General features: G+C 35.0%; 107 protein-coding genes, 2 tRNA genes and 4 pseudogenes (2 of these 113 only partly in view). 27 read left to right on the plus strand and 86 right to left on the minus strand.

Annotated features, from left to right (window positions below; genetic code table 11):
- Positions 1 to 10, plus strand: partial view of a hypothetical protein gene (locus VZL98_10910; protein ID WVH63189.1) — the end only. 299 nt of this gene lie to the left of the window's left edge; only the last 10 of its 309 coding nucleotides appear in the window; its start codon lies off the left edge, out of view; the stop codon is at positions 8 to 10.
- A gap of 18 nt (positions 11 to 28) precedes the next feature.
- On the opposite strand, the gene VZL98_10915 is transcribed toward VZL98_10910, so the two are convergent.
- The 4 genes from VZL98_10915 to VZL98_10930 form a co-directional block, all read right to left on the minus strand.
- Positions 29 to 349 carry a YbjQ family protein gene (locus VZL98_10915; GenBank protein ID WVH63190.1) on the minus strand — a complete coding sequence of 107 codons (321 nt, stop codon included), beginning with the start codon at positions 347 to 349 and terminating at the stop codon, positions 29 to 31.
- Between the two features lie 19 nt (positions 350 to 368).
- The gene (gene thpR, locus VZL98_10920) at positions 369 to 908 is read right to left on the minus strand and encodes an RNA 2',3'-cyclic phosphodiesterase (GenBank protein ID WVH63191.1); all 540 of its coding nucleotides are present in this window, start codon (positions 906 to 908) and stop codon (positions 369 to 371) included.
- Between the two features lie 78 nt (positions 909 to 986).
- Positions 987 to 1,442, minus strand: a complete 456-nt coding sequence (locus tag VZL98_10925; GenBank protein WVH63192.1) for a hypothetical protein — start codon at positions 1,440 to 1,442, stop codon at positions 987 to 989.
- Positions 1,443 to 2,081, minus strand: a complete 639-nt coding sequence (locus VZL98_10930) for an epoxyqueuosine reductase QueH (GenBank protein ID WVH63193.1) — start codon at positions 2,079 to 2,081, stop codon at positions 1,443 to 1,445. It lies immediately after the preceding gene.
- Positions 2,082 to 2,284: 203 nt separating this feature from the next.
- Here VZL98_10930 and VZL98_10935 point away from each other — a divergent pair.
- Positions 2,285 to 3,536 (plus strand): annotated as a pseudogene (locus tag VZL98_10935) (IS1182 family transposase).
- 106 nt (positions 3,537 to 3,642) lie between these two features.
- Here the strand turns inward: VZL98_10935 and VZL98_10940 are convergent.
- From VZL98_10940 to VZL98_10990, 11 genes are all read right to left on the minus strand, one after another.
- Entirely contained in the window at positions 3,643 to 4,359 is a 717-nt protein-coding gene (locus tag VZL98_10940) for a hypothetical protein (GenBank protein ID WVH63194.1), read from the minus strand.
- Positions 4,359 to 5,093 carry a DUF5058 family protein gene (locus VZL98_10945; protein ID WVH63195.1) on the minus strand — a complete coding sequence of 245 codons (735 nt, stop codon included), beginning with the start codon at positions 5,091 to 5,093 and terminating at the stop codon, positions 4,359 to 4,361. Before VZL98_10945 ends, VZL98_10940 begins: the two co-directional genes overlap by 1 nt.
- Positions 5,094 to 5,359: 266 nt before the next feature.
- On the minus strand, positions 5,360 to 6,136 hold the full coding sequence (locus VZL98_10950; protein WVH63196.1) for an isochorismatase family protein: 777 nt from the start codon (positions 6,134 to 6,136) through the stop codon (positions 5,360 to 5,362).
- Between the two features lie 581 nt (positions 6,137 to 6,717).
- A complete protein-coding gene (locus VZL98_10955) occupies positions 6,718 to 7,974 on the minus strand; it encodes an amidohydrolase family protein (protein ID WVH63197.1) in 1,257 nt (418 codons plus the stop codon).
- 42 nt (positions 7,975 to 8,016) lie between these two features.
- Complete coding sequence (locus VZL98_10960) at positions 8,017 to 9,192, minus strand: MFS transporter (protein WVH63198.1); 1,176 nt, start codon at positions 9,190 to 9,192, stop codon at positions 8,017 to 8,019.
- 187 nt (positions 9,193 to 9,379) lie between these two features.
- Entirely contained in the window at positions 9,380 to 10,843 is a 1,464-nt protein-coding gene (locus tag VZL98_10965) for an IS1182 family transposase (GenBank protein WVH63199.1), read from the minus strand.
- A gap of 364 nt (positions 10,844 to 11,207) precedes the next feature.
- The gene (locus VZL98_10970; protein WVH63200.1) at positions 11,208 to 11,948 is read right to left on the minus strand and encodes an isochorismatase family protein; all 741 of its coding nucleotides are present in this window, start codon (positions 11,946 to 11,948) and stop codon (positions 11,208 to 11,210) included.
- A gap of 263 nt (positions 11,949 to 12,211) precedes the next feature.
- Complete coding sequence (locus tag VZL98_10975; GenBank protein ID WVH63201.1) at positions 12,212 to 13,603, minus strand: sigma 54-interacting transcriptional regulator; 1,392 nt, start codon at positions 13,601 to 13,603, stop codon at positions 12,212 to 12,214.
- Positions 13,604 to 13,641: 38 nt separating this feature from the next.
- Positions 13,642 to 14,283 carry an HAD family hydrolase gene (locus VZL98_10980; GenBank protein ID WVH63202.1) on the minus strand — a complete coding sequence of 214 codons (642 nt, stop codon included), beginning with the start codon at positions 14,281 to 14,283 and terminating at the stop codon, positions 13,642 to 13,644.
- 21 nt (positions 14,284 to 14,304) lie between these two features.
- A complete protein-coding gene (locus VZL98_10985; GenBank protein ID WVH63203.1) occupies positions 14,305 to 14,574 on the minus strand; it encodes a DUF2007 domain-containing protein in 270 nt (89 codons plus the stop codon).
- 53 nt (positions 14,575 to 14,627) lie between these two features.
- On the minus strand, positions 14,628 to 14,903 hold the full coding sequence (locus VZL98_10990) for a hypothetical protein (GenBank protein ID WVH63204.1): 276 nt from the start codon (positions 14,901 to 14,903) through the stop codon (positions 14,628 to 14,630).
- A 290-nt stretch (positions 14,904 to 15,193) separates the two neighbouring features.
- Between VZL98_10990 and VZL98_10995 the strand changes: the two genes are divergently transcribed.
- Positions 15,194 to 15,769: a hypothetical protein gene (locus VZL98_10995; protein WVH63205.1), complete on the plus strand. Its 576-nt coding sequence runs from the start codon at positions 15,194 to 15,196 to the stop codon at positions 15,767 to 15,769.
- Positions 15,770 to 15,809: 40 nt separating this feature from the next.
- On the opposite strand, the gene ligD is transcribed toward VZL98_10995, so the two are convergent.
- Positions 15,810 to 16,559 carry a non-homologous end-joining DNA ligase gene (gene ligD, locus VZL98_11000; GenBank protein ID WVH64567.1) on the minus strand — a complete coding sequence of 250 codons (750 nt, stop codon included), beginning with the start codon at positions 16,557 to 16,559 and terminating at the stop codon, positions 15,810 to 15,812.
- A 149-nt stretch (positions 16,560 to 16,708) separates the two neighbouring features.
- Here ligD and VZL98_11005 point away from each other — a divergent pair, with 149 nt between their 5' ends.
- Positions 16,709 to 18,124, plus strand: a complete 1,416-nt coding sequence (locus VZL98_11005) for a DDE-type integrase/transposase/recombinase (GenBank protein WVH63206.1) — start codon at positions 16,709 to 16,711, stop codon at positions 18,122 to 18,124.
- A gap of 265 nt (positions 18,125 to 18,389) precedes the next feature.
- On the opposite strand, the gene VZL98_11010 is transcribed toward VZL98_11005, so the two are convergent.
- Positions 18,390 to 19,295: a DMT family transporter gene (locus tag VZL98_11010; GenBank protein WVH63207.1), complete on the minus strand. Its 906-nt coding sequence runs from the start codon at positions 19,293 to 19,295 to the stop codon at positions 18,390 to 18,392.
- 185 nt (positions 19,296 to 19,480) lie between these two features.
- Between VZL98_11010 and prxU the strand changes: the two are divergent.
- Positions 19,481 to 20,083, plus strand: a pseudogene (gene prxU / locus VZL98_11015) (thioredoxin-dependent peroxiredoxin).
- A gap of 383 nt (positions 20,084 to 20,466) precedes the next feature.
- Here prxU and VZL98_11020 read toward each other — a convergent pair.
- The 9 genes from VZL98_11020 to VZL98_11060 all read right to left on the minus strand — a co-directional run bounded on the left by VZL98_11020 (position 20,467) and on the right by VZL98_11060 (position 29,957).
- Entirely contained in the window at positions 20,467 to 21,684 is a 1,218-nt protein-coding gene (locus tag VZL98_11020) for an IS256 family transposase (GenBank protein WVH63208.1), read from the minus strand.
- A 372-nt stretch (positions 21,685 to 22,056) separates the two neighbouring features.
- Positions 22,057 to 22,971: a virulence RhuM family protein gene (locus tag VZL98_11025; protein WVH63209.1), complete on the minus strand. Its 915-nt coding sequence runs from the start codon at positions 22,969 to 22,971 to the stop codon at positions 22,057 to 22,059.
- A gap of 147 nt (positions 22,972 to 23,118) precedes the next feature.
- On the minus strand, positions 23,119 to 23,655 hold the full coding sequence (locus VZL98_11030) for a ClbS/DfsB family four-helix bundle protein (GenBank protein ID WVH63210.1): 537 nt from the start codon (positions 23,653 to 23,655) through the stop codon (positions 23,119 to 23,121).
- Between the two features lie 181 nt (positions 23,656 to 23,836).
- Complete coding sequence (locus VZL98_11035) at positions 23,837 to 24,733, minus strand: YafY family protein (GenBank protein ID WVH63211.1); 897 nt, start codon at positions 24,731 to 24,733, stop codon at positions 23,837 to 23,839.
- A gap of 161 nt (positions 24,734 to 24,894) precedes the next feature.
- Positions 24,895 to 26,031: a DUF362 domain-containing protein gene (locus VZL98_11040; GenBank protein WVH63212.1), complete on the minus strand. Its 1,137-nt coding sequence runs from the start codon at positions 26,029 to 26,031 to the stop codon at positions 24,895 to 24,897.
- Between the two features lie 169 nt (positions 26,032 to 26,200).
- Positions 26,201 to 27,229 carry a biotin-dependent carboxyltransferase family protein gene (locus tag VZL98_11045; GenBank protein WVH63213.1) on the minus strand — a complete coding sequence of 343 codons (1,029 nt, stop codon included), beginning with the start codon at positions 27,227 to 27,229 and terminating at the stop codon, positions 26,201 to 26,203.
- Entirely contained in the window at positions 27,216 to 27,962 is a 747-nt protein-coding gene (pxpB, locus tag VZL98_11050) for a 5-oxoprolinase subunit PxpB (protein ID WVH63214.1), read from the minus strand. The genes VZL98_11045 and pxpB overlap by 14 nt, the downstream gene beginning before the upstream one ends.
- A 15-nt stretch (positions 27,963 to 27,977) precedes the next feature.
- Complete coding sequence (locus tag VZL98_11055; GenBank protein ID WVH63215.1) at positions 27,978 to 29,174, minus strand: NRAMP family divalent metal transporter; 1,197 nt, start codon at positions 29,172 to 29,174, stop codon at positions 27,978 to 27,980.
- A 12-nt stretch (positions 29,175 to 29,186) separates the two neighbouring features.
- Complete coding sequence (locus tag VZL98_11060) at positions 29,187 to 29,957, minus strand: 5-oxoprolinase subunit PxpA (GenBank protein ID WVH63216.1); 771 nt, start codon at positions 29,955 to 29,957, stop codon at positions 29,187 to 29,189.
- 239 nt (positions 29,958 to 30,196) lie between these two features.
- Between VZL98_11060 and VZL98_11065 the strand changes: the two genes are divergently transcribed.
- Genes VZL98_11065 through VZL98_11080 form a run of 4 tightly spaced genes read left to right on the plus strand, consistent with a single transcriptional unit; the run spans position 30,197 to position 32,079 of the window.
- On the plus strand, positions 30,197 to 30,469 hold the full coding sequence (locus VZL98_11065; protein ID WVH63217.1) for an OadG family protein: 273 nt from the start codon (positions 30,197 to 30,199) through the stop codon (positions 30,467 to 30,469).
- 30 nt (positions 30,470 to 30,499) lie between these two features.
- Positions 30,500 to 30,772, plus strand: a complete 273-nt coding sequence (locus VZL98_11070; GenBank protein WVH63218.1) for a biotin/lipoyl-binding protein — start codon at positions 30,500 to 30,502, stop codon at positions 30,770 to 30,772.
- The gene (locus tag VZL98_11075) at positions 30,762 to 30,866 is read left to right on the plus strand and encodes a biotin/lipoyl-containing protein (protein ID WVH63219.1); all 105 of its coding nucleotides are present in this window, start codon (positions 30,762 to 30,764) and stop codon (positions 30,864 to 30,866) included. Before VZL98_11070 ends, VZL98_11075 begins: the two co-directional genes overlap by 11 nt.
- 16 nt (positions 30,867 to 30,882) lie before the next feature.
- Positions 30,883 to 32,079 carry a sodium ion-translocating decarboxylase subunit beta gene (locus tag VZL98_11080; protein ID WVH63220.1) on the plus strand — a complete coding sequence of 399 codons (1,197 nt, stop codon included), beginning with the start codon at positions 30,883 to 30,885 and terminating at the stop codon, positions 32,077 to 32,079.
- A 498-nt stretch (positions 32,080 to 32,577) separates the two neighbouring features.
- On the opposite strand, the gene VZL98_11085 is transcribed toward VZL98_11080, so the two are convergent.
- The 5 genes from VZL98_11085 to VZL98_11105 are packed head-to-tail and all read right to left on the minus strand — an operon-like array spanning position 32,578 to position 34,580.
- The gene (locus tag VZL98_11085; GenBank protein ID WVH63221.1) at positions 32,578 to 33,030 is read right to left on the minus strand and encodes a hypothetical protein; all 453 of its coding nucleotides are present in this window, start codon (positions 33,028 to 33,030) and stop codon (positions 32,578 to 32,580) included.
- Between the two features lie 8 nt (positions 33,031 to 33,038).
- Entirely contained in the window at positions 33,039 to 33,596 is a 558-nt protein-coding gene (locus VZL98_11090) for a GNAT family N-acetyltransferase (GenBank protein ID WVH63222.1), read from the minus strand.
- 12 nt (positions 33,597 to 33,608) lie between these two features.
- Positions 33,609 to 33,893, minus strand: a complete 285-nt coding sequence (locus tag VZL98_11095; GenBank protein ID WVH63223.1) for a hypothetical protein — start codon at positions 33,891 to 33,893, stop codon at positions 33,609 to 33,611.
- A gap of 1 nt (position 33,894) precedes the next feature.
- Positions 33,895 to 34,101, minus strand: a complete 207-nt coding sequence (locus VZL98_11100) for a helix-turn-helix transcriptional regulator (protein WVH63224.1) — start codon at positions 34,099 to 34,101, stop codon at positions 33,895 to 33,897.
- An 8-nt stretch (positions 34,102 to 34,109) separates the two neighbouring features.
- Complete coding sequence (locus tag VZL98_11105) at positions 34,110 to 34,580, minus strand: DUF2975 domain-containing protein (protein WVH63225.1); 471 nt, start codon at positions 34,578 to 34,580, stop codon at positions 34,110 to 34,112.
- A 148-nt stretch (positions 34,581 to 34,728) separates the two neighbouring features.
- Between VZL98_11105 and VZL98_11110 the strand changes: the two genes are divergently transcribed.
- Both VZL98_11110 and VZL98_11115 read left to right on the plus strand, forming a co-directional pair.
- A complete protein-coding gene (locus tag VZL98_11110) occupies positions 34,729 to 35,400 on the plus strand; it encodes a PAS domain-containing protein (protein ID WVH63226.1) in 672 nt (223 codons plus the stop codon).
- 59 nt (positions 35,401 to 35,459) lie between these two features.
- On the plus strand, positions 35,460 to 35,819 hold the full coding sequence (locus tag VZL98_11115; GenBank protein WVH63227.1) for a protease complex subunit PrcB family protein: 360 nt from the start codon (positions 35,460 to 35,462) through the stop codon (positions 35,817 to 35,819).
- A 119-nt stretch (positions 35,820 to 35,938) separates the two neighbouring features.
- Here the strand turns inward: VZL98_11115 and VZL98_11120 are convergent, their stop codons facing one another.
- The 17 genes from VZL98_11120 to VZL98_11200 all read right to left on the minus strand — a co-directional run bounded on the left by VZL98_11120 (position 35,939) and on the right by VZL98_11200 (position 54,440).
- On the minus strand, positions 35,939 to 36,436 hold the full coding sequence (locus VZL98_11120) for a dihydrofolate reductase (protein ID WVH63228.1): 498 nt from the start codon (positions 36,434 to 36,436) through the stop codon (positions 35,939 to 35,941).
- Positions 36,433 to 37,005 carry a hypothetical protein gene (locus tag VZL98_11125; GenBank protein ID WVH63229.1) on the minus strand — a complete coding sequence of 191 codons (573 nt, stop codon included), beginning with the start codon at positions 37,003 to 37,005 and terminating at the stop codon, positions 36,433 to 36,435. The genes VZL98_11120 and VZL98_11125 overlap by 4 nt, the downstream gene beginning before the upstream one ends.
- Before the next feature lie 98 nt (positions 37,006 to 37,103).
- Entirely contained in the window at positions 37,104 to 37,946 is an 843-nt protein-coding gene (gene lipA, locus VZL98_11130) for a lipoyl synthase (protein WVH63230.1), read from the minus strand.
- Positions 37,947 to 38,942, minus strand: a complete 996-nt coding sequence (locus VZL98_11135) for a lipoate--protein ligase (protein WVH63231.1) — start codon at positions 38,940 to 38,942, stop codon at positions 37,947 to 37,949.
- Complete coding sequence (locus VZL98_11140) at positions 38,923 to 39,645, minus strand: gamma-glutamyl-gamma-aminobutyrate hydrolase family protein (GenBank protein ID WVH63232.1); 723 nt, start codon at positions 39,643 to 39,645, stop codon at positions 38,923 to 38,925. The genes VZL98_11135 and VZL98_11140 overlap by 20 nt, the downstream gene beginning before the upstream one ends.
- Positions 39,646 to 40,374 carry a gamma-glutamyl-gamma-aminobutyrate hydrolase family protein gene (locus VZL98_11145; protein ID WVH63233.1) on the minus strand — a complete coding sequence of 243 codons (729 nt, stop codon included), beginning with the start codon at positions 40,372 to 40,374 and terminating at the stop codon, positions 39,646 to 39,648. It abuts the gene before it with no gap.
- Positions 40,375 to 40,510: 136 nt separating this feature from the next.
- The gene (locus VZL98_11150; protein WVH63234.1) at positions 40,511 to 41,164 is read right to left on the minus strand and encodes a hypothetical protein; all 654 of its coding nucleotides are present in this window, start codon (positions 41,162 to 41,164) and stop codon (positions 40,511 to 40,513) included.
- The gene (gene yfcE, locus VZL98_11155) at positions 41,157 to 41,723 is read right to left on the minus strand and encodes a phosphodiesterase (GenBank protein WVH63235.1); all 567 of its coding nucleotides are present in this window, start codon (positions 41,721 to 41,723) and stop codon (positions 41,157 to 41,159) included. The genes VZL98_11150 and yfcE overlap by 8 nt, the downstream gene beginning before the upstream one ends.
- A 126-nt stretch (positions 41,724 to 41,849) precedes the next feature.
- Positions 41,850 to 43,313, minus strand: coding sequence for an IS1182 family transposase (locus VZL98_11160; protein WVH63236.1), 1,464 nt, complete (start codon positions 43,311 to 43,313; stop codon positions 41,850 to 41,852).
- A 147-nt stretch (positions 43,314 to 43,460) separates the two neighbouring features.
- Positions 43,461 to 43,970: a ferritin family protein gene (locus VZL98_11165; protein ID WVH63237.1), complete on the minus strand. Its 510-nt coding sequence runs from the start codon at positions 43,968 to 43,970 to the stop codon at positions 43,461 to 43,463.
- Position 43,971: 1 nt separating this feature from the next.
- Complete coding sequence (gene fdhF, locus VZL98_11170; protein ID WVH63238.1) at positions 43,972 to 46,653, minus strand: formate dehydrogenase subunit alpha; 2,682 nt, start codon at positions 46,651 to 46,653, stop codon at positions 43,972 to 43,974.
- Entirely contained in the window at positions 46,646 to 47,614 is a 969-nt protein-coding gene (locus tag VZL98_11175) for a 2Fe-2S iron-sulfur cluster-binding protein (protein ID WVH63239.1), read from the minus strand. The genes fdhF and VZL98_11175 overlap by 8 nt, the downstream gene beginning before the upstream one ends.
- A complete protein-coding gene (gene nuoF / locus VZL98_11180) occupies positions 47,611 to 49,491 on the minus strand; it encodes an NADH-quinone oxidoreductase subunit NuoF (GenBank protein WVH63240.1) in 1,881 nt (626 codons plus the stop codon). Before nuoF ends, VZL98_11175 begins: the two co-directional genes overlap by 4 nt.
- A gap of 11 nt (positions 49,492 to 49,502) precedes the next feature.
- Positions 49,503 to 49,991, minus strand: coding sequence for an NAD(P)H-dependent oxidoreductase subunit E (locus tag VZL98_11185; GenBank protein ID WVH63241.1), 489 nt, complete (start codon positions 49,989 to 49,991; stop codon positions 49,503 to 49,505).
- A 567-nt stretch (positions 49,992 to 50,558) separates the two neighbouring features.
- Positions 50,559 to 51,479, minus strand: a complete 921-nt coding sequence (locus VZL98_11190) for an ABC transporter ATP-binding protein (protein ID WVH63242.1) — start codon at positions 51,477 to 51,479, stop codon at positions 50,559 to 50,561.
- Between the two features lie 14 nt (positions 51,480 to 51,493).
- Positions 51,494 to 53,155 carry an iron ABC transporter permease gene (locus VZL98_11195; GenBank protein ID WVH63243.1) on the minus strand — a complete coding sequence of 554 codons (1,662 nt, stop codon included), beginning with the start codon at positions 53,153 to 53,155 and terminating at the stop codon, positions 51,494 to 51,496.
- 145 nt (positions 53,156 to 53,300) lie between these two features.
- On the minus strand, positions 53,301 to 54,440 hold the full coding sequence (locus VZL98_11200) for an ABC transporter substrate-binding protein (protein WVH63244.1): 1,140 nt from the start codon (positions 54,438 to 54,440) through the stop codon (positions 53,301 to 53,303).
- Positions 54,441 to 54,740: 300 nt separating this feature from the next.
- On the opposite strand from VZL98_11200, the gene thyA reads away from it, so the two are divergent.
- Positions 54,741 to 55,610 (plus strand): thymidylate synthase, encoded by an 870-nt coding sequence (thyA, locus tag VZL98_11205; protein WVH63245.1) that lies wholly within the window; start codon positions 54,741 to 54,743, stop codon positions 55,608 to 55,610.
- A gap of 368 nt (positions 55,611 to 55,978) precedes the next feature.
- On the plus strand, positions 55,979 to 56,896 hold the full coding sequence (locus VZL98_11210; GenBank protein ID WVH63246.1) for a transposase: 918 nt from the start codon (positions 55,979 to 55,981) through the stop codon (positions 56,894 to 56,896).
- Positions 56,897 to 57,272: 376 nt separating this feature from the next.
- On the opposite strand, the gene VZL98_11215 is transcribed toward VZL98_11210, so the two are convergent.
- From VZL98_11215 to VZL98_11230, 4 genes are read right to left on the minus strand one after another with little or no spacing between them, the layout of a single operon-like run.
- Positions 57,273 to 58,379, minus strand: coding sequence for a metal ABC transporter permease (locus tag VZL98_11215; GenBank protein ID WVH63247.1), 1,107 nt, complete (start codon positions 58,377 to 58,379; stop codon positions 57,273 to 57,275).
- Positions 58,372 to 59,235, minus strand: coding sequence for a metal ABC transporter permease (locus tag VZL98_11220; protein WVH63248.1), 864 nt, complete (start codon positions 59,233 to 59,235; stop codon positions 58,372 to 58,374). The genes VZL98_11215 and VZL98_11220 overlap by 8 nt, the downstream gene beginning before the upstream one ends.
- Entirely contained in the window at positions 59,236 to 59,952 is a 717-nt protein-coding gene (locus tag VZL98_11225) for a metal ABC transporter ATP-binding protein (GenBank protein ID WVH63249.1), read from the minus strand. It abuts the gene before it with no gap.
- Between the two features lie 14 nt (positions 59,953 to 59,966).
- Positions 59,967 to 60,920: a zinc ABC transporter substrate-binding protein gene (locus tag VZL98_11230; GenBank protein WVH63250.1), complete on the minus strand. Its 954-nt coding sequence runs from the start codon at positions 60,918 to 60,920 to the stop codon at positions 59,967 to 59,969.
- 311 nt (positions 60,921 to 61,231) lie between these two features.
- On the opposite strand from VZL98_11230, the gene VZL98_11235 reads away from it, so the two are divergent.
- Positions 61,232 to 62,293, plus strand: a complete 1,062-nt coding sequence (locus VZL98_11235; GenBank protein WVH63251.1) for a Glu/Leu/Phe/Val dehydrogenase — start codon at positions 61,232 to 61,234, stop codon at positions 62,291 to 62,293.
- Between the two features lie 1,119 nt (positions 62,294 to 63,412).
- On the opposite strand, the gene VZL98_11240 is transcribed toward VZL98_11235, so the two are convergent.
- Both VZL98_11240 and VZL98_11245 read right to left on the minus strand, forming a co-directional pair.
- Positions 63,413 to 64,276, minus strand: a complete 864-nt coding sequence (locus VZL98_11240) for a serine hydrolase (protein WVH63252.1) — start codon at positions 64,274 to 64,276, stop codon at positions 63,413 to 63,415.
- A gap of 705 nt (positions 64,277 to 64,981) precedes the next feature.
- The gene (locus VZL98_11245; protein ID WVH63253.1) at positions 64,982 to 65,878 is read right to left on the minus strand and encodes a hypothetical protein; all 897 of its coding nucleotides are present in this window, start codon (positions 65,876 to 65,878) and stop codon (positions 64,982 to 64,984) included.
- A gap of 748 nt (positions 65,879 to 66,626) precedes the next feature.
- Between VZL98_11245 and VZL98_11250 the strand changes: the two are divergent.
- From VZL98_11250 to VZL98_11270, 5 genes and pseudogenes are all read left to right on the plus strand, one after another.
- Positions 66,627 to 66,830, plus strand: a pseudogene (locus VZL98_11250) (conjugal transfer protein).
- A gap of 278 nt (positions 66,831 to 67,108) precedes the next feature.
- Positions 67,109 to 68,215, plus strand: a complete 1,107-nt coding sequence (locus VZL98_11255; protein WVH63254.1) for a helix-turn-helix domain-containing protein — start codon at positions 67,109 to 67,111, stop codon at positions 68,213 to 68,215.
- 13 nt (positions 68,216 to 68,228) lie between these two features.
- Positions 68,229 to 68,438, plus strand: a complete 210-nt coding sequence (locus tag VZL98_11260; protein WVH63255.1) for a PLD nuclease N-terminal domain-containing protein — start codon at positions 68,229 to 68,231, stop codon at positions 68,436 to 68,438.
- Positions 68,438 to 69,355: an ABC transporter ATP-binding protein gene (locus VZL98_11265; GenBank protein ID WVH63256.1), complete on the plus strand. Its 918-nt coding sequence runs from the start codon at positions 68,438 to 68,440 to the stop codon at positions 69,353 to 69,355. Before VZL98_11260 ends, VZL98_11265 begins: the two co-directional genes overlap by 1 nt.
- Positions 69,352 to 70,119 (plus strand): ABC transporter permease subunit, encoded by a 768-nt coding sequence (locus VZL98_11270; protein ID WVH63257.1) that lies wholly within the window; start codon positions 69,352 to 69,354, stop codon positions 70,117 to 70,119. The genes VZL98_11265 and VZL98_11270 overlap by 4 nt, the downstream gene beginning before the upstream one ends.
- Before the next feature lie 70 nt (positions 70,120 to 70,189).
- Here VZL98_11270 and VZL98_11275 read toward each other — a convergent pair.
- The 5 genes from VZL98_11275 to VZL98_11295 all read right to left on the minus strand — a co-directional run bounded on the left by VZL98_11275 (position 70,190) and on the right by VZL98_11295 (position 73,213).
- A tRNA-Val gene (locus VZL98_11275) sits at positions 70,190 to 70,266 on the minus strand.
- A gap of 332 nt (positions 70,267 to 70,598) precedes the next feature.
- Positions 70,599 to 71,153, minus strand: a complete 555-nt coding sequence (locus VZL98_11280) for an MATE family efflux transporter (protein WVH63258.1) — start codon at positions 71,151 to 71,153, stop codon at positions 70,599 to 70,601.
- Positions 71,141 to 72,010, minus strand: a complete 870-nt coding sequence (locus VZL98_11285; protein WVH63259.1) for an MATE family efflux transporter — start codon at positions 72,008 to 72,010, stop codon at positions 71,141 to 71,143. The genes VZL98_11280 and VZL98_11285 overlap by 13 nt, the downstream gene beginning before the upstream one ends.
- Before the next feature lie 22 nt (positions 72,011 to 72,032).
- The gene (locus VZL98_11290) at positions 72,033 to 72,356 is read right to left on the minus strand and encodes a hypothetical protein (GenBank protein WVH63260.1); all 324 of its coding nucleotides are present in this window, start codon (positions 72,354 to 72,356) and stop codon (positions 72,033 to 72,035) included.
- Positions 72,347 to 73,213 (minus strand): patatin-like phospholipase family protein, encoded by an 867-nt coding sequence (locus VZL98_11295; protein WVH63261.1) that lies wholly within the window; start codon positions 73,211 to 73,213, stop codon positions 72,347 to 72,349. The genes VZL98_11290 and VZL98_11295 overlap by 10 nt, the downstream gene beginning before the upstream one ends.
- 133 nt (positions 73,214 to 73,346) lie before the next feature.
- On the opposite strand from VZL98_11295, the gene VZL98_11300 reads away from it, so the two are divergent.
- Positions 73,347 to 73,766, plus strand: coding sequence for a deaminase (locus VZL98_11300; protein ID WVH63262.1), 420 nt, complete (start codon positions 73,347 to 73,349; stop codon positions 73,764 to 73,766).
- A 32-nt stretch (positions 73,767 to 73,798) separates the two neighbouring features.
- On the opposite strand, the gene VZL98_11305 is transcribed toward VZL98_11300, so the two are convergent.
- The 9 genes and pseudogenes from VZL98_11305 to argF all read right to left on the minus strand — a co-directional run bounded on the left by VZL98_11305 (position 73,799) and on the right by argF (position 83,885).
- On the minus strand, positions 73,799 to 74,365 hold the full coding sequence (locus VZL98_11305) for a chromate transporter (GenBank protein ID WVH63263.1): 567 nt from the start codon (positions 74,363 to 74,365) through the stop codon (positions 73,799 to 73,801).
- Positions 74,362 to 74,922 carry a chromate transporter gene (locus VZL98_11310; GenBank protein ID WVH63264.1) on the minus strand — a complete coding sequence of 187 codons (561 nt, stop codon included), beginning with the start codon at positions 74,920 to 74,922 and terminating at the stop codon, positions 74,362 to 74,364. Before VZL98_11310 ends, VZL98_11305 begins: the two co-directional genes overlap by 4 nt.
- Positions 74,923 to 74,925: 3 nt before the next feature.
- On the minus strand, positions 74,926 to 75,570 hold the full coding sequence (locus VZL98_11315; GenBank protein ID WVH63265.1) for an HAD family phosphatase: 645 nt from the start codon (positions 75,568 to 75,570) through the stop codon (positions 74,926 to 74,928).
- A gap of 191 nt (positions 75,571 to 75,761) precedes the next feature.
- Positions 75,762 to 76,693 (minus strand): annotated as a pseudogene (arcC, locus tag VZL98_11320) (carbamate kinase).
- 18 nt (positions 76,694 to 76,711) lie between these two features.
- Positions 76,712 to 77,806: a hypothetical protein gene (locus tag VZL98_11325; GenBank protein ID WVH63266.1), complete on the minus strand. Its 1,095-nt coding sequence runs from the start codon at positions 77,804 to 77,806 to the stop codon at positions 76,712 to 76,714.
- A 2-nt stretch (positions 77,807 to 77,808) separates the two neighbouring features.
- A complete protein-coding gene (locus VZL98_11330) occupies positions 77,809 to 78,981 on the minus strand; it encodes a hypothetical protein (GenBank protein WVH63267.1) in 1,173 nt (390 codons plus the stop codon).
- A gap of 10 nt (positions 78,982 to 78,991) precedes the next feature.
- Complete coding sequence (locus tag VZL98_11335; protein WVH63268.1) at positions 78,992 to 81,523, minus strand: AAA family ATPase; 2,532 nt, start codon at positions 81,521 to 81,523, stop codon at positions 78,992 to 78,994.
- Positions 81,524 to 82,678 (minus strand): hypothetical protein, encoded by a 1,155-nt coding sequence (locus VZL98_11340; GenBank protein ID WVH63269.1) that lies wholly within the window; start codon positions 82,676 to 82,678, stop codon positions 81,524 to 81,526.
- Between the two features lie 214 nt (positions 82,679 to 82,892).
- Positions 82,893 to 83,885, minus strand: a complete 993-nt coding sequence (gene argF, locus VZL98_11345) for an ornithine carbamoyltransferase (GenBank protein WVH63270.1) — start codon at positions 83,883 to 83,885, stop codon at positions 82,893 to 82,895.
- Between the two features lie 206 nt (positions 83,886 to 84,091).
- Here argF and VZL98_11350 point away from each other — a divergent pair, with 206 nt between their 5' ends.
- Positions 84,092 to 85,339 (plus strand): AraC family transcriptional regulator, encoded by a 1,248-nt coding sequence (locus VZL98_11350; GenBank protein ID WVH63271.1) that lies wholly within the window; start codon positions 84,092 to 84,094, stop codon positions 85,337 to 85,339.
- A gap of 44 nt (positions 85,340 to 85,383) precedes the next feature.
- On the opposite strand, the gene VZL98_11355 is transcribed toward VZL98_11350, so the two are convergent.
- Both VZL98_11355 and VZL98_11360 read right to left on the minus strand, forming a co-directional pair.
- Positions 85,384 to 85,911, minus strand: coding sequence for an FmdE family protein (locus tag VZL98_11355; protein ID WVH63272.1), 528 nt, complete (start codon positions 85,909 to 85,911; stop codon positions 85,384 to 85,386).
- 57 nt (positions 85,912 to 85,968) lie between these two features.
- Positions 85,969 to 86,742 carry a hydroxyethylthiazole kinase gene (locus tag VZL98_11360; GenBank protein ID WVH63273.1) on the minus strand — a complete coding sequence of 258 codons (774 nt, stop codon included), beginning with the start codon at positions 86,740 to 86,742 and terminating at the stop codon, positions 85,969 to 85,971.
- Between the two features lie 148 nt (positions 86,743 to 86,890).
- Between VZL98_11360 and VZL98_11365 the strand changes: the two genes are divergently transcribed.
- Positions 86,891 to 86,979 (plus strand) — tRNA-Ser (locus VZL98_11365).
- A gap of 140 nt (positions 86,980 to 87,119) precedes the next feature.
- Here VZL98_11365 and VZL98_11370 read toward each other — a convergent pair.
- The 7 genes from VZL98_11370 to VZL98_11400 form a co-directional block, all read right to left on the minus strand.
- On the minus strand, positions 87,120 to 88,106 hold the full coding sequence (locus VZL98_11370; protein ID WVH63274.1) for a helix-turn-helix transcriptional regulator: 987 nt from the start codon (positions 88,104 to 88,106) through the stop codon (positions 87,120 to 87,122).
- Between the two features lie 717 nt (positions 88,107 to 88,823).
- Positions 88,824 to 89,459: a Vat family streptogramin A O-acetyltransferase gene (locus VZL98_11375; GenBank protein ID WVH63275.1), complete on the minus strand. Its 636-nt coding sequence runs from the start codon at positions 89,457 to 89,459 to the stop codon at positions 88,824 to 88,826.
- 90 nt (positions 89,460 to 89,549) lie between these two features.
- On the minus strand, positions 89,550 to 90,431 hold the full coding sequence (locus tag VZL98_11380; GenBank protein WVH63276.1) for a hypothetical protein: 882 nt from the start codon (positions 90,429 to 90,431) through the stop codon (positions 89,550 to 89,552).
- Positions 90,432 to 90,653: 222 nt separating this feature from the next.
- Complete coding sequence (locus VZL98_11385) at positions 90,654 to 93,731, minus strand: toll/interleukin-1 receptor domain-containing protein (protein WVH63277.1); 3,078 nt, start codon at positions 93,729 to 93,731, stop codon at positions 90,654 to 90,656.
- 3 nt (positions 93,732 to 93,734) lie between these two features.
- Complete coding sequence (locus tag VZL98_11390; GenBank protein ID WVH63278.1) at positions 93,735 to 95,303, minus strand: hypothetical protein; 1,569 nt, start codon at positions 95,301 to 95,303, stop codon at positions 93,735 to 93,737.
- Complete coding sequence (locus tag VZL98_11395; protein WVH63279.1) at positions 95,293 to 95,601, minus strand: hypothetical protein; 309 nt, start codon at positions 95,599 to 95,601, stop codon at positions 95,293 to 95,295. Before VZL98_11395 ends, VZL98_11390 begins: the two co-directional genes overlap by 11 nt.
- Before the next feature lie 159 nt (positions 95,602 to 95,760).
- Positions 95,761 to 96,111: a DUF2200 domain-containing protein gene (locus tag VZL98_11400; protein WVH63280.1), complete on the minus strand. Its 351-nt coding sequence runs from the start codon at positions 96,109 to 96,111 to the stop codon at positions 95,761 to 95,763.
- Positions 96,112 to 96,339: 228 nt separating this feature from the next.
- On the opposite strand from VZL98_11400, the gene VZL98_11405 reads away from it, so the two are divergent.
- Positions 96,340 to 96,855, plus strand: coding sequence for a YdeI/OmpD-associated family protein (locus VZL98_11405; protein ID WVH63281.1), 516 nt, complete (start codon positions 96,340 to 96,342; stop codon positions 96,853 to 96,855).
- A gap of 1,041 nt (positions 96,856 to 97,896) precedes the next feature.
- On the opposite strand, the gene VZL98_11410 is transcribed toward VZL98_11405, so the two are convergent.
- Positions 97,897 to 100,299, minus strand: a complete 2,403-nt coding sequence (locus VZL98_11410; protein ID WVH63282.1) for an HAD-IC family P-type ATPase — start codon at positions 100,297 to 100,299, stop codon at positions 97,897 to 97,899.
- Between the two features lie 354 nt (positions 100,300 to 100,653).
- Here VZL98_11410 and VZL98_11415 point away from each other — a divergent pair, with 354 nt between their 5' ends.
- The gene (locus tag VZL98_11415; GenBank protein WVH63283.1) at positions 100,654 to 102,210 is read left to right on the plus strand and encodes an AbgT family transporter; all 1,557 of its coding nucleotides are present in this window, start codon (positions 100,654 to 100,656) and stop codon (positions 102,208 to 102,210) included.
- The gene (locus VZL98_11420) at positions 102,200 to 103,402 is read left to right on the plus strand and encodes a Xaa-Pro peptidase family protein (GenBank protein ID WVH63284.1); all 1,203 of its coding nucleotides are present in this window, start codon (positions 102,200 to 102,202) and stop codon (positions 103,400 to 103,402) included. The genes VZL98_11415 and VZL98_11420 overlap by 11 nt, the downstream gene beginning before the upstream one ends.
- Positions 103,403 to 103,625: 223 nt before the next feature.
- On the opposite strand, the gene VZL98_11425 is transcribed toward VZL98_11420, so the two are convergent.
- From VZL98_11425 to VZL98_11445, 5 genes are all read right to left on the minus strand, one after another.
- On the minus strand, positions 103,626 to 103,955 hold the full coding sequence (locus tag VZL98_11425) for a cupin domain-containing protein (GenBank protein WVH63285.1): 330 nt from the start codon (positions 103,953 to 103,955) through the stop codon (positions 103,626 to 103,628).
- 13 nt (positions 103,956 to 103,968) lie between these two features.
- Positions 103,969 to 105,060, minus strand: coding sequence for a type II CAAX endopeptidase family protein (locus VZL98_11430; protein WVH63286.1), 1,092 nt, complete (start codon positions 105,058 to 105,060; stop codon positions 103,969 to 103,971).
- 3 nt (positions 105,061 to 105,063) lie between these two features.
- Positions 105,064 to 105,438: a YccF domain-containing protein gene (locus tag VZL98_11435; GenBank protein WVH63287.1), complete on the minus strand. Its 375-nt coding sequence runs from the start codon at positions 105,436 to 105,438 to the stop codon at positions 105,064 to 105,066.
- Between the two features lie 301 nt (positions 105,439 to 105,739).
- Entirely contained in the window at positions 105,740 to 106,078 is a 339-nt protein-coding gene (locus VZL98_11440) for a hypothetical protein (protein ID WVH63288.1), read from the minus strand.
- Between the two features lie 385 nt (positions 106,079 to 106,463).
- Positions 106,464 to 110,168 (minus strand): phosphoribosylformylglycinamidine synthase, encoded by a 3,705-nt coding sequence (locus VZL98_11445; GenBank protein ID WVH63289.1) that lies wholly within the window; start codon positions 110,166 to 110,168, stop codon positions 106,464 to 106,466.
- 322 nt (positions 110,169 to 110,490) lie between these two features.
- Here VZL98_11445 and VZL98_11450 point away from each other — a divergent pair, with 322 nt between their 5' ends.
- Entirely contained in the window at positions 110,491 to 111,735 is a 1,245-nt protein-coding gene (locus tag VZL98_11450) for an ArgE/DapE family deacylase (protein ID WVH63290.1), read from the plus strand.
- 136 nt (positions 111,736 to 111,871) lie between these two features.
- On the opposite strand, the gene VZL98_11455 is transcribed toward VZL98_11450, so the two are convergent.
- A complete protein-coding gene (locus tag VZL98_11455) occupies positions 111,872 to 113,365 on the minus strand; it encodes a carboxylesterase family protein (protein ID WVH63291.1) in 1,494 nt (497 codons plus the stop codon).
- Positions 113,366 to 113,645: 280 nt separating this feature from the next.
- Here VZL98_11455 and VZL98_11460 point away from each other — a divergent pair, with 280 nt between their 5' ends.
- Positions 113,646 to 114,152 (plus strand): hypothetical protein, encoded by a 507-nt coding sequence (locus tag VZL98_11460; GenBank protein ID WVH63292.1) that lies wholly within the window; start codon positions 113,646 to 113,648, stop codon positions 114,150 to 114,152.
- A gap of 149 nt (positions 114,153 to 114,301) precedes the next feature.
- On the opposite strand, the gene VZL98_11465 is transcribed toward VZL98_11460, so the two are convergent.
- Together VZL98_11465 and VZL98_11470 are read right to left on the minus strand one after the other, a co-directional pair.
- Positions 114,302 to 114,982: a PHP domain-containing protein gene (locus VZL98_11465; protein ID WVH63293.1), complete on the minus strand. Its 681-nt coding sequence runs from the start codon at positions 114,980 to 114,982 to the stop codon at positions 114,302 to 114,304.
- A gap of 237 nt (positions 114,983 to 115,219) precedes the next feature.
- Positions 115,220 to 115,343 carry the end of a glutathionylspermidine synthase family protein gene (locus VZL98_11470; GenBank protein WVH63294.1) on the minus strand. Its footprint extends 1,199 nt past the window's final position, so only the last 124 of its 1,323 coding nucleotides appear in the window; its start codon lies off the right edge, out of view — the gene reads right to left on this strand; its stop codon occupies positions 115,220 to 115,222.

Genomic DNA, 115,343 nt, shown 5'->3' on the forward strand with positions numbered 1-115,343 from the left:
CCGGAGATAAGACCCAGGCGACTTATTTTTATCTCAATCTTACTGCTGTTCCGGATATTGTAACCATTAACATGGATCCGGCTTGCCCCAATACTTCGTAGTCCATCTTACATCCTATAACTGCATCTGCATTTAATGCCGCAGCTCTTTGCATCATTTCTTGGATAGCTTCATTTCTGGCATTTATAAGCTCTTCTTCATAGCCTTGAGCTCTACCGCCAAAAATATCTCTTAGACCCGCTCCAAAATCCTTAATAAAATTTACCCCGGTGATTACTTCACCGAAAACAATTCCTAAATAGGAATCAACTTCTCTGTTTCCAACTTGATTTGTAGTTGTTACTATCATTTTTGTCACTCCTTCATAATTATAATTTAATTATTTCCTCAGCTTTGTACTGAACCCCACTATGCGTAAAATGAGAAGAGTAGAGTATCAAACTCTCAACGCTTTGAATCCTCTTAATAACCTTAATCTCATCGATTTCTCTAGCACTCTGTTTGAAACTTGTCCTCCTCGCTATAGTTACATGTGGTTTAAATTCCCGAGATTCAATCTTAAAACCTTCAAAGCTTAGAGTTTGATCAATCGTCTTTTTTAAATTCGATAAACCGTCATCTGCTTTAAATCCGAGCCAAACAAGATATTCTCGAGCTCTTTTAAATACGCCCAATCTCGTTGTTTCAAGTATAATACCGGAATTATACTTTGAGATATTTTTTAATAATTTCTTTATTTTTTCTAAATCCTCATCAGCTGTGTCTCCAAAAAAATGCAAAGTAAGATGAATATTGTCTAAAACTGTAATAGAAGACTTTTTCGTAATCTCAGACAGTGCATTTTGGTAATTTTTTATATCTTTTTTAATTTCGTCGGATATATCGATCGCAAGAAATAATCTTTTCATATCATACCTCTACTGAGCCGCATAATTAAAAATATTCGGTATTGAGTTACAAACTTAGACTAAAAAATCCATAACTTTCTAATTTTTATACCCGAAAATATAAAATAAAATCAATAAGAGTACAATTACAAAAGCTTTTAAATATATCCCTAAAAAAAGCAGCACTAATGACGATAGGATTGAAAACAAATAAAGTCTAGGCATATTGAAAAAATATGCCAGATTCATAAATTGAATACATTCGGTAATTGCAAACACAGGTATTAAAATTGAGGGATTTTCCATTATTAGAAAGGCCCCAACTAAAATAAATGCATTTCTCATAACTGATATATGGTTTATCTTAGAGTTCAAATCGTGGTCATCAGTCAGCTCACTACCCAAACTCCATCTCCAAACGGGAAAATGAATTGAGTACAATAGTACAGTCAAGATAGAACTAAAAAGTATGGGCATCTTGACTAGGCTTATAATAAAAATCAATCCCCAAATTGTAACAGTAGCTCTTGCATAAGATTTAATTACACCGGACATTTAAGCTCTACTTCCTTTCCTATTTTCAGACTTTGCTAAAGAGTACTTACAGCCGCAGTAGTCCTGTCTATACAATTCGTGTTCCTTAGCTATTTCTATGGATTTTAAAAAACCACCCTTCTTTTTAAAATCAGCAGGTAGGTATGAAACTCCATATTTTTCTTCCAATTCAAATCCCAAAACATTTATTAACTGGGCATTTTTATGTGGACTTACCGATAGGGTAGTAGTAAAGTAATCATATCCGTGATTTGATGCATAAAAGGCCGTCTTTTCAAGCCTTTGTTTAATGCATTCACCACATCTGAGTCCACCTTCTCTTTCATCTTCAAAGCCCATGGCAATAGAATTAAAAACATCAGGCTCGTATTCACTGTCTAAGAAACCGAGTTTGTTTTTAGTTTCAAGCTCCTCTATAAGCCTTATTTGCTCATTTTTCCTGTGTACATACTCGTCTTCCGGGTAGATATTGGGATTATAGTAAATTACATCCAGGTGGAAATAATCAGCAAGATAGCTTATTACATATGAACTACAAGGCCCACAACATGAGTGTAGGAGTAGTCTGGGTGTATCACCACTTTTTTCAATCCTATCCAAATGCTCTTCCATTTTTATCTGATAATTTATCTTCATCATATCAACTCACTATTATAATTTTCTTAAACTAATTATAACATAAAGAAAGGACGTTAAAAAAACTCCTTTCCAGGAGTTTCAGACTGTTGACAAAGCATAGCTAAAAAAAATTTCTAGCTGTGCTTTTTTTGTTCTAAAAATGCCATATTATGTGTAATTTAAGCCGTTTTGGGTATATATAACACTAAGAGAGAAGTGTTAATATGCTATTTAAAAATTCTAAAAACAAAGTTGATCAAGTTCAAATGATTTCAATAGATCAAATGGTTCCCGAAGATCATATACTTAGAAAAATAGATAAATACATTAAATTTGATTTCATATATGAATTAGTTGAAGATTTGTACTGTCTTGATAACGGACGACCTAGTATAGATCCCGTTGTTTTGCTTAAGATTACCTTAATCCAATACCTTTTCAACATAAAAAGCATGAGACAAACAATTAAAGATATTGAAGTAAATCTTGCTTACAGATGGTTTTTAGGTTTTGATTTTTACGATAAAATACCTCATTTCACAACTTTTAGTCAAAACTACAGAAGAAGATTTAAAGAGACAAACATATTTGAAGATATTTTTCAAAACATACTACTACAAGCCATTGAAGAAGGCTTAGTTGATATAAATATCCAATTTGTTGACTCAACACATGTTAAAGCACATGCCAATAGGTATAAGGTTGTTAAAGTAAAAGTGAAAAAAGAGGTAAAATACTATCAAAAAAAGTTAGAAAAAGAAATAAACGAAGATAGAAAAAAACATGATAAAAAGCCATTTGATCCTAAAGATAAAGATGAAGAACTAAAAGAAGTAACAAAAAGCACAACAGATCCTGAAGCAGGACTATTCCATAAAGGTGAACATAAAGAAGTATTTGCATACAGCGTACAGACATCATGTGATAAAAATGGATGGATATTAGGTTTTAAATCATATCCTGGAAACTTACACGATGGAACAACATTTAAAGATTTCTTTGATGAAAAGTTAAAACGATTGAACCCTAAAAAACTAGTTATGGATGCAGGCTACAAATTCCCGGCAATAGCGAAAGAACTGTTTGATGATGGAGTATTTCCAGTATTTCCATACACAAGGCAAAAAACAAAACCAAAACTAGAAAACCCATTCTACAAAAGAGATTTTGTGTATGACGAATACTACAACTGTTACCTTTGTCCAGCAAATGAAGTATTAGGATACTCAACCACAAATAGAGAAGGATATAGGCAGTACAAGAGCAACCCAAAGATCTGTGTAAACTGTGGGTACCTAGGAAGGTGTACAAGTAGTAAAAACACCAAAAGATAATAACTAGACATATCTGGCAAGATTATCTTGATATCTCAGAAGAATACCGGTATACATATAAAGGGAAAGCAGAGTATAAAAAAAGAAAATGGATATGAAAGCAGCACTTACTTTTGCGACCCTAAATATGAAAAAGTTAGCAATAATCTTAAGTAAAAGAGATAAAAAGCCACCCCAAAATAATGGTGTTTTAAGAAAAATATTGAACTTTGCTAATAGATTTGTCAAAATAGAGCAAACCCTGATTTTTAATCAGGGTTTGTCTTCAGTCTGAAACTCCTTTCCAGGAGTTTTAATAAGCCTTTTTTTTCTCTTCTCGTCATCCAAATTGCAAAAGCAATAGTTCCAAATGAGCAAAGCGGTACAACTACAACTGTTGGCAATGTTCCTATGATAAATACTAAAAACACTGCCAAGGCCATACCAAACGCTGCGAATTTAGGGTATTTAATTGCAAAGAGCGCAAATAGTGCCCCGAATATTGCTGGTAATACATAATTAAATGCTTCTTTTACACCTTGTGGTAATGCAGCAAGTATTATATTACCCGCCAAAGCTGCGATTGTTACAACTATAAGATTTGTAATTATCGATCCTCCCATACCTATTGTAGCTACCAGCTCCCCTTCTTCAGTTCCGGGATTAACTCCAACGGCTTCCTGAGCAACAATAGCACATGGAACACGAACATTAGCTATGTTTCCTGATAAAAACGCCATATAAGTACCTGCATTTCCAAGTATAGGATAGTATGAAATAGGTGTCATAAAATATTCAACGCCGTAAATAGATGCAACTAAAAACCAAGCAGTCAATATGTTTTGAATAGGTGGAAATGCATTATGCTTTATACCTATATAGATTGCGGGGAATAAAGACATAGGCACCGCAACTAAAAGGGTTATTTTCCCGAGCCTAATTATTGGATCGGTGAATAGTTCTTTGTAAGTACTTCCTGTTTTCATTATGCACCCCCTAATTGTCTTATTACTATAACACCGACTATCATTCCTAGAATCATTGATAATCCTAAAGCATACTCCCTTAATCTTGGTGCTTTTTTAGCAATATTTGAAAAAATTACCATCGCTACTGCAGCTACTATGCTTGCTGCTAATTTATCAGCCGCTATACCTCCGGTAATCGATTTTGAATTTAGCGCAACCAAGAATGATGCAGTTCCAAGAACCGCAGCTCCACAGATTTTTTGCATCAATTCAGTATCTCCACCTGCAACTTTATCTTGGAGTATTTCTAATTTATCTGTAAAAAGGCCACAAAATATCAACCAACCACATCCATTAAGTGCCATGGTCCAAACTGAATTCGCAAACTCTGTAATTCCGTACTCAGCAGATCCAAATTCAACTCCCATTGCCCTGGCACCTAATTGAGAAGCTGTTAATTCAGTATTTGCAGCACCAATCATTGAAAGTCTTAACCAAGTTACAGGACCACCTATAACTCCTATCATTGCAACCATAACGACAAAAACCGATAGCGAAGGTCCAATAGCAGATGTTGCACCGACTCTAAAAGCTTGGTAACATTGTTTCTTTTCAAGTGCCGTTACAGATGCTGCATTCATAGCTTTTCTTGTAAATAAAAACGCTTGCACAGCTACTAATAATACCAATGGTATACAAATTATCCATAGTATTGGATCATTAGCTGCTTGAAGATAACTTTTATCTTGCATAAAAAATCACCACCTTTTTTAATTAATAAACCCATATACATCCCCCTTAATTGAATTACAAGTTACAACATACTAAAGTCATTCTTGGATGTCAGAAACAGAATTGGAGACAAAACGGACAATAGTGCACTCTCGCTTTACTCAGAATGACAAAATAACACTTAGTACAGCTGAGTATTGATTTTAGCTAGTATATAATTTGCAAAAAGGGAATACGACTTATCATAGTGGTATTCCCTTTTTTATTGTACTTTCTAGCTTGCTAATTATTTGTTGTAAACGCTTGGATCAATACCTTCTAAGTATTTAACTACGTTTTCTAGTGGCTCAACATCGCCGAATTTTGCATCTATGTCGAATAAGTTCCACTCAATAACTCCTGGTACTCTATCGCCTATTGTTCCTATTGGAACGATTGTCTTAAATCCGTGTCCTGTTGAATCCATACAAGTATGTCTTACACATGCACATGCTGTAGCACCCATTACTATTACAGTGTCTACGCCTAATTTATATAATGTGGAAGCTAAGTGAGTTCCGAAGAAGTTACTTGCGTATTTTTTGTGGATTACTGGCTCCTCTGGTCTTGGCTCAAGCTTTGGATCTATCTCCATCCACTCAGAGTTAATATCTAGTGAGTGCATTGGAATTTTTTCATCCCATCTTGGTAAGTCCCATTGCTCTTTTCCTACATATCCTGTAGTTGTATGGAATATTGGAACACCTGATTTTCTAGCTGCATTTAATACTTTAAGTGCATTTGCACAGATTTCATTATTGTTTTCACAAGTGAATGGGTGACCATCTGACATCCAAGCCTTAGCCATGTCTACTGTAGTTACTGCAGGAGCCTTACCGTATCCCATTCTTCTTTGGAATCCTCTCTCCTTGTAGATTCTACTAGCTTCTTCAAATGCCTTTTGCAATAAATCTAGGTCAATTCCATATTGACCACCCTTATCTTTGTACTTCTCATCTGGTGAATATAATACATCTCTTTGACTCATTATTAATACGCCCTTTCTTTCTAAGTTTTTTCTCACTACAATAGTAGTTTCATTTTCCCCTCAACCACTTTGTAGTTTCATGCCATTATATATTGCAAGACCCGTGCCAACTTTTGAAAGGGCTATTTTTAGCGATTCTAGATTTTATCCCCATATAAGACGTTGCATTATCGCAACACTTTCATGCTTAAGAAAAGGTTTTCTTGAAAATAGTAACGTTTGCAGATTCGCAACACTTTAATAATCATTGCAAACTTGCAACACTAAATCCCTTTAGTTGATATAACCTGGAACAAATAATTAAATACTTAGCCACATTTTGTCTCCCTTTAAAAATTAGATTTGAACTGGTTATTGTGCAAATACTTAGCTTGGATATTTAGCTTGGATATATTATAACATAATTATCTCTTCATAACATATAATTAATACTCACTTAAATCTATATCTCTTTAAACATACAGAAATTACCTCTTGTACTTATAAGACCTAATGAACTATATGATGAAATTTAATTTTAGCATTGATGAAACTGATCGCAGTTTCTACACATCCCCTCCCTCAACAAAAAACTAATAAAAGCCCCCTTAAAATCAAGAGGGCTTTTATTAGGTGAATTAATAGGTTACACCTAAATCAAGTTTAACATCATATTCTACTGGCTTTTGCTTAAATAGGAATTCTCCCTTTCTAACAGAAGCAAGAACATTAGCACGGTTTCTTATTACATCGAATGGGCTATCACCGTTAAGAACGATAAAGTTTGCATCTTTACCTACTTCTAATCCATATGTGTCTTGGATATTTAGACAACGAGCACCATTGTAAGTAATTAAATCTAAATCTTTTTCTATTTCTTGTGGTGACATGATTTGAGCTAAGTGAATTCCATTGTCAAGTATATTCATCATATTTCCGTTACCCATTGGATACCATGGATCGTTTATTGAATCTTGTGCAAATGCAACATTAATACCGTGTTCCATGAATTCTTTAACTCTAGTAAGTCCACGACGTTTAGGATAAGTATCATGACGACCTTGTAGATACGCATTTTCAGTTGGATTAGAGATGAAGTTTATCTTACTCTTTTTGAATAAGTCTATCATTCTATATGCATATGAATCATCTGCTGAACCAAATGAACAAGTATGGCTAGCTGAGGTTCTTGCACCATAACCTTCCAAATAAACAAGTGCATTTAATAACTCAATAAAGCGCGCCTGAGGATCATCTGTCTCATCACAGTGAACATCTATTAGCTTATCATATTTCATAGCAAGTTCAACTGTGTCACGAACAGATCTTTCGCCAAATTCTCTAGCTGGTTCATAATGTGGAATTCCTCCAACAACATCTGCACCCATCTTAAGTGCTTCTTCTACTAATTCACGTCCTCCCTTATATGTGTACATTCCTTGTTGTGGGAATGATACTATTTGGATATCAACTATATCCTTTAATTCTTCTTTCATTTCCAACATAGCTTTTAAACCTGTGAATTTTGGGTCTGTTACATCTATATGGGTACGAATATGTTGTACCCCTTGGGAAACCTCATCCATAATTCCTTTAAGAGCAAGTTTCTTAACACTTTCTACAGTCAAAGTCTTTTTAAATACTGGCCACATTTCAATTGCTTCAAAAAGCGTTCCTGAGCCGGCACCAGTTTTTCCAAGTTCAGCTAATGTATATACATAATCTAAATGTAGGTGAGGGTCTACATAAGGTGGAGTAACTAGCTTGCCACCTAAATCGATTACCTCATCACAATCTGCAAGGTTATTACCGATTTCTTTGATTTTTCCATCTTCTACTAAGATTTCAGTCGCTTCATTGTTCTTATAAATTTTTGCATTGATAAACTTTTTCACCTAAAATCACTCCTTAAAAATTTAGTATTTTGTACTTACAATTTACAGTTTTCCTTTTGTTAATGTATGTTTATCAGTTATTGACAAGAATGTTGCTAGAGCCAATAACACTAATGCCAGGATAATAACACTTCTTAGGGATCCACTTGTTAGTATTATCCCAGAAATTGAGCTACCAGCCATAATAGCAAAGTTAAATGATGCAGATTGAAGAGACACTGCAACACTTTGTCCTTCTACGACTTGTCTTGTTATAGCATTTTGGAATATTGTAACTAAGGCTCCAAAACCAATTCCCCATAAGATGAAGTTGATATGACTAATTCCAGTTGTACCCCCAAAGACTAAGAATAATACTGCAGAAACTGCTCCTATTCCCATCATGAAAGTGACTGTACCCTTTAAATAATTATCCAAGTATTTTCCGGCTATTATTACCGCAATGAATGAGCCTATACCAAATAATAAGGAAGCTAACTCAATGCCTCCAGAAAAGCCGATATCTTGCACTAAAAGTGCCATGTAGGTAAATAGACCATAATTCGCCATAACTGACAGCACAGTTAGGAGGATAACCTTCTGAATACCCCTATTCTTTATTAACTCTAGTGGTGAGTTAGATTTTGAACGCTGTTCTCCTGGTACAGATGGTAAGAAAAATATAACTAGGAGCATAGTAATAAAAGTGAGTATACCCAGTGCAATAAATTCAACTCTCCAACTTATCTGATTTCCGATAACATTAAATATCGGACTTCCAAAACTAACTCCAATAGTAGACCCACCAATGATAACAGTGATGGCTAGGCCTTGTTGATTATTTGGTGCTAATTTTAAACCATATGGACAGATCATTGACCATATTAAACCAGCGGACACTCCACCTATTAGTCTAAAGATAAATGCAATAGTATAGGTGCTAGCGAAAGCGATTCCTAAATTGGATATAAGAAAACCACTAAGAATCATCATTAGAACACGTTTTTTATTCATTGTAACAGTTAGTGTTGTTAATGGTATAGCTGATATTGCTGAAACTAAGGCATACATCCCTACAAAATTCCCTAATTTTGTAGCATCAACATTTAAACCTTGACTCATCAGTGGTAATACACCTGAAGGAGCATTTTGCACGACCATGGCTATAAATGTAGTTAATCCCATCAATAAAAATATGGGCCAAGAAAACTTTTCATTAACTTTTGCTTCGTTTATCAATATAATCCACCTCTTTAAACATTATTTCATTGAATAGTTAATCTTATTATTTACTAGACCTTAGAGATGGCTTAAAACCATAATAAAACAACCTCATTTTTTTAACTATATGTGGAGTTTTATTCAACTACCTGAAGGAGTATTTGGTAAATATATTACATTTCATATAACCTTAAAAAAGGTTATATCAGACTGAAGACAAACCCTGATTAAAAATCAGGGTTTGCTCTATTTTGACAAATCTATTAGCAAAGTTCAATATTTTTCTTAAAACACCATTATTTTTGGGTGGCTTTTTATCTCTTTTACTTAAGATTATTGCTAACTTTTTCATATTTAGGGTCGCAAAAGTAAGTGCTGCTTTCATATCCATTTTCTTTATACCTACCATATTGGTATATCTAAATCCATGATATTCCTTTGCACTCCCAAATTGCCTTTCTATTGTTTCTTTTCTCTTTTTATATTCTGCTTTCCCTTTATATGTATACCGGTATTCTTCTGAGATATCAAGATAATCTTGCCAGATATGTCTAGTTATTATCTTTTGGTGTTTTTTACTACTTGTACACCTTCCTAGGTACCCACAGTTTACACAGATCTTTGGGTTGCTCTTGTACTGCCTATATCCTTCTTTATTTGTGGTTGAGTATCCTAATACTTCATTTGCTGGACAAAGGTAACAGTTGTAGTATTCGTCATACACAAAATCTCTTTTGTAGAATGGGTTTTCTAGTTTTGGTTTTGTTTTTTGCCTTGTGTATGGAAATACTGGAAATACTCCATCATCAAACAGTTCTTTCGCTATTGCCGGGAATTTGTAGCCTGCATCCATAACTAGTTTTTTAGGGTTCAATCGTTTTAACTTTTCATCAAAGAAATCTTTAAATGTTGTTCCATCGTGTAAGTTTCCAGGATATGATTTAAAACCTAATATCCATCCATTTTTATCACATGATGTCTGTACGCTGTATGCAAATACTTCTTTATGTTCACCTTTATGGAATAGTCCTGCTTCAGGATCTGTTGTGCTTTTTGTTACTTCTTTTAGTTCTTCATCTTTATCTTTAGGATCAAATGGCTTTTTATCATGTTTTTTTCTATCTTCGTTTATTTCTTTTTCTAACTTTTTTTGATAGTATCTTATCTCTTTTTTCACTTTTACTTTAACAACCTTATACCTATTGGCATGTGCTTTAACATGTGTTGAGTCAACAAATTGGATATTTGTATCAACTAAGCCTTCTTCAATGGCTTGTAGTAGTATGTTTTGAAAAATATCTTCAAATATGTTTGTATCTTTAAATCTTCTTCTGTAGTTTTGACTAAAAGTTGTGAAATGAGGTATTTTATCGTAAAAATCAAAACCTAAAAACCATCTGTAAGCAAGATTTACTTCAATATCTTTAATTGTTTGTCTCATGCTTTTTATGTTGAAAAGGTATTGGATTAAGGTAATCTTAAGCAAAACAACGGGATCTATACTAGGTCGTCCGTTATCAAGACAGTACAAATCTTCAACTAATTCATATATGAAATCAAATTTAATGTATTTATCTATTTTTCTAAGTATATGATCTTCGGGAACCATTTGATCTATTGAAATCATTTGAACTTGATCAACTTTGTTTTTAGAATTTTTAAATAGCATATTAACACCTCTCTCTTAGTGTTATATATACCCAAAACGGCTTAAATTACACATAATATGGCATTTTTAGAACAAAAAAAGCACAGCTAGAAATTTTTTCTAGCTATGCTTTGTCAACAGTCTGATATAACCTTAAAAAAGGTTATATGACAGGATTGATTTATCTACAACATATATTATTGCAGCTAATGAGGCTGATTAGGATAATAACCTTCCTTTATGAATGCGTTTGCCCACCCCTGATATTTTAGCAAATTGTTGCCTAAGTTCGTAGCTTCTATTCTACTGCTTTTAACCAAAATAAATGGGAATACGACTTATCATAGTGGTATTCCCTTTTTTATTGTACTTTCTAGCTTGCTAATTATTTGTTGTAAACGCTTGGATCAATACCTTCTAAGTATTTAACTACGTTTTCTAGTGGCTCAACATCGCCGAATTTTGCATCTATGTCGAATAGGTTCCACTCAATAACTCCTGGTACTCTATCGCCTATTGTTCCTATTGGAACGATTGTCTTAAATCCGTGTCCTGTTGAATCCATACAAGTATGTCTTACACATGCACATGCTGTAGCACCCATTACTATTACAGTGTCTACGCCTAATTTATATAATGTGGAAGCTAAGTGAGTTCCGAAGAAGTTACTTGCGTATTTTTTGTGGATTACTGGCTCCTCTGGTCTTGGCTCAAGCTTTGGATCTATCTCCATCCACTCAGAGTTAATATCTAGTGAGTGCATTGGAATTTTTTCATCCCATCTTGGTAAGTCCCATTGCTCTTTTCCTACATATCCTGTAGTTGTATGGAATATTGGAACACCTGATTTTCTAGCTGCATTTAATACTTTAAGTGCATTTGCACAGATTTCATTATTGTTTTCACAAGTGAATGGGTGACCATCTGACATCCAAGCCTTAGCCATGTCTACTGTAGTTACTGCAGGAGCCTTACCGTATCCCATTCTTCTTTGGAATCCTCTCTCCTTGTAGATTCTACTAGCTTCTTCAAATGCCTTTTGCAATAAATCTAGGTCAATTCCATATTGACCACCCTTATCTTTGTACTTCTCATCTGGTGAATATAATACATCTCTTTGACTCATTATTAATACGCCCCTTCTTTCTAAGTTTTTTCTCACTACAATAGTAGTTTCATTTTCCCCTCAACCACTTTGTAGTTTCATGCCATTATATATTGCAAGACCCGTGCCAACTTTTGAAAGGGCTATTTTTAGCGATTCTAGATTTTATCCCCATATAAGACGTTGCATTATCGCAACACTTCTATACCAAAGAAAAGGTTTTCTTGAAAATAGTAACGTTTGCAGATTCGCAACACTTTAATAATCATTGCAAACTTGCAACACTACTCTTCCTCCAATTTAACTTCTATATTATATTTTTTTAACTTTCTAGACAGGGTTGAAGGATGTACACCCAAGGCCTTAGCAGCCTTACGGAGGGATGGAAAGTTCTCCATGGTATCCTTTATAATATATTTTTCATACAATTCTAGAAGGTAGGTTAGTTTAGCTTCTTCTGAATTTTCTAGTATTTCTGTAGAATTCATCATCTGTCTAGAGATTATTTTTGTTGGTAGGTCTTCAATATTAACTTCTTCCTTATTACTCATAATAAATAAATATTCTATCAGATTTTCCAGTTCCCTAACATTACCTGGCCAAGTATGGGATGTTAACGCCTCGGTTGCCTTAGGAGATATGGTTACCGTCCGCTTATATTTTCTATTTAATTTTTCTAGGAAATAGACTATAAGCTCAGGTATATCTTCTCTTCTATCCCTAAGAGGAGGAATGGTAATTGGTATAACATTTAACCTAAAGAATAAATCTTCTCTAAAGTTGCCATCCAGAACTTCCTGTTTTAAATCCCTATTGGTAGCAGCAAGTATTCTTACATCTAGATTTATAGGTTCCTTGCCCCCTACTCTAAATAATTCTCTTTCTTGAATAACTCTTAATAATTTTGATTGAACAGGTAGGGGTAGCTCTCCTATTTCATCTAAAAGTATAGTGCCACCATTTGCTAATTCAAACATTCCTGGCTTACCTTCTTTACCTGCACCAGTAAATGCCCCTCCCTCATATCCAAATAGTTCACTTTCAAATAAATCCTTAGGAATTGCGGCACAGTTCACCTTTATAAAGGGCTCTTCATTTCTAGGGCTGCCTGTGTGAATAAATTTAGCTAATACTTCTTTACCTGTACCTGACTCACCATGGATCAAAACAGTGGTGTCATATCTTGCTACTCTTGATGCTAGCCTCACTGTTTTATCCATTTCCTTAGAAGAGTAAATAAAATCCTTATCCTCAATAACCTGTTCCCTAAGACGTCTTATTTCTTCAGAATATTTAATAGTTAATTTCCTTGTATCTGATAGCTCATTTCTTAGATTGATCAAATCAGTAATATTTCTAGTATTGGAAACTACACCAATTAATTCATTTTTTGAATCCATAATTGGACTTGCAGTCGTTAAAGCTGACTTGCCTGATACATATTTATGAATTGTTGAGACTCTTTTCTTATCCTTTATCACTGTAAGAGATAGTGCCTTGTTTATTATTCCTGCTTCTAATAAATCGTTTAAACTATTACCAACCAGTTCCTTTCTTGTAAGCCCAGTAGTCTCTTCATAAGCATCATTTAAGTAGACTACATATCCCTGGTTATCTGAAATTAATATCCCATCAGATGATGAATCTATAGCTCCTATAATCAATTCTTTATCCATATTGCCCCCCTAATCTTGACTGGTGTCAGACTGACCCCTTAAATCAATTCCTTTATACCATCAATAGCATAATCATAGTCTTCGACTTCACCAAATCCATATCTAGCATATACAAAAGGGATATTGGCAAATTTTGCTGCCCATTGATCACCCTCTGTATCCCCTACATATATAGAAGACTTTAGCTTGTTCCTCTCCATTACTAGCTTAATATTTTCCCCCTTTGAAAGGCCTGTCCTTCCTATATGCTCGAAATCAGTGAAATATATCTCGAATCTGTAATATTTTAAGAAGCTTTCGATATATCCGTGTTGACAGTTGCTTACAATAAATAATTTATACTTTTTTGAAAGCTCTATTAGCACATCTTCAAGGCCAGGATATAGTCTTCCTCCATGGGCCTCAATATACTTCATTTCATTATTGCTGCATTTCTCTTCAATCTCCTTTATTTTATCATCATTTAGATAAAAAAGGAAAGTCTTAAAAATCTTATCAATAGGTGTTCCCATAAAGCCTTCTATATCTTCTTTAGTAAACTTATTTATAACATCATCGTATTTTTCTACCACTTGATTCCATGCTATTAAAATTTCATTGGTGGAATCCCAAAGAGTTCCATCTAGATCAAATATTACACTGTCTAGGTTTTTAATCTTATCTAATATAATAGTAGTCATTTATTTTCTCCTTCTGCTACTTTATTGACCTTCTTTATCCTCAGGAAAAATATCTTCCAATATTCTTGATACCTCTTCCAGCTGGGATTTTTCTATGAATATATCAGACCCAAATACGGATCCACCAGCAAATAATCTCATATAGCCACCAGCTCCACGATCCTTGATAATATATGGGATATTATTTTCTTCTAGCAAGCTCTTAATCGTCAGGAGCTCAAAATCATCATTTGTTGAGCGGAGTAATACCAATTCTATTTCTGAATTATTATCTTTCTTTTTCTTAAACATTAGTCCAAACCACCTTTCATGTTGATATTGCTTAAATAGCAGAACTCTACCAATTAATCATTTAATATTAGGTAGTAAAACTTTACTAGCAAAAAGGACAAGAAGCCTATTAATATAGCAGCAAAAACTCTGTTTAATTTATCCTGAATTATGACAAAAGTAAGAAGGGTAATAGCTAATGCAAGTGAATATATTAATGTATATATGACTATTAAAAATCTTTTTCTATTTCCACTTATATCCTTATCTTTAACTTTCTTAGCCATCCTATCTGGTGTTACAGAAGTAAAGACAATCTCTAGTATAATCTCTAAGAATTCTGTAATCATTAAATCACCTCGTTACATTTAAAAGAACACTTAAACAATAATCCCTTATCTCTATATATTATTCAAAACATCTAATAATCCTTCTTTTTTAATTAAATAATTAATATAGGAAAAGCTTCCAACTATATTTATGAAAGCAGGAATACCTTCATTAGTGTAATGTCATATAGTTCATATAATGATGTAAGGATTAGAAAGTCCATGTGTTTTATTTATTTATTGATAACGAACACTCGTTCTGTTATAGTAGAACATAAGAAATAGAATTTGATTGAAGTAGGGGTGAAAAAATGGAGAGAGCACTAAAGAAGAGATTGATTGCAGTAATTCCCAAATATATAGCTAACCAAGGTAATTGTACACTGATTTATACCGAGGAAGAAAATCCTCTTATTTTAGAAAATACAATTACTACAGTAATGAAGAGAATTGGAAGGCATCATATGGTTGATTTAGATGCAATGAAGGAAAGAAACGGAAAGCTGATAAATGCCTCATACCCTGTCCCCATTTATTTAAATGATCAGGTCCTAATTCCAATTAAGGTGAGGAAGCCCTTTGGGAAAAATGATAAATCCTTTGGTTATGTTAATTTGGAGTATATAGAGAATACCAGACCGGAAAATAACTATACCCTAATACTACTTAAGAATCAAATAGAGATAAAATGCTTATTTAGAAAGGAGACCCTTAATAAGCACATTTCTAATGGTAATATTATAAAGAGCTACTATGAAAAAAGGAGTATAGGCCATTATATAAGTGGAGAAATAAAAATAGCTGAAGAAAACACTTCAATCTACCAGAGTGACAGGACTATTATTAATTTGTATTTGAATACCGAACTCCTTAAAAAGAAAGGTTAAGCCAAGTAAATAACCAAAGGGGACGGTTCCCATTGGTTATTTACTTTAGCCTTTGGTTATTTTGGAAAAAGTCCTTCCATGGATCTTCCTTGTCAATCCTTTGGAGTGCATCCCACATATTGATACCGTCAGGTGCAACGGTGTCTAGCTCATCCCAGGAAATAGGCATTGATACTTTAGCTCCTTTTCTTGCCCTTAGGGAATATGGTGCTATAGAGGTGGCTCCCCTACCGTTACGAATCCAGTCGATAAAGATTCTTCCCTTACGGCTAGCCTTTCTTACATTACTTGTATACCGGTCTGGCCACTTCTTTTCCATAACCACAGCCACAAGCCTTGAAAACTCATAGAAGGCATCCCAGCTAGCAGATGGTTGTAGGGGAACAAGTATATGGTAACCCTTACCTCCACTGGTTTTTAGGTATGACTTCAGGGAAAGTTCAGAGAGAATTTCCTTAACATCCATAACCCCTTGCCTTACTGTAGAAAGATCCATTCCCTCATCAGGATCTAAATCGAATACCATTATGTCCGGTTTATCTAAGTGGTCTACATTACTTCCCCAAGTATGAAACTCCAAGCTCCCCATCTGCGCCTCTGATATTAGGCCCTGTTTACTTTCAATATAAAAGTAATCTTCCGATTTACCCTTTCTATTTATAATAGGTGTAGCTACAGTGCCTTTACCAGCTGAAGCGGGATGTTTCTTATAGAAGCAGGTACCTGATACCCCCTTTGGACAACGGGTATTGTCAAAGATTTTAATGTAAAATCTCTGGCAACCCTTGATTTTTAATCATTTATCTTAATAAAAATATCCACCCCCTAAATAAGGGATAAATAATTTATATTTCTATACAAAAATGGATGACAAATATCCATTTCTTAGTTATAATATCGTCGTCCAAAACAATCTAAACCAGAAAGGAATTGTCATCCATGTACGATATTATAGCTTATTTACTACAATGTATTCAAGTTCAAAACAATATTATTTTATATCTTTTATTTTGTTTAGGTGCCATCAAGGCTTCTAAGCAGCTTGATGAGCCAGTTGATAAGCCATACCGTAAACTTAAAGTTGATGATATGCCTATCTTTGATAAGGTCAAAAAGCACGATTACAAGGACCTTCTTAGAAAACATATACTGGATAAGGGTAAGGAGCTTAAACCTGTAAATTCTAAAGTTCCTGTTCCTGAATCTATTACATGCCCTTGTTGTGGTGCACCCCACATTTATATTTATGATAACAATGGTGGTAAAGGCCAATTTAAGTGTAAAGTCTGTAAGTCTGTTTTTAACCGTAAAAACTTTTTCTCTAAATCTGTAATTTTAAGGTGTCCTCATTGCAATAAGACTCTTGATCCTATTAAAGACCGCAAATTCTTTGTTATCTACAAATGTAAGAATAATGATTGTTCTTTTTATGTTAAAAACCTTAATTCTTTATCTAAAGATCAAAAGGAACTATTCGAAGAAAAACCTCATACCTTTAAAATGCGATATATTTACAGAGCATTTAATATTGACTTTAAGCCTTTATCCAGGATTTCTCCCGTTAAAGGTTCTGTTGCTTTACCTAAAATTTATGCTTCTAATCATGTTCTTGGTCTTGTCTTGACCTATTATGTTAATTATGGTCTCAGTGCTAGAAAGACTGCATCTATTATGAAGGATATACACCAGGTAAATATCTCTCATCAGACTGTTCTTAATTACGCTAATACCGTAAGTGTCATTACCAAGCCATTTGTTGACCATTATCCATATGAGTTGTCAGATTCTATTTGCGGTGATGAAACATACATTAGGGTTAATGGTAAATGGCACTATATCTTCTTTTTCTTTGATGCTGTTAAGAAGATAATTCTTTCTTACCATGTATCTCCTAATCGTGATACTCCATCAGCCATTATAGCTTTAGATGATGTTTTATCTAAATTTAAATATATTCCTAAGCATCTTAATATCATTGTTGATGGTAATCCTATTTACCTTCTAGCCCAACATTTCTTTGCACAGAATGACATTTTCTTTGATGTTTCTCAGGTTATTGGCCTTACTAATGAGGATCCTGTTTCCAAGGAACTTAGACCTCTTAAGCAGATTATTGAACGTCTTAACCGTACCTTTAAAGGAAATTACAGGTCATCTCATGGATTTGGTGCTGAACATGGCTCAGTTACCTTTGTTACATTATTTGCTGTCTATTTTAACTTTCTTAGACCTCATGCATCATTGGAAGCTAGTGTGCCAGTTGTTGTTCCTGAACTGGAGGTACTCCCAAATATGCCTGCAAGATGGATCAAATTAATACAGCTTTCCGAAGAATACATATCTTCCTGTGCTTAAAAGTCTTGTTTTTAGATTCTTGAGCCCGAAACAGCAGCCACCGAAGGCTTGCCCTTGACAAAAATGTTTAAGAAAATGCTACAATGAACATTTCAAGGGCTATTTGTGTTGTCTTGTTTTTGAGTTCCCTTCGCCCTTGTTAGTTTTCCATCAGCATTTTCTTATTTTTGTCAAGGGTGGCGGTAGAACCAAGACACATTTTGATTATTCCAGTTAGTTTTTTGCCTTTTATTTTTTCATAGAACTTTTTACATTACCATCTAAATTAAGCTCTTTTCGTTTTAGAAAGCGCTACAATTACAACAGAAGTCATTATCAGCGAAAATCCTAGTATATCTATAGGCAAAAACTTCGTCCCCAGGAATACTGAGGAACAGACCGTCGCAGATAGAGGTTCCATAAAAGCAATTGTACTCGCTGCAATTGGTCCTATTTCAGATACTCCTTGTAGATAGAGCGAAAAACCAACTGCTGTGCCCAGGACAACTATAACGATAATTGAGATAATGGTTTTTAAATTAAATACTATGTCATAATTCCAGGGTCTTATAAAGAATAATAAAATTATACCGGCAAATAACATAGCATAGGCATTTACGATTGCACTTCCCCATTTATCTATCAATCTACCGGGCATAACAGTATAGGTCATCATTGCCAGTGCTGACAATAATCCCCAAGTCAGTGCTTCCTTGGATATACTCAGGGTGTTTATGTTTCCTCTAGTAGATACTATAAATGCCCCTGTAACAGCTAATAGGACCCCCAATACTTCCGTCTTGTAAGGAAGTCTCCTTTTGGTTATGCAAACATAAAAAACGATTAGTGTTGGTCCTAGATATTGAAGTACAGTTGCAGTACCTGCATTGGAATAATTTATCGCCATATAATATGTAAGCTGAGATGTAGTAAGCCCAAATAATCCAAAGGCTAATAACATAAAGACGCTATTTCCGTCATTTAGAATATGGGTAATCTTATTCCCGTATTTAAAGAAACTGTAAGATATAAGTATGATTCCGGAAAATAGTAATCTGATATTGGTAATCCATATTGGGGATGCATATCCACCAGAGAATAAATATTGTGCAAAGGTACCAGCTATACCCCAAATTATGGCAGCAGTACCGGTTAGCAAAAGTCCTTTCCAAGCTTTACTTTTCTTTTTCATTCACGCCTCCATAGCTTGATTAAAGCAATTAAGATAATTATAATTTTATCATATTTATAATTTAAAGCAATGAATTCAATTATAATTATAAGGCTTTCTTATGTTATGATTAAGTTTGCTTATACGGGGTATATATTTACAGATTAGTGATAATCATTTTCAAAATAAAATACTGGAGGTATATTATGGTTAAAATTGGAAAAAAGGCACCTGATTTTGAAATAGCTGCATTTTACAAGGGTCAAATTACTCAAGTTAAATTGTCAGATTATCTTGGCAAATGGACGATTTTATTCTTCTATCCCGGAGATTTCACCTTTGTCTGAGTTACTGAATTAGCTGCAGTTGCAGCCAGATATAGTGAATTTGAAGCACTTGGAGCTGAAGTAATAGCTATCTCTTTAGACAGTCCTTTTGTTCATAAGGTTTGGAACGAGCAAGAACTGGCAGAAATGGTAGAAGGCGGAGCACCATTTGTTATGGCAACAGACCCTGCAGGTTCTATAGGACAAATCTATCATGTGTTTGACGAGTATTCATGCATGGATGTTCGTGGTACATTTATTTTAGATCCGGAAGGAGTAGTTGTAGGATACGAAGTATTAACTCCTCCGGTAGGAAGAAATATAGATGAAATACTAAGACAAATTGAGGCTTTCCAACATGTTCATAATGTAAAGAACGAAGTAATGCCATCAGGTTGGAGACCAGGCAAGAAGACATTAAAACCTGGTGAAGATTTAGTAGGAAATGTATGGAAAGAATGGGATGTTAAAGACGCAGAATAGAATTTATTCACTCATCTTTCTAAATAGCAAAAGCAGTAGTTTAAAAACTACTGCCAGACTGAAGACAAACCCTGATTAAAAAGGCAGTGCGAAATAATCTCTGTAAATTATTTATTTCCTATAATTAGTTAATGTTTATGAGGGTGGATTTTACTGCCCTCATTATTTATTTATATATCAAGCTTGATATATTGTCAATTTTTTCTTTGCAGAGCCTGAGGTAAATAATAAGAGGAGCCACCGAAGGGGACCATTGATAAGGGTTCTAAAAAATGGTACACTAAGCCGACGAAGGCAAAATACATACTTATCAGTCTTTGCTTCGCCTTCGGTATTTACCTTGCACCATTTTTTAGGTTCTTTGTCAATGGTGGCGGAGTGTGTTAGTTCTCTAAATCATGCATTATTCTCAATTCTCCTACTATTGATCCCCAACTTCTTAATGGAATATTCCATTTCTTTGCAATTATATTTGTAGCTAAGTATAGTGCTTTCATCAGTGACGTAGCACTTGGGAATACTGATCTATTACGGTTTAACCGTCTGTATGAGCTATTTAAACTCTCTATAGCATTCGTAGTATATATTATTTTTCTAACTTCCTTAGAATACTTAAAGATTGGCGTTATTGAATTCCACTCCCTTTCCCATCTATCCATTGATCCTGGATATTTTTTATCCCATGCTTCAGCTACTTTCAAACGATTCTTATTTGCTACTTCTTCGTCAGGTGCGTGATATATTGTTTTTAAATCATTTGCAAATTGTTTTCTATCTTTGTACGATACGTATTTTAATGTGTTTCTTACCATGTGAACTATACAGGTTTGCCACTCAGCTTTTGGATATGCCGCTGATATGGACTCTTCTATACCTATTAGTCCATCTGAACAGATAATGTAGATATCTTTTACTCCTCTGTTTTTTAGGCTATTTAGGACTCCTAACCAGTATTTACTACTTTCGTTTTGTCCTACATATATTCCTAATACTTCTTTAAGCCCATCTTCGTTTATTCCGAGTATTATATATGCTGCTTTCTTTGATATTAAACCCTCTTCTTTAACAGAAAAGTGAATAGCATCAATGAACACTACAGGATAAGTCTCTGACAGTGGTCTTTTTTGCCAGTCTTCTATTTCCGGCAGAATTTTGTCGGTTATGTCTGAAACCAGTCCATCACTAACTTCAAATCCATAGATATCATAGATTTGTTCAGATATTTGTCTAGTACTCAAACCTCTTGCATACATTCCTATTACCTTATTTTCTATCTCAGATATGTCTTTTTGTCTCTTTTTTACAATTTGAGGTTCAAAGCTTGAGTCTCTATCTTGAGGTACTGATATTTCAGATTCACCCATACTTGATCGTATTCTTTTAGTTTTGTATCCATTTCTAGAGTTTTCATTGTCACTTCTTTGGTTTGTTTCATATCCTAAATGGTGCTCCATTTCGGCTTCTAACATGCTTTCTATAGTATCTCCTAGTAAATCCTTAATAGCATCATGTATGTCCTTTGCCGACTCAATTTCATACTCATTGATTAGATAAGATATGATTTCTTTTTTTCCTTCACTTAATTTTTTTCTTCTTGCCATTTTAAAAAGCCTCCTATGTTATTTTTATTTTAACTAATCATAGGAAGCTATTCAATATTTACAGACTTTTTTTCGCAGTCTCACTTGATACCGCTGATTAGAGCTTTTCTCAAGATTTTTTATTCGTTTACATCGATATTCATCACATTTTTAAAAAAGGATATAGATTTCTTTTTAATGCATTCCCTTATTTTGCATTTACCGCAATGCTCTGGTTTCCCATTATTACTATTCAAACACCACGCGCAAGTTTTTTATGGTAACAGTGTTTATAACAAACCATGGAGTTCATTCCGCATGGAGCAAAGAAAATTATATCAATATTTTCTTTTAGTTTTTTCATAGATGCTCGCTCCATCTGCAATTTCTAATTTAACTTTTATTATCATCACCTTTAGTTTTCTTCGACTTCTTCTCAATCATTTTAATTGTATCCAAATAATGTTTTTCTACTTCCGTCAAAGTTTTTGCTTGGTACTTTCTATATTCAGCTTGAGCTTTATCTATTGCCTGCTGATGACTTACTTTTCCCGGACCATCAAGAAGCTGCTCTCCTGTTGAGGAAAGGATGGCATCGAGATGTGAGATATAGTCTTTCATATACATGGGATTTTTCCTCATCGCTTGAATTTCAGCGAAATCAAAATAACCCGATACCAAGTTATTCAAAACTTTTAGTTCTTTTTCATCCAAGTAATTTTTAGCGATTCTGATATCTTTCAATCTTGGCAACTCGCCTGAAAAAGTAGTTAAGCCCATAAAAGGTTTATCTGCATCCACTCTGTCATAGATAAGCTCAGCTGCAGTATGACCATGAGCAGCAAAGTGTAATTTATTTTGCACAATCTTAAAGAATTGTATAGACTCATCACTTTTAGGGTCATAGTCCACACTGGTAGCATATAAATCTAATACTTGACGATACATAACCTTTTCAGAAGATCGAATATCACGTATACGATCTATTAGCTCTTTCCAGTAATTTCCGCCACTGAGCTCCTTGAGCCTTTCATCATCCATGGTGAATCCTTTGAGCATATATTCTTTTAATCGCTCAGTTGCCCATATTCTAAAGCGCGTAGCAACGGAAGATTTGATTCGATATCCTAAGGAAATAATCATATCCAGATTGTAATAGAGAATCTGTCTCGTCACTTCCCTATTGCCCTCTTTTCGAACCTGTCGGAATTCCCGACAGGTTGAATTTCGATCTAATTCCCCTTCAGAATATATGTTACCTATATGTTCAACAACATTGGTTCTTGAAGTCTGAAATAGCTCAGCCATCTGTTGTTGAGTCAGCCAAATTGTTTCGTCCTCAAGCTTCCACATCTATATGTGTTAATCCATCTTCTGATTGATAGATTATAATTTCTCCGTTATTTTTATCTTCCATTGGTCAGCTCCTTTTTTGTTTGACATCAGGGTCTATTCTTATTTACAATTCTTTTTATGAGCCTTTAACTTCTTCATAGCCCAATCATAATGGCTAGCTGTAGCACTTACAAAATAGGAACCAAGGGTACTGCCGCCTACCCAAGGAAATACATCCTTGGTAAATAGCTCTTTGTCTGAAAAAGTCTCTGCAAGTTTCATTACGTCATTGTGTGATTTCTTATACATTTTTTCTGCGTCTTCTAAGGACGTATCTTGATGTTTCTTCCAAAACTCCACATTCATGTCACCATAGGTTTTCCAGTTATAGGGTGGAATAAGAAAAGGTCTGTCTTCACCTTTCATATTTGAAGATACCCAATTAAGTAATAGTTGATGCCATTCATAAAGGTGAATGAGAATGTCCCTGAGATTCTTATCTCTTTTCCAATGGGCTTCTTTTTTCTTTACATCGGACGAAAAATCAAAAGGTGTATTAAATTCCTTTTCTGTCATAGTGGCAATGAGGTCATTTAGCTTCTCAAAATTAATTTGAGATGCACTAGTTAAATCGGTTTTTGATGTTGGTCTAGCCATGATAATCCTCCTTTTCCTCTCATAGCAATATAATTCATTTTCGGAATATTCACTATCCAGGGTACTTTTTTTGCTCGATAGATGTCTTTGTACTCTTTTAAAAATCAAATATCATTTCATTTCCTATATTCATTTTTCTAATTTCATTATACAGAAATATATATGACAACTGACTGTCATATTATAAATAGTTTTTTATACTATCTTCTAATCTCTGTCTAATGATATTTTTGATTGAAAGAGGTTCTATTACAGTAGCAAAAGACCCAAAAGATAGAATATAGCTATAAACCCATTCATCCTCAAGAAAATTCATTGTAACGATAAAACTTCCATCCTGATTTTCTACAATATCACGTTCGGAAAACTCATCAAGAACTCGATATGCCGCTTCTTTTTCAACCCTCATTAGAATTTTGATTGCTCGACTAATACATTTATTATCAGGGTAAATACTTAAATCTATGTTTCTATTAGTGAACTTAACATCTTCGATTGACACATTTCTCATTCTGCTAAACCTAAAAATTCTTAATTCCTTTTTCTTAAGACAATATGCTTTTAGATACCAATTCTTTTCTTTAAACCAAAGTTTATAGGGTTCAACGGTTCTTTTACTTCGTTTATTTAGAGATGATAAATAATCAAACGAAAGTAGCCTCTTCGAGATAATTGCTTGTTTCGATTTCTCAAACTGATCTTTAATTAAACTTCCCCAATTATCAAAATCAATTTCATAAAATCCTTGATTCTTATCCCCCAAAAATACGGATAGTTTAGAGAGCGTATCATCTACAGACGATTCATCAATAGCGTTTAAACTCTGTAGAGCGGACAGTATATTAATTTTTTCTTCTTCCGTCAGTAGTGTTTTATTGAGAACATAGTCAGGTAACAGTGATATTCCACCATTTTTACCTTTGCTCATATAGATCGGTATGCCAGCAGCTGAAAGATCTTCTACATCTCGATAGATAGTTCTAGTAGATACTTCAAATCGATCAGCCAATTCTCTAGCTGTGATTCTATCCTTATCAAGAAGCAAATATACTATTTCAAAAAGTCTGTTTATCTTCATCGACCCACCCCCAATAATAGTATATCACTTAATAGGACAAATGGATGTCATATTAAATCAAGGGATAACTGATGTACTCATTAGAATCCTCTTAGAACTTCCAAAAAACTCAAACTGCCACACCAGTTTTCTATAATTTCAAGCTGTCTCTTATTTGTTTTTTATCTTCCACTGAACATTTTTGCTAGAAGAGGTTTTTTTATGGCTATTGCGCGGTAAGGGCAAACTTCGTGACAGCAAAAACAGCTGATACATTTTTCCGTTTCATAGATAGGATATCCCGATGTATTCATAGTTATTATTTTAGCCGGACAAATGTCTTCGCATTTCTTGCATTTTACACATTTATTGTGTATGAAAACCGGTCTATATTTCATGTTTTTAATTATTAACTTTTTGATGAGTCCAGGGACCCAATTTGGCATAAAGCTAATGTCTATGGAATCAGGAAGTTTATAGGCTTTTACTTCATCCTTATCTACATCTGTTATTACCTCATAGTCTCCTATTAATCCTCTAAGTCTTGAATTAATCAGAGTCGGTATTAGTTTTTCTTCTATTCCCACCAAGTTTGATGCATATGCATCAAGGGCAAAAGGAGATTTAGATCCGAAGATTATCCCTGTTTTGACTACATCTCCTCCCGACGGTCCATTGCCTTCCATGCCTTCTATTCCATCTATAATGGAGAATACAGGATTTATATATTCACAAATATCTACAATATGACTTCCGAATAGTGATTTTTCGCTGAGTTTAAAATGATGGTTTGCCTTTATAAGTCCGGGAATCGCTCCATATAGATTTTTTACTGCACCTGTATATGTCATCATTCCATGTGTTTTGAGTTTTGCAACATTTATTACATAGTCAGCATCGAGTACTGCGTTTAATAGTTCAAATTTTTTTAATGTACTGGATCTTTCTAAGTTAACTTCTCTTGAACTGAAGTCATAGTTTAATTCTGCTCCAGTTCCTTCGACTGCCTCATTCATTTTACAGGCATTATAAACAGACCGCATATATGCTTCATTTAGCGGTCCTCCAGGCGAGTCTGCCACTATTACTTTCATCCCAAGTTCTTCCAGTAGTAATATAAGTTCATGTACTATTACCGGATTGGTGGTAACGGCATATTTAGGATCCTTGCCCATAAGTAGGTTTACCTTTAAAAGTACGGTTTTACCCGGTATCAGTTCTCTTTTCAATCCTGATTCATCTAGTATACGCTCCAGTACAATTCTAACGGAATCATCGTATTCCTGACACTTGAATGCAAAAACGCTATTTAAACTCATTTATAACTCCCATTTTTTAGATTTACCAACATTATCCTAATATTTGATTAGATTGTATCCTTAATTTACAATATTATCAAGCATACAATTATTACAACCAATACTATATTATAAGTTCTTTATTGATAAAAAAAGATCACGGAGTCCGTGACCTTTTCTTACGCGTATTTTAAATTATTTCTCTGACATTTACGGTAAACTCATTTTCTCCCATTCTAAATTTCATATCTTGGACTGCTCTAAACTCATAACGGTTATCTTTAATGAATTCAGCTATTTCTTTCAGTTTATTTTCACTGTCAATATAGATTTTTTGAGCTTCGTCAATGTCAATTATTTCAAATTTAAGTTTATTTCCGGGAACCATCTGTCCCAAAACGCTCAAATCCGGTGTAATTACTGTTGCAATTTTAGTATATCCACCTGTTGTCTGTCTATCTGCCATCATCAATATGGGTGAGCCGTGTCCAGGTACTTGTACCGATCCAAATACTATCCCGTCTGAGATAATATCAGCAGATTCATTGTGTTCTATCTTGGGTCCTTCCAATCTGTATCCCATTCTATCCGCTTCAGATGTGATTGTGTATTCTGATGTGGAAAATACTTTGATGGCTTCATCGGTAAAATAATCGTCCTGTGGTCCCAAGACCACCCTTATTGTATTTTCAGTTTTATATTCCATGGAGTATTTCTGAGGAAGGTATGATCCTGAATCAGGTAGCACTCTATTACCCAGTTCTATGGTGTCGCCTGCTTCGAGTTTTCTTCCTTCGAAGCCTCCGATTTTACCTCTAGTAAAAGTGGATTTACTATTCATTATAATCGGAACATCTATTCCTCTGCTAAATCCAATATAAGATCTTAATCCGGCTTTTAGTCCTTTAAAGCTCAGTATATCATCCATCTTCACATGAACTGAAGTCCACATAGTCACAGGTTTTCCATTTAATAATGGCTGCATATCTGCACCTGTTACCGCAATTACTTCATCACAGTTGAATTTAATTTCGGGTCCCATCATGGTTATCTCAAGAACTGCCTCATCTTCATTTGCATCTACCAAAAGATTGGCAACCCTAAGTGCAAAATGATCCATGGCTCCGGCTACAGACATTCCGAATCTTTGAAAACCCCATCTTCCCAGGTCTTGAACAGTAGTAAATAATCCCGGTTTAATAATTTCAATTGTTCTCACGAACTTCACCTCCATGGATTATGTTTACCACATATTCTCCTTTGTCCACCTGTTCTTTTATTCTCAAGTATTCCTCTTCATCAACCGGAACAAATCTTACATAGTCTCCGGCATTGAGCAAGATTGGCGGTTCAGCCATTGGATCATATAGTTTTACTGGAGTTCTACCTATTAACTGCCATCCACCGGGGCTATCGATTGGATATATGCCGGTTTGTTTTCCTGCAATGCCTGTTGATCCTGCAGGTATGACGGTCCTTGGCACTTCAAGTCTAGGTGTTTCTATTCGGTCATCCATTCCACCCAAGTATCCAAATCCCGGTGTAAATCCAAGCATATACAATAGATAATCTGTACCTGTATGAATTTCTATAACTTCACTTTCACTGAGATTATTATGTTCGGCTACATGTGCGATATCAGGTCCATATTCACCACCATATACAGTTGGCAGCTCAACTATTCTCACATCACTTGAACCCGATTCTCCAATGTTTAAAGCGATTTCTTTTAAAAGTTCTACCATGTCATGATATTTAATAATAGACGGATTGTAACTGATGAGTATTGATCTATAAGTTGGCAGAATTTCCTCGACTCCCTCAGGCGTATTATTGTCTAATAGTGCTACCATCCCCCTGATTTTAGCATTTATCTCGGGACTAATCGAGTTTCCAAATTCCATGAGTACCGACTTATCACCTGCAGGTATATATTTAATTTCACTATACATATTTCACCATCTCTTTTATGCAAACAGATTCTTAAGTCCTGACAATGATCTGACTCCTAAGAATAATGAAGCAGCTACTACTATTATTCCAAGAATTAAAAGCCACTTAGGATGTTTATATTCACCCACAACCTTTTTATTGCCGGAAGCAAGGAGAACTGTACCTAATGTCAATGGCAATATCAGTCCATTCAAAGATCCCGCTAATATAAGTAATTTAACCGGTCTTCCTATAGTTATAAAGATTATTGTAGATATTGCAATAAAACCGATTATCCATTTATTCTGATTATCCTTAACAATTGGTGAGAAACTAGTTAAGAATGATACTGAAGTATAGGCAGCTCCTATTATGGAAGATATTCCCGCAGCCCATAGTACTATACCGAAGAATTTATATCCTATGTTTCCGGCAGCCAGTTGAAATGCTGAAGCTGGTGGATTTGCCGGGTCTAGTTGTAGTCCTTTAGATACTACTCCAAGAACAGCTATAAAAAGTAATACTCTCATCAAGGTTGCTATTCCCATACCGGTTAAAGCCGATCTATCAATCTCTTTAAGTCTATCTTCTCCAGAAATTCCTGCATCCAGTAGTCTATGTCCACCTGAAAACGTAATATATCCTCCAACAGTTCCTCCAAGTAGAGTTACTATTGCGAAGATAGGTATTTGATCAGGTACAAAAGTTTTTGATATTGCCTCCCCAACAGGTGGTGAAGTTGAGAATGCAACATATCCAACTAGTATTATCATTGCTCCACCTAGTACTTTGGTTAAGGTATCCATTGCTTTTCCGGCTTCTTTAGATAAGAATATTCCAATAGCTATGATACCGCATATACCAGCCGCAATCTTTGTATCAAGCCCGAAGATTACATTTATTCCGAGTGCTGCTCCTCCTATATTTCCTATATTAAATGCCAATCCACCCAGGGCGACCAGAAATGCTACAAAATGTCCGAGTCCGGGTAGTACATTATTTGCTATATCCTGGCCTCTCATGCCGGATACTCCAATTATTCTCCATACGTTTAACTGCGCAATAAGCGACATAATTACCGAAACCAGAATTACAAAACCAAAAGTAGCTCCAAGATCGGAAGTAAATGTTGCAGTTTGTGTTAGGAATCCAGGTCCAATAGCGGAAGTTGCCATTAGGAACGCTGCTCCTAAAAGTATAGATAAACTCTTATCCTTTTTATTATCAACCAATTAAATGTCCTCCTATAAAAATTCTCTTAAGCTTTTTACTTCTATCCCCTCTGAGATTAGGTTCTCTCTAATGACACGTACGAATTCAACCGCCTCAGGGTTGTCTCCATGTACACAGATTGAGTCCGCTACGATTTCAATCTCACTTCCATCAGCTGCGACTACTTTTCCTTCGAGTACCATTCTTTTAATTCTTTCTATGGCAACATTTTTATCGTGGATTACTGCTCCGGGCAGTTTCCTGCTTACTAAAGTACCATCAGAGTTATACGCTCTATCGGCAAATACCTCTTGTGCTACTCTTAAGCCTCTTTCTTTTGCTCTTTTGGCAATATAGCTTCCAGAAAGTGCAAGTAGGATGATATTCTTATCTACATCTAAAATACCGCTAATTACTTCCTCCGCCAATTCCGGTTTGACACAGGCAGTATTGTAGAATGCACCGTGTAACTTAACATGTTGTATCTTCTCGCCATGAGCAGCTGCAAAAGCACTTAATGCACCTAATTGATAGATCATGTAAGCCCTTGCTTCGCTAGGAGTTACATCTAAATTTCGTCTACCAAATCCCATTAAGTCAGGATATCCGGGATGAGCTCCTACTGCAACATTGTTTGCAACAGCCTCTTTCACGGTTTTCTCCATAATCAACGGATCGCCTGCATGCCATCCACATGCTAGATTTACACTAGTGACATGCTTAATTACCTCTTCGTCAAGACCCATTACATATGCTCCAAAACCTTCTCCGATATCAGAGTTTAAATCAACTACGCCTTTCAATAATCTCCCTCCATTCTTACTTCAGCTCAATAGTTTTATTCTTCTAATATTTTTAGATTAGAATATAAATCATTTATCTATTAACTGAAGATAAACTTGATATTTTAATTATATCAGTAATCTATCTTTTTTGCTATACTTTGGTAGTGTGTTAGTATGTATTGCTATCTTTGTATTAACATATTTAATAATATGTACTATAATAGATTTATAATTAAACATAATAATGAGGTGATCCTATGACCAGAATTAGTCTACTTGAATCGGTAGTAGTTGCTGTCATCAGCATGTTGGTTGTTTTTGCGGTTTTAATGCTTATTGCATTCTTAATTTATACTTTAAATATAATAAGCTCGAATTTGCAAGAAAAACAAAAACCTACCGAGACTGTTAGAGAAATTCTGTCTATCAGTGACGAAGAGACTATTGCCATTATTTCCGCAACTTTAGCTGCATACCTGGGAGCGGAACTATCAGATTTCAAAATAAGAAATATAAGAGGTCTTGATTGAGTTTTTAACATATTATACTAGGAGGATATAATGAGGAGATTTTTAATTAATGTAAACGGAAAATCATATGAAGTAGAGGTAGAAGAATTGGGAGGTGCTCCATCAATGCCTCAACAGCAGATTGTGCAGCCGATTCCTCAACCGGTTCAGCCGGTTGTGAAAACACAAGCTGTAAACACGATGGGTGAAGAGGTCACCGCTCCTATGCCGGGTGTAATATTAAAACTCAATGTCAAGGAAGGTGACAGTGTAAACTCAGGTGATACTTTACTGATTCTTGGAAGCTATGAAGATGGAAAATGAGATAGTTTCACCTATAGATGGAAAAGTCATCCAAGTACTTACATCAGAAGGAGCTAATGTCAATACTTCAGATAAGCTGTTAATAATCGGATGATATAAAGGAGGATATTATGCTTTTAAATGTATTTTCAAATTTCTTGTCCCAAACCGGTTTTGCGATTATAGATATTGGACAGGTAATTATGCTTCTAATCTCCTTTATACTACTATACTTAGCCATTGCAAAGGGTTTTGAACCACTTTTATTAATACCTATTGCTTTTGGAATGTTACTTGCAAACTTACCCGGTGCTGATATTATGAAAGAACCGGTAGTTGAAATTATCAAAGATCCTATAACCGGAGAATTGGTATCTAAGACAAAAGAGGTAGGGGGATTACTTTATTACCTTTATCAAGGTGTTAAACTTGGAATATATCCACCTCTAATCTTTTTGGGTGTAGGTGCAATGACTGATTTTGGTCCATTGATAGCAAATCCTAAGAGTATACTGCTAGGTGCAGCTGCTCAATTCGGAATATTTGCAACTTTTCTAGGCGCAATAGCAATGGACGCATCCGGACTCGTACCCTTTACAGCTCAAGAAGCTGCATCCATAGGAATCATTGGGGGTGCAGACGGACCTACAGCTCTATACTTAACATCAAAATTAGCACCACATCTTCTAGGACCGATTGCCGTAGCTGCATATTCCTACATGGCACTTGTTCCGATAATCCAGCCTCCAATAATGAAGGCTCTGACTACCAAAGAAGAGAGAGCAATTGTAATGAAACAGCTACGACCTGTTTCAAAATTAGAACGAATTTTATTTCCAATACTAGTAACTTTAGCAGTAGCCTTAATTCTGCCATCAGCTACCACACTAATAGGAATGCTGATGTTGGGAAATCTGTTTAGAGAAGCGCTCATTGTTGAAAGACTTTCACTTACTGCACAAAATGAACTTATCAATATAGTAACCATTTTCTTGGGTGTCACCGTAGGAGCCACTGCAAATGCCGCGACTTTCTTTACCATAAAAACACTCAGTATTATAGGACTCGGATTAATTGCATTTTCTATAGGGACTGCATCGGGTGTTCTATTCGGTAAATTAATGTCTAAGCTCTCAGGAGGAAAGATAAACCCACTTATCGGAGCAGCAGGCGTCTCAGCAGTGCCAATGGCTGCAAGAGTTGCCCAAAAAGTTGGTCAAGAGGAAAATCCAAGAAACTTCTTACTTATGCATGCCATGGGTCCAAATGTAGCAGGAGTTATCGGCTCAGCAATTGCAGCGGGAATGTTACTAAACTTTTTTAGTTAGCCGGCAAAAAAGAGAAGCCTCACGAAACGTTAAGATAAAAACGGTTTTACAAAATCATCTCATTTTGTAAAACCGTTTTTTACTTCCATTACTGTTTAATATATTAAATGGGGTCAGGCTTCATTTAGTTGTTTTTTATCTTTGATATACACTGCGCTGCATATTATATCGATGATTATTATATATTACTCTATTACTCATTCTTTCAATTATTAGTTCCTCTCTTTATTAAATACTTTTATCCTACTAAACCTTACAAAACCGCTGCCACTCCGCCAACACTCTTGTATTCTCAATTTTCCATACTTTTAAGAGCATGGTAAAAGGTTGTAAAAAAGAAGCATCGCGTCGAATGCTTCTTTTTTGTATTAATATTTTTTGTTTCTGATTCGTACCTAGATCTATATTTCTTACCTTAGCTAGAATATTTGATTAAGTAGAGCATAGGATTTTTATACATAAAAAGTTGTTTTATGAAGCCTGACCCCGTTTAATATATTATATTCTTGAGTCGATTAGAAAGTATTTGTTTGCGGTTTCATCGTAAATTATTAGGAGTGTATCGTCTAATACTTTGATTTCTTTGTATTTTAAGGGATGGTCTATTTCTATTTGGGTTGCTTTTTCTTTTTCAAAGTAATTGTTACATCCACGAATCAGTGCTATTTGTTCTTGGCTAAATTCTTGTTTCATTTTGTTTTTGTCGAGTATGGTATTTTCCATGTTTGAGTTTGTAGTTAGTACATAGAATCTTATTCCGTCTCCGAAGAAACTTGGTTCGGGTAGGTGTTTTTCTTGAAGTGAAACACTTTTAGGTATGTGTATTCTGTATTTTTCTTCCAAGTCCGTGAATTTTCCCATTAGCCCACCCATTTCTATGAATATCCATAAAAATATCAGACAGATTATGAATACGATGGTAAATCCTTTGGATTTAAATATTTTTTTCATAATTTCCTCTATAACTTTTTGTAATCTTCTTTTACAAGTCCATAGACTACTAAATCGGATAGTCCTATATTTGACATGTCTCCTTGTTTTAGAACTCCTTCTTTTATCAGTCCGGATTTTTGCATGACTCTTCCCGATGCGGGATTGTGTATGGAGTGCTTAGATTCTACTCTATTTACATCCACTTCTTCAAAAAAGAATTCTAAAACCCTCTCAAGGGCTTCGGTCATATACCCATGATTCCAGTAAAGATCGCTTAAGCAGTATCCAATTGTTACGGAAGATATACTTTCATTTGAGTCAACCACTGATATGACTCCAATATTTTCGTTGTTTTCTTTTAGTATTATTGCCCATTGATAAAAGTCTTTTCTTCTATATTCCCTCTGCCATAAAGTGATTATCTCTTTAGTTTCTAATTCTGATGGATGAGGTTTCCATGTAAGATAGGTGGTTACAGTTTCTAAAGATGCCCAATTCTCATACATATGTTTTGAGTCTTCAAGTTCAAATCGTCTAAATAATAGTCTTTCAGATTCCAGGTTAACCGTTCCTTTATGATTCATATTCTTTCTCCTCTATTCAGAAATTGCGGCTCTAAATACCCTTTCACCATTTCCGTCTATAATTATTATATTCATATTTTTCTTAAGTTTCTCCACAATATTATCAGTTTTACAAAAATCATCTACAAAGACTTTATAATACCCTTCAGTCATACTGATTATTTCTTTATCTCTGCCTGAAAATACTGATGTACCTATAAGTAGTGATTTAACATCCTCATTTAAAGGTAGATTATTCCATTTTATTTTTTTATTTATCAATTGTTTTATATCTTTAGTTTTTAATTGTTCTAACATTTTAATCCTCCACGTATTCAAGAATGTCGCCAGGTTGACAGTTAAGTGCTTTGCAAATCCCGTCAAGCGTGGTAAATCTTATGGCTTTTGCTTTTTCATTTTTGAGAATACTTATATTTGCCATAGTTATTCCAACGGTTTCCGACAATTCAGTAACCGACATCTTCCTCTTTGCCAACATTACATCTAAATTAACTCTAATAGCCATATCCCACCTCAAATCGTAAGTTCATTTTCAGTTTTATAGTTTATTGCTATGAGTAACAGTTTCTTTAAAACCGATGCAAAAAGTGCAATAGCTATCATTGCGAGTCCTGCAATTATCAATGTCAGATAGGCTGCACTGAATGGAACTCTAAGTATTAAGAGTATGAATACAGATATTGTATACATCACAAAAATCGATGCTGTACAGTATTTTATTCTATCCAGTGACAGTGCCGAGGACTCACTAAACACTTCCTTGGCTTCAGCCATTTTAAGTAGTTTCCATGTTTCAAGTATCGCTATATATAACGGAATTAAGGATATATAAACGACAATTAATCCAGGATATCTAAGTTTAGCAAATTCACTATATGTATTTGCCATGTTTTCTGCCATCTGAGGCATGATAAAAACTGCTATTGCAGTAATTATTAGTACCAAGACTACGATTATAATTTTAAGAATGTTTTCGGTCTTCATATATCCACCTCCTGTGATATATTGATTATAGCATATTATTTATCGTTTATCAATAAATACTATGCTATAAAGAAAAGCCTTTTGTCCTTTTATTGCCATTCGTTGATATTTATCCTATAATAGAATAAAGTTCATCGAGGAGGCAAATATGGCAAATACAATTTCAAGTTATTTTAAATTGGTCGAGTTTCTAGGAATTACTCTCGGTCCCGATTATGAAGTTGTTTTATATGACTTGCATAATATCGACAAAGGAATAGTGGCGATTGCCAATGGTCATGTGAGTGGTAGAAGTTTAGGATCTCCTCTATCTGTAAAGCACCTGGATGCATTAGAGCGTCAAGATTTGCAATCGATAGACTATGACACTAATTACAATGCTCTTGCAGGAAATAACAAATTGCTTAGATCTTCTACGCTATATATCAAAGACGATGGCAAGATTATAGGCTTATTATGCATTAATTTTGACGACAGTAAGTACAAGGATATAAGCCGTACAATTATGGAATTATGTCATCCTAATGAGCTTATTACTAAAAATGCTTTTGAATCCATAGATGAAATCGAACTGTCTTATGAATCCGACTCACTGGGTATGACAGTCGATGATATTGCCATGTCGGCGATTAAGAAGGTTATGGGAAATCTGCAAATCGGAGAAAAGTTAACTAAAAAAGATAGAATGTCAGTCGTTGCTGCAATGCATGAGAAGGGAATCTTCAATCTAAAGGGTAGTGTCAGCCTGGTAGCTAAGGAATTGTCCTGTTCTGAAGCTACGATTTACAGATATATTCAAAATCTTGATACAACTATATAGTTTTTGCTTTTTAGGGTATATATAGACTAGAGAAATAACTATTAGAAAAGGAGAATAATATGAACTTTAATGTAATCCACACCATGCCTGAGGAAATGGAGGATATGTATCCGCTTCTTCAAGATAAGAAGGGATACTATATTATGCTGCTGGATAAGGTCTATATTTTTATTGGAGCAGGTATCAAGCCCAAGGAAGGATATCAAATAGCGGTTTCGAAGGTTGTGCTTGAAAATAATTCATTACTAGTAGATGTAACTGAAACAGCACCTGAAGGTGGTAAATTATATAAACCAAACCCTTCGTACCCTTATACTGTACTTGCTTTCGATGTTTCAAAATCTGATTTTGCAGATATTAGATCCACCATTGTTAGAAATACAAAAACCTTAAAGACATACGACTTAATAACCATCTAGGTTATTATTAAACTTAGCTTCGATACTTATCAAGTTTTACTAATGTTTTATCAAAAAAACAAAAAGAGCAGATAAGGTAATTATCCTATAGCTGCTCTTTTTAGTTTTAAATGTTAAATTTATTTACAATATTCGCAGTATTTATAGACAAGGTCTCCTTCTGCTTTTTCTTCCCCTACTTCCACTTCTCTCCAACCCGGTAGCTCGTCTAGATTAGGAATGCAAGTATCCCAATCTTCATAACACTTCGCAACCTTTGTGATATGAGCTCTACGGCATCTACCAATCATTTGTTGAACAAGCTCTCCTCCACCTATTAAAAATACTTCTTTCTCGCCATTTGGATTGAGTTCTTCAAGTTTCTCATCTAATTCGTCTATGGAGTTTACTACTATAATTCCATCTCTTTTATAATCAGGATTACGGGTAACCACTATATTGGTTCGCCCCGGAAGCGGTTTTTGATCAGGCAATGATTCGAATGTCTTTCTTCCCATTATCAATATTCCGCCCATGGTTATTTTCTTAAATCTTTGAAGATCCTCGCTTATTTTAAAAAGCATGTCTCCGTCAACACCTATACTCCAGTTCTCGTCAATAGCAAAAATTAAATTCATTCGTCCTCCTTAATAATAAAACAGTCTCCACCTGAATTTTCTACAAGCTTATGAATTAATCTATTGGCGTTTTCCGTCCAATCAAATTCTCCGTGCTCTATTCTTATCACTGTAAAACCTGCTAATGTTCCTTCAATATCTACTATCATATCCTTGAATGCTCTTTGTAATGCCATTACGGTACTTATATTCTTTTTATTAATGGCTCTAATCCAATAGTGAATCGGATATCCCATTTTTAAATCCGGAGGATAATTTTCAAGAGTAAGCTTTCTAAACTGAGTGAAAGCGTCATTGTCATCGTAGATAAAGAACAACTTTAAGTCCTCATTTACAGCTGTTATTTCGGCTTCTTCTCTTAGTTCGTTTAGTTCTTCAAGTTCATAGGGTTCATCCAGCGCTTTTAGTGCATTACTATAGTATTTGATATGCTTGATTTCTTTAATATAGTCTCTAAGTCTTACATTAAATTCTACATCGCTTTTAAAATATACGCGAACTGCATCTAAGAATGCTTTCTTTTGAATTTTTTCACTTTCTGTCTCAAAAAAACCGCTATTATTTATCATCTTCATCACCCCAAAATCTATCATCCATTTATCGTATAAAGTGATTATATCACAATGCAGTGGATAAAACTATTGTAGTTCAAATATTAATCCATGAATTATTCATTTAGTGCTTCAGCATGGTATGAACTTCTAACGAAAGGAGATGAATCAACTCTTTTAAAACCAAGCTCAAGTCCTATTCTTTTGTATTCTTTAAATGTATCGGGATGAATATATTCAGCAACATCGATATGTTTAGTCGAAGGCTGTAGATACTGACCTATAGTAAGCATGTCGCAGTCGACTTCTCTAAGTTTCTTCATAAGACTTACAACCATTTCAAAAGTTTCTCCAAGTCCTACCATCATCCCGGATTTGGTTACAAATCCTCTTTTTTTAGCATAATCAAGCACTTTGATTGAGTTTTCAAATTTACACTGAGGACATATTTCTTCAAATAGTTCAGGCACAGTTTCCACATTATGATTTAACACATCGGGTTTACTGTCTAAAACTATATCCAACAACTCTTTACGTGCATGAAAGTCCGGAATTAACAATTCCACCGTCGTCCCCGGGTTTAATTCTTTTACAAGTTTACATGTTTCAGCAAAATGATTAGCTCCTTCATCATCTAAGTCATCTCTGTCCACTGATGTGATAACCGCATGTCTAAGTCCAAGTTCTTGAACGGCCAGCGCTAAATTTCTTGGCTCTTCAGGATCCAACGGTAATGGTTTTTTAGTAGTTACATTACAGAATTTGCAGTTTCTGGTACAGTTTCTACCCATTATCATAAATGTAGCAGTACCTCTTTCAAAACATTCCATTTTGTTTGGACAATTTGCTTCAGAGCAAACTGTATTCAGATGCATGTTTTCAAGCACCTTTTCAACTGCTTGTGAGTTTTTGCTGCCTTGTATTTTCAATCTAATCCAGTCAGGTTTTTTAAGTCTCATTTAAGCTCCTTTATACATTCTCATTAGGTCGGATATCAGAAGTTCGTTATTCATACCATTGATATAATTATCTACATTTAGATCGCAGATAACATCTTCCAATACCGCTGTATTCAAATCATTTCCTATAAGTCTTTCTCTTAGATTTTCTGTCTCTAAATCCGAAAAAAAGTCACCATAAAATCCGATATCTATTATCTTTCCATCTACAACTCTAAGTTTATAATCCACAAGTCCGAACGGATATTTTATACTCATCTCTATTGAGTCGGCATATCTCTTGCCAAGATTCCACTTCGGATCTCTAAAACGTTGAATATACGGCTCTGCTTTTTTCAGAATTTCCTCATCCACTTCATCTCTTTCTTTTATGCCGTAAAACTCCATAACATAATCGGATAAATAGTTCATGAATCTTACAACATCGTAGCCTGGCAGATATTCACGAATAGTTCCAACTCTTGAAAATACTGATTTTACAGCCTTATTCGTAAATTTTATCGGTCTGGAATTGATTGCACCTTTGAGCATATCCATATTTACGTCGAAGAGTATGGTCCCGTGGTGAATGATTCTATTTTTATACTTATATTGTGCATTTCCCGAGATTTTTTTACCGTCTATCAGGATATCATTCCTACCTGTAAATTCCGCATTTAATCCAAGGTTTTTTAGTGCAGAGACCACCGGTCCCGAAAACAGTTCAAAACTATTACCACATGTCTCCGAGTTGATTTCAGTAATAAGAGTGTACTGCATATTACCTAAATCGCAAAATACGGTTCCTCCTCCTGAAAGCCTTCTGACTATATCTATATCATTAGACTCTACATACTCAAAGTTGAGTTCAGCAAATGCATCTTGGTTCTTTCCAAGTAATAAACTCGGTCTATTCCTCCAAAGCATAAAAAACGAACCGTCAGTATCTTTTAGGAGATGCTCCTCTATAGCATGATTCACTGCCGGGTCTATATTGTTATTTCTTAGAAACTTCATCTTCTACCCTCTTTACAAAATAATTAAATAATCCTTGATTTAATTCAGAATGGTGTAAAAACTCAGGATGAAACTGAATACCCATAAATAAATGGTCATCTTTTGTTTCTACAGCCTCAATAATACCGTCTTTACTTCTTGCAACTACTTTAAAACCTTCAGCCAAATCTTTAATGGCTTGATGATGAAAACTGTTCACTATGGCTGTATCACCATAAAATTCATGTAAATACGAATCTTTTTCTATCTCTATTGTATGAAAATTTTCCTGAAAATCATCTATTTTAGGACTGTGAACGAGCACATCTTTAAGTTGTGAGTATATATCTTGATATAGTGTTCCTCCGAATACTACATTCGTAAGCTGCAAACCTCTACAAACTGCAAGCATGGGCAACTTTCTCTCAAATGCACCTTTGATTATTTTTAACTCAGTTGCATCCCTTTCAAAATGTATGGTCCCAAGCTCTCTAATAGGCTCTTCTTTATAGTAAAACGGAGTGACATCCTCTCCTCCGATCATGACTATGGCATCGACAAAATCAAGAAATCTTTCAGTCATCTCGTTATTGTTTAGAACTGGATATACTACCGGTATTGCACCGGCTCTTTCCAAACCTAGCGAAAATAGATAATTGAGTTCATTTGATTTTCTTCCATTTCTGATAGAATCCCAACTTATTATTCCTATCTTTTTCTTCATTTATAAATCAATGCTCCTTATAAAGTCTTTAAATAGTTTCTTGAATTCATTTCCATGATTTGCATCTACAGTCAAACGCTCAGGATGAAACTGAAATCCAATGTAGTATGGATAATCCTCCATTTCAGCTACTTCTATTATTCCGTCCCGGCTCCAAGCGACCGGTTTTAAGCCTTTGCCAAGTTCTTTGATTGCCTGATGGTGAATTGAATTTACTACCATCTCTTCCTTATTCATTAGGGAATAGAACTTACTGTCTTTGTCAATTTTTATAAAATGATAGACTTCATCAGGACCATCGGCTTTGACAGTGTCTCTATGATGCACTACATCCTCATATCCACTCATCTTAAGGTCTTGATGCAGACTTCCTCCAAGGGCAATATTCGTAAGTTGTAAGCCTCTACAAACGGCAAGTATAGGAATTTTTCTTTTGAGCGCAGCCTTTAGAAGCATCATTTCGGAAGCATCTCGTTCAGGCTGATAGGTGGTAACCATTACAGGATCTTCATCATAATAGAAAGGAGATATATCCACACCTCCGGCTAAAATAATGGCATCGAGTTCTGCTACTATTTCCTCCGCATTTTCAAGATTTTCATATACGGGCAGCATAATAGGCAAGGCTCCCGCTTCGCTAATCGATTTTATATATCCGTCATCCAAACGCATGATCGGAGCTACTTTAGTTTTTAATAAACTTGTTGATATTCCAACAACTTTTAACATCATTATTCTCCTGTAAAAATATTCTCATACTTAAAATTATAGTATATGTATCTTTGTTTGTACAGTGCATAGGATTTCGTTGTTTACTTCAATATAAACAAAAAAGAAAAAGCAACTCGACTTTTTCTTTTTTATTCTAGTTATTTGCCTTTAGAGCTTTAAGAGTATCTTTAAAGGTTTCATGTTTAACCGTTTTAGGATCAAATTTTAGCAAATCAAAAACAGTTTGTATTACAAAGCCCGCAACAAAAGCGGATAAGACAGTACCTACGCCTACGGGACCGCCAAGGATGTAACCCAATATCGTTACCAATATTTCAATACCGGCTCTACAAACTCCGATTGGTAGTCCAGTCAATCTATTCATACCGACCATCGCAGAGTCTCTAGGGCCTGCACTGAATCCCGATTTAATGTAGTAATACGAAGCCAGCGCTATTATAATGAAACCTATAAAGAAAAATATCAATCTCAAAATATAATTTTCTGGTTTTGGAATTATATTTATATACCTGATTATATCTATAAAGATGCCGACCAAAAGTATATTTAAGGCCGTACCTACCCCTATACTTTCACCCATTAAATGATCGAAAAACAAAACCACCAAACCGACGACAATTGAAGCCGCGCCAAAAGAAAGGATGGTAACATTGGCCACTCCTTGATGAAATACCTCCCAAGGTGCATATCCTATTTCGGCATTTAATGTAAATACTATCCCCAATGCATAAAGAAACAAACCAAATAATAGACTGATAAATCTATTTCTGTATTCTATTTTATTCAATTTCTTCTGAGTCATCTTTAATGCTAACCGTCTTTATTATCTCTCTATCTTCCATATTGATTAGAGAAATTTCACCGTTTTCATATATTGCCAGAGATCTCTTTATGTCCTTAGGAAAACACACAGATCCGGGATTACATACCAATATACCTCCGGAATGTTCCAGTTTTTTAACATGAGTATGACCATAGAAAAGTACATCAGCTTTTTGATCCAGTGCCTTTCTTATCATGTCCTCTTCTGTTCCGACATGACCATGAACTAAATAAAATCTGTATCCGTCGACATCTATGATTCTTTCTTTTTCTCTAAGGTTTTGTCCGATTACCATCTCGTCTACTTCCGAGTCACAATTACCTTTTATATAAATAAATTTGTCTGATTTAGATAATCCATCAGCTATCGTCTTAGGATCATAACTCTCAGGTAAGCCATTTCTTGGACCATGGTATAGTACATCTCCTAAGTGCAATATCTTATCACAATCCTCGAGTATAACCATAGCTTCACTAAAGTCGTTTAAACTTCCATGTGTATCACTAATAATCCCAATTTTCATAAAATCAACCTCCTTTATTCATTATATCATTAGTATTCATTTTCAGAAAGATGTCATTTTTTTTAGTTTGACTTTATCTGTGAGTTTTTAATATTTCGTATGAAGATAAAAAAAGCCGAAACCGGCTCAGACTGAAGACAAACCCTGATTAAAAATCAGGGTTTGCTCTATTTTGACAAATCTATTAGCAAAGTTCAATATTTTTCTTAAAACACCATTATTTTTGGGTGGCTTTTTATCTCTTTTACTTAAGATTATTGCTAACTTTTTCATATTTAGGGTCGCAAAAGTAAGTGCTGCTTTCATATCCATTTTCTTTATACCTACCATATTGGTATATCTAAATCCATGATATTCCTTTGCACTCCCAAATTGCCTTTCTATTGTTTCTTTTCTCTTTTTATACTCTGCTTTCCCTTTATATGTATACCGGTATTCTTCTGAGATATCAAGATAATCTTGCCAGATATGTCTAGTTATTATCTTTTGGTGTTTTTTACTACTTGTACACCTTCCTAGGTACCCACAGTTTACACAGATCTTTGGGTTGCTCTTGTACTGCCTATATCCTTCTCTATTTGTGGTTGAGTATCCTAATACTTCATTTGCTGGACAAAGGTAACAGTTGTAGTATTCGTCATACACAAAATCTCTTTTGTAGAATGGGTTTTCTAGTTTTGGTTTTGTTTTTTGCCTTGTGTATGGAAATACTGGAAATACTCCATCATCAAACAGTTCTTTCGCTATTGCCGGGAATTTGTAGCCTGCATCCATAACTAGTTTTTTAGGGTTCAATCGTTTTAACTTTTCATCAAAGAAATCTTTAAATGTTGTTCCATCGTGTAAGTTTCCAGGATATGATTTAAAACCTAATATCCATCCATTTTTATCACATGATGTCTGTACGCTGTATGCAAATACTTCTTTATGTTCACCTTTATGGAATAGTCCTGCTTCAGGATCTGTTGTGCTTTTTGTTACTTCTTTTAGTTCTTCATCTTTATCTTTAGGATCAAATGGCTTTTTATCATGTTTTTTTCTATCTTCGTTTATTTCTTTTTCTAACTTTTTTTGATAGTATTTTACCTCTTTTTTCACTTTTACTTTAACAACCTTATACCTATTGGCATGTGCTTTAACATGTGTTGAGTCAACAAATTGGATATTTGTATCAACTAAGCCTTCTTCAATGGCTTGTAGTAGTATGTTTTGAAAAATATCTTCAAATATGTTTGTATCTTTAAATCTTCTTCTGTAGTTTTGACTAAAAGTTGTGAAATGAGGTATTTTATCGTAAAAATCAAAACCTAAAAACCATCTGTAAGCAAGATTTACTTCAATATCTTTAATTGTTTGTCTCATGCTTTTTATGTTGAAAAGGTATTGGATTAAGGTAATCTTAAGCAAAACAACGGGATCTATACTAGGTCGTCCGTTATCAAGACAGTACAAATCTTCAACTAATTCATATATGAAATCAAATTTAATGTATTTATCTATTTTTCTAAGTATATGATCTTCGGGAACCATTTGATCTATTGAAATCATTTGAACTTGATCAACTTTGTTTTTAGAATTTTTAAATAGCATATTAACACCTCTCTCTTAGTGTTATATATACCCAAAACGGCTTAAATTACACATAATATGGCATTTTTAGAACAAAAAAAGCACAGCTAGAAATTTTTTCTAGCTATGCTTTGTCAACAGTCTGAGCCGAAACCGGCTTTTTTCATCTTAACCTCCCCAAGGAAGGTTCATGTATTCTTTCTTAAGTCGCTTATACTCCTTCTTGAAGATATCTTCGTGAGTATATTCCCATTTGGCTAAACGGTCGAATAAATCTTTAAGTCTTTCATCATCTACGGAGTCCCTGGATTCTTCATAGAATTCAGCAAAGTCTCTTTCTATAAGGTATGCCATTCTAAGAACGGTCATATCAGGAACGTCTGATTCCAATAAGGTAGTATCCAGATGTTCAGATTTTTCTCTCTCCTTAAATATGCTGTCGGTGCCTTCGTTTTTCATGAAATCAGTATCCACTTCATAATTTTCAGCATCCTCAGTATATCTTTCCAACTCGGATTTTAGAAAGTGATAATGTCCAAGCTCTACTTGAGCTAATTGTTCAAACAGTTCTCTAGTAGTTGGATTTGAAAAACCTGCTGCTTTTTCCTTAAAGAAATTATGACCATCCATTTCCATAGACATTGCAAACTTTAAGATTTTTGCATAGTCAGGGTTCATATTATCCTCCTATTTTTTCTATTTTTACTGCTGCTACTTTATATTCAGGTGTCTTTGCATTAGGACAAAGTGCAGCATTGGTCAATTCGTTAGCCGCTCCGTCGACATAGTGGAAAGGCATATACATTATATTGTCTCGGATTGCGTCTGTAACTCTGGCTGTTGTTTTTATTCTTCCTCTTCTGGATGCCAATTCTATAAGTTCACCATGTTCGATTCCCAGACTTCCTGCAAGTTCTTCGCTGATCTCTACATACGAACTTCCTTCTTTTTGCATAATTCCTTCTGTTCTACCTGTCATGGTGATGACATTGTACTGATATAGGTTTCTTCCTGTACTTAAGATGTATGGATATTCTTCATCCACGACTTCTGCAGGTTCGACATTTTCAAATGGCATAAATAGTCCTACACCTCTTGCCATTATATCCTTATGCATAAATCTGGTTCCCGGATGATCTGCAGTAGGACAAGGCCACTGAACACCAAGACCATCTATCTTAGGATAGCTTATTCCGGCATATGAAGGTGTCAAGGATGCCATTTCATCAAAGATTTCCTCTGAGGAATTGTATTGCATATGGTAGCCCATTCTCCTTGAAATATCGGTTATAATATCCCAGTCTACTCTGGATCCAGATAGTGGAGGTATGGCGTTTCTTACTCTTTGTACTCTTCTTTCTGTATTTGTGAAAGTTCCATCCTTCTCTGCATATGATGTAGCAGGAAGTACTACGTCTGCAAATTCGGCAGTAGATGTCATAAACATATCCTGCACAATTAGAAAGTCTAAGCTGTTGAAAGCTTTTCTAACATGGGCTAAATCAGGATCTGATAAGGCTTGGTCTTCACCAAATATATAGAGGCCTTTTAAATCGCCTTCTATAGCTGCCGGTAACATCTCTGTAGCAGTCATTCCTATCTCTCCGGAAAGTTCTACGCCCCAAGCTTTTTCAAATTTTTCTTTTACCTCAGGCTTAAACACCTTTTGATATCCAGGATAGTCTGCAGGTAATGCTCCCATGTCACATGCACCCTGAACATTGTTTTGTCCCCTGATAGGGTTAACTCCTGCTGATTCTTTTCCGATGTTTCCGGTCATCATTGCAAGATTGGATAAACTCATTACATTTCTCGTACCTGTAGTATGCTCGGTTATACCTAAGCAGTAGTAGATTCCGGCTTTTTCTGCAGTTGCGTACATTCTGGCTGCTCTTCTTATATCTTCAGCGTCAATCTCGCATACTTCAGCAGCATATTCCGGAGTATAAGGTGCGATTGTTTCTATTAGTTCTTCAAAGTCTTCAGTTCTATTCTTAATGTATTCTTCGTCATATAGTTTTTCTTCATAGACTACATGGCATATGGCATTGATAAATGCTATATTTGTCCCAGGTTTAATAGGTATATGAATGTCGGCATATTCCGCCATTTCGATTCTTCTAGGGTCTACGACAATTACTTTAGCTCCCTTTAAGCGAGCTCTCTTCATAAAGGTTCCAAGTACCGGATGTGCTTCTGTCGGATTCGATCCAATCAGGAATATACAGTCGGTATCCTCGATTTCTTTAATACTATTTGTCATGGCACCGCTGCCTAGTGTGGTTGCAAGACCTGCAACTGTAGGAGCGTGTCAGACCCTGGCGCAGTGATCCACATTATTGGTACCGATCGCCGCGCGCATAAATTTTTGGAATATATAGTTATCTTCATTGGTCGCTCTTGCACAGGAGAATCCTCCGATGCTGTCCGGACCATGTTTTTCTTTAATTTCAGTTAATTTTTCGGTAATTAAACTAAGTGCTTCTTCCCAAGTAGCTTCTTCAAATACTCCGTTTCTCTTTATGAGTGGAGTTCTAAGTCTGTCGGGATGATTTATGAAATTGTATGCAAATCTTCCTTTTACACATAGCATTCCGTTATTTGGTTCGCTTCTCCAGTAAGGTTCAGCTCCAACTACTCTGCCATTTTTAGTAAGTAAATTAAGTTGACATCCTACTGCACAATAAGGGCATGTAGTCTTGGTTCTTTCAACTTCCCAAAGCCTAAACTTGTCTCTGGTTTTTGGCATCAATGCTCCAGTAGGACAGGCAGCAACGCAGTTACCGCAAGAAACGCAAACCGATTGTTCAATCCCCTGATCAAATGGTGCTACGATTTTGGCAGCAAATCCTCTATCCTGGAAACCTATGGCATTTGTCACTTGTAGTTCAGAACATGCTCTAACGCATCTTCCACAAAGTATACATTTATTTGCGTCATAGGTATAAAACGGATTCGAATCGTCTATCACATAGTTTTTATTGTCTTCAGACCTATACGAACCTTCCATTACATCGTATTCATAACAGTAGTCTTGCAGTTTACATTCACCCGATTTAGCACAGGTCAAACAATCATTTGGATGATTTGAGAACAGTAAATCGAGCAATTCTTTTCTTGATTGATATACTAATTCATTATCGGTCTCAATTTCCATTCCGTCGACAAGTTCTGCCGAGCAAGATGTGACAAGTCCTCTGCCGGCGACTTCTACAACACATATACGGCATGATGAGGAGCTTTTCAGCCTCTCATCATGACAAAATGTAGGTATGTCAATGCCTATTTCTTTACAAGCTTCCAAAATGGTAAGACCGTCATCAAAGGTATATTCAATTCCGTTGATTTTAACCTTATTCATGGTCGTCCTCCTCGAGAATCCTGAGTTTTTCTAAAACTCCTTCAAGCTCAAGGGCTCTAGCCCAAGTTGCTTTTTCAAATTTATTTCCGTCTTCAGTTTCAACTTTTACATATGGATCATCCGGACCATAGACGTATTCCAGTTCAGTTGCAAGTCTTCCCCTTAGGCAAAGCGGTCTGCATCTACCTTGAGGGTCTCTCGCTCTAACAGCTACCGGAACATCCTTATCGTATAGAATTTCCATATTACATCCATAGTCACAAGCTTTACATTTCACGCCTTTGACTTTTGCACTCCAGGACCTGGTTTTGCCGTAAGCTCTTCTATCCATTAGTGCACCTACCGGACAAGCTGTCACACATCTGTTACAAGATACACATGTAGACTCTTCCAGCGATTGATCTGCATCTGCAGAAATCTTAGTTACGAATCCCCTCTCTGCAAATGTAAGTACATTTCTAGTTTCAACTTGTGCACAGGTTCTTACGCATCTACCGCAAAGTATGCACTTACTCTCGTCTCTAAGTATATATGGACTCGATGCATCTGAGAATTCAGCGTATTTGTTTCCTCTTCTGGCTCCGTCATGTTCTCTAAATGTTACCGAATATCTATATGAAAGGTTTTGTAATTCACACTCTCCTGCTTTCTGACAGGTCAAACAGTCGTTTGGATGATTGTCAAGATATAATCTTAGTAGCATCTTTCTGTGATTTACTATCTCTTCATTTTCAGTTTCTACAACCATTCCATCACTTACCGGTGTAGAACAAGCTGTCATCAGTTTAGGTATTCCTTCGATTTTTACTAAACACATCCTACAAGCAGAGACGACATCTAAATCTTTCAGGTAACAAAGGGTAGGTATTATTATTCCGACTCTTTTTGCTGCTTCTACCAGATTTTCACCCTCTCTGGCAGTTACAGGTATCCCATCAATGATCAGATTTACTTCTCTCATAGTCTTCCACCTCTATCTATGGCGTTAAAGTTGCATGCAGCATAGCAATCTCCACATTGTATACATGCTTCTTGATCGATATAATGCATCTCTCTTCTTTCGCCTGTTATACATTCAACAGGACATTTTCTAGCACAAAGTGTACATCCTGTACAATTGTCATTAATCGTATAGCTTACGAGGTCTCTACAAATTCCGGCAATACATGTATCATTAGATACGTGATCATCATACTCTTGTTTAAAGTATCTCATGGTAGACAATACCGGGTTAGGAGCAGTTTGTCCAAGTCCGCATAGAGAGGTTGCCTTTATGGTTTCACCAAGTGATGCAAGTTTTTCAACCATTTCAGGAGTTCCATTTCCATGAGTTATTGTTTCCAACATCTCCAGCATTCTCTTAGTACCTTCTCTACATGGTGTACATTTCCCGCAGGATTCATCAACTGTAAATTCTAGAAAGAATCTGGCAATATCAACCATACAAGTGTCTTCATCCATTACTATCATTCCACCTGAACCCATCATGGATCCGAGCGCTGACAGATTGTCATAGTCTATAGGCGTATCAAGATGCTCAGCTGTAATACATCCTCCGGATGGTCCACCTGTTTGTACTGCTTTAAATTCTTTTCCACCGATGATTCCTCCACCAACTTCGAAGATTATTTCTCTTAGTGTAAGCCCCATTGGTACTTCAATGATACCGGTTCTGTTAATATCTCCACCCAGTGTAAATACTTTCGTTCCCGGTGATTTTTCTGTACCGAAAGATCTGAACCACTCATGACCATGGTTTATAATTCTCGGTATATTAGCTAATGTCTCGACATTATTTATAAGTGTCGGTTTGCCAAATAGTCCTTCATTTGCAGGGAATGGAGGTTTGTTTCTTGGTATCCCCCTCTTTCCTTCGATGGACTCAATAAGCGCCATCTCTTCACCACAAACAAAAGCTCCGGCCCCAAGTCTTATCTCAAGTTCAAAATCAAATCCCGAACCCATTATATTCTTGCCCAGTAGCCCCATTGAAGTAGCAATCTGGATACAGTTTTCCAGCTTTTTAACTGCAGAAGGGTACTCTGCTCTGATATAGATAAAGCCTTGATGTGCATTTATTGCATATCCTGCGATTGTCATCGCTTCGATAATAGTAAAAGGATCTCCCTCCAGGATGGATCTGTCCATGAACGCACCCGGGTCTCCTTCGTCAGCGTTTACTACTACGTATTTTATGTCGCCCTTTGCATTTTTAGTGAATTCCCATTTTAGTCCTGTCGGGAAGCCTCCGCCCCCTCTACCTCTGAGGCCGGATTCTTTAAGTTCGTTTATAACATCTTCAGGCGTCATTTCATTAAGTACTTTATATAGCGCTAAATAACCGTCAACTGCAATATATTCTTCTATACTGTCAGGATCTATAACTCCACAGTTTCCTGTAGCCAATTTCTTCTGTTTTCTATAGAATGCAACATCGTATAATCCCTGCATAGCTCCATCAGTAAGAGCTTCTTTAAAGATTAATTTCTCTACAGTATTGCCGCCGATAAGGTCCTCTTCAACGATTGTTTTAGCATCTTCCGGCTTTAAGTAAGCATAAAACTTCTCACCCGGATACACTATAGCTATCGGTCCCGCTTCACAAAGTCCAAAACAACCAACTCTTCTGATATCTATCTCATCAGTCAAACCTTTAGCTTCTACTTCTTTTCTAAATTCCTGCTCCAAGACATCTGCTCTTGAGGATTTACATCCTGTATCCATACAGATTAATACTTGCTTATTATAAACAGATGGTATGTCCGACCAAATGTCTTTTCTAAGTGACATAGTCGGAAGTACTCTCTCTTTTATTTCCCTTAATTGCTCAAGATTCATATTATTCCCTCCTAGTCTCTATATTTTGCGAGAATGTTTTTTATCTCGCCACCTTTAAGTTTTCCATAAACATCTCCGGAAATCATCATTACAGGTGCAAGACCACATGCTCCTACACATCTCGTGGCTTGGATAGAGAACAGCATGTCCTTTGAAGTCTCTCCTACACCTATCTCCAACTCTTCGATTACTTCATCCAATATTTTCTTGGCTCCACGTACATAGCAGGCCGTTCCCATACAGACACCAATTTCATAACGTCCCTTAGGAACAAGTGAAAATTGTGAGTAGAAAGTAACTACTCCATAGATTTCCGCTAGAGGGATATTCATTTTTTTAGATACCAACTCTTGAATCTCAATCGGCAGATATCCAAATAAGATTTGTCCTTTATGTAATACACTCATTAAAGATCCCCTAGAACTTCCCTTTTCAGCAATAAAGCTCTCAAATTCTTTCAGTTTATCCTTGTTTGCTTCAAAATCAAATACAAAGCTCATATAATCCTCCTCTATTTCTTGATGTGTTAACTCCTAATTATTGCATAAAACCTACTACATTATGTATTTATATGCAAAAATAATTAAAAAAATATATCTTCAAATTCAAAATTTGAATATATAAATCTTTTTAACACTTTCTCAAATATATAATACTTCAAAAGTGTGCTAAAGTCAATCGTATTACCCTTGACATAGTTCATATAGACCGCTAAATGATAACGTTTATCAGCAGATGCTTATAGTCCTAATCCTCTGCTATCAGCTTATTTATCGTATTATTATAGTTTACACTTTAGCTAAGTGTGAAAATCAGTATTTTTGCATTTGATAAATGTATAACAACTATCATGCTCCTGTTTTAAATATTTATGTAAAAATACACATTTGCATTATTCTAGCTTATGATAATCAAATACAAGTTGTCTTTTAGTGAAATTATTAAGATTTGTACATAATCATTTTAAGATTAATTATTTTTTATATGCTTGCCCTATTCATTACCCCATATGAGGTTTTAGATAATGTGAATTTTTATCTGTAAGGACTAGTATTATTTACCTTTCATTATAAAATATCTATTCCGATTATTTCTCCAGGCATGAATTTTTCTTTACCATCATTGAGTCTAAGCATGGTGAGGGTATTTCCTTCGTGTTCAAAATAATACAGTATTGTTGAACCGAGTATCTCTACCTTGTTTATCCTAACTTTAATATCACTTTTTGGATTTGGTATAATCGTTTCCGGTCTTATATACTGTTCTCTATCCAAAATATTGACTCTACCTACAAAGTTCCAAACAAAATCATTGGTAGGATGATTGTAGATTGTCTCCGGAGTTCCTATTTGTTGCAATTTTCCTTTGTTCAAAAGCAGTATCCTGTCGCTAATGGAGAAAGCTTCTTCTTGATCATGGGTTACGAATATAGTGGTCATATTAATTGCACTTTGAATTCTCCTTATTTCTTCTCGCATTTCGACTCTGAGTTTTGCGTCAAGGTTTGATAGTGGTTCATCCAGTAATAATACTTTAGGTTCGATGACAAGTGATCTTGCAAGCGCAACTCTCTGCTGCTGACCTCCGCTAAGCTCAGATATTTTTTTTTCGCCATGGTTGTCAAGTTTGACCAGTTTTAAATATTCCATGGCTTTTTCTTTCCTGGCGGATGCAGAAATGTCTCTAAACTTTAGACCGTATCCGATATTTTCAAGTACCGTCATATGCGGAAATAATCCATAGGACTGAAAAACTGTAGATACCTGTCTCTCGCTTGGATCTAGTTCTGTTATATCTTCCCCGTCCAATATTATTTTTCCGCTAGTCATTTCGAGAAAACCTCCTATGGCCCTTAAAACTGTTGTTTTTCCACATCCACTGGGTCCAAGAACGCATAGCAGTTCTCCTTGAGGCACTTCAAAACTCAAGTTATCAACAACGGTTATATCTCCGTATTTTTTTGTAAAGTTCTCTATTTGAAGAAACATATGCATCTCCCTTTCTAATTTGAGCTTTGCTTCGTTTTCTTTTTATCCGATAGAAACAGTAAATAAAAAGATATGTTGAAAAGCATTACTACGAGTATTAATAGGCAGGCAATAACAGCTCCTATCCTATACTTACCTGATTGTATTACATCGAACATTATGAGTGTTGCCAGTTTTTGACCCGGGTAGACCAAGAATATTATCGATCCGACAGTGGTCATGGTTGCCGTAAAGTTGTTTATAAAGGATAAGAAGAATCCCGGTTTACTGGACGGTATCATGATATCTTTGAGTACATTCATCTCATGACCGCCGAGGTCTTTACATGAGTCGATACTCTCAGGTCTAATCTGTTTTATAGTAGAATCCGCAATTTTGGTTGAAAACGGAAGCTGTTTAAATAACACATTCAGTATAACTATTGTAGCTGTACCTGTAAGTGGTAAGGGGTAATCATTAAATGCGAGTATATAACCCAAACCAAAAAAGGTCCCGGGTATTATATAGGGCATTGTAGCGATAAAATCAATTACTTTCATCAATCTCACTTTTCTTATTTCCCTATAGTAGGATAATAAATATCCTATAGTAGTTCCTCCAATGGCTGCAATTAACGAGTATCCTATGGATCTGAAGATGGTGGTATTGATATGGTTTTTACTTTCTACTATATTTTCAAGTGTAAAATACATTACGCCACGTGTTTTTTTAGTGATTGCACTGAGAAATATAGAACCGTATTGCATTATCAGTATGAATAGGAATAGAATCGTCAAAACCCCAAAGATTCGGTATATCTTCCCTGATCTGGGTAGGTTTAATCCGTCAGAACCGGTTGTACTTCCTCCCATCATCGGAAGTCTGTTCATATAATGTCTAAAGATAAGGAATCCGATAAGTGCAGGTATAAATATTAGAGTATTGATGGCTGCGGCTCTATTTAGATTACTGTAGGCAATGACTGAAAAATAACTTTCCGCTGCGAGCGTATTGTATGAGCCTCCTATAATTGCAGGCGTTGAAAAGTCAGCAAGTGAGCGTACAAATGCCAGGACAGCAACGACCAGAATCCCCGGTCTTATCATAGGAATAATTATATCGAAGATAATACTTCCCGTGTCAGCTCCCAAATCTCTAGCTGATTGTATTGTATCTGAGTTAAGTGATTTTATTATGCCGATTAAGAGTATTGAGCTCAGTGAAATAAACCCGAGCGACTGCATAAGCACTATCCCGTAAAAACCATAGGTGTTAAGTGTCAATCCGAGTATGTCATGAGTTATAAAACCTCTTTTCCCAAATAGGGTTATATACGACAAAGAGGTTACAAATGGAGGAGATATCATGGTGAGCATCAAGGTTAGATTTATTAATCTCCCGACCCACTTTTTAGTAAGTGATGCATAAACAGATATTATTACGGTCATTACAGTAGTTAGCACTGTCGTTGATATTGCAACCATTAGGGAGTTGGTTATGAGTTTGGTACTGTTTTTTATTAGATTTTTATATATATCGAGACTGTATATCCCATCTATGTTTACACTTTTTACCATAACCATCCACATGGGATATAGGATAAAAAGTATTACCGATACCGCCACGATTATTATCAGTAGCACATCGAGTACATTATAAAATCTGTTGATATTCTCTCTATGTTTTGAAATCTTCATATCTCTATCACTCTTTCGTCTATGTAAAGGCATATTTAAAACTATCTTTAATGATTATTATATACCATAATTATCTAATATTGATAGAGCAAGCCTACTAAAGTTTTAATACTTTTGTAGGCTTGTTTAATCTATCTATTTAATTCTATTTGTCTCCCGCAATACTTTGGAATTTTTCAAGTATGGCTTCTCTGGCACTGCCGAATGTTGAAAGATCTTCATCTATAAGTTTACTTGGATCAAGTCCAAGGTCAAATCCTTCAGCTCCCGGTTTAACTAATTGATTAGTGTCCTTACCGTCGATTTCAGCAATCATCTTTTGGGATTCAGGCTCATACATAAAGTCGATAAAAGCAGAAGCTATATCTACATTGTCAGAGCCTTTGAATATTGCAACTCCTTCAGGTACCCAAGGGATTCCTTCCTCAGGGAATATAAGAGTTACATTCTCTTCCTTCATAGCATCATGAGCTGATTTGTCAGCCGGAATGATGCCTATCGCAAACTCTTTTGCTATTGTCTTTTCAAATGGATCCTTGCCTCTTTTACCATATGCAGTTATGTTTTCATTGAGTTCAGTAAAGAATTTCCATCCTTCTTCTTCACCCCATAAATCTAGCCAACCTTTTAGAGCTGCATAATTAGTTCCGGAAATTGCAGGACTGGACATGATAACTTCATCTTTGTACTTGGGATCTGCAAGATCTTTCCATCCCTTAGGAGCCTCAAGTCCCTTCTCTTCAAGTACATCGTTGTTTACTAGTAAGCCGACAACTGTTATCCCTTTAGAATACCAGTATCCATCAGCATCTTTGAATTTTGCATCTATATCTTCAGCATTTGGTGATTTATAAGCTTCTAATAAATCATCGTTCTTAGCTTGGATAAAAGCGTCAAGTCCGCCCCCAAACCAAAGATCCGCCATAGGTTTTCCACCTTCAGCTTTTACTCTTGAAAGCACTTCACCTGATGACATTGATAAGAACTCAACTTTAGCACCTGTCTTTTCGGTAAACTTTTCAAATAGAGGTACATATGACTCTGAAGTCGCTACAACATTTAAAGTTCTACCTTCAAAATTTAATTTAGCTTCATCTTCAGTCTTTTTTTTCTCTTCCTTTGGTTCCTCTTTTGGTTCTTCTTTTGTCTCTTCTTTAACTTCGCCACTCTTATCGTCAGCTACTTCAGTTTTCTGGTCTTCAGCAGGCTTAGTCGGTGAACAAGCTGCGAATAGCATTACCGATACCATTAGTAGCGAAATTAGCGTTAAAAACTTCTTTTTCATTTACTCCCCTCCAAATTATTTGATAGTCACTTAGGACTACCTCTATTATATCCTAAATTTCTATTCCTAATATTGATTTTTCTTATCGATTTATAAGATATCCTTATATGTATAAATTATTCTATCTTACTTAAACATAAGATTATTTTTTTATAGGGTTTTATAGGGTATAATATAAAAAGACGATAGAGCTTAACTGAATTATGTTTTCTAATAAAATGGCGATTAGATTCATTTAAACAAGTATAAAAATAATCAAATAACTTATTAGATACTCATTTAAGAGAGAAAGGAGAAAAAATGTCCAGAGTAGATAAATTATATATGGAAATGGCTAATAAAATTAAGACAATCGGAATATCAGAACTAGATGTGCCAAACTCTGAGGTTAGACCTGTATGGGATGATGGAGAGAGTGCATATGCCATCTACCTTCCACAACAGTTTATAAGCTATAATCCTTCAGAAACTCCACTTATTTCACTGAGGAGAATCGCATGGAAAACTGCAATCAAAGAGATTTTATGGATTTACCAGGATAAATGCAATGATGTTAATCTCTTAAAAGAAAAGTACAATGTCAATTATTGGGATGAATGGGCTAATAGTGAAGGAAACCTTGGAACAGCTTATGGTTATCAGATATGTAAGGAATTTAAAAGCCCTGAAACAGGCGAAATGACCAATCAAATTGATAGACTTATAAATGGCTTAAAAAACGATCCACTGAACAGAAGACATTTTATGACCATGCTAAATATGAACGAGCTGGCAGACATGACACTTATCCCATGTGCATTTATGACCATGTGGACCGTTGCCGGCAATAGACTTAATATGACGCTAATCCAAAGAAGTGGAGACTTCCTGGCAGCAGCAGCTCCAGGTGGAATAAATGCATTTCAGTATTATGCACTCCTATTGATGGTCGCAAAAGTAACAGGCTATGAACCCGGAGAATTTGTTCACTTCGTTCAAAACCTCCACATTTACAACAGACATATGCCAATAGTCGATGAAATCATCGGCAAATACGATGAAAACAAACCGGTCCCAAAACTCGTACTAAATAATGATGTAAAAAACTTTTACGAAATCACAATAGACGACTTCGAATTATTGGACTACAACCCCGACCTAACTAAATACACAATTCCAATAGCAGTATAAAATAGAAAGCATAGTTCATCGAACTGTGCTTTTCTTATCCCCAAAACCCCAAATGGATCCAGGTTAAACTTTTGACGTAATTTGCATTAACTTTTTATTTTGAGTATACTTCATGTATATCCTCCTTTGAGTTGGTTCATTAGTGATTTGTTTGCGCTATTACTATTACCATTCTCATTGGAGGATATTTTTTTCTATTTTAAAATACAGTAAATGGGGTCAGGCTACACTTTTTTAAACTATTTTGTATTTTTATTATATTTATATTATATTTAATCATTTATATGATTTAAATTCATAGATTTTTAATAATTTTTTATGCATTAATATGATATGGTTATATTATCAATTACAAGGTGGTAGATAAAATGGCAAGAAAACCTAGAGTTCAAGATAGTGGAATGATTCATCATGTAATAGTACGTGGCAATAATTCTCAAGATATTTTTAAAGACGACAATGATCGCATTAGATATCTTCATCTTCTTCATAGGTACAAAGAGAGGTTTAAATTTAAAATCCTCGCATATTGTTTTATAGATAATCATATACATCTATTACTCAAACAAAGCGATACTAGTCTTTCAAAATTCATGGCAGGTATACAACAGAGTTATACTCAATATTTTAACTTTAAGTACAATGAAACAGGTCATGTTTTTCAACAGAGATTTAAATCTTTTCCATGTTCTGACGAGGCTTATTATTTGTCTCTCATCGCCTATATACATAATAATCCTAAAAAAGCAGGACTTGTCGATAGTGCTGAAAAGTATGAATGGTCTAGCCATAATGAGATAATGAACACAAGTAAAAATGATCTATGTGATATTGATGAATTGTTTCAAATAATAGGACTTGATAGAAGTAATTCCATTACAAGTTACCTATGGTTATTAGGAGAAGCCGGCGATATAGATTTGGAGCTCGAAAATCATTATATGAGTAGTGAGGATTTAGAACTCAGTCAATCTTCGGCATGGTTCAAGGAGCAAGAAAATATTATAAATCGCAGAAATGTAACAACTGAAGAAATTGACAAAGCAATTGAGCTTGTGAAAAAAGATATATTTCTAAAACTAAAAACATCTGATTACAGAAAATACTTTACTATCATTGCTACAAATTTTAGCATGCTTTCAAACAAAGAAATTGCAACATATTTGAAAATATCGCCTACAAGGGTATCCAACATTAGATTTGAGTATTCGGAAGGGAAATATGGCAAACATTTCGATGATATTATAGATAATATAAGTAAGAAATTTGATAATAATACTTTATAGACTATCGAAGATTTTGATATATTTATAACTCCACTTCTTTTAAACCTCATAATTATTTAATTGAAGGATAATTTTTTCATAACAATTATACTGATCCCTTTTGGATACTTGATATTTACGAAAAATAATAAAAAAGTTTAGAAATTAGTATAAAATATGATAGGCTTCAATAAGTCTATGCATATATACTATTCTATTTATATAAATATATTAACCCATCAGTATTAGGCTTATTTAAAATTAGATATATATTATTATCCATTTTACTTAAAAAAAGTGTAGCCTGACCCCGTTTATGTGGAGATTTGGTTTTAGATGAAAAATGCAATCTTCTAGTTATGAAGATTGCATTTTTCGGGGTATGATTTATGGGTAATTAATAGTTGTACTCTGTTCTTAGTTTTTCTGTTCTTTTTAGTCCTGATTCAGTTAATGTGTAGTAATTGTTTTTGTCATCCAGTTTCACATCTCCTGAGTCGAGTAGTGTTTTAATTCTCTTTTCTGTTTCTGTATTTGTCCAACCTAGATGTTTTGAGATGCTATCTCTTCCAAGTTCTATAAATCTATCTTCGTCCTTATAGTGATTGTATATATGCATTAGAATAACAGTACTATACAGGTTTTGCAGTTTTTTCCTTCTCAGTATTATCGTTGTTATTATTCCACCCTTATAGAAGACTACTGTCAATAAAAATGTTAAGAGTCCTGCTAGGGCGGCTGATCCTGCCATGGATACATTATATTGAAGTGCAAAAATATATCCGATTAAACTGTTTATAACACCATAAAGAACTGCTACTAAAAGCGTATACTTTAAGTCTTTGGTCAATAAATAACTGCTGGCAGCCGGCGCAATCATAAAGGATATGACGAGTATGGCGCCAATTGCATCAAATGATGCTACTGCATTGATTGAAGTTATAAACATAAGTGTATAAAAAATAATTTTTATCTTTACTCCTGACAGTTTCGCATATTCTTCATCAAAAGTTGCAATTTTGACTTCTTTATAAAAGAGTGCAAGTATGATTATATTTATTATTAGCAGTACGCTCATATGAACTGTTTTTACAGGAAGGCTTATTCCCAGTATATCCATTCTGTTAAGTGGTTGGAAAAGAATTTCTCCGAGAAGGACAATCTCAGTATCTATATGTGCATTTCTTATAAATTTACTAATAAGCACAATGGCGAGTGCAAAGAAAATCGTATATACAATTCCAATTGCATCATCTTTATGGACTTTTAGCTTGGTAGATATCTTTTCCACCGAATACACGGTTAGTAGTCCAAAAAGCGCCGCGCCAACCATTAATAATGGCGATCCTACATCCCTCACTATAAAAAAGGTAAGGACTATTCCTAAAAGTACAGAGTGGCTTATCGCATCTGCAATCATCGATATCCCTCTTAGTACCAAAAATGTTCCGTTAATAGCGCAGAGAGTAGAGGCAAGTATCAAAATTATTAAAACTTCATACATTTATATACCTCCTTCTCAGTATCCCCTTAGGTGATATTATAGAGGAGATTATAAATAAGAGTCCCATTATTAGGATTATGGTGGCTCCTGTCGACAAGCCCTTCATTAAAGAACTCAAGTAAGTTCCCGTCAGTGTACTACATAAAGTTAAAATTGAAGATATTACGATATTGTTCTTGAATTTATCTGTCCAAAGTGAAGCTGTTATTGTCGGTATTATTAAAAAGCTAGATATGAGTATTGCTCCAACGAGTTTCAATCCTGATGCAATTATCATTATCATTAAAAACATCAATAAAACTCTTAAAAGTTTCAAGTTCAAGCCAATCATATATGCATACTCTTCATCGAAAATAAAAACTTTAAATTCTTTAAAGAACAGTATAATCAAAAAGATTGTCAATATCGAAATCCCTGCGATATAGTAAACATCATTTCTCATAATATATGCTGCTTGTCCAAATATATAGTTTGATAATCCGGCTTGCAATTGCGGTGAATATGAAGGGTTTCCGGATATATAACTCTTTAGTATCAATCCTCCTCCAAAAAAACCCGATAATACTATTGCAAGCATGGCATCCGAACTTACTTTTGTCATACTGGAAACTATCTCAATTAAAAAGTATGCAGCCGTAGCTGTAAGAGCAGCTCCAAGTATCAGTATGCCCGGATTTCTGGTTTCAAATAACATAAAAGCTAGGATTACTCCCGGTAGCGCGGCATGACCAACTGCATCTCCTACAAGACTCTGCCCCTTATTTACTGCAAGCACTCCTACCATCGAAGAAGCAATCCCAAGTAGAGATGTTCCAATGGCAATTATTATAAATGAATAAGAAGTTATGGTGTTCATTTACACACCTACTCCATAGCAAAGTTCAATATTTTTGTCATTGAAAACTTCATCGGTCGGTCCGTCTGAAATAATTCTCTTATTTATCATTACTATATGGTCAAAATTTTCCGCGATAGTGCTTAGATCGTGATGCACAACTACAAGAGTTTTTCCGTTTGCTTTGAACTCCTTAAATTTTGACATTATTACTCTTTCAGTTTTTACATCTAGACCTTTTAGCGGTTCGTCCATAAAGTATAAATCTGCATCCTGACATATTGCCCTTGCAAAAAACACTCTCTGTTTCTGACCTCCCGACAATTCAGATATTTGTCTATCGGAAAATTCCAAGATTCCCATTTCTTCAATGGCTTCCATTGCTTTTCTTTTATCGAATTCACTTGGTTTTTTAAACAGTCCTGTATGGACATATCTTCCCATCAACACCACATCCTTAACAGTTACTGGAAAATCCCAGTTTACAGTCTCTGTCTGTGGTATATACGCTATTCTTTTTAAAGATTTTTCTATCTTTTTACCAAAAACTTTTACCTCTCCGGATAATGGTTTGATAAGTCCTAAAATTCCTTTAATCAAGGTAGACTTACCCGCACCATTAGGGCCGATAATTGCAGTGACTGAATTTTCTATAAAATTCAAATCCACATCGAATACAACCGGCTTTTCCAGATATGCTATAGAAAAATCTTCTATTTCAACTATTGCTTTATTCATAAAATCACTCTTTCTTACTTCAAGTTGTCAGAGATGAGTTTTACATTATGTCTATACATGTCTATGAAACTATCTCCTTTCTCTCCCTCCGGAGCTAATGAATCTGAGAATAACTCATTCCCATGACCTGAGACAACTTTTACATCCGAACCCTTACTTCTTACAATTTCTTTTAATTTCTCCATTCTCTGTGGATCTGTTGTGGTTTCAGCGAAGATTGCCTTAATCTTTTTCTCAGCAATCAAACTGGCTGTATCCTCCAGATCCTTATTAGCGACCTCAGATTGAGTGCTCACACCTTGAGGCGCGACAACTTCGATATTGTAATATCTACTAAAGTAGTTAAAAGCATCATGAGGAGTTACCAAATATCTACTTTCCTTAGGTATCTGATCTAACAGCTCCCTGTTTTCTTTGTCAAGTTCGTCAAGTTTAGTCATATATACATTTAAATTTTCTTTAATCTCTTTAGATTTTTCAGGTACTAGTTTTTCAAGATGTTCTGCAACTTTTGTTATAGCCTTTTTATATAGATTTAAATCAAACCAAAAATGCGGATCTAAAACAGTTTCTCCGTCATCCTCCATAATCGTAGTATCTTCTCCTGAAAATTCTGAAGTAATATTCTGTCCAACTTTTTCAAGCATTTCAATCATCTTACCTTCAAAATGAAGTCCATGATAGAGAACCAGGTTTGCGTTTTTTATCTTGTTTAAATCTTCGGGTTTAGCAACATAGACATGTGGATCTTCTCCGGCAGGTATGATTAATTCTCTCTGAACAAAATCACCAGCTAAAACTTTTACCATATCATTGATAAATGAAGTGGATGAAGCTACTATCTTTTTGTCATCACTTACTTTGTTATCATTCACACTTTCATTCTTATTTTCATTTTTATTTACAGGCGTACATGCAGTTAAGAGCATTGCCAGTACTAATCCAATTACTAATATTATCTTTTTCATAAATCGCTCCTTATTAAGTATTTGCTAAATTATTTAAGTTAGACTCGACTAACTTAAATAATTATAACATGCCTTCTATTCTTTTGCAATAATCTTTTTTCTTTTTTTTCATAAAAGGTAATGGATTTTCATTATGTTTATGTAATATATGCGTTTATTTCTTAATATATGGTAGTTCAAATAGCGTATTATTGTTTATAAACATCTATATTAATACAAAAAAATTGTTGTTATACAGATTTAAATCGTGTTATAATTTAACTACTATAAAGTTATATAGTAAATTGATTTAATTTGTTGGGAGGTTTATGATGAAAATTTTTGATAGAATGATGGAACATGATTATGAGCAAGTAATATTTTGCCAAGATAAGGATACGGGTTTAAAAGCTATTATATGTATACATGATACTACCTTGGGCCCTGCTCTTGGTGGATGTAGAATACTTGATTATAAATCGGAAGATGAGGCATTGAACGATGTCCTAAGACTTGCACGAGGAATGACTTATAAGAATGCGGCTGCAGGACTTGATCTCGGCGGTGGAAAATCTGTAATTCTAGGAGACCCTGATACTATTAAAAGCGAAGCTCTATTTAGAGTTTTCGGTAGATTTGTAGAAGGATTGAATGGAAGATACTTAACCGCAGAGGATGTAAACTCGACAACTGCAGATATGGACTTTGTAAATCTTGAAACTGAAAATGTAGTAGGTATTGAGCATAAGAGCGGTAATCCTGCTCCGGTAACTGCATATGGTACTTTTAGAGGTATACAAGCTGCAGCTAATGAAGTCTATGGTTCAGATGATTTAAAAGGTAAAGTTGTAGCAATACAAGGGGTTGGCTCTGTAGGTTATTATCTATCCGAGTTACTAGTAAATGCCGGAGCAAAGTTAATTGTCACCGATATTAAGAAAGCCTCTATCGATAGAGTTGTCAATGAGTTCGGTGCCGAGTCCGTTGCTCCCGATAAAATATATGGAGTAGAATGCGACATCTTCTCACCATGTGCAATGGGTGCAATAATAAATGATTTTACCGTTGAAGAGTTAAAGTGCAAGATAGTTGCAGGAAGTGCCAATAACCAGCTTGCTGAGAATGTACATGGAGATATTCTGGATAAGAAGGGTATCCTATACGTTCCGGATTATGTAATTAATAGCGGAGGCGCAATAAATGTTGCTCAGGAGATGAAAGGTTACGATAAGGACAGAGCAATGGCAAACACTTCTCTAATATACGATGCTTGTAAGAGAGTTTTCGAAATTGCAAAAGAAGATAAGATTCCAACATATAGAGCTGCCGATAAAATGGCAGAGGAGAGAATTAATTCTCTTGTAGCGGTAAAAAGAATATTACCACATAAATAAAAAGAGTATAATTATCTTTCTGATTTAAACAAAGGAGCTGTATCAGAATGTTCACTTTCTGACACATCTCCTTTTATAATGTACATTATTTTTTCTTTTTAATAAAATCATCTATTACCGCATATTTTTGTAAACATACTAATCTTTCAATTTCTTTACCTTATTTGAACTTTGTAATTACCGGGACTTGACTGGTATTTTCAATATTAATTTTATTATAAAACTCTAATAAATCACTTTCTACTTTATCTGTTAAGTCAACCCCTACTACAGGAATTTTTTTGCTTGTTCACTGCTCTATAGTAAATACTCTTCGTATCTTTTCAATATTTTCAGTTTTCAGATGTAAATATCAGAGTTATCTCATCATTATTATTCAGTAAATTGAGAGTATCCTCGAATTCATATCTTGATATTCATGCATTTGTTCTAATAGCCCATATTATAATGATTGTAACTACTATGCACAATAGTGAAATATATTTATATCTACTTTTATGAAATGGTGGAATTTTACGTGTCACAAATATACAAGGTAATGCAAACAGCAAATACCCGATAAACGGCACTAGGATACCTATTAATACAGATGTATAAATAGATTCCTTATGGTATGCAAAAGCATATACTGCTGTAAAAGGCATAAAAAATTAACCTTCCAAAAGGTAAGATTCTATAGTTCTTTCTTTAAAATCCACTCTCAATACTCATTGAATCCCTCCTAATCTAAAAAGGTTATCATCTTCTCTTTTCACAAATGCTCCTTTTATTCAATTTTCTATTTGAAACTCATAATTATTTCTTAACCTTCTTTCGTTATTAACATTTTGTACTTTAATCGAAAACCCGAGAGAATGATACAGGACTTTGGTGTATGGACTGCAGCACTCAAATTGACGATGTTCCTATCTCAAGTTCCGCTAAAATTGAAGCTCTATATATAGGCAACGTAAAATCAAATAAGTTTCACCATCCAAATTGCAAAGCGGTAAAAAAGATGAACAAACATAATAAAAAGGAACTTCTTAGTAGAGAAGATTCAGCCGGGTCACGTTATATCCCGTGTAAAATATGTAATCCATAATAAAAAACTGTCCGTTATTGGGCAGTTTTTTCATTTTATTGGATTGATTTTTGAGTATTTGAACTCACGCAGTTTCTCAATTGGTCAATGGTTTTAATAATAAAGCTGACATCCTCGTAGCGCCCTTTATTGGAGTGGGACCCCAAACTACAGATAAGAAATTCTCTATCTCCATCATTATATAAGACAACCAAATTAAAAACATCGCCCAAAGAGCCTGTTTTCATACCCTCTACTTTAGGATTGTATACTTTAGATTTATCATTTAGAAAATCATTTGTATTTTTCCAACTGACTGTTTTCCCATTAGGCAGTGTTGTTGTGTATGTGGCTTGTTTTACAATATTTCTAATCCATTCATGCTTTAGAAGTTTATTAGTTACCGACTCGATATCCTTCACAGAAGTTTTTGCATCGTAATCATAGCCACTTGGATCGTACAAAACCGTATCATCGTAGCCTTCAGTTTTAAGATGTTCTCCAAGACCATTCATAAAGTACTTAATTCTATCTTTAATATTTTGTGCGTTAGGATAGATAAGATTTCCAAAATGATTCGCTACAACATATGCGGCATCATTACCGGATGGCACCAACATTGCAGCTATTAAATTCTCCAGTGTATACTTATCCGGGTTTAAATCAGCTTTAGAAGAACCCTTTTTTACCAGCTTCAATGCGTCCTTTTCACCTTCAATTATAGTACCCTTATCAGCCATCGTCAGAATATAGTCAATCACAAATAATTTGGCAATGCTTGCAGGATTATATTTTTCATTTTCGTTCTTAGATATAATCACACTACCACTCGCATTGTCGATTACCAGAAATGACTCGCCATTAAATCCATTCTTATTTGTTTTAAAACCCCATGTTAATTCATTCACTCTATATTTCATATCTTCAATAAACTCCGTATGAGAAATTAGGTATCCCCCTGTTAACAAAAAGCAGATAATCAATATTACGATGAATCTATTATTTAAAGCTTTAATTTAATCACCCCCTCACACTTAAATAATATGCTTGCTGCAATTTAGCTTCTTTTGATTTCTAAAGAAAGAACTATTATCTTTCAGTTTTTCTATACTTTTATTATACATTAAAAGAATGATAATAATACTACAGTATTGTAAGCTAAATAATTTAATGTCCTAGTTTTAGACGCCCAAAAAGACCCCAGAATTTTTCAAAAACAGTAACCATCATCCGCTATATAATAACGATTATAAAAAATTTCCGCGATTGCGGAAAGAGTATTTATAAGGACGTCATATATAACTAATTTGTAATATTGTGGATAAAAGCAATAAAAGAATCGTTGGATAAAATAATATAAGACTTATGATTACAGATTGATATACATACACTAAAATGTATAATTAACGCACCGAATGCTGGCTTATAGTGATTTTAAATGGATTTATATGCGAAAAAGTCAATTATGTCAAGCCTGACCCCGTTTCTGTCAGCATTAAAAGAATGATAATAATATTACAATATTGTAAGCTAATTAATTTAAGATTCTAAATTTTAGGCAAATAAAAAGACGGGTATAATTGAAAGAATACTCCCCGTCTTTTTGCTTTTCTTAAGCTATTCAATTATTTATTATTCTGTTTATTTATTCTATCTTTTATCTCAGCCAAGGCTTCGCTGTATCTTTCAGACTTAATTGAAGGAAAGGCACTAAGTAGTCTCCTTAAACCGGGTATTTTTAAATCTCCCTCAGATTTAATCCTCTTACGTATCTCCTTTAATCTGGTTTTAGCTGCTTGAATATCCTCAACTCTTGTTTCTATTCTTTTCTCAAGTTTACTTATAAACTGCTCTATATCGTAGCCGAACTTCTCCATAAAAGACTTATTTTCATCAATTAAACCTTCGACTTTCATAGTCCTCTCATAAATCCTATAACCCAGATCATTTGATAAAACCCTCATGTCTTTTGCGATTTTATCCATTCTTACCAGTTTCAATCTTAATTTGTACAATGTCTGAGCTGTTACAGCAAAGTCTATAATAAGCAATGTATAAGCGAAAACGAAGATAAAAAGCAGTAATTTTGTATTTACCAAACCGACAAATTTAGCTATCGAGGGCTGTACAAAATGAACTATTAATACGCAAAATATCCCCCAGTATATGGAGAAACTGAGACAGATGTATCCGCTTAAATTATATTTAAAATCCGAGTAATCCCACCATCTTGTATGTAGTATTTTTTCAAGTAAAAATCCTGTTACATATTCAAGTACACTACATATTATTACCGACGCAATAAACAAAATAGGCAGATTATTATTTACAGGTTCCAATAATAAAAGCACCAGCAATACTCCGAATCCATATATGGGACATACCGGTCCATTGAGCATTCCCCTATTCACAAATTTCTTTTCTGTATATGCTGCGTATGCAACTTCCACCATCCATCCGCCTATGGCATATATTATGAAATACGCCAAAACCTTTTCCAAATTCATAAAAATACCGTCCATTCTAAATAAATTAATACTACCTCAAATTAGGGTACGTAAAAGCATAATTCACCTTAACGATCCGTATTGAAGTGAAGAGCAAATACTTTTTCTATTAATAAATGATGATTTCTACAGAAGTGATTATAAATCTTATTCCAAAAATTGACATATAGTGCGTCTGAGAAATACAAATTAATCGAAAAAGAAAAAACGGCTAAACTTAGCCGTTTAAATGGTGGGGCATACTGGGCTCGAACCAGTGACCTCTACGATGTCAATATGAAAATTATGGTATTGTTTATAACTATACACTATCGTATACGACTATTTAGAGCTTTCCTATCTTTTGTATTCATGTTTCGAGTTGCCAGCGATTGTATGCAATTAAACACCCACACCAATAAAATTTACCACATCTTTTAAATATTAAAAAATTTAAACTTGATTATAATATAATACATTATGAGTACTTATAATACAACCCTAAATTGTAGTTTTTTGAGATAAAGTCTATATAATGTGGGAAATTACTTTTATAAGAAAACATGATCCATCTTAGGCCTTTTGATATAATAGCTTCACCAAAAAACTAACCAGGTTGTAAAAGAGATGGTTCGCTATATTGAAGATTGTAATACATTCACTTAAGTTCACACTTCGGGTGGATGATGTTACACCTTAGGCTCCAAATCTTGAGCAAATCAAAAAAACTACTAATCAAAAAGTAAGATAAAATAATTTATACACTATTTTGGACTTGACTAAAGAATTTTTAATAACGTTATTTAAGCTTTATACTACTGCTACCGTAAAAGAACTTTCCTATTATCTAAGTAATGGAATTTTGAAACCAATCAGAAAAGAATACATCTTTCAGGAATTAGTAAATCCTATTTATATTCCTAAGGATAATCAAGTCACGGTATCACTTTCAGTTAAGTATCTCGACCAGAAGAACAAAGTAACGTAAGTATGATAATTTAATTTGGTGCTTGAAAAGAACGGGGATAACTGGAAGTTTGTTACTAGGTTATTTTATAATAATATTTAACGAAAAGCCGATAATTTGGGGTATGTTTATACCACCATTTTATTGGCTTTTTAGATGCTGCTATTCATTTTTGATTTTATTCTACTTATTAGATATGGCATGATGTTTCTTGTAGGTTGATTAAATCAACCTAAATTAACTATAAATCCATTGATGAAGAAGGATTGAAATTGTACAATAAATATAGGAGGTGGCTAATGAAAGATATTAACATTGCACGTGTAATATCAGAAAATCGAAAACTAAAAGGCATTACACAAGATGAGTTAGCAAATTATATAGGTGTTTCTAAATCTTCTGTTTCAAAATGGGAGACTGCACAAAGTTATCCGGACATCACTTTTTTACCTCAATTAGCTAGTTATTTTAACATTAGTATTGATGAGCTAATGGGTTATGAACCTCAAATGACAAAGGAGGATATACGTAATCTTTATCTTAGGCTATCAAATGAGTTTTATGAAAAGCCATTTGAAGATATAATTACTTATTGTCAAGAAGTCATTAAAAAATATTTTTCTTGTTATCCTCTACTTTACCAAATAGGTGTATTATTGTTTAACAATAGTAATCTTGCTAATAATGAAAAAAGAATGAAAGAAATTATTGTAGAAGCAAAAAAATTGTTTATAAAGATTAAAAATGAAAGTGACGATATTGAGTTAGTAAAACAAGCATTTTATATGGAAACTTTATCTTTAATTACTCTAGGTTATCCTGATGAAGTGATTAAATTATTAGATGAATCAAATTCATTAGTAATGTCCGTAGAAATATTGCTTGGTAAAGCATATCAAATGATTGGAAATACTGATAAAGCAAAGGAAACGCTACAAATAGAGATATATCAATATATGAGAACTTTGCTACAACTTTTACATTCATATTTATCCTTATTTATTGATGATGAAAAACAATTTGATGAAATTTCAAAACGTTTTCTAACAATTGCAAATATATTTAATTTAGATAAATTGAAGCCAGATGCTTTATTACCATTTTATCTCACTTTAGCACATGGAAAAATAGTTAATAGAAACACAGATAAAGCTCTCGAATATTTAGAAAACTACACAAGAATTGCAACAGGAAATATTTATCCACTGAAATTAAAAGGAGATGACTTCTTCACATTAATTGATAAGTGGTTTGAAAATTTTCCTATAGGTACTAATCCACCAAGAAATGAAAAAGTTATTAAACAAAGTATGTATGAGGCTGTTGTCAATAATCCAAATTTCTCAACTTTTGAAGATAATACTCAATATAAAAACCTAGTTATGAAACTAAGAAATAATTGTTAGAGGAGGAATTTTTATGGGCAGTTTAGAAATCCTAAGGGAATATTTACCATTCTTAGTCCCTTTAATTATCTTGGAGATTATTCTAGCGACTACAGCTCTTGTTCATGTAATAAAAAATTCTAAATATCGTTTTGGAAACAAAATTATGTGGATTGTTGTTGTTCTACTTCTCCAAATTATTGGACCAGTTGTTTACTTTGCTTTTGGAAGAGGTGACGATTAGTGAATGTTTTGGAAATCAATCAACTTAATAAAAGCTTCGGAAAGAAGGAAGTTCTATCTGGTTTGGATATGAAGGTTCCTAAAAATTCAATTTTTGGCTTCGTTGGGCAAAACGGTGTAGGCAAAACGACTACCATGAAAATTATATTAGGGTTATTAAAAGCAGACAGTGGAAATGTTACTGTCTGCGGGGAAAAGGTATCTTATGGTGATACTAAAACTAATCGACATATTGGATATCTACCCGATGTTCCTGAATTTTATGGTTATATGAAACCAATGGAATACTTACTATTGTGTGGTGAAATCACAGGATTAACAAAAAATGATACACTTTCAAAAGGAAAAGAACTCCTTGAGTTAGTAGGACTTAGTGATGAAAATCGGAAAATAAAGTCATTTTCCCGAGGAATGAAACAAAGACTAGGGATAGCACAAGCATTGCTTAATAAACCAAAACTACTAATTTGTGATGAGCCAACATCAGCCCTTGACCCTATTGGACGTAGGCAAATTTTAGATATTTTATTAACCATCAAAGGACAAACGACTGTAGTCTTTTCTACTCATATTCTATCTGATGTGGAAAGAGTGTGTGACTATGTAGCAGTTCTACATAAAGGTAAACTAGCACTAAATGGAACCCTTTCAGAAATCAGAGATCAATATAGCACTAATGGATTCAATATTGAATTTGAGACTGAAGAACAATTAAGTAATTTCTCTAATTCAAACGATTTAAAAGACCATGATATCCATCTTTTAAGAAATAAAAATCTATTAACCGTTACATTCAATAATATAAGTAAAGATGGACATTTTTTAGTACATTTACTATATCAAAAGAGAATAGTTCCATTGAAATTTGAAAAAATCGAACCATCTTTAGAAAATTTATTTACTGAGGTGGTAAAATGACACACTATATTGCATTTCTTAAAAAAGAAATATTGGAGAGCATTCGGACTTATAAGCTGCTCATTATGCTAATCGTCTTTGTATTAATAGGTGTGATGAACCCCTTTACAGCAAAACTAACTCCACATATTATTAAAACCCTAATACCAGAAGGAAACTCAATTTCTATTCCTGAAGCCACTGCTTTAGACTCATGGGCACAATTTTTCAAGAACATCGCTCAAATGGGATTAATAGTAACAATTCTAGTTTTTAGTGGAATATTAGTTACTGAGCTTTCTAAAGGAACATTAATTAACATGCTAACGAAAGGATTATCCCGCAAAGCTGTAATTCTGTCTAAATTTACTTTCATGACGTTAATATGGACATTGAGTGTTACAATTTCATTTATTATTACTTGGGCCTATACAGTATATTTATTTCCAGGTGATAGAACAAACAATTTACTTTTTTCAGTATTTTGTTTATGGTTATTCGGTTTATTTTTGCTTTCCTTGCTAATGTTCTCATCTACTGTAACAAATACTAATTATGGTAGTTTAATTATTGTTGGGGTTACTGTAGTAATTGGTATGTTGCTAAACATAATTCCGAGTTTTCAAAAATATAATCCAATATCACTTTCAACAAGAAACATGGAGTTATTGACAAATACATTAAATCCAACTTTTTTATACAGTTCCATTGGCGTTACTGTTATAATTATTATTGTTTTGATGACTTTATCTATATTAATTTTCAGAAAAAAGGAGATACAGTAAATATAAAAGAGAGGAACATAAAACACCGTACTTCCGGTTTTCAACAAAACAGAAGTACGGTGTTTTAATTTGGTGGGGCATACTGGGCTCGAACCAGTGACCTCTACGATGTCAACGTAGCACTCTAGCCAGCTGAGCTAATGCCCCTTATCTCTAGTTATATTACCATAGAGAGCTTTATTTATCAAGTACTTGTATTGTTTTTTATTTGTCATTAAAAAAGGGCAGAGAAAAGAGCAGGCACTGCCTACTCTTGTCTCTGGAGTTAATTATGATGAAAAAGAATAAACTGTATTACTAATATGTTTATTACTACTTGATTATACCCCACAATAAGTAATCTGTCAACGTTTTCCTTTTTATATATTTTAAATAGCTCAACCTCTTAGTTGAGCCATTCAATCGATATTACTTTAATTCCTTTGGTTTTCCCGCACCCTATTACTACACTTTTTTACAAACTTAGGTGATTTTTTATGTTAATTTGTACTAATCAACTCATTTTCATCGCCAATTAAGCTCTTTAGCTTCTTTATTTCAATCATATATAAACTAAATGCTACTATTGCAGCTAATAAGTCTGCCACAGGTCCTGTAAAAAGGACGCCTTCAATGCCAAAATATCCTGGCAGTATAAAGATAGCAGGTAGAAAGAATATTATATGTCTTGATAGCGAAATAATAAGACCTTTTACCGGCTTTCCTATTGCAGTAAATAAAAACGAAGCTGCAGGCTGAGCACCATTTAGTGGGATCATAAACATGAAAATCCTTATATATCTGATGGCAAACTCTTCATATTCCGGAGTTCCAGTCCCAAATATTCTGATAATCTGAAGTGGAAACAATTGGAATATTGCAAAGGTTATTATCGAAATTATCGTGACTGCACGCATGTTTATCAGCGTTGCTTCTTTCACCCTGTCGAATTTTTTTGCACCGTAATTAAAACCCATAATGGGTTGTGCTCCCAAAGAGATTCCTATTAATATTGCAATATAAAGAACATTCACCTTTGATATTACTCCGACCACAGCCAGGGGTATTGAGCTACCAAAGCCGAAAGTTTTCCGTAGTAATTAAGCGACTGGTTTAGCACAATGGTCATTATCATAATCGAAAAGTGATTTACAAGAGGTGATAGTCCCAGTTTAAAGATGTCAAGTGCACAGCTGAATCTCGAGCACTTCTGCACCGGATTAAACATGGATCTTGTTAAATCAAATGACTGCAATTTGACCAAAAAATAGTAAACTCCCATTATGGTACTAACCGCTTGACTGATTACTGTCGCCCATGCAGCACCTGCAATTCCCATATTAAATATAAAGATGAAAATCGGATCTAAAATCATATTTAATATCGCACCTGTAAGAGCTACAATCATCGCAAACCTTGGCGATCCATCTGCCCTTATCAATATGGGAAATACAATTGATGCCATTAAAAATAGAGTTCCCTTGGTAGTAATCGATGCATATTCGATAGCATACGGATAGACCTCTTCAGTACTTCCGAAAATAATCAAAAGTTTCGGCAAAAGCATTATGGCAAAAAAGGTTATAATCAGTCCAAATATAATAGATAAGCTGATTCCCGTTCCAAATATTCTCTTTGCCTTTTCTTCATTTCTTGCCCCTAATTGCAAGTTAAAGTTTGATGCTGTCCCTACGCCGATTAGTAGCGACATGGCTATCGTAAAAGTGACCAGTGGAAAAGCTACATTTGTCGCTGCATTACCGAGCATGCCGACGCCTCTTCCTATGAAAAGTTGGTCGACAATATTGTAAATTGCCCCTACCAATCCTGAGATTATGGATGGTATGGCGTATTTTAACATAAGCGGAGCTATTGGTTCATATCCTAATGGATTTTCAGCTCTTTTACTCATTCAATCATCCTATTCTTAAAACTTATTCAAATAATATTTCTACAATATTATGGATCAAGTCCTCTTTATAAAAAATATTCTTAATTTTATCTATAGTTATATCTGTAAAAGCCTTGGCAGGTTCTTTATTGTTTTCCTTCTTTCCTCTAACCAGCACATTCAGCTCATCTATTTCATAAATCTCCATAAAATCCATTTGCAAATCCTTCATTCTGCTTTCCAAGAGTTTTAAAGCAATTTGACTTGAAGATGGTCTGTTTTTAATATTGAGAATCTCTGCAAGTCTGGGTAAAATATACATATAGAGCTTATCTATGCCCTCAAGCTCAGGCAGTCCTATATGCATAATGCTAATTCACTGATTTTTTCATCGGGAATGGTAAATAGACTTTTTGTAAACTCTGATATGTCTCCACCTATGCTATAGTACTCTCCATGCAATGCTCCAAGGCAAACCAAAGTATCCATGTATCCGAGTTTGATAAGTCTGTTGCTATTGCTTGCACTAAAATCCAGGAGTTTTCCGAGATCATGTCTAGGCTTAATTTCCAAAGTTTTAACCTCATCCTCATCGGGTTTTCCTGAAAATCCAAATCCTTCATTCCTGATCAGTACCAACTCGGTATAACCCTTATCTAATAGCATGGAAAAAGGTAAATTGTCAGCAAATCCGCCATCCAAATATATTTTTCCTCCGAGCTCGCTTCTTTTGAAAACTGGCAAGTAACAAGATGCCATCAAGTAGTCGCAAAGCTGCCCTTCAGGAATATCTTCCTTAAAGAGTTTCTCCGCCTTCCAGTCCGTTAGATTATAGGTTACCAGACCGAAATCCATCTTACTCTTCCTTATCCTCTCTTCATCTATATGTTTTGTGATGTATTCGTAAATGGGTTTTATATCTATTCCACCTTGAAAAACTAGATCTTTAATCTCTGAAGAGTAATTTTTCAACAGATCAAATGACAATTCAGTTTCAATAAGTTTCGCAGGCAGTTTTTCCCCAAATATCTCCTCAGGATTTATTTCAGTCCAAATCGCTTCCAAATCTTCAAAATCGTTCTGACAGATCATAGCGCCATTCAAAGACCCGATGGAAGTGCCTGTAACCCCGTCAAATTCATATCCATATTCAGTTAATGCTTTATAGGCACCGATTTGAAAAGCACCCTTCGCTCCGCCACCTTCTAATACCAAACCTTTCATAATTATTATGTATGATTAAATCATACTCTCCTTTTCTATTTAAAGTTTATATCAAAGTAATATTATCATGTTTCAAAAGATAATTCCATTATGTTATACTATGATTAACTATAATAGAATTTTGAGGTGAACAATGAGAAAATCTTGGGAAGAGTATTTTATGGATTTAGCCCATAATGTCGCAGCTAGAGGAACATGCGATAGAGCATATGTCGGATGTGTCATAGTAAATAATGAAAACAGAATCGTATCTACAGGTTACAATGGTTCAATTGCAGGTAATCCGCATTGTGATGAAATCGGTCATACGATGAGAGATGGTCACTGTATAGCTACAATCCATGCAGAGATGAACGCACTTCTTTATTGTGCAAAAGAAGGCATTGCTGTTAAGGGCTGTTACTGCTATGTTACGCATTTCCCCTGTTTAAATTGTACTAAAGCATTGATTCAGGCGGGAATCTCGAAAATCTACTACCATGAAGGTTATAGAATCGATGATTATGCCATTGAATTATTAAATCGCAATAATATTGAGTATATACAAATCTAAGCCGGCAAATGCCGGCTTTTTATAAAATACTACTATAGTTTAAATATTACACCTATGACAGCACCTGCTATTATCAATGCTATCGGATGGATTCTAGGGATTTTATAATGGATTAAAAACATTATTGAAAAGAGTATTAGTGGTCCAATTTTAAATAGATCCATTAGATAATTCGTCTGTTTAAAGATATTGTAGCTGAATAGACTGACCGCGAAGATCTCGCCCATCGCTCCGAATACCAGACCTGCAGTCGCCGGTCTGATTCCATAAAACGAATCCATCATCAATCTGCTTTCTCTATATTTTACTATTACATTGATTATCAAAATAATTATTATAATGGACGGAAGTGCCAATGCACTTGTAGATACTATGGCTCCGGGAACACCCGCCACTTTCATGCCCACATATGTCGCCATATTTGTTCCTATCGCTCCCGGGGTTGATTCTGATATAGCAATCATATCCAGTAATTCCGAACTCGTAAACCACCCGTATTTTACAGACATCTGCTTTAAAAAGGGTATTGTTGCAGGTCCTCCTCCTATTGAGAAAAGTCCCGCTTTAAAAAATTCAATAAACAGCAATAAATATATCATCTTCTTACCCCCTTAGAAATCATTCCCGTTAGAGCGGCAAAAACTACCACGGGAATGGGGGATATTTCGAGTATGGCAATCATTATAAATGAAGCGATAAAAATCAATCCGGTAATTAAATCTACTACGCCAATCTTAGCCATTTTAATTACAGTATGACCTATTAAGGCGCATACCGTGATTCTTATCCCATTGAATGCATATTGCAGATATTCATTATTTGAATACCTGAAGATTAGGGATGCAAGTAAGGTTATCAGTAAAAATGCCGGTAGCAAAAAAGAAAATGCCGCTATAAAAGCACCTAGAATACCTCTTTTTTTATAACCTATAATGGTAGATACATTGATGGCTATAATCCCGGGTGTCATCTGTCCAATGGAGTAATAATCGATTAATTCCTCTTCAGAAGCCCATTTATGATTGTCTACAACTTCTCTTTTGAGTATGGGAAGCATCGCAAGACCGCCCCCAAATGTGAATGCTCCAATCCTTAAAAAGGTAAAGAAGAGAGTTGTGTAACTCGTTCTCTCTTCAACATCTCTTTTCCCATCCATAATCTATATCCTATTTACATCTAATTGATGAAATCCCTCAAGGTATATCTTGGAGATTTTTCTTAATGCTCTTTGTTCTGCAATGCTTGTGAAATCCTCGACTCCCACCGGTATCATCCCAAGTTTTACAGCATTTTCAAGAGCATATAAAGCATCGTCAAAAACATATGTCTTATGAGCCTCTGTACCAAGTCTTGACCTTGCTATTCTAAAAAATTCAAGCTCACCTTTTTCCAAACCCGCGATATCAGGTGTAAGGGTAAATTGCATAAATTTGGATAGTCCAAGTCTATCAATTGCCTTTAAAGCCAGTGAACTGTCTGTAGCTGTAGTGATACACATCTTTATTCCCATATCATGCAGTTCTGTTAATTTATCATATACTCCCGGTTTTAGCTCAAATTTTTCTGAATAATAGGATTCCAAGGTTTCATACATAAAATCCATCATATCGTCCAGAGTTATATTCATCCCATATACTTTATTAAAATACTTCGGTGCTTCATTCAGTCCAATGGCTTTTAGCTCCTCGGTAGACTTGGGATCATAAACAAGTCCTCTTGATTCCACGAAGTATTTATCCAGACTCTGCCAAACATGCATTGAATCTATTAGAGTGCCATCTAAATCAAAGAGTATCCCCTTCATCAAATCCCTCCTTCATTATATTAAATAAAAATTAATCGTTAATTTAAAATTACATATCTATTTTAGCCTACTTCCAATATAATTACCAGTTATAGTATTTGCGAATTATATATATGTCTATTCTGGTGAGTTTTATATCAATATAAAAAAGACGAAACCGTTATTAATTAACAGTTTCGTCTTTGTCTATTCTATTTTTTTATCCAGGTTCCGGTTTTTCCGTCCAAACCTTCAATCGCCTTATCTAGCGAAGTAATTAGAGCACTTGCATTATCTTTTGATTTAACAAAACTAAGTGCAGCTTCTCTATTTTAGGTTTCATTGAACCTTCAGCAAATTCCTTTTGCTCAATATACTTTTCTATTTCTTCAACACTCAGTGAATCCAACCACTCCTGCTCCGGTGTTCCGAATCTGATGGCTACTTTTTCTACAGCTGTTAGAATTATCAAAGTATCGGCATTTACAAGTTCAGCAAGTTTTGCGGTGGTAAAGTCCTTGTCGATGACTGCAGGAACTCCGACATAATTGTTGTTTTCGTCAACTACCGGAATCCCGCCCCCTCCTGCTGCAATTACGATTACTCCATTGTCGTATAGCATTTCAATGGCTGCTTTCTCGACAATGTCAATTGGTTTTGGAGAAGGAACTACACGTCTGTATCCACGACCTGCGTCTTCTTTAAATATAAGTCCTGTCTCTTGCAGTTTTTCAGCTTCTTCTTTTGTATAGAAAGAACCTATAGGTTTTGTAGGATTTTCAAATGCAGGGTCCTTTGAATCTACCTGAACCTGAGTAACTACAGAAGCTACAGTAATATCCATATTTCTCGATCTTAGTTCGTTTACTATGGCATTTTGAAGATGGTATCCGATATAGCCTTGGCTCATCGCCCCACATTCCGGAAATGGCATGGCAGGTGTTTTGGCTTCTGATTTTGAAGAAGTATCCATGGCTAAATTTATCATACCAACTTGTGGTCCGTTTCCGTGCGAGATAATAACTTTATTACCCGCTGCAACCAAGTCTACTATGGATTTTGCAGTTTCTTTTACTGCTGCTTTTTGCTCTTCGGGAGAATTACCAAGGGCATTTCCCCCAAGTGCCAATACTATTTTATTCATTTTCTACTCCCCTTCTTTTTAGTTATTTAGGGCTCTATCTACATTTCTTATAAAGTCCTGTGCATTGGTTACAATAGAAACGGCTGTTAATGTTCCTCTATCAGCTAATTTATTTACAGCAAACTCCTGAATATCTATCGTATACATGTAAACAGGTCTTACTTCGTTGTCAAATACATTGTATGATGGTGTCATGTTTCCTGTAGCAATGGTAAATAGTATTGCCGACATCATTATTATGGTTGAAGTCTTCTTAGCATGAGTACGCATCACATTTTGAGCTTCATATACATTGTTTATGGTTTCAGGAAGACCCAATCTGTCTCTTATAGTTCCGGCCAACACAAAAGGTACATCCATTTCCACGCAGGCTTTAATAAAACCGTCTTTAACCTGTCCTGACTCTACCAGTGCTTTTGTAGATCCATATTTCCTGGCAAGGTTTATAGTCGCATAGAGATTCCTGGTAGTATTTTGTTCTTTTTCGAATGTCTTTTGACCCCATACTGTATTATATAATCCCTTTTCAAGGTCGAAAGCAGCAGTTTCTGTACCGCAGAAGATGGCTTGAACATAACCTTCTCTTATAAGCCTTTCAAGTGCAAGTCTTGAATCTCTGTCAAGAGCAAGCGCAGTTCCGACTATTAAAGTTACGTAACCATTATTTGCTTTTTCATGTCTCAATACATCATATAAGGTGTCGTAATCAACAGAGAATGCAGTTTCTCTTGAACGTCCGGATCTAAAGGCAAATGTGTCTTGAGTTTCCTCTTCTTCAAGGAATCCTTGAGTCCAAACATAGATGCCCTCAGAAGCATCTTCTGTTCTTCCTATAACAACTTTATCACCTTTTTTTAGATTACGGAATTCAACTATATCCACTCTCTCATGTCCGGGAGTATCGTCTGCAACACATACAGTATCCATTCTGGACTCAGCTGCCAGCACCCATTTCCCGTTGATTTTGAAATACTCAGGATATACTGAAAGTGCATGATAGTTTCTAGGACTTATTCCATCTCTTGTAACCTCTTCAAGAGTTGCATTCGGTGCATTCTTAAACATATCTTTTTCAAAGTCAGGATGATGATATTTTGGTAATTCGAATTTCATAACTATATTTCTCCTTTCCTTTCAGTTTCATGAGTTTCTACTTCTACGTATTCCATCTCAGGTACTTCCATTTCATTTGCAAACACCTTGTCTGCAGGTGTTATAAGTGCTTTTTCACAGTTTACTACGAAGTCTTGGACATTTGTAATCATTGGCACGAAAGCCATAAGTTCTCTCGCAGCACCAACTTTATTTACTACGTTTTCTGTGATATCTATCGCATACATGTACACAGGAGTAATTCTTCCGTCTTTTCTAATTCTGTATCCTGATGCCATATTTGCAGCTGATAGACTGTGCAGCATTGTTGCAATACAGATTACAAGCGTTGCTTTATCCAGTTCTTTTTTAGTTTCAGAAAGTGCTCTGTCTGTTTCTGCAATAACTTCAGGAAGAGGTCCGTCATCTCTTATGGAGCCTGATAATACAAACGGAATATCCATATCTGATAGAGTTTTGATAATTCCGTCTTTTACATTTCCTCCGGCTATAAATTCTTTTATTGATCCTATGCTTCTTACTTCATTTAATAAATCCAAGTGATTGTAGTGACCCATTGGCACATTTTCTTGAGTATAGATATTTTGACCCAGTGCAGTTTGCAAGAATCCACCTTCAAGGTCATGAGTACACATTGCATTACCACCTAATAAACTGTGGATGTATCCATTTTCAGCCAGTTTATTAAGAGCTCTTCTCGTATCGTAATCAAATACAACCGAAGGTCCAAGTACCCATACGATATATCCGTCTTCACTGTCTCTTTCGTGCTGCATAAGTTCAAATAAAAAGTCATAGTCTTCGGAGAATGAAGTTTCTACAGCCTTTCCTGCAGTTGAATAAATTGAAGTTGGGAATCCTTCCTTGTATACAAGTATTCCATCGTCCAATGATCCGGTTTTAGAAAGTACTACGCGATCACCTTTTACAAGTTCTCTAATCTCTTTAATTACTATCTTATGATACTCAACAACTGCCACACAATTTAGAGAATTGTGTTCCGGTAATAACCATTGACCTTCATATTTATAGAATGTCGGCATATGTGAGGTTAAGTAAAACATATCAGGTGCCACTCCGTCCTTTTCAACAATTCCTATCGAAATCGAAGGAGCATTTTGATATTTTTCTTCTTTAAAATTCGGTAATGTAAACTCAGGTATTTTAAATGTCATATTATCCTCCCTAATCTTTATTTTTTTCTATTATTAACTTAAATTCTTTATCTTCATCCAAGCTTAAAGTCAGTGTTGAGAAACTATCCAATTCACTCTCCAGATTGCTGGCACATATCAAAGTTGCAATATTCTGTTCAACCAGTTTCTTTATACCTCTTGAGTCTAAGTTCTCTGAAAATGACCTTTGAGTTAAATCCTCGAGAAATTCATCTGTCCATATTAAACTTATCTGCCTTTCGCTCAATTCATCTGCAAGTTTCTTCAAATTGAGTTCAATTAGCTTTTTGGTTGTGTTTTTGTTTACTTCTTCCAAGCGGAACACATAATCCACGTATTTATCTATATCGGATTTTAACTTTGACTTAACTGCCCCGAAATCTTCGCCCGGATCCGTAGTCATAGTCAAAATTATAATTGTATTTTTTAAATTTATACTTCTGCCTTTATTATCCTTTAGTTTACCTTCATGAACCATTTGAACGATTAAACTCTGGACTTCTATATGGGAATTATTGATATTATCAAAAAGAACAATACTATAAGGTTTGGTTCTAAGTGCTTCTGTCAATATTCCTCCAAACTCATAACCCACATATCCCGGAGGTGCCCCTATTAATTTTGTAATGGTGGACTTGTCGGTAAACTCACTCATGTCAAATCTGATAAGACTCTTCTCTCCATCGTAAATATATTTGGATAAGAGTTCTGCAATATAGCTTTTACCTGAACCCGGAGGACCATATATAAGAAAACTTCCTATTGGCTTATGTCTTGATATCAGTCCCGACTCTGAAATCATATATGTATTAATGATTTTTGATATTACTTCGTCTCCACCTACAAATTCCTCATTCAACCTGGCTTTTATTTCCTTAATATTCTGTAATTTGTCCAAATGCAGTTTTCCTGTTGGCATCCCAGACATAATAGAAATAATCTCTCTAACTTCGTCTTCGGTTACCTTGGTCTGTAGTGGATAATAGGGTTCACAGTTTTCATAAGAGTTTAACTTTTTCTCAAGCTTTCCTTCTGTTTTTAGCAGATCGTCCAGTTTATCGAAATCATGTTCTTCTTTGACTCTCTCTATTTCAATCCTTATTAATTCCAATTCCCTTTCGAGTCTTACTATATTTTCCTGTCTCTCTTTTTCCAGATTATATAGTTCTGTTCGTTCTTCGAGTTTCTTCTTAAGCTCTTCTATCTCTGTTTCTTTTTCCAGCATTCTATGTTTAGAAATAGCATCATCTTCATTTTTTAATGTAATTCTTTCCATTTCGACTTTTACAATATTTCTATGAAGATCGTCCAGTTCCATTGGCTTTTGGTCTCTAACCATCTTTACCAATGCACAAGCCTCATCGATTACATCTATTACAACATCCGGAAGCTTTCTCTCGGTTAGGAATCTCTTGGAAAGCCTTACAGCCTCAGTCAAGGCAGGATCGGTAATTCTCACCATATGATGGTTCTCATACTTTGCTTTGATTCCCCTCATTATAGCGATAGTGGCTTCCACACTCGGCTCCTCTATCAAAATCTTTTGGAATCTTCTATCAAGTGCTCCGTCTACCTCGATATATTTTCTATATTCATCAATGGTGGTGGCTCCTATGGTCAGAATCTCTCCTCGTGCCAGCATTGGTTTTAACATATTTGCAGTATCCATAGTTCCTGAGGTATTGCCTGCTCCGACTATATTGTGTAATTCATCTATAAACAGGATTATCTTACCTTCAGAATCCCTTATTAGCTCAAGAAGCTTTTGTAATCTTTCCTCGAAGTCACCCCTAAACTTTGCACCTGCTATAAGAGATGTCATATCCAGTGAAAACACGAGTTTTCCTTTTAGATTGTCCGGTACATCGCCTTTTACAATTCTTTGAACAATTCCCTCAACTATTGCAGTCTTTCCAACTCCCGGTTCACCTATCAATACGGGATTGTTCTTAATACGTCTTGAGAGTATCCTTATTGCGTTTCTAATCTCTTCTTCTCTTCCGATTAAAGGATCAAGTCTTCCCTCCATGGCTTCTTTAGTCAGGTCTCTACCATACTTGGATAGAGTCTGAACGGTCTCTTGTGAAATACCGTTCATAAATCCTTCGTTAAATTTTTTCGAGATTTGTTTAGTCAATCCAGCATAATCCAAGCCATGTATTTTGGCCAATTTTGCAGTAGCCATATCTTCTTCTCTAAGCAAGGCCAGTAATAGATGTTCCAAGGACACGAGCTCTTCATAGAAATTTCTAGATATCTCTTCAGATATGAGAAGTGCCCTTTGATGTGATCTACTTGTATACAGACTGGTAAGCCCCTTTGACGAGCGTAGTTTATCTACTGCATTTTCAGTTGCATCTTCCAATTCCTGAACTATGACCCCCATGGAGGTCAAATGCTCTCTTATAGAAATGTCTTGATACTGCAGTATCGATAATAGCAAGTGTAAGTCGGTTACTTCTGAATTACTCTTACGTATAGCTATTTGATTGGCAGCTTTTATTACATTTATAGCAGATTGTGAATATTTATAGATATCCATTTAACCCAAGAACCCCCAAATCAGATGCGCGGCTATACCTGCACCCAATCCTCCAATAGTATGAGAGAAAATTGCATTTCCCGTCATCTCTTTTGTTTTTAATGCGTCCATCATCGCAATATGTGTAGATAAGTATCCACTCCAACACATACAGATAGAAGTAAATACCGCAATGTCATTGCCATTTATGGTACCCCTTGCAGCCATATCCGACACCATTCCAATAGCAGCTCCGGAACTTCCAAGTGCGGTAATCGGAATTGCTATAGCTTCAGGAGTACTGAATCCGAATAGTGGATTGATTATAAAGCTTAATTTTTGGCCTATATAAGGAAGTAGTGGAATCCCTTGATTTGCAGATCCGTCATATCCATTAGGTCCGGCACCATTGGTAAGCATGAGTACTATTGTACAGATAAGCAGTACCCCGGGAATAATTGAAAGTCCCATATCTACTCCGACCTTACCTCCGTCAAGTAGAGATTGAATGAATCTTCCCCCAATGGATCCTTCTCTAACTCTTCTTGTTCCCTCGGGAATCGGATCCGTAATATCACACTCTACCATTTCCGTAGTGCCATAATATTTTTTTGTTTTTGAAATCATCAATCTAACAGAAATAATACTTCCGACCACAGCCCCAAGCACTCCTATAAGCGCTCCTTTGATAGCCCCTTCTACAGGAAAAGCCATCATAGATGTACAAGTGATTAGCCCCATTCCATAAGCAGTACCAAGATTGGTAAGAGCCGGCATTTGATATTTTTTAAAGTACTTTCTAAAATTGTCATCATAGGCAAGTGTCAGTATCGCAGGATTGTCCGACATAAAACAGTTCAAAACACCTAGTGAGCTTGCACCTGGCAGATCATAAACCGGTTTCATAACCACGGATAGTGCTCTGTTTATTAGAGCGATTACTCCAAATTCAGAAAACACCCCTGAAATACCTCCGGCTAATACTGCGACAGCCATTAGGTAAAAACATACATTTCTTAAAAGGTCAAAAGCCGTATTCATCATGGTTTTAACCATATTGGTTCCACCCATTATATTACCTAAATATATAAATCCGGTTAGAAATATCGCTAAAAATACAGGAGCCTCAAGACCCAGCTCTTTTTTATATAATTTATAATTTTGTCTATCTTCCATCTAATACCATCCTTCTACAGGTAGTGAAAGTTAATTTACTTAAGTCAATATTAAATATGATTTAAGTGCATAAAATTTATAGCATACTGTTCCAATTCTATGTATTACTCAAGTAAATTATTTTTGTTTTAACTATCTAATGCTTTAACGTAGTCTCAAATTGTATTTTAGTTGAAAGAAAGCTCATAATATGAGCTTTCTTTCATAATAACTATTAACAAAGAGTTGCGTACATTATAGCCTTAATTGTATGCATTCTGTTTTCGGCCTGATCAAATACTAATGATTGTCTTGATTCAAATACTTCATCAGAAACTTCCATTTCTTCTAGACCGAATTTTTCGTAAATTTCTTTTCCAACTTTAGTTTTTAAGTCGTGGAAAGATGGTAAGCAGTGTAGGAATATAGCTTCTTGATTTGCATTTTCCATTGCTTCTTTGTTGATTTGGTAATCTTTCAATAATGCAATTCTTTGCTCCCAGATTTCTGCCGGTTCACCCATTGATACCCAGATATCGGTATAAAGAACGTCTGCATCCTTTGTTCCTTCTTTTGGATCAGAAGTTAAGGTTACTGTACAATGATTTTCAGCAGCGATTTCTTTAGCCATGCTTACAAGATTCTCTTCCGGGAACAGCTCCTCAGGAGCACAAGCTACAAAGTTAACACCCATCTTAGCACAAACAATCATTAAAGAATTTGCTACATTGTTACGAGCATCGCCCATGTAAACGAATTTTAATCCTTTTAGGTATCCGAAATGCTCTTCAATAGTAAGCATATCTGCTAACATTTGAGTTGGATGCCATTCGTCAGTAAGTCCGTTCCATACAGGTACTCCGGCATATTTCCCTAACTCTTCAACTGTCTCTTGAGAGAAACCTCTGTACTCTATACCGTCATACATTCTTCCAAGTACTCTTGCTGTATCAGGTATTGACTCTTTATGTCCCATTTGAGATCCAGCAGGATCAAGGTAAGTAACTCCCATTCCAAGATCGTTTCCTGCAACTTCAAATGAGCATCTTGTTCTAGTTGAAGTTTTTTCGAAAAGTAATACGATGTTCTTTCCTTCCAAGTACTTGTGTGGAACTCCCGCTCTTTTCATTGATTTGAAATCCTTAGATAACTCTAGTAAGTAGCGGATGTCTTCTGAAGTGAAGTCAATTAGTTTTAAAAAGTTTTTACCTCTTAGGTTTTTTCCCATTTTGCATTTCTCCTTTAATAATAGTTTATCTGATATCGTTTCCTTTATTATCATAGCATATCTTATATAAAATGATAGGACAAATTTAAGCTCAATTTTTGTTTATAGTTTAATTTAGATTTTTTCTCTACTTTACTATACCTTCATTATATAATATACTTTAATTTGAGGAGAAATATGTAATATTATTAAGGAAAGGAGACAATATGGCTGAGAAAAAGATAAAAATTCAGGACTATTACGAAGCAGCACTTGATGATTCTTCTATTTTAACTTTTGACATCCAGACTGATTTGAATCCCACAAATCGACTATTACACAAACAAAGCCGTTTCTTATACGTCGTAAGCGGATATGCTAAGATTAAAATTCAAAATGAAGTACATGAGATGAAGCCCGGTGTTGTAATCGCGATACTGCCCTGGCAAATTTCTCAGATTATAGAAGTTGTTGAAGAAGTTACCTACTATCTATTAATATATAATTTCAACCTACTTAATCATATTGTCAAAAGAGACTTAAATATTACCGATACCGATGTGAACTTTATTGATAAGCTATACCAAAACAATTCAGTACTAAGCAAAGAGGCTAATTCTCAAAAAATTAAATCCATTTTTGACGATATAAAAGATGAAATCGGTATCTGTTCAATGGACATGTTAAGTAAAAACAATTCCTATTCCACACTTTATTTGCAGTCCAAACTGGTTGAACTACTGGTCATGTACCTAAGGCTTATTGACAGTGCTCAACCCGTTTATAACAAAGAACTCAACGAACAAGACATTTTTAAATACATGTATCTAAATTCTACAAAAAATCTAAGTTTGGAGACTCTTTCAAAAGTGTTTCTAATGAGTGAAAGCTCCATCTCTAAGTATATAAACCAGATGACCGGACTTGGATTTTACGACTTATTGCATGAAATGAGGCTGTCTAAGGCACAGTTTTTATTGCTTCATACAAACCTCACTCTAAAGGACATTGCAAGCGCCGTAAAATACGCGGATCCATCTCAATTGAGCAAGGTGTTTTCTGAAAAAAAGGGCATTAGCATCCGAAGATTCAAAAAGGCAAATGATTGTATTGACTCTTTAGTGAATGTAAGATTAGACCACAGATCAACTAAAATAATAGAGTATATCTACGATAATTATTCTGAAGATATAGACATCGTAGACATTTCTAATGAGTTTAAAATCTCTCCAAAGAGTATAAATAAAATTCTGGTATACTATATGGAACAGAATTTTAGAAACTTCCTAACACAAGTAAGAATCTACAAATCATGTAGCCTGCTTTTGGAAACCGATTACTCTATTACCGAAATAGCTTCAATAGTAGGATTCAATTCCACCAAAACTTTTAACAGACATTTTATGAAGCACATACTCGTGACTCCGTCAGAGTTTAGAAAAACAACACTGGAACAAAATGATAATGATGAGTAATAATAAAAGACCGGCATCTTGCCGGTCTTTTTGTTTTTGTATTTCTAAATAATTTTTCTGTCGTAATCAGTAAAACAGTCGAGACAAAGTTTTTTTCCTTCCTGCAAGCGAATCTTATGCTCAGCAGTCGTCTCACCACAGTTTTCACAGGTTTCATTTTTGAAAATCTTTGCTTTTTCAGGCAGTTTGTAAAAAGTCTCCGTTACTTTAAAAACATCATCAAAGGGTTCATTTAAAATAAAATTCTGTCTCTGAGGCCTGTCCATATCTTCCGGCATCGACTTTAACATAAGCCTGATACTCTTTCCTGATTTTTTCTCATAAAAACTAAAAGCCATCTTGCCAACAGGGCGATAGATTAAATTTCCTTTACCCAATGTGCAGCCTGTAAGTACTTGAACGGCATCTACTCCGCATGCATCATTTTCGGTAATACAATAGAGTTCTTCATCAATATCTCTTTTAATATCTAGTATTCTCATAGCTTCTATTGCAGCTCTAAAACCTATTGCCAATCCTGGACACTCGTGACCATGAAACTCGACACAGTCTTCCCATAATTTTTGATTCATTTTTCACCTCAAATTAATTATTCTTTACAGGAATATAATAATATTCTTTTAAAGCTTCTACTTGTCTCTGTATTCGTCCAATAATCCGATAATTGAATCTATCTTAGCTAAACTGTTTATCAGGATTTCATCGAAAGCCCCAATTCCCAGATCCATTGCAGATAGTTTTTCCTCAGTCTTTTCTCTAGCTGCTCTCATCAAAAGAGTCGCCCATTTAGCAGCTTTATAGGCATCAAGTCCAGTACCTACAACCGCTGCAGCTACCGCAGCATAAACACATTTATAGCCAAATACCGTGGTTAGTAGTCCCGTTCTGTTTTTACAAGTATAGGACTCCTTGCCATTGGTGACATAATCATCTATATCCATAATAATCACAGTACATTTTTTGCGCTCAGCAATAATATCTGCCATTTGCTCAACCGTTATCTTGCCCTCTTCTACAGCTCTATTACTAACTAAACTATACACTTCTTTTATTTCGCAAATATCTCCAATGATAATATCGACATGTAATTCATTTAGGAAAGTCTGAATTGTATTTTTTCTAAGTGTTGAAGTCTCTATAGCTTGGGGCTGGAGTATTATCGGTCTTCTAAGCTGATTTGCATATAAGCCGGCTTTTAGCATCGACCTTATCGTCCTAAAGTTTAAGGTCCCGATATTAATGAGTAGAGAATCACAATACTCGGTAATGTCTTTCACCTCATCGGGATCATCACCGACATAACCTCTTGCTCCGATTGCATAAAGTGCATTTATTATCTCTCTGGCGGAGACATAATTGGTTATACAATGTACTTTAGATTCCGTTAAAATGTTTTTTATCATTATACCCTCCGAATTAATAGCTTAATTACATAACTTCTTTTATTATATAATAAAGAGCACTTGCTTACAATGTAGTTTAAAATTATATAGCTGTATTTCATCATCTTACTTGTAAAATGAACTATGCTTATATATAATAATCTTAAATGGAGACGTATCGAAGTGGTCATAACGAGGCGCACTCGAAATGCGTTTGCCTTCACGGGCACGGGGGTTCGAATCCCTCCGTCTCCGCCAAAAAACTCCGGGTAAACAACTCGGAGTTTTTCTTTGACAGTATAGTTTTGTGAATGCCGATAATTTCCGGCAATGATAATATTATATTAGTAAATAAATTAATATTTTGATTTGCCCAGGATGATTAAAACTATAAAACATTATTTGTCTGCTTTGGCTAACATTGTAAATAACGCGATTACTCCGGGATATAATACTCCGGATACCACCAATATAATCCAGCTGTATTGCCAGTTATTTGTAATAAACGAATATCCTAAGAAAATTGCCACAACTATTGCCCAATAGGCCGTAGACATTGATGAAGTTCCTATCTGTTTTTCTTTTTCCTCCCTTGAATAATCACCTTCTTGTGAGATTTTCTCATAACTGGACCATATTACTCCATCTTTTACCATTATAAATACCCCTATGGCCACCATAACCAAACTAATCGGTAAAATCATTAAGAGTCTGGCATCATTTTCACTATCCAGCAGTGCTCCAACAATTAATGGTGTTGAAGTCAGAATACAAAGTACTGTCCCGATAACTATTGCTCTTGTATGATTAGGTTTCCGCTCTTCTTTCTTCTGTCTGATCATTTCAGCAACACCATACTCAGCCCGAAAAATTTCATTGTCTAGATAATCAAATTCTGAAGTTTTTTGCCTTGTCATTATAAATATGACTACTGCAACAGCTACTACTACGATGATTGCCACTACACCAATAGCTATAGTAAGGTTTTCTGAAATTTCATATCTCCCAAGTTCATGAAGAGCCAGTAAAATGAATAGTACCACGGGAGATACAATACATAAAAATACTCCCAGAGCTATATTTTTAGATGTTTGTTCTTTTACTTCTAAAAATTTTCTAGCTTCATTCATAGTTACTACTCTTTGATTTACATTTTCTTCAAATGCATCACCAGGTCCATCTCCTTCCGGACCATCTTTTAATAGATAATCTAAACTCACTTCAAATATATCTGATAGACGAATCAGCTTTTCTATTTCGGGAATTGATTGTCCACTTTCCCATTTTGAAACTGATTGTCTGCTTACTTCCATTTTATCTGCAAGTTCTTCTTGTGACCATCCAAATTTTTTTCTGAGATAAGATAATTTATCAGCAAAATTCATATTGGTACCTCCTAATTAAATATTTTCTAAATATAATATACAAAATTTGGCAGTTGCAATCCACCAACTTCAACATTCTTTTTGTCAACCGGTAGTTGCTTTTTATAATTTACGGGTAAATAATGATTATTTTTGTTTCACCTTTCTTGATCTCTTTATAGAATGGGTCAAATCGGATTTATAAAATAAATTTATAATCTTCTATTTCACTTATAAATATCTCTATAAAAAATCTATGCCTCTCTTAATTTTTACCCTTAATCAAACTAAATCCTTCTCTCAAATGTTTTTAAAAACTGTGCGGTTAAGTCGTTAGAAGTTTGATTTTAATCTAGGTATCAAGTCAGATATTTGATATGTATCTGTAGATTTCCACTTACAATTATGGAATTTAAAAACGGCAATGCTCAGATTTTCAAATCTAAGCACTGCCTTTCCATTATGCTGCTATTAGATTTCCTTGCCTCTTTCCTAATATACTTACTGGTTTAGATAAAAGTTAATTCGATTTAATACCGATTTGTACCTTCTCTTCTTGAGTTAGTTCTCTTCCGTCACTGATTTTTTCAATCTATTTTTTTGTTTCTTCCTCGCCTAGAATTTTGTATATGACTGTTGGGTAATTTTATTTTTAGTATTATCTTGCTTAATCTAAGCTATCTGATGATATTGGTCTAGAGTAATAGTATTTTCATCCGTGATTATATGTCTTGTGTTTTATTTAATACTTTTTATAAGATTTAAATCGCAACTACAAAGCACTTCAAGATTTTCAAAAATCTTCTCTCTTGGCCAATCCCACCACTTAATACTTAATAAGTGCTGAATTAGATCATCATTAAATCTCTTCTTTATTATTTTAGTAGGATTTCCACCTGCAATATGGTATGGTGGAACATCTTTGGTTACAACTGAATTTGCCGCGATTATAGCTCCATCTCCAATATGGATACCGGGCATTATGGTAACATTCTGTCCAATCCAAACATCATTACCAATTACAGTGTCCCCTTTATAAGGTAACTCGGTTAGAGATGGAGTAACTTTTTCCCATCCATTCCCCATGATGTTAAATGGATATGTTGTAACGCTGCACATTCTATGATTTGCGCCATTCATTATAATATTAATTCCTCTTGCAATAGCACAAAACTTACCAATGATTAGTTTGTCTCCTAAAAATTCATAGTGATGCGTCACTCGGGATTCGAAATTCTCAGCTCCTTCCTCATCATCATAATAAGTATAGTCCCCTACTATTATATTCGGTCTTGTTATTACATTTTTGATGAAACATATACTTTTTATTTCTTTATTAGGATGTATGGAATCTGGGTTTGGTCCATATATCATAAACATCACTCACTTTCTGAATACAACTATTTAATATATCGTCATTTTTTAATCTTATTTAAATTTATATTCAAGATAGAACTTTCTATGCTAAAAAACAATTTGCCCAATTTTCCCACATTCTTCAGCAAACCATACAGCTCCATCCGGTCCGATAACTAAACCATGAGGTTCTGCATTTAAAGTAGGAATTTTGTACTCTTCTATTTTTCCATCAATTTGTAATCTACCAATTTTATTGCTACCCCATTCTGTAAACCATATCTCTCCTTTTTTATCTGATACTACAGCATGTGGTTTAGCATTTTGAGTTGGTAATGGATATTCAGTAATGATACCTTCTTTCGTCATTCTGCATATTTTATTTCCTATTATTTGAGCAAACCATATATCCTCATCTGTGCCTGCACAAATTCCAACCGGACCTGAAGCAACAGTGGGTATTTCATAAGTGCTTATTTCTCCGTCAACTGTGATTTTCCCAATTCTATTACCTTGATTTTCTGTAAACCAAAGTGCTCCATCAGGACCCGATACAATCATAGCCGGGTAAGATCCTTCATTAGGTAAGTTATATTCAGTAATTCTCCCCGCCTTGTCTAACCTTCCGATTTTATTAGCATTTATTTCAGTAAACCATATCACATCATCATTTATAGCTATACCATAAGGTCCCGCATTCAAAGTCGGTATATCATATTCAGTAATATCACCATCTATTGTTATTTTTGCTATCTTATTAGCTTTATTCTCCGTAAACCATAAATCCTCATTTTGTCCACTTGTAATGATTAATGGTCTTGCTTCTATTGTTGGTATATTATATTCTGTAATATCACCAGTTAAATTAATCCTTCCAATTTTATTCCCCTTGTTTGCTGTAAACCAAATAGCTCCATCCAATCCTGTTGTTATTCCATACGGTCCGGTTAAACTATCCGGAAGTTCGTACTCATTAATTTTAATACTCATCAACTTTCTCCTTTAAAATTTAAGCTTTATAAATTGTTTATTTTTTATATGGTCTATTATTCTTGGCGAGCTACACAAATTTACAAAGCTAGTAATTAATGAGCCTATTGTGTGGCTTATATAATTTACAATTAATTATTACATGTATTATTTTAAACCATTATGCTGCTATTAGATTTCCTTGCCTCTTTCTTAATATATACTTGCTGGTTTAGAAAAGATTTAATCCGATTTAATACCGATTTGAACCTTCTCTTCTTGAGTTAGTTCTCTTCCGTCACTGATTTTTTCAATCTCTTTTTTAGTTTCTTCCTCGCCCAAAATTTCGTATATGGCCGTTGCTTGATAACTCTTATTTTTAGTATAGTCTTCCTTATCGTAAGCAATGTGATAATATTGGTCCAGGGCAATGGTGTTTCCATCCGGACTTAAATATCCGTTAATTCTATAATCTGTCAATGAAGATTTAAAACTCATCATTAGATTTCCGGTTTTGAAATCCACCAGATAAATAACTCTATCGAATTCATTGTTTCTAATCATTAGAAGTCTTTCAGTTTTATTATTATAAATATTTCTGTCTCCGAAAGTTATAGGCGTTTCCGAACAATACGGATCTAATTCGAATTCATCCAGTTTTCCTGCCTTCCATCTAAATCCTGTGTTATTATAGATTCCATTTGCTACACGATTTGAATCCTCTCCATTTAGATACAGTATTTCCCCCGGAATTTTGTCAATTATTTCACCGCTCTCCAAATCATAGATTTCACTGATTCCCGAAAATCTATTGATTGCAATGGACTTTCCGTCTTCACTTAGTAATACTCTATAGGTATTAGATAATATATTCTTATGCTCAAGTATAATCTCTCCTGTTTTATTGTCAAATACTCTTAGACCATTTATATCATCTATAAGAATTAAGCTCTTAGAATCCTTAGTAAGTGTTAATCCGACATTAAAATCTTGTACTTCCAAGTTATTTTTGGTTCCATCCACAGTATCGTATATTTCAACGAATCTCTTACTTTCCTTTCTTTCATCATTTATTTCGGTTATCAATCTGGCAGTATATCTTCCATCATTGGTGATATTGTAACTTCTGACTTCAGGGATGTATCTCGTAATAGTAGCTGGGTCTAAATCTATCTTTTTTAGTTCACTTCCCTTGCCGTTCCAAATTGAAAAACTTTCTCCATCAAAATATAGTACTTTAGTTGAGTCGTTTGATACGGCAATAAGTTGAGCAGGTATAGGTTCTTCAATTAATTTAGGATTGATGTCGATAATCTTGATAATTTGATTATCATGTGCACTGGTTATGAGTTTGCTTCCGTCCTTTGTGAACTTCAGCTCCATTGGGACTCCTCTCCCATAGTCCAGATTTTTTTCAACAATCGCACCGTCTTTCCATATTCCTATTTTCCCATTTTCTCCTACGACAACTACTGTATTTGTGTCTTCGTGAAAAGCAAAACTGACTATTTTTATTCCTTCAAAGTATATCTCATCCAGTATTGCTCCCGTTTCACCGCTCAGTATGTCTATTCTATTGGCAGTTTTAACTACTATTTTGTCTCCGTTTTTAGTCTCTATCGGTGCTGCGTTTATATCTATATTTTTGTGTTCATTAAAAATAAGTTTGCCGTCGTCCATATTGTATTTCAACATTTCACCCGAAGCTACCGCTAATATACTTTTTCCATCCAGAGAATATTTCGCCCAGTTAATATCTTTGAGAAGTTTTAATTCTTCCACTTCTTCCAGGTTTGATTCAAACTCAGGGGCATCATACTTACGTAGTAGTGCAGTCGTTTTGATATCATATATGCCCAGTTTAACATCGGATTCATTGCCATTCACCATTAAAATTTCTTTCCCGTCTTCGCTAAATTCAGCATATTTAATTGTGCTTTCAGCTAGATAAGAATCCTCAGTTTCCCATGTTTCAGTATTGTATACGCTAAATTCCATTCCTGCTGAAGTCAGGTTTGCTGTGAATAGTTTTTTAGAATCCTTAGAGAATCGAGTTAGCATCGGAATTCCGCTTTTAGTGATTCTACTTATCTCTACCCACTCTTCCGGGTCATAGACGATTATACTATCCCCAAAGGAAGATGATGCCAGCATTTTATTATCGCTGGAGAAATCTACTATTTTGACTTGTTCATTATGTCCTTCAAGCAGTTTAACCAGCTCACCATTGTTGGGATTGTAAATAGCTGTAGAATTATTTCCATATCCAAAAGCCAAAGCATTTGCATCAGTACTGAGTGAAAAGTAGGTCATTTTGTTTTTAGTGGGAATCGTAGTTAGCATTGAAGCTCCATTATGATAGATGGCATCATTGAATATACCCTGAGCTTCGGAGTTTAGCGCTTGGTACCTTTCCATTCCAATATCGATAGGTTTCATGGCTTCTTGAGCGACCAGTATTGCTTTTATACTGTCTCCGTCTTTTATCATCTCACGAGAATTCTTTAATAAGATGGAAGCATTCGACTGAACAGCTTCACGTCTAGCCTTCTCTGCATTTTGGTATGCATTTGTCATAAACACTCCGAAAATCAATAGTGCAACCGCAACAATAGAAGACACTGACATAATGAGTTTATTTCTTCTTTCCTTGTCTCTCTGTTTAAGGTCCCCGTAGGAGCAACCTAATATAGTCGCCATCAACCTATATTTCTCAGTTTTAAGGAGTTTTGTAGATTCTTTTTTCAGTATTTCATGTTTTTGAGTATTCTCGGTTTCCAACTTTTCATATCCGATAAAATCAAGAGCTTTTACCTCTTCAGGTCTTAAATCTACAGCTAAGACATCTTGAGTTTCTCCTTTCTCTGATCCTCCTCTTTTAAGTTCTTTTAAAGGTTGAGGAAAAGACTCATGAGGTTCTCCTTCTATTAATACCGGAATAATCCTGTCGTCTCCATGGAGTTTTCTAAAAGTTTCAATTTCCTTTATACACCATTCAGATAATTTAGTTCTCTTTGAACATATCACTATCAAAAACTTACTGTTCTTCAATGCATCCTCAATAGAATCACTTAAATCCTTGGCTGTAAGTTCCTCTCTGTCTCTAAAAACTCTGAAACTAGGCCTTTGTCCCTGGTTGTAAAATTCCTTTGGAACCTTAAAGGTCTCTATCATCTTGTGGATTTCCTGTGCAATGGTGGCGTCCGGTTCTAAATGCCTATAGGATATAAAGGCTTCAAATTTATATTTGTCTTCTTTAAACTCTTTTGCAGCACGCTCCATATTATCCATGTCGTTTACAGTATTTACGTTCTTTTCCATATCTTATTCCTCTTTAAATAGAGCAAATGTCGCCATTAAATCGTATACAGGCTGACAATTCTCGAAGCTTTCATTCATTATTACTTCCCAATCGTCAATAAGGCATGGGTGAGTTTTTTCTGCCTCGTCTCTTTTATTTCCATATCTAAAATTCATAGCATAGTAAGAATTATTCCATCTCTTATGTTCCAGTCTCGACATGTAGTCAAGTATCGGGTTTTCCGTTAGAAACTCACTAAATGCAAGTTTAAAACCTTCCTTATCTTGCCCGTATTTTTCCTCTATCTTTTTAAATTCTTTTAACTTTCCGGTAATTATATCAGAAAGCTCAGCATCTGTTTTACCGGGATAGAGATTTCTAATAATTGCCTCTTTAATGGCGGCATGATCTGCTGAGGCTCTGGACGAATCTTTTTTCGTTTGAGATAATTCATACCAGACGCTTCCCCTCCCAAGCCCCAAGGAATCTGAGATATCATTATAAGAATTATTAAACCTTTTAGCTTTGACATCCAAATTAGATCTTAACATAACCGATTCGTTCATGATTTCTTCTATACTTCCAAATACCCTTAACTCCTCATGTCCACTTGGAAGCAGTGATTCAAGGTCAATCCCCGAGGTATTTCTAAGTGCTTTGGGTTCATGGTAAAAATATCTATCCACAACCGCGAGTGTTTCAAGGTTTAGAATAGTATTTTCATTCATAAAGAAGATTGCTGTAGGTCTATTATCTGTCATTTCGGATAGTTTTCTTGATAACATTTTGGATTTTAAATTAACAGATACTGCTTCTATCTCCAATGCACCCAGAATCTCCTCATTATCAAAAATGTATTTTTCTATAAACTTTTCAGCATCTTCATCCATAATGGTAAATTTAGTTTTTTGGGAAAGCGAAATAGTTGTATTATTTGCAGCAAATTTTAATAATGGTGCAATGAGCTCATTTGCTCCCAAAATTAGAAAATGAACTCTTCCTATTTCTTCATCAATCTTATTAACCGTGTACTCTGTTTCCGTTTTAGATAGTTCTCGAAGCCTTTTAAAATTGAACTTAAGTAATCCCTCCGGGTTGTTTAAATCGCTCAAAAGCTTTCTAGTCGTAAGCTCTAGTAGATTATAAGAGATGATGTCCAATTTCGATAATCCCGGTTCTTTAACTTTCGCACTTGATAAATATTTCTCTATATACTCAGGTATTGAGCCTGATAAGCAGTTTATATAAACATTGGTCTCCACTTCTGGTTTTAGATATTTTACTGTATTTTGAAAATTTGAATAGTTTTCAAGATCAGACTCTGCTCCAAAAATAATATGACTGGCTCGATTTAAGTTTAGATTCCTAAATAACGAACTAATGTCTTTTTTATTCGCTTTTTCTATATCGAATACATAAACTGCGACTTTCTTTTTCTCATACTGTTTTTTCCATTCTTGAGTTATTGGATCTTTCAATATGAGCGAGATATCATATCGATTTATGTCGTTTAATAGATTATTTATCAGCGAATCAATTTGATCCGATTTTTCAAAGATTACCAGATGTCTTTTGCTGAATCTATTCCTCATCCTGTTTCTGAAGTGGAAGCAGGAGATTTGTTATTTTAGTGAGCACTAGAGCAGATGTAAGTAGTGGTGCAAGCCACATGGCAATTTGATATGAGATTGTAGACTCCGCTTGCGCAGGTATCGGCGGTGCAAATAAAAACAGTTTCATAGTTCCATATAGCATTGCTGATACCAAACGCCATGGTTGTGTAATAATGGGACTATAGTATGAATATAGTCCATGCACACCAAGGGCAAGTGCCACCAAAAACATTATATAACTTAGTCTTTTCTTGTAATAATTCCAATTTTCTCTCATAATTCTCTCCATTTTGATTTTTAATCATTTTGCCAAATTTTGAATGACTTAAGTTTATTATCACCTAATCAAGATGAGAAATGATAATCACTTCTATAGTTCAGGCAGTTATACATTTGTATTAATCACTACTACCTTTTACTTTAATTTTTTAAATTCTTATTCCCTTAATATCTTCTCCATACTCTTACCTTTTGCCAATTCATCCACAAGTTTATCCAACCATCGTATTTTTTGCATCAATGGTTCTTCTATTTCTTCAACTCTAACCCCACAAACTACCCCTTTAATCATATCTGCATTGGGATTAAGCTTTGGAGCTTCTTCAAAAAAAGTACGATAGTCAACTTCTCTTTCTAATTGAGCTTTAAGTCCTTCCTCATCGTAACCTGTTAGCCAATATATCACTTGATTCAATTCATCTTTAGTACGACTCTTTTTCTCGACTTTGTTTACCAATAATGGATAGACCTTGGCAAATGCCATTTTATATACCTTTTCATTTTTCATTTTATACAACTCCGATTTCATTATTTTTTCATAAAAAGTTTTGTTTCAGACATTTAGACATATTCCTATTGAATAAAACCATATAGTTATAGATACCCATTTTTTTGTTATTGTTTCATTTAAGCTCATTAAATAGCTATCATAATCTAACGTTTACTGATAATCCGAATTCATTTCGGGTATATTAATAAAGAAAGGTTAATACAAAAGAAAGTAGTAGGTATTAATATGAAATTTAAAACAGATTTAATTGAAATTGCTTCCAAAAAAATCATTCATATTCCCGTTGAGTATAGTCAGTCACTTCCATCTAGAGGATTGGTGATGGCTAAAGTAACAATCGCTGACATCTCTGCCATACTGCCTATCGAGCCTGATGGAAAAGGAAGCCATTGGTTTGAACTGGATGAGAATTTTATAAAAGACTTGGATTTAGAGAGCCTAGAAAATTTAGAAATAGATTTGGAACCCATTAAAGAATGGCCTGAACCTGACATGCCCGAAGATATTTTAACTGGTCTTGAATCTGAAGGATTAATAGAGTTTTGGAATAGCATAACGACAAAGGCAAAATGGGAATGGCTTAGATGGATACGCTCTACAAGCAATCCCGATACTCGCGCAAAACGTATAGAGGTCGCCAGTTCAAAAATGAAAGCTGGAGACAAAAGACCATGCTGTTTCAATGCATCCAGCTGTACAGTTCCCGAAGTTTCGAAATCTGGAGTGCTAAAGGATTATTAGAGTTTGAAATTAATAATGTTCGAATAAAAGCCCATTATCCAAATAAAGGATTGGGCTTTTATAGTATTAGTTTTAATAATTTATATCAAGCTTCTTGCCGAGGAGTTGGATAGTCGTGTGGGATTAGTCGTGAGTTTTAAATATAGCAGTAGAATTCTTCGAATTCCTTTTTTTGTGTCTCTCCCTCAGTCAGCATAGTTGACAGCTCACCGGAGGAGTTGGATAGTCGTGAGAGATTAGAGATAAGTCTGAAATATAGCAGTAAAATTCTTCGAATTCATTTATTTATATCTCTCCCTCAGTCAGCGGGGCTGACAGCTCCCTCGTCAGATGGAGCCGGAAAAGATTTAAGTGTAAATTAGTCTCTAACCCAGTAAGTTGTGAAGTAGATAAGGTTTAGTTTTATTTTTTTGAGAGCCTCCCTCTGACGAGGGAGGTGGGTCGCCTAAGCGACTCGGAGGGAGAGAAAAACCCAAGGCAATCATTACCTTTGTTCTATTTTCATGGCTATCATTCTACGCTTTTTTCATTAAATCTCTTCTATATCTTAATTATGAATACGCAAACATGGAAGTGTGGGGATGGTTGTGAGTTTGGAAGCAGTCCGTGAGAAGTTTAATATATAGCAGTAGAATTCTTCAAATTCCTTTGTAATATGTCTCTCCCTCAGTCAACCAAGTTGACAGCTCCCTCGTCAGATGGAGCCGAAAAGCACCAAGAATACCGTGATTGGCTAGAATTCGACTGCCAAAAGATGGAGCCTAGAAAACATAAAGTGACATCTTCACGTCGCTACATCGTAATTCTAACCTCAAACCTCTAATTTCTCGCATCTAAAACTGTGAGGTAGGTCGCCTAAGCGACTCGGAGGGAGAGAATTACCTAGACTGTAGTTGATTTAGCTACATTACCTCCGTTTGAAAATGTATATGATTTAATTGGTATTAAAAACAAATATGGCATTATTCAACTTCCCATAAAATAGATAATCTCTATCCAAACAGAGTTTATATACATTCTAAAGCCTCGTCAAAGACGAGGCTAAATGTTTTTAATGGGTATTAATTTCTTTATTGTACCGGAGTATTTATTAACCGAGTTTGAAATCATTGAATGCGTTAATTTATACAGCCCAAATATACTGATAACCGTAATTGCCGAGATGATTAATTGTAATTGATTTAGTGGATCTATAAATACAATTTCTCCAAATAATATCATCGTAGCAATAAGGGCAATTGTGCAGGCTACAAACAGAGCTATCTTTGTTTTTGTAAAAGGTCTGCAGTTTAGGAATAGTGCTAGAACCCCTGCTGCTGATAGTACTATGGTGGACATAGTAGATAGTGCTGCACCATTTATTCCGAGTGCGCTTGCTGTGAATTGTAATGCTATCATAACTGCTGCTGTAATTATACCTATCGGAACTGAAGTTCTTACATAATTATCCATAAATGAACCTGTAACTCTATCCTTATTAGGTCTTAGTGCCAAAAAGAATGAAGGTATGCCAATTGTAAGCGCATTAATAAATGTCATTTGTATTGGCATCACCGGATATCCCTTTGCCCAAAACACAAAGAATATAGCCAGTATAGATGAATACGTAGTCTTTACTAAAAAAAGTGAAGCAACTTTCTGTATATTATTTATGATTCTTCTACCTTCATATACAGCATGCACTAATGAAGCGATATTGTTTTTCATAAGTATGATATCCGCTACATTCTTAGATGCATCGCTTCCACTTGCCATCGCTATGCTACAATCAGCTTGTTTCAGTGCAGGTACATCATTGACTCCATCTCCCGTCATCGCTACTATATGTCCCTCAGCTTGTAATGCTTTTATAAGCGCCTTCTTCTGGAATGGACTTACTCTTCCAAATACCGAATTATTCTTAACAATATGAGCAATGTCTTCATCTCTGACATATTTCATATTTATATAGCCGTTTAAGCCTATTATGTCTGCTCTTTTAGCTATCGCATATACAGATTTCGGATTATCGCCTGAGATTATCTTAATCGATACATCTTGTTTTTCAAAATATGCAAAAGTCTCATTTACATCTTCTCTGATTTCATCTGACATTACGATGATTCCTCTTAGTTCAGATACCTCATCTTCGAGAGTATCAGACTCTGCAAGTACCAAAATTCTGTAGCCCTCTTCTAATAGAGTCTCAATTTTATCATTAACAGAACTACTTATCTTACAATTTACAAACTCCGGAGCACCAAGTATCCAAGTCCCATGCTCCTTAAAATCTACTTTTGAATGTTTTCTTTCTGAAGAAAATGGTATGACTTCATTTATTTCCCAATTGGGCTTATCTACAAACTCCCCGGCAATAGCTTTTTGAGTTTCATTAGCAGCGGGTAGTGCAGCTATCAAAGCACTAAGAGCCTTAGTAGTCATTTTATTAGATTTCTTATTATCATTATCTTTATAAAAATTAAATGACTGATTCTCATCCACCAATATTAAATCTTGGAACTTTATCTTACCGGTTGTAATGGTTCCGGTTTTATCAAGGCAAAGTACATCTGTCCTTGCAAGAGTTTCAATGCTTGAAAGTCTTTGAATCAGTGAATTATGCTTACCCATAACTATGACACCGGCTGCCATTGAAACTGATGTAAGCAGTATTAAACCTTCCGGAATCATTCCAATGATAATAGAAACTGTTTTTACAGTGCTAAGGGCAATATCTTTATTTCCGCCATAAAAAAAGTTGCCCGCAAATAGTAAGATACCCGCCGGAACGATTATAAAACTTAGTAATTTCAGCATTATATTAAGGGATTTTTTAAGTTTGGAATTGTCCCTTTTTATCTTCTTTGCTTCACTGGATAATTTTCCGCTAAAAGTCTCTGTCCCCACAGCTGTGGCTACCGCATAGCAGCTACCTGCTATAATTATACTTCCCGACCAGAGCTCATCTCCTACTTCTTTTCTTATGCTGTCTGATTCTCCGGTGAGCATTGATTCATCTACTTCAAGACCCAAGCATTCTATAAGCTTACAATCTACAGGAACCTGATCCCCGGATTTCAGTACAATTACATCATCTAATACAATTTTATCGTAATCTATTACCTCGTTTATGCCTTCCCTTATAACTTCAACTTTCGGCTGTGTTATTATCGTCAACTGATCTACCGTCTTTTTTGCTTGAATCTCTTGTATGATTCCAATTATGGTATTTATGAAAATTACTGTAATAAAAGTTAAATTTACAAGCAAATGTGGTCTATTTATAGAAGCGGCTACGATTAATAATGCCAATACTAGATTTAATAAATTAAAAAATGTAAATAGATTGTCTTTGATTATATTTGAAACGGATTTTGTATTCGTATTGATAATCTTATTAAATTTTCCATCTTTTATTCTGGATGCGACCTGTACTGAATTAAGCCCATAAGTATTGAATTTCATCTCTTACCTCTCACATTTTATAGATAGATAATACCATAAAACAGCCATCTATTACGCTACAAGTTTGTAACAAAAACCGCTAAATATGTAGACTCTCTACACAATTCACGGGGTCGTTTTTAAAGAGTTATTGTAAGAGTATGTATCTAACTTCAATCATGATATTTTAATTCACAGGTATTAAATACCTAAGCTATATCATAAAAACACGATTAAACCTCTATATTATCGCATTTGAATAGTATTATTCATCGTTATTCTTATTATATACAGGGTATATATTTTAAGGGGAGCGGTTCGAAGTCTAATCGTTAAACAATATTGTAACTATCTTTTCAAAGGAGGAATTATTTAATGTCAAATGACAAATCACAACCAAAGAAAAGTAGATCTAATTCGATTCTTAATGGAATTGAAAAAGCCGGGAATGCATTGCCAGATCCCGCATTACTGTTCATCATACTAGCATTAATAACTATGATAGTATCTTATTTTGCAGCTCAAGCAAATATGTCGGTAACCTATGATGGTGTCAATAATAAAACCGGCAATATTGAACCAATTACAGTACATGTTTATAATCTGCTTTCACTTGAAGGTTTTCATTATATGGTAACTTCAGTAATAAGCAACTTCTCAGGTTTCTTCCCTCTTGGTACTGTGTTTACAGTAGTACTTGGAGTCAGCATTTGCGAAGGAACCGGTATGTTATCGGCTCTACTTAGAAGGGCAGTTTCAAAAACTCCTCCTGCTCTTATCTCTGCCATGGTAGTATTTCTTGGTATAATGTCCAATATAGCAAGTTCAACAGGTTATGTTGTGCTTGTCCCCTTAGGAGCTGTCATTTTTATGGCTTCAAGAAGGCATCCGATAGCAGGGCTTGCTGCGGCATATGCCGGGGTATCCGGTGGTTGGACGGCCAATCTACTATTGGGGTCTAATGATCCATTATATGCAGGTATGTCCACCCAAGCAGCTCAGATGCTTAACCCAAATTATATCGTTCAACCAACGGGAAACTGGTTTTTCATGATAGTTTCAACCTTTATGATTACCTTAATCGGTACCCTAATAACAGACAAAGTTATTGAACCAAGATTGCCCGAATATAAATTTACTGAAGAAGAGCACTCTGTAGAAATCACACAAACCGAGAAAAAGGGGATGAAATTTGCAGGAATTGCCGCATTGATTTATATTGTCATAATGGCAGTATTAATAGTACCTAAGTCAGGTCTCCTTCGTAATCCTGAAACCGGAAAAATACTATCCTCACCATTCATGTCGGGTATTGTGTTCTTCATGATGTTATTCTTTATGATTCCAGGTATTGCCTACGGTTTTGGATCCGGTAAAATAAAAAATAGCAAGGATATTACTAAACTGATGTCAAATGGTATTGCAGGGATTTCGAGTTTCCTGGTCTTGATATTCTTTGCCGCTCAATTTACCGCATTTTTCAACAAATCAAATCTCGGAACTATCCTTTCTGTAAATGGAGCAAATCTACTTAAAGATATAGGACTTTTGGGATTGCCTCTACTGGTAATATTTGTCCTGTTAACCTGTGTACTCAATATATTCATACCGGTAGATACGGCAAAATGGGCAATGATGGCACCGATATTCGTCCCTATGTTTATGCAACTCGGTTTGACACCTGAAATGACACAGTTGGCATTTAGAATTGGAGACTCATCAACAAATATCATTACACCGCTTATGCCTTTCTTCGTTATGATTGTTGCGTACTTCCAAAAGTATGATTCAGAATCCGGTATAGGTTCAGTAGTATCAACGATGTTGCCTTACTCTTTTGTATTCTTAATCAGCTGGATAATTCTACTGGTAATATGGTATCTGGTAGGCTTACCACTAGGACCGGGGGCCTTTATTAAATATGTTATCTAATAAACTTAGAAAGAAACGCCTTATCGAATCTATATCTTCCAAAACTTTAGATGCAATACTGGTAACTTCACCCGAAAATGTTTTTTATATAACAGGATTTACTCCACATCAATTGACGGTTTCAAGACAGCCCGGATTTGCATACGCAATTGTGTTTCCGGATGAAAATCATCGAGATTTCTTAATTACTATGGACTATGAAGTCCCCACATTTAAAAACAAATCCGACGAAGTGGAGGTCTTGTCCTATGATACTTGGGTTGGAGTTAAATCATATGATGAATTCGTCAATAAAAAAGACGAACCCAAAATAAATAAATTTAGAACTTCAATGGACATAGTAGAAGACCTTATTAATGAGTACAATTTAAGTAGTTCAGTAGTAGGTCTAGAGATGCAGTCATTACCAGTATCTCATATGCATATCTTGACTGAGCGCTTTCCAAATATTAGATGGATTGATGTCTCTGATGATTTTCTGATTGCTCGTTCAATCAAGATGAACGATGAAATCGAGATTTATAGACGATTGACAGAAGCTTGTGATAAAGCACTCCACGAAATGTCAAAGTATGTGGAAGTCGGCGCAGAGATAATGAATCTGATTAAAATATATAGAACATCTTGTTTGAAAAATGGATTTACTCCCAGTAGTTGGAGTATGCTTGGATCCGGTCCAAATTCCTCCATGCTAAAATTGCCTTCCAATCATGTGATTAAAGATGGAGAATCACTTCGTTTTGATGGCGGTTGTGAGGCAGATTTCAAATTTTATAAAACTGATTTTTCGCGTAGTTGGTTAGTTGGAAGGCCAGATAAAAAGCTTGTTGAGATAAAAAAAATCCTTTTAGATGCACAAAGTCATATGATAGAAAAAATAAAACCGGGACTGCAATTCAATGAACTATTCGAGCTGGGTTTTTCGAAAGTGAAGAAAAAAATACCCAATTATTCAAGAGGACATTTGGGACATAGTATTTCCTTAGGACCTCAAACAGCCGACAAACCATATATTGCCCTTAATGAAACAAGACAAATAGAACCTGGGATGATACTGTGTATAGAAGTGCCTTTCTATATTAGAGATTATAATGGGTTTAATATAGAAGATATGATACTTGTGACGGAAAATGGAGCAGAAGTATTAACTTATCGAACTCCACATATATTACCTATGGAAGAGTTTTTATAAGCGTAATATCAAACAGCTAAATATAATTAAAGAAAAACTAAGGGATTTGAGTTTAAGTTATTTCATCCCTTAGTTTTTAATTTTTCAGTAAAATAGTATACCTTTAATCTAAGTTTTCATTTTTCTTCGGTTTATTATACATAAAGCCCCCGGAATGCCAATCAATTAGGCTACCTGGGGCTTGTTATTAGTTTTTTTCTAATTATGCAGTATTCTTTATTCGCTATTTCAAGGTTATGACAGCAAAGTATATTAAGTCCTCATCACTATCGTTTATTAAGCTGTGACCTGATCCGGTTTTGCAATAATGACACATTCCAGCATGAATTGGGACTCTTTCCCCTTCAATTAGTATCTTGCCACAACCTTCCACTATATAAAGCACTTCAAATCCGGGATTATGCTCGTGCTCACCTATTGATGCTCCGGGTTCGAGTCTTCCCATCAGGATTTTTATATCATCGTCAATATATCCCTTGGTTTCTACAGCTTTTTCTCCACCATATAAATTTTCAAGTTTTTTGATATCCAGTTTAGTAAAGTCAAATAACATGATGTCCTCCTATTTATTCTAAACTATTGTCTTCTTGTGAAAATAGATTCTCTTCCGAATCATCTTCACTTGTTTTTTCATACTCCGGATCATCTCCCGGTATTTGAATAGGTATTGGTTCCAATTTAACTTTTCTAAATGTCGGCGCAAATATGAACGGCAGATAAAGTACGCCGAGTAATACAAATGAAAAAAACACAGTCTGTAAACTTAAAATCTGATCTTTAATCACTGAAGGATCTGCAAATAGGAGTATCAAATTATTGTTTAAATAATGCATCCATACTGGAAGCCAAATATTATTCGTCTTCATATACACATAACCGAAGAAAACACTGTATGTTACGCATACTATTATTTGATTTAGTACAGAGTATCCCCAGGTCTGCGGACTGTAAAACAGTATATTGACCGGCAAATGCCATATGCCCCATAAAAATCCCAGTAGAAAAATCCCCAGATAGTTTCCGTAACGCTTTTGTAGAAGCGGTTGTAAAAATCCTCTCCATCCATATTCTTCACCGAAGAAAGGCAGCATTACGAAAAAGAAATTAATAGGTATAAAGACTGTAAAAATAATTCCACTTTCGTTTGGGATTAGGTTTTCAATACTCTCTAATCCAAGGATTACCGGTAAAAAAATTCTTGAAATATACAGCAGTAAAAATATAAGCAAAAAAATATAGCCTTTATTTTTCTTCATACTGGTTAATGAATAAGCAAACCTGCGATGGCTTTTCTCTACAAAATACAAGATTATGGAAATAAAACTACCTGCTGAGATAAGAATACTGCTCACAACTATGATATCGAACTCTATGAAAAGTCTAATGAGAACCGACAATACAGTTAAAGCCGTAAAGATTACCACACTTAAATAGAATTTCTTGGGAAGATTAGGATCATCCCGCTTAGTAATTAACATGGCTATGATGGCCCCGGCTGCCGGATACATCATTTGAGCATTTACAAAGACCTCCACCGGCAAGTTTTGCTTAGCCGCATAGGCCATTGCAAATCCCATAAGATAGGTAAAACCAAAAGCAATGGCAAAAAATATAATCAACTGTTTCTTTTCTATACCTGTAAATTTTTCTCTTTCCATTATCTATCCCCTGTTCTTATTTACAATTCTTGCGCCAAATGGCATAAATGCTAAACCCGCAAACTTAAAACACTGCATACCGTAAGGAATCCCAATTATAGTAATACAAAGAATCACTCCATTGGCAATTGCAGCTAAAGCCAGGGGTATTCCGCCAAATATAATCCAAAAGAAATTTGCTAAAGCAGATACAGCTCCCATATCGTAAACTATCTCCTTACCAAATGGAAAGAAGGCCACTGAAGCAAGCTTAAAACACTGTTTCCCAATTGGAATTCCAACAATGGTTAAACACCATAGCGCTCCAACAACTAACCATGATATTCCTTGCCAGAATCCCCCAAACACAAACCATATAAAATTACCAATACAACCCATATAAGTCTCCTAAATCACTTAAGCCTTTATAACTCCAATTAGTTTTGGAGGTTTTAACTCACAATATACTTTTTGAAATTATCTAATATGGCTTAGCAGTCATCTCATAGACGAATTATCCAACTTCCTCGAAATCAGACTAGGCTTTCGGACAGTGCTATTAATCTGAAGCATGATGCATATTTACTATCTAATTTGCCTTATTGAATTCATTTCAAGCAATATCTATTAACTCTAGTTTAACACACTTCATGCCCGTCTCTTTCAATTTTATTAATTATTTATAATTGATCGCAAGCTCTTAGTGAGTGCTTTTAATTACTATATGTCTTGTGAGCATACCGGATATTGCAGGAAATAGAGTATATGTGAACCTTAGTAAGGATACACCCCAACTATTAAATACTATCCCCGGTATCAAATATCCCGCTATCGTGATTAGTACGATATATGCAATTATGTTAAAAATATTTCCGTCATAAGCTAAAAAACTGCAAATCATTGTAGTTAATGGAATGATGATATATAAACTTAAAATCGTATAGTTAAGTTTATCGCCCATAGCAAATATCCCCCATAGCGTAATCACTGCAAATATAGCCATGTTTATTACAAAATATTTAATTATACTTTTCTTCATAATAAACCTCCTGACCATATTTGGGGAAAATTTCTCCCTCAGTTAAATAGATACCCATATCCAGGGATGCTAATAATATAACTTTGTTAATAAAAAAATCATGAGAATTGTAATATAATCAAACCTCTATCGTCAAAATATATAATTAATTATTGTAATTATAAATCCAAGAGTTTTATCTTAGAACTTAAATATTACTATGAGCAACTTATCCTGTATTAGATAATAATTTATTAAGTGCGTTACTACATCCTAATCCTTTTGCTCTTTAGGGAAATTCACCTAGACATTGAGACATGCCCTCTTAACTAAAAAGGACCTATCACTATCTTAGGTCCTTTTTAGTTAAAGAAGCTGTTTTGCAACAGCTCCTTCAGCTTAGTTATTATTTTTTGAAATACTCAACTGCATTTCTAAATATATTTTGTTCCTTATTTCCGGAAATATTTTTGAGTAGTCCGTCTTCATATCTTTCGGAATGTCCCATCTTTCCAAGTATTCTACCATCTTCATTTGTCATGGCTTCTATCGCATACATTGAAGCTGATGGATTATATCTACCGCAAAGTGTCGGCATTCCCTCTTCATTTACGTATTGAGCGGCTATCTGTCCATTCTTAATTAGTTCAAGAGCTAAGTCTTCCTCGATTACCACCTTGCCTTGAGTCTGACTGAATGGAAGTGAATGGATTTCACCAGGTACAAATGAGCTCATCCAAGGGGATTTATTGGAGCTTATTCTGGTATTAACTATCTTAGAAACATTTCTATTGATATTGTTCTTGAAGATAGTGACTCCGTTATCCTCAGATTCTGTAACTCTTCCATATGGAAGGAGTCCTGATTTTACAAGAGCTTGGAATCCATTAGATATACCAAGGATTAATCCGTTATTGGCAAGGAGTTCGCCAATACCCCATTTAATATGCTCGTTTCTCAATACATTTGTAAGAAGAACTGCACATCCGTCCGGTTCATCTCCGTTCGAAAATCCTCCTACAAGTGCCAGGATTTGACTTGATGCTATGGCTTTAGCCATCTCTTTTATAGCCTTGTCGTATTCTGCCTCATTTAAAGTATTTAGTATAAATGTTTCAACTTCAGCACCTTCAGCTTCAAATGCTTTTATTACATCGTATTCTGAATTAGTTCCGGGTACGATAGGAACTAGAACTTTAGGCTTTGCAATAGCTGATTTTGCACTGATATGATTCTCTTGGGTATAAAGCGGAGTATCCAGCTCTTGAGGTTCTTGTTCTACCACTATTGGATAGATGTCTTCAAATAGTTCAACAGATGCCTTTATCGCTTCATCTATCTTGACGCCAACTCCATTGAATACAATTTCTTCTAATTCAGTAGTCTTTCCTATATTTTTAAATATACCTGCATCAAGCTCTACACTTGATTCTACTAATATGCTACCAGGCATTATCACAAATAGATTCTCATCGGTTTCAATCTCAGCGCCTATCTTGTTACCAAAGGCCATCTTAGCTATACCTTCAGCTATACCGCCATGCTTAACAACAGAAGCACTGACTACATTGCCATTATTTATCTCATTTACAAGTGCATCGAATCCCGTTCTTAGTTTTGCAAAATCAGGTTCGTGTTTTTCGTCCATTTCAGCCTTTAACAGATAGATATAATTACCTGCTGATTTAAATTCAGGTGATATTACACTATTTACATCCACTGTATTTATAGCAAAAGTGATTAAGGTTGGAGGTACGTCGATATCGTTAAATGTACCACTCATACTGTCCTTTCCACCAATAGAAGGAGTTTCCATCTCAAGTTGTGCTTTTAATAATCCAAGCAATGCTTGAGCCGGTTTGCCCCATTTCTCTCCAGCTTCACCAAGTCTTTCAAAGTACTCTTGGTTTGTAAGTCTTGCACCCTTGTAATCAACGCCGATACTTACCAATTTGGCAAGGGCTTCAACTACTGAGTAGATTGCGCCCAAGTATGGTGAATATGCAGCAATATTCGGATTATATCCTACTGCCATTGCAGATGCAGTATTGGTAAATCCTTGGGTTGGAAGTTTTTGAATAGACACTTCGTTTTCGGTAAGTTGATACTTCCCACCAAAAGGCATCAGTACTGTTCCCCTACCAATTGTGGAGTCAAATTTCTCAATCATACCTTTTTGTATTGCTGTATTTAATTGTTTTAAATTATTTAATAAACTTTCTTTAGTTAATTCTTCAACCTTTGTTTCAAAAGGATTGTCTCCATAACCATTTGTATTTATATCTACTGTTTGGGTTTGTCTAACTCCATTTGTGTTTAAGAAGTCTCTGCATAGGTCTACTATTTTCTCGCCATTGTACTTCATAACAAGTCTGTTGGTGTCGGTAACTTCAGCTACAAGAACTGCATTTAAGTTCTCTTCTTTGGCAAATTCAACCATTTTTTCGAGGTTTTCGCTTGCAATTACGATTGCCATTCTCTCTTGGGATTCAGAGATAGCAAGTTCTGTTCCCGATAAGCCTCTATATTTTACAGGTACGGCATTTAGATTAATATCCAAGCCGTCTGCAAGCTCTCCAATTGCAACTGAAACTCCACCTGCTCCAAAGTCGTTTGATTTTTTTATAAGTTTTGAAACCTTTGGATTTCTAAACAGTCGTTGAATTCTCCTTTCAATAGGAGCATTCCCCTTTTGCACTTCGCTTGAAGATTTTTTATGTGAGCTATCAGTATGCTCAACACTCGATCCTGTCGCTCCACCAACTCCGTCTCTTCCGGTATCTCCTCCGATAAGAAGGATTAAATCAGTAGGCTCAGGATTCTCTCTCAATACATTTTCCTTAGGAGCCGCACCCACTACTGCACCAAGTTCCATTCTCTTCGCTACAAATCCGTCATGGTAAACTTCTCTTACATAAGTTCCTGCAAGCCCGATTTGTCCGGCATAGTTTGAATAACCGTCAGAAGCGGTTTTGGATATAACGACTTGAGGTAGTTTATTTGGTAGGGTTTCATTGATTGGAGCTGTTATATCTGCAGCGCCTGTAACTCTCATCGCTTGATATACATAGGCTCTACCTGAAAGTGGATCTCTGATTGCTCCTCCGACACAGGTTGCAGCACCACCAAATGGCTCAATCTCTGTCGGATGATTGTGAGTTTCATTCTTAAACATTAATAGCCAAGGAACTTTAACACCGTCTTCGTCTACTTCAATTTCAATACTGCAGGCATTTATCTCATCTGAGACCTCTTGATCATCGAGTCTTCCTGTCTTTCTGAAGTATCTTCCCACGATGGTTGCCATATCCATCAATGTAATTTCTTTTTCAGTTCTTCCTGTATCTTCTCTAAGTTTTAAATATCTGTTAAATGCATCTTCAATTTGAGATTTGAAGATTCCTTCTTCTATATCAATTTTTGTAAGTTCTGTTTCAAAAGTAGTATGTCTACAGTGATCTGACCAGTAGGTATCGAGTACTAAGAGTTCAGTATCGGTTGGGTTTCTGTCCTCTGACTTGAAATATTTTTGGACATGTAGGAGGTCTTCTCTGGACATGGCAAAACCCATTGAGCCTCTGAAAGCTTCAAGTTCTTCTTCATTTTTGTCAATAAATCCTTCAAAGGTAATTACGGGATCTTCATCCGGCATCTCTTCAAACTCAAGAGTTTCCATGTCTTTAGCTCTGTTTTCAACCGGATTTATTAAGTATTTTGCAATACTATTGTATTGCTCATCATTAATATCTCCATTAAGCACGATGTATTTACCTGTTGTAACCTTAACATCACTGCTTCCGCCCAAGATCATAAGATTTTGCACTACAGCATCAGATCTCTGATCGTACTGAACCGGAAGACTCTCATAAGCAATTACTCTAGCTCCATCTACAATAGGTTCTTCAACTATACTATCAGTCTTTGCATCGGCTATTATATAGTTCTTTAATTTCACTAAGTCTTCATCATCTGCGCCGTATACATCATAAGTATTGTAGATTAGCAAATCCTTAAGACCTTCTAATCCAAGCATTGTCTTAAGTTCACTTAATAGCGACTCAGACTCAATTCTAAAACCTTCTTTTTTTGCGACAAAAATCCTGTAATTCATCATTGCCTCCTATTCTTTTGTTAAACATTAAAAGAGCATACATAAAAAAACACTTGTCTATTTTATTAATAAACGGTTTTTTTATACATGCTCTTCACCACTTCTTCAGATTTAGTATTGTTAACATTTATATTATACACATCTACGACTACTTTTTCCACTAATTTTATTATCATACTCTCCAAATAAAATGGATGGCTTATAATTAGCCAATCATCATCGATCCAAATATAAAGATTTCTTATATGATATAATAAAATTAAGTTTTCATTCAGTTATTAGTATATACAATATTTGACAACTTGTCTAAGGGGGTATTTGAGTGGAGAGATTTAAATACGGTATAGATGAAATTAAATTGATAAAGCTCTGTTCTGATTTAATAAAGATTGACAGCCAAAACCCACCCGGGGATACGAGGAGCATTATAAATTTTATAAGTGAATACCTCGCAAGTCATAATATTAAATCCACAACTTTTGAAGCATCTCCGTATAGAACCGGGCTTATAGCTTCTATCGGTTCAGAAACAGGACCTGAATTAATACTCTCCGGTCATGCCGATACAGTACCAATCGGAGATCCTACAAATTGGAAGTTGGATGCCCTATCCGGAGATATAGTAGATAATTTTCTATATGGGAGAGGGGCGAGTGATATGAAGGCCGGCTTAGGTGGTTTGATTTACACCCTAGTCCACATTAAAAGTCTGGGTGTAAAACTGTCAGGTAAACTAACTCTTGTGGTGATTCCTGACGAAGAAACAGGATCCAAGCATGGAGCCCAATACCTATTGGAAAATAAACTCATCGGTGGTGATGCTGCCATTATCGCAGAACCAACGGGGAGAAATAACCCGGGCATTGGTCAAAAAGGTTCTGCAGGTTTTAAACTAAAGATTATGGGTATTCCGGCACATTCCGCATTATCACCACTGGCAGGAAGATCTGCAATCCTCGATGCTTTTACTGCAATCAATTCAATAAAAGAACTCGTATCAAAAGAAATCCCTTACCCGGAAGATTTGGAAAAATTAGTAATTCAATCGAAAGAGTATCTCGTTGAAACCGGATATCCTGAACTAGCAGATATAATCACTTTGGTCTCCTTCAATGCAGGTAAAATCATCGGCGGAACAGCCTCCAATGTAGTACCCGAATACTGTGAAGTCGATTTTGACCTTAGAACTCCTCTCGGAATCACAAGAGATGAAGTCCTAGACATGATAGAATCCAAGCTAAACACTCTCGGAATAAATTATGAAATGACCAGAAAAGTATTTAAAGCCGATGCAAACTATACATCAGAAGACAGTAAAATAGTAAGACAGCTTTATAAGAGCATCGAAGAAATCATAACTGAATCGCCCAAAGGAATAATTCAGTATGCTGCAAGTGACTCAAGATTTTTTAGAAAGCACGGTATCCCTTCAGTGCAATACGGTCCTGGCGAAATCGAAACGATACATGGTCTTGATGAGAGAGTTTCGGTTTCCAATATCATAGAATGTACCAAGGTATACCTGTTGACATCTATCCAATACCTGAATAATAAGAATGAATTGTAATGCAAGCATATGCTGAATAGAGTTTTTAATAGTTTAAATAAAAAAGAACGACTTGTAATTAGAGCCGGTCGTTCTTTTCATTTTTTATTAAAGAGAGAACTTTATACTCCCTGCTTTTTAGTCTCGATTTTATCCTCTAACTCTTTACTCCAAAAAATTTTTTAAATAAAATCTCATAACTATCGAGTTTAGAGACCTTTTCTACGATATCCGCATGAGGGAAGGAAATCATCTCAGGCTCATTTTTATAGTGGATTATTTGTTTAGTTTCTGTATTATAATATTTGCAGTTTGGGATGGTTCCACTGCGAATAAAAGATAGCCAATCCGTTTGCAGTTTTTCCATCTCGTATTTATTTTTTTCAGTTAGCAAAATTTTCATCTTTTCATAGTTTCCAAAAAACATAGCGAGTTCTGCTCCATGATAGGCTCCTCTTATACCATCAAAAATATCCGGAACATAAGACATCCTATATCCATAAACTGGAGATGTTCTACTGAACTTTTCAAGAAGCTTGTAGCTAATAGTATGAAATGCAACCATCTCCATTATCTTAAACTGTAAATCAACCAAATTTTTGGATTCAGATTCGAGTGCATTTTTCATAATTTCGCCATAGTTTCCATATCTTTCAAGTAATGCAGCAGCTAAGTTCTCTTCTTTTTTTACAATGCCCAGTCTATTAAAAATGATTGGCATATAAAACATTGTAAATTCATCGGAGTTTGCTCCAATTAACATGGGTTTTGGAGAAAATTCACCTTTATCAAAGATGGCTCTTGGATTCTCTTTATAAAAATCACCGTCGATGACTTCATTTACAATATTTTTGATTTTTAGTCTTCTGAGTTTTCTAAGTGGCAAGGTTTTAAGTGCATTATAATCAGGCAATTTATTTTTTTCCAGCATTTCTTTATAATCTCTCTCTGCTTCATCTGCTTCTATTATTGGAACCGGCAGCGCTGCACATAATATAAGCTTGTCGAAAAATTTGCTGCTCATAGGGTTTAGAAACTGGTTCAAAGCCGATAGTGCTCCTCTGGATTGTCCCATAAGTGTAATATTGTTCGAATCCCCTCCAAAATATTCAATATTTTCTTTTATCCAAGCCAATGCTGTCTGCTGATCCAATGCTCCTCTATTAGCGTTGAGTCCGTTTTCGTCATATACGGGTAAACCTCCCAGTATTCCGAACCTATAGTTTAAAGTAACCACAACTATGCCTTTTGAAGCAATACGAGATCCATTATAAATCGGCACTGTTCCTGATCCGTTGTCGCCACCTCCATGAATAAATACGAGTACCGGCTTTTTCCCCTTAAATTCCGAAGTCCATATATTAACTACAAATGCATCCTCTGTTTGAATATCGTCATTTACCATAAACTCAGGACGTACCAGGGGATTTTTAAAGAATTTAGTAACAAACTTAGGAATTCTCCTTTGTGGAAAGCAGATGCTTTCTCTCCTATTTATAATTTCGTCATCAGTATACTTTTCTATTTTCCTTGGTTTTTCAAAACGATTTGCTCTGGCATAGGGTATGCTTAATATTTCATAGACTTCTTTCAGTTCTTCTTTCACAGTAGCGTAAAACTTCCCTATCAGAGTGTTTATAACCATTATCATCTGCACCTCCTTTAAAACTTTTTTTAGGGATTGTGACCTACTAAGTTTTAGATATTTATAGCAGGTGAAGTTTATCCACCTGCTATTTATTCCTTAAATTACTTTTACCCATTAATCTTCATATTTACCCTTGTAGTTTAATTATTTAACACCTGCAGGAAATGCAAATATTTAAAGTCTATTATTACTTATTTCTACACCTCTTACTCATTCTCTTCATCATGGTAAAGTTATCCAGTTTATGTTACACTTAATACAAGAATAACAGGAGGTGTGTTTAATGGATAATACTTATACTTTTGAATTTAGCAGACTACCCGAAAACTTAGAACAACTTAAAAATTTAAAAGAAGCAGGTCTTACTACAGCACAGGAAACCGGCGCTCTCACTGTTCTGGCACTTTGTGTCTACGATACCGATCCGGATACTGCGATAGAGATGCTGGATTTTCTTAGGGGTCCAAGACCTCTAAGCAATTACGAAAAACAATTCTTAAAAGATAGACTATCCGGTAAAAACTACCTTCCAATGTCTTATTTTGAAGGATCCTCTCCTCAAAACAATTATACGCCAAGTAAACCATATACAATTAATGTCAAGGCTAATAATTACAGCTATGATTTTGAATCCGAAGGACATATTACACTTTATATACAATCATCAGGAGCAGATAGTCCTAGACCTATTAAGTTTAGGTATAAACCTTCTACAAATCAGTGGTTTCTTTGGGAAGAGATGCTGCTAAGCGATATCAGAAAGCCTGCTGAACTCGATCCCTGGGCATAGGACTAAATTAATATATTATCACGTTATTGATTTATGTTTGTACTATGAAAGGATTAAATAAATCAAAGAAGATTAAGTCAATACTTTTCTTAACTTCAATAATATACTTAGGCAAATAAAAACCCCTTAAATTTAAGGGGTTCTTTCTTTTAAACTGATTCTCCAACAAGTCTGCCTGGGATATAAACTTTGCTTTTTTCTTCAATATCTATAAAAGCGTCGATATATTCTCCTTCGAAATATTGCATAGGTCTCACTTGATGAGTTTTAATAGCTTCAATGAGGTCTTTTTCGTCTCTGACTCTTCCGAAAAACTCTGTAGCAAAGAGTCCTACTCTTTTTGATAAATGGGCATCACTTGAAGCGACTATTGGAATACCTCTCTGTTTTGCACCTTCACATGCAAGTAGGTTAAGCTTTCTTGGAGTGCTTCCATTGAAACCTTCAACTGCTCCAAGTCCGGGTACTGTTTTGATCAGGTCTTCCAATCCTCTATTGTTTTTACGATAAGGATGAGCACTAAAAGCAATACCACCCGCTTTTTGGACCATCTCTAATAGTTCCCATGCATTTACCATCTCTTTAGGGAGATTATCCAGTCCAAATACTACGATATCTCCTTGTTTAGTGAGTATTTCGGCTCCTACAAATATGGGAAAGTCCACTTCTTTTGAAACTCTATGTGCATATTCCATTATATTTTGATTGTCGTGATCGGTGATACATACTGCATCCAGCCCTTTAACCCTAGCTTCAGCTATTATTTCCGTTAGGCTCATATGGCTGTCGGGAGAATGGGTTTTCTCGTGCATATGCATATCTATAAGCATGATTAACTCCTTATTAACAATTATTTATAATTTGTACGATTTGATACTATCATATTACAACATGCTATTCAAGGAATTGCTTATTAAAAAATTTTATGATTAATCGCTATTAATAAGATATCTTTATGATAATGGTTATCGATATTTTAATAATAGTATTTTTACTGATGCTAAAAAAGAGCGGATTTTCATCCACTCTTTCTTAGGGTTTTATGATTTACTTTTTTTAGTCTTAATCTACTTTTTAGTTACAAGGAAATTGGGCGTGGTATAGTACTTCCTAGCGCCACTTATCAGCGCCTCGTTTCCGATTCTCGTATAGAGGCCTTGGAACTGCTCGCCGTAGATAAACATACCCAGT

It is taken from the genome of Peptoniphilaceae bacterium AMB_02 (assembly GCA_036321625.1).
GTDB lineage: Bacteria > Bacillota > Clostridia > Tissierellales > Peptoniphilaceae > Microaceticoccus > Microaceticoccus formicicus.

What these genes read in the sequence shown, in the direction of transcription:
- VZL98_11315 (WVH63265.1), bottom strand. Translation starts at nt 75,570, where the DNA reads ATGAAGGGGATACTCTTTGATTTAGATGGCACTCTAATAGATTCAATG.
- VZL98_11465 (WVH63293.1), bottom strand. Translation starts at nt 114,982, where the DNA reads ATGCTTATAGATATGCATATGCACGAGAAAACCCATTCTCCCGACAGC.
- VZL98_11340 (WVH63269.1), bottom strand. Translation starts at nt 82,678, where the DNA reads ATGGAAGATAGACAAAATTATAAATTATATAAAAAAGAGCTGGGTCTT.
- VZL98_11410 (WVH63282.1), bottom strand. Translation starts at nt 100,299, where the DNA reads ATGAAATTCAATACTTATGGGCTTAATTCAGTACAGGTCGCATCCAGA.
- VZL98_11330 (WVH63267.1), bottom strand. Translation starts at nt 78,981, where the DNA reads ATGACATTTAAAATACCTGAGTTTACATTACCGAATTTTAAAGAAGAA.
- VZL98_11225 (WVH63249.1), bottom strand. Translation starts at nt 59,952, where the DNA reads ATGAATAAAGCAATAGTTGAAATAGAAGATTTTTCTATAGCATATCTG.
- VZL98_11260 (WVH63255.1), top strand. Translation starts at nt 68,229, where the DNA reads ATGGGCAGTTTAGAAATCCTAAGGGAATATTTACCATTCTTAGTCCCT.
- VZL98_11430 (WVH63286.1), bottom strand. Translation starts at nt 105,060, where the DNA reads ATGGAAAGAGAAAAATTTACAGGTATAGAAAAGAAACAGTTGATTATA.
- VZL98_11075 (WVH63219.1), top strand. Translation starts at nt 30,762, where the DNA reads ATGGAAAATGAGATAGTTTCACCTATAGATGGAAAAGTCATCCAAGTA.
- VZL98_11195 (WVH63243.1), bottom strand. Translation starts at nt 53,155, where the DNA reads ATGAAGATTTCAAAACATAGAGAGAATATCAACAGATTTTATAATGTA.
- VZL98_11120 (WVH63228.1), bottom strand. Translation starts at nt 36,436, where the DNA reads ATGAATTTAATTTTTGCTATTGACGAGAACTGGAGTATAGGTGTTGAC.
- VZL98_11355 (WVH63272.1), bottom strand. Translation starts at nt 85,911, where the DNA reads ATGAATCAAAAATTATGGGAAGACTGTGTCGAGTTTCATGGTCACGAG.
- VZL98_11325 (WVH63266.1), bottom strand. Translation starts at nt 77,806, where the DNA reads ATGAAATTCGAATTACCAAAATATCATCATCCTGACTTTGAAAAAGAT.
- VZL98_10940 (WVH63194.1), bottom strand. Translation starts at nt 4,359, where the DNA reads ATGAAAACAGGAAGTACTTACAAAGAACTATTCACCGATCCAATAATT.
- VZL98_11405 (WVH63281.1), top strand. Translation starts at nt 96,340, where the DNA reads ATGAAATTTAAAACAGATTTAATTGAAATTGCTTCCAAAAAAATCATT.
- VZL98_10945 (WVH63195.1), bottom strand. Translation starts at nt 5,093, where the DNA reads ATGCAAGATAAAAGTTATCTTCAAGCAGCTAATGATCCAATACTATGG.
- VZL98_11040 (WVH63212.1), bottom strand. Translation starts at nt 26,031, where the DNA reads ATGAGTTTAAATAGCGTTTTTGCATTCAAGTGTCAGGAATACGATGAT.
- VZL98_11255 (WVH63254.1), top strand. Translation starts at nt 67,109, where the DNA reads ATGAAAGATATTAACATTGCACGTGTAATATCAGAAAATCGAAAACTA.
- VZL98_11070 (WVH63218.1), top strand. Translation starts at nt 30,500, where the DNA reads ATGAGGAGATTTTTAATTAATGTAAACGGAAAATCATATGAAGTAGAG.
- VZL98_11175 (WVH63239.1), bottom strand. Translation starts at nt 47,614, where the DNA reads ATGAGAGAAGTAAATCTGATCATTGATGGGATACCTGTAACTGCCAGA.
- VZL98_11375 (WVH63275.1), bottom strand. Translation starts at nt 89,459, where the DNA reads ATGATATATGGACCAAACCCAGATTCCATACATCCTAATAAAGAAATA.
- VZL98_11400 (WVH63280.1), bottom strand. Translation starts at nt 96,111, where the DNA reads ATGAAAAATGAAAAGGTATATAAAATGGCATTTGCCAAGGTCTATCCA.
- VZL98_10925 (WVH63192.1), bottom strand. Translation starts at nt 1,442, where the DNA reads ATGTCCGGTGTAATTAAATCTTATGCAAGAGCTACTGTTACAATTTGG.
- VZL98_10990 (WVH63204.1), bottom strand. Translation starts at nt 14,903, where the DNA reads ATGATTACAGAATTCTTAGAGATTATACTAGAGATTGTCTTTACTTCT.
- VZL98_11095 (WVH63223.1), bottom strand. Translation starts at nt 33,893, where the DNA reads ATGTTAGAACAATTAAAAACTAAAGATATAAAACAATTGATAAATAAA.
- VZL98_11445 (WVH63289.1), bottom strand. Translation starts at nt 110,168, where the DNA reads ATGAATTACAGGATTTTTGTCGCAAAAAAAGAAGGTTTTAGAATTGAG.
- VZL98_11395 (WVH63279.1), bottom strand. Translation starts at nt 95,601, where the DNA reads ATGAGAGAAAATTGGAATTATTACAAGAAAAGACTAAGTTATATAATG.
- VZL98_11210 (WVH63246.1), top strand. Translation starts at nt 55,979, where the DNA reads ATGGCAAGAAAACCTAGAGTTCAAGATAGTGGAATGATTCATCATGTA.
- VZL98_11200 (WVH63244.1), bottom strand. Translation starts at nt 54,440, where the DNA reads ATGAAAAAGAAGTTTTTAACGCTAATTTCGCTACTAATGGTATCGGTA.
- VZL98_11300 (WVH63262.1), top strand. Translation starts at nt 73,347, where the DNA reads ATGAGAAAATCTTGGGAAGAGTATTTTATGGATTTAGCCCATAATGTC.
- VZL98_10985 (WVH63203.1), bottom strand. Translation starts at nt 14,574, where the DNA reads ATGTTTAAGAAAAAGAAAGATAATAATTCAGAAATAGAATTGGTATTA.
- VZL98_11020 (WVH63208.1), bottom strand. Translation starts at nt 21,684, where the DNA reads ATGGCAAGAAGAAAAAAATTAAGTGAAGGAAAAAAAGAAATCATATCT.
- VZL98_11380 (WVH63276.1), bottom strand. Translation starts at nt 90,431, where the DNA reads ATGAGTATTAAAATTAATGAGTACGAACTTCCGGATAGTTTAACCGGA.
- thpR (WVH63191.1), bottom strand. Translation starts at nt 908, where the DNA reads ATGAAAAGATTATTTCTTGCGATCGATATATCCGACGAAATTAAAAAA.
- VZL98_11285 (WVH63259.1), bottom strand. Translation starts at nt 72,010, where the DNA reads ATGAGTAAAAGAGCTGAAAATCCATTAGGATATGAACCAATAGCTCCG.
- VZL98_11240 (WVH63252.1), bottom strand. Translation starts at nt 64,276, where the DNA reads ATGAAATATAGAGTGAATGAATTAACATGGGGTTTTAAAACAAATAAG.
- VZL98_11350 (WVH63271.1), top strand. Translation starts at nt 84,092, where the DNA reads ATGGCTGAGAAAAAGATAAAAATTCAGGACTATTACGAAGCAGCACTT.
- VZL98_11310 (WVH63264.1), bottom strand. Translation starts at nt 74,922, where the DNA reads ATGGATGGGAAAAGAGATGTTGAAGAGAGAACGAGTTACACAACTCTC.
- nuoF (WVH63240.1), bottom strand. Translation starts at nt 49,491, where the DNA reads ATGAATCTTGAGCAATTAAGGGAAATAAAAGAGAGAGTACTTCCGACT.
- VZL98_11270 (WVH63257.1), top strand. Translation starts at nt 69,352, where the DNA reads ATGACACACTATATTGCATTTCTTAAAAAAGAAATATTGGAGAGCATT.
- VZL98_11335 (WVH63268.1), bottom strand. Translation starts at nt 81,523, where the DNA reads ATGGATATCTATAAATATTCACAATCTGCTATAAATGTAATAAAAGCT.
- VZL98_11420 (WVH63284.1), top strand. Translation starts at nt 102,200, where the DNA reads ATGTTATCTAATAAACTTAGAAAGAAACGCCTTATCGAATCTATATCT.
- yfcE (WVH63235.1), bottom strand. Translation starts at nt 41,723, where the DNA reads ATGAAAATTGGGATTATTAGTGATACACATGGAAGTTTAAACGACTTT.
- thyA (WVH63245.1), top strand. Translation starts at nt 54,741, where the DNA reads ATGTCCAGAGTAGATAAATTATATATGGAAATGGCTAATAAAATTAAG.
- VZL98_11190 (WVH63242.1), bottom strand. Translation starts at nt 51,479, where the DNA reads ATGTTTCTTCAAATAGAGAACTTTACAAAAAAATACGGAGATATAACC.
- VZL98_10995 (WVH63205.1), top strand. Translation starts at nt 15,194, where the DNA reads ATGGAGAGAGCACTAAAGAAGAGATTGATTGCAGTAATTCCCAAATAT.
- VZL98_11440 (WVH63288.1), bottom strand. Translation starts at nt 106,078, where the DNA reads ATGAAGAAAAGTATAATTAAATATTTTGTAATAAACATGGCTATATTT.
- VZL98_11080 (WVH63220.1), top strand. Translation starts at nt 30,883, where the DNA reads ATGCTTTTAAATGTATTTTCAAATTTCTTGTCCCAAACCGGTTTTGCG.
- VZL98_11010 (WVH63207.1), bottom strand. Translation starts at nt 19,295, where the DNA reads ATGAAAAAGAAAAGTAAAGCTTGGAAAGGACTTTTGCTAACCGGTACT.
- VZL98_11090 (WVH63222.1), bottom strand. Translation starts at nt 33,596, where the DNA reads ATGAATCATAAAGGAACGGTTAACCTGGAATCTGAAAGACTATTATTT.
- VZL98_11115 (WVH63227.1), top strand. Translation starts at nt 35,460, where the DNA reads ATGAACTTTAATGTAATCCACACCATGCCTGAGGAAATGGAGGATATG.
- VZL98_10915 (WVH63190.1), bottom strand. Translation starts at nt 349, where the DNA reads ATGATAGTAACAACTACAAATCAAGTTGGAAACAGAGAAGTTGATTCC.
- VZL98_11140 (WVH63232.1), bottom strand. Translation starts at nt 39,645, where the DNA reads ATGAAGAAAAAGATAGGAATAATAAGTTGGGATTCTATCAGAAATGGA.
- VZL98_11415 (WVH63283.1), top strand. Translation starts at nt 100,654, where the DNA reads ATGTCAAATGACAAATCACAACCAAAGAAAAGTAGATCTAATTCGATT.
- VZL98_11215 (WVH63247.1), bottom strand. Translation starts at nt 58,379, where the DNA reads ATGTATGAAGTTTTAATAATTTTGATACTTGCCTCTACTCTCTGCGCT.
- VZL98_11035 (WVH63211.1), bottom strand. Translation starts at nt 24,733, where the DNA reads ATGAAGATAAACAGACTTTTTGAAATAGTATATTTGCTTCTTGATAAG.
- VZL98_11030 (WVH63210.1), bottom strand. Translation starts at nt 23,655, where the DNA reads ATGGCTAGACCAACATCAAAAACCGATTTAACTAGTGCATCTCAAATT.
- VZL98_10930 (WVH63193.1), bottom strand. Translation starts at nt 2,081, where the DNA reads ATGATGAAGATAAATTATCAGATAAAAATGGAAGAGCATTTGGATAGG.
- VZL98_11290 (WVH63260.1), bottom strand. Translation starts at nt 72,356, where the DNA reads ATGCATATAGGACTGCCTGAGCTTGAGGGCATAGATAAGCTCTATATG.
- pxpB (WVH63214.1), bottom strand. Translation starts at nt 27,962, where the DNA reads ATGTATAGTGAAATTAAATATATACCTGCAGGTGATAAGTCGGTACTC.
- VZL98_11100 (WVH63224.1), bottom strand. Translation starts at nt 34,101, where the DNA reads ATGGCTATTAGAGTTAATTTAGATGTAATGTTGGCAAAGAGGAAGATG.
- VZL98_11025 (WVH63209.1), bottom strand. Translation starts at nt 22,971, where the DNA reads ATGGCTGAGCTATTTCAGACTTCAAGAACCAATGTTGTTGAACATATA.
- VZL98_11105 (WVH63225.1), bottom strand. Translation starts at nt 34,580, where the DNA reads ATGAAGACCGAAAACATTCTTAAAATTATAATCGTAGTCTTGGTACTA.
- VZL98_11385 (WVH63277.1), bottom strand. Translation starts at nt 93,731, where the DNA reads ATGGAAAAGAACGTAAATACTGTAAACGACATGGATAATATGGAGCGT.
- VZL98_11220 (WVH63248.1), bottom strand. Translation starts at nt 59,235, where the DNA reads ATGAACACCATAACTTCTTATTCATTTATAATAATTGCCATTGGAACA.
- VZL98_11145 (WVH63233.1), bottom strand. Translation starts at nt 40,374, where the DNA reads ATGTTAAAAGTTGTTGGAATATCAACAAGTTTATTAAAAACTAAAGTA.
- VZL98_10965 (WVH63199.1), bottom strand. Translation starts at nt 10,843, where the DNA reads ATGCTATTTAAAAATTCTAAAAACAAAGTTGATCAAGTTCAAATGATT.
- VZL98_11305 (WVH63263.1), bottom strand. Translation starts at nt 74,365, where the DNA reads ATGATATATTTATTGCTGTTTATTGAATTTTTTAAAGCGGGACTTTTC.
- VZL98_11110 (WVH63226.1), top strand. Translation starts at nt 34,729, where the DNA reads ATGGCAAATACAATTTCAAGTTATTTTAAATTGGTCGAGTTTCTAGGA.
- VZL98_11005 (WVH63206.1), top strand. Translation starts at nt 16,709, where the DNA reads ATGTACGATATTATAGCTTATTTACTACAATGTATTCAAGTTCAAAAC.
- VZL98_11065 (WVH63217.1), top strand. Translation starts at nt 30,197, where the DNA reads ATGACCAGAATTAGTCTACTTGAATCGGTAGTAGTTGCTGTCATCAGC.
- VZL98_10980 (WVH63202.1), bottom strand. Translation starts at nt 14,283, where the DNA reads ATGACTACTATTATATTAGATAAGATTAAAAACCTAGACAGTGTAATA.
- VZL98_11185 (WVH63241.1), bottom strand. Translation starts at nt 49,991, where the DNA reads ATGAGCTTTGTATTTGATTTTGAAGCAAACAAGGATAAACTGAAAGAA.
- VZL98_11085 (WVH63221.1), bottom strand. Translation starts at nt 33,030, where the DNA reads ATGAAAAAAATATTTAAATCCAAAGGATTTACCATCGTATTCATAATC.
- VZL98_11245 (WVH63253.1), bottom strand. Translation starts at nt 65,878, where the DNA reads ATGGACGGTATTTTTATGAATTTGGAAAAGGTTTTGGCGTATTTCATA.
- VZL98_11125 (WVH63229.1), bottom strand. Translation starts at nt 37,005, where the DNA reads ATGATAAATAATAGCGGTTTTTTTGAGACAGAAAGTGAAAAAATTCAA.
- lipA (WVH63230.1), bottom strand. Translation starts at nt 37,946, where the DNA reads ATGAGACTTAAAAAACCTGACTGGATTAGATTGAAAATACAAGGCAGC.
- VZL98_11295 (WVH63261.1), bottom strand. Translation starts at nt 73,213, where the DNA reads ATGAAAGGTTTGGTATTAGAAGGTGGCGGAGCGAAGGGTGCTTTTCAA.
- VZL98_11230 (WVH63250.1), bottom strand. Translation starts at nt 60,920, where the DNA reads ATGAAAAAGATAATATTAGTAATTGGATTAGTACTGGCAATGCTCTTA.
- VZL98_11360 (WVH63273.1), bottom strand. Translation starts at nt 86,742, where the DNA reads ATGATAAAAAACATTTTAACGGAATCTAAAGTACATTGTATAACCAAT.
- VZL98_11435 (WVH63287.1), bottom strand. Translation starts at nt 105,438, where the DNA reads ATGGGTTGTATTGGTAATTTTATATGGTTTGTGTTTGGGGGATTCTGG.
- VZL98_11390 (WVH63278.1), bottom strand. Translation starts at nt 95,303, where the DNA reads ATGAGGAATAGATTCAGCAAAAGACATCTGGTAATCTTTGAAAAATCG.
- VZL98_11135 (WVH63231.1), bottom strand. Translation starts at nt 38,942, where the DNA reads ATGAAGTTTCTAAGAAATAACAATATAGACCCGGCAGTGAATCATGCT.
- VZL98_11235 (WVH63251.1), top strand. Translation starts at nt 61,232, where the DNA reads ATGAAAATTTTTGATAGAATGATGGAACATGATTATGAGCAAGTAATA.
- VZL98_10975 (WVH63201.1), bottom strand. Translation starts at nt 13,603, where the DNA reads ATGGATAAAGAATTGATTATAGGAGCTATAGATTCATCATCTGATGGG.
- VZL98_11460 (WVH63292.1), top strand. Translation starts at nt 113,646, where the DNA reads ATGGATAATACTTATACTTTTGAATTTAGCAGACTACCCGAAAACTTA.
- VZL98_11370 (WVH63274.1), bottom strand. Translation starts at nt 88,106, where the DNA reads ATGAATTTTGCTGATAAATTATCTTATCTCAGAAAAAAATTTGGATGG.
- VZL98_10970 (WVH63200.1), bottom strand. Translation starts at nt 11,948, where the DNA reads ATGAGTCAAAGAGATGTATTATATTCACCAGATGAGAAGTACAAAGAT.
- VZL98_11425 (WVH63285.1), bottom strand. Translation starts at nt 103,955, where the DNA reads ATGTTATTTGACTTTACTAAACTGGATATCAAAAAACTTGAAAATTTA.
- VZL98_11160 (WVH63236.1), bottom strand. Translation starts at nt 43,313, where the DNA reads ATGCTATTTAAAAATTCTAAAAACAAAGTTGATCAAGTTCAAATGATT.
- VZL98_11165 (WVH63237.1), bottom strand. Translation starts at nt 43,970, where the DNA reads ATGAACCCTGACTATGCAAAAATCTTAAAGTTTGCAATGTCTATGGAA.
- VZL98_11455 (WVH63291.1), bottom strand. Translation starts at nt 113,365, where the DNA reads ATGATAATGGTTATAAACACTCTGATAGGGAAGTTTTACGCTACTGTG.
- argF (WVH63270.1), bottom strand. Translation starts at nt 83,885, where the DNA reads ATGGGAAAAAACCTAAGAGGTAAAAACTTTTTAAAACTAATTGACTTC.